Annotated in this window: 88 protein-coding genes and 1 pseudogene (1 of these 89 running past the window's edge); 42 read left to right on the top strand and 47 right to left on the bottom strand. The window is 40.9% G+C overall.

The features are described from left to right. Positions 1-88: 88 nt before the first annotated feature. The 6 genes from V7L07_RS18345 to urtA form a co-directional block, all read right to left on the bottom strand. Positions 89-1156 carry a hypothetical protein gene (locus V7L07_RS18345; RefSeq protein ID WP_335060180.1) on the bottom strand — a complete coding sequence of 356 codons (1068 nt, stop codon included), beginning with the start codon at positions 1154-1156 and terminating at the stop codon, positions 89-91. 24 nt (positions 1157-1180) lie between these two features. After that, positions 1181-2635 (bottom strand): DNA methyltransferase, encoded by a 1455-nt coding sequence (locus tag V7L07_RS18350; RefSeq protein ID WP_335060182.1) that lies wholly within the window; start codon positions 2633-2635, stop codon positions 1181-1183. Positions 2636-2698: 63 nt separating this feature from the next. Beyond that, positions 2699-3445, bottom strand: a complete 747-nt coding sequence (gene urtD, locus V7L07_RS18355) for an urea ABC transporter ATP-binding protein UrtD (RefSeq protein WP_335060184.1) — start codon at positions 3443-3445, stop codon at positions 2699-2701. Continuing rightward, positions 3420-4538 (bottom strand): urea ABC transporter permease subunit UrtC, encoded by a 1119-nt coding sequence (gene urtC, locus V7L07_RS18360; RefSeq protein ID WP_335060186.1) that lies wholly within the window; start codon positions 4536-4538, stop codon positions 3420-3422. The genes urtD and urtC overlap by 26 nt, the downstream gene beginning before the upstream one ends. Positions 4539-4574: 36 nt before the next feature. Continuing rightward, positions 4575-5735 carry an urea ABC transporter permease subunit UrtB gene (urtB, locus tag V7L07_RS18365; RefSeq protein ID WP_335060188.1) on the bottom strand — a complete coding sequence of 387 codons (1161 nt, stop codon included), beginning with the start codon at positions 5733-5735 and terminating at the stop codon, positions 4575-4577. Between the two features lie 205 nt (positions 5736-5940). Beyond that, a complete protein-coding gene (gene urtA / locus V7L07_RS18370) occupies positions 5941-7257 on the bottom strand; it encodes an urea ABC transporter substrate-binding protein (protein ID WP_335060190.1) in 1317 nt (438 codons plus the stop codon). Positions 7258-8371: 1114 nt separating this feature from the next. Between urtA and V7L07_RS18375 the strand changes: the two genes are divergently transcribed. Both V7L07_RS18375 and V7L07_RS18380 read left to right on the top strand, forming a co-directional pair. Beyond that, positions 8372-8644 carry a hypothetical protein gene (locus tag V7L07_RS18375; RefSeq protein WP_335060192.1) on the top strand — a complete coding sequence of 91 codons (273 nt, stop codon included), beginning with the start codon at positions 8372-8374 and terminating at the stop codon, positions 8642-8644. After that, positions 8613-9146, top strand: coding sequence for a hypothetical protein (locus V7L07_RS18380; RefSeq protein ID WP_335060194.1), 534 nt, complete (start codon positions 8613-8615; stop codon positions 9144-9146). The genes V7L07_RS18375 and V7L07_RS18380 overlap by 32 nt, the downstream gene beginning before the upstream one ends. 301 nt (positions 9147-9447) lie before the next feature. Here V7L07_RS18380 and V7L07_RS18385 read toward each other — a convergent pair whose 3' ends face one another. Both V7L07_RS18385 and V7L07_RS18390 read right to left on the bottom strand, forming a co-directional pair. Then, positions 9448-9966, bottom strand: a complete 519-nt coding sequence (locus tag V7L07_RS18385; protein ID WP_335060196.1) for an META domain-containing protein — start codon at positions 9964-9966, stop codon at positions 9448-9450. Positions 9967-10115: 149 nt separating this feature from the next. Next, a complete protein-coding gene (locus tag V7L07_RS18390) occupies positions 10116-11345 on the bottom strand; it encodes a trypsin-like serine peptidase (RefSeq protein ID WP_335060198.1) in 1230 nt (409 codons plus the stop codon). Positions 11346-11948: 603 nt separating this feature from the next. Between V7L07_RS18390 and V7L07_RS18395 the strand changes: the two genes are divergently transcribed. Further along, the gene (locus V7L07_RS18395) at positions 11949-12692 is read left to right on the top strand and encodes a class I SAM-dependent methyltransferase (protein WP_335060200.1); all 744 of its coding nucleotides are present in this window, start codon (positions 11949-11951) and stop codon (positions 12690-12692) included. Between the two features lie 51 nt (positions 12693-12743). Here the strand turns inward: V7L07_RS18395 and V7L07_RS18400 are convergent, their stop codons facing one another. The 5 genes from V7L07_RS18400 to V7L07_RS18420 all read right to left on the bottom strand — a co-directional run bounded on the left by V7L07_RS18400 (position 12744) and on the right by V7L07_RS18420 (position 17750). Then, positions 12744-13547, bottom strand: coding sequence for an FkbM family methyltransferase (locus tag V7L07_RS18400; protein ID WP_335060202.1), 804 nt, complete (start codon positions 13545-13547; stop codon positions 12744-12746). Positions 13548-13687: 140 nt separating this feature from the next. Then, positions 13688-14590 carry a S66 peptidase family protein gene (locus V7L07_RS18405; RefSeq protein WP_335060204.1) on the bottom strand — a complete coding sequence of 301 codons (903 nt, stop codon included), beginning with the start codon at positions 14588-14590 and terminating at the stop codon, positions 13688-13690. Positions 14591-14619: 29 nt separating this feature from the next. Then, entirely contained in the window at positions 14620-16083 is a 1464-nt protein-coding gene (gene dacB, locus V7L07_RS18410) for a D-alanyl-D-alanine carboxypeptidase/D-alanyl-D-alanine endopeptidase (RefSeq protein ID WP_335060206.1), read from the bottom strand. A 62-nt stretch (positions 16084-16145) separates the two neighbouring features. Then, positions 16146-16616 (bottom strand): tellurite resistance TerB family protein, encoded by a 471-nt coding sequence (locus V7L07_RS18415; protein WP_335060208.1) that lies wholly within the window; start codon positions 16614-16616, stop codon positions 16146-16148. Between the two features lie 321 nt (positions 16617-16937). Next, positions 16938-17750 (bottom strand): SDR family NAD(P)-dependent oxidoreductase, encoded by an 813-nt coding sequence (locus tag V7L07_RS18420; RefSeq protein ID WP_335060210.1) that lies wholly within the window; start codon positions 17748-17750, stop codon positions 16938-16940. Between the two features lie 206 nt (positions 17751-17956). Here V7L07_RS18420 and V7L07_RS18425 point away from each other — a divergent pair, with 206 nt between their 5' ends. The 3 genes from V7L07_RS18425 (at position 17957) to V7L07_RS18435 (ending at position 21359) form a co-directional block, all read left to right on the top strand. Continuing rightward, on the top strand, positions 17957-18934 hold the full coding sequence (locus V7L07_RS18425) for a threo-3-hydroxy-L-aspartate ammonia-lyase (RefSeq protein ID WP_335060212.1): 978 nt from the start codon (positions 17957-17959) through the stop codon (positions 18932-18934). A 186-nt stretch (positions 18935-19120) separates the two neighbouring features. Next, positions 19121-20437 (top strand): amino acid permease, encoded by a 1317-nt coding sequence (locus V7L07_RS18430; protein ID WP_335060214.1) that lies wholly within the window; start codon positions 19121-19123, stop codon positions 20435-20437. A 376-nt stretch (positions 20438-20813) separates the two neighbouring features. Further along, the gene (locus V7L07_RS18435) at positions 20814-21359 is read left to right on the top strand and encodes an RNA 2'-phosphotransferase (protein WP_335060216.1); all 546 of its coding nucleotides are present in this window, start codon (positions 20814-20816) and stop codon (positions 21357-21359) included. Between the two features lie 223 nt (positions 21360-21582). Here the strand turns inward: V7L07_RS18435 and V7L07_RS18440 are convergent, their stop codons facing one another. Both V7L07_RS18440 and pgsA read right to left on the bottom strand, forming a co-directional pair. After that, positions 21583-22791: a NupC/NupG family nucleoside CNT transporter gene (locus V7L07_RS18440; protein WP_335060218.1), complete on the bottom strand. Its 1209-nt coding sequence runs from the start codon at positions 22789-22791 to the stop codon at positions 21583-21585. 383 nt (positions 22792-23174) lie between these two features. Beyond that, positions 23175-23696, bottom strand: a complete 522-nt coding sequence (gene pgsA, locus V7L07_RS18445; RefSeq protein WP_335060220.1) for a CDP-diacylglycerol--glycerol-3-phosphate 3-phosphatidyltransferase — start codon at positions 23694-23696, stop codon at positions 23175-23177. A gap of 175 nt (positions 23697-23871) precedes the next feature. Here pgsA and V7L07_RS18450 point away from each other — a divergent pair, with 175 nt between their 5' ends. From V7L07_RS18450 to V7L07_RS18485, 8 genes are all read left to right on the top strand, one after another. Next, positions 23872-25287 (top strand): aspartate ammonia-lyase, encoded by a 1416-nt coding sequence (locus tag V7L07_RS18450; RefSeq protein ID WP_335060222.1) that lies wholly within the window; start codon positions 23872-23874, stop codon positions 25285-25287. Between the two features lie 155 nt (positions 25288-25442). Beyond that, positions 25443-26414 carry a DUF362 domain-containing protein gene (locus tag V7L07_RS18455; RefSeq protein ID WP_335060224.1) on the top strand — a complete coding sequence of 324 codons (972 nt, stop codon included), beginning with the start codon at positions 25443-25445 and terminating at the stop codon, positions 26412-26414. 1178 nt (positions 26415-27592) lie between these two features. Then, on the top strand, positions 27593-27781 hold the full coding sequence (locus V7L07_RS18460) for a hypothetical protein (protein WP_292842245.1): 189 nt from the start codon (positions 27593-27595) through the stop codon (positions 27779-27781). A gap of 440 nt (positions 27782-28221) precedes the next feature. Next, entirely contained in the window at positions 28222-28734 is a 513-nt protein-coding gene (locus V7L07_RS18465) for an inorganic diphosphatase (protein WP_335060226.1), read from the top strand. Between the two features lie 122 nt (positions 28735-28856). Next, positions 28857-29240, top strand: coding sequence for an aspartate 1-decarboxylase (gene panD / locus V7L07_RS18470; RefSeq protein WP_179067723.1), 384 nt, complete (start codon positions 28857-28859; stop codon positions 29238-29240). 13 nt (positions 29241-29253) lie between these two features. Beyond that, complete coding sequence (locus V7L07_RS18475; RefSeq protein ID WP_335060229.1) at positions 29254-30156, top strand: MBL fold metallo-hydrolase; 903 nt, start codon at positions 29254-29256, stop codon at positions 30154-30156. Positions 30157-30364: 208 nt separating this feature from the next. Continuing rightward, on the top strand, positions 30365-30592 hold the full coding sequence (locus tag V7L07_RS18480) for a hypothetical protein (protein WP_335060231.1): 228 nt from the start codon (positions 30365-30367) through the stop codon (positions 30590-30592). Between the two features lie 47 nt (positions 30593-30639). Continuing rightward, entirely contained in the window at positions 30640-30873 is a 234-nt protein-coding gene (locus V7L07_RS18485; RefSeq protein ID WP_442936066.1) for a type II toxin-antitoxin system RelE/ParE family toxin, read from the top strand. A 110-nt stretch (positions 30874-30983) separates the two neighbouring features. On the opposite strand, the gene V7L07_RS18490 is transcribed toward V7L07_RS18485, so the two are convergent. The 6 genes from V7L07_RS18490 to V7L07_RS18515 form a co-directional block, all read right to left on the bottom strand. Next, positions 30984-32198, bottom strand: coding sequence for an HhoA/HhoB/HtrA family serine endopeptidase (locus tag V7L07_RS18490; RefSeq protein ID WP_335060235.1), 1215 nt, complete (start codon positions 32196-32198; stop codon positions 30984-30986). 268 nt (positions 32199-32466) lie between these two features. Beyond that, positions 32467-33789 (bottom strand): D-alanyl-D-alanine carboxypeptidase, encoded by a 1323-nt coding sequence (locus V7L07_RS18495; protein WP_335060237.1) that lies wholly within the window; start codon positions 33787-33789, stop codon positions 32467-32469. A gap of 524 nt (positions 33790-34313) precedes the next feature. Next, on the bottom strand, positions 34314-35384 hold the full coding sequence (locus V7L07_RS18500; RefSeq protein WP_335060239.1) for an LOG family protein: 1071 nt from the start codon (positions 35382-35384) through the stop codon (positions 34314-34316). Between the two features lie 573 nt (positions 35385-35957). Further along, positions 35958-38783 (bottom strand): NACHT domain-containing protein, encoded by a 2826-nt coding sequence (locus tag V7L07_RS18505; RefSeq protein WP_335060241.1) that lies wholly within the window; start codon positions 38781-38783, stop codon positions 35958-35960. A 558-nt stretch (positions 38784-39341) separates the two neighbouring features. Then, on the bottom strand, positions 39342-41111 hold the full coding sequence (locus tag V7L07_RS18510) for a pentapeptide repeat-containing protein (protein ID WP_335060243.1): 1770 nt from the start codon (positions 41109-41111) through the stop codon (positions 39342-39344). Between the two features lie 122 nt (positions 41112-41233). Beyond that, positions 41234-41365 carry a hypothetical protein gene (locus V7L07_RS18515; protein ID WP_335060245.1) on the bottom strand — a complete coding sequence of 44 codons (132 nt, stop codon included), beginning with the start codon at positions 41363-41365 and terminating at the stop codon, positions 41234-41236. 523 nt (positions 41366-41888) lie between these two features. On the opposite strand from V7L07_RS18515, the gene V7L07_RS18520 reads away from it, so the two are divergent. Beyond that, the gene (locus V7L07_RS18520) at positions 41889-44903 is read left to right on the top strand and encodes a zinc-dependent metalloprotease (RefSeq protein ID WP_335060247.1); all 3015 of its coding nucleotides are present in this window, start codon (positions 41889-41891) and stop codon (positions 44901-44903) included. A gap of 206 nt (positions 44904-45109) precedes the next feature. On the opposite strand, the gene V7L07_RS18525 is transcribed toward V7L07_RS18520, so the two are convergent. Continuing rightward, complete coding sequence (locus tag V7L07_RS18525) at positions 45110-45316, bottom strand: hypothetical protein (RefSeq protein WP_335060249.1); 207 nt, start codon at positions 45314-45316, stop codon at positions 45110-45112. 160 nt (positions 45317-45476) lie between these two features. Here V7L07_RS18525 and V7L07_RS18530 point away from each other — a divergent pair, with 160 nt between their 5' ends. Next, positions 45477-45695: a hypothetical protein gene (locus tag V7L07_RS18530; protein WP_335060251.1), complete on the top strand. Its 219-nt coding sequence runs from the start codon at positions 45477-45479 to the stop codon at positions 45693-45695. Between the two features lie 281 nt (positions 45696-45976). Here V7L07_RS18530 and V7L07_RS18535 read toward each other — a convergent pair whose 3' ends face one another. Further along, positions 45977-46711, bottom strand: a complete 735-nt coding sequence (locus tag V7L07_RS18535) for a DUF1995 family protein (protein ID WP_335060253.1) — start codon at positions 46709-46711, stop codon at positions 45977-45979. Positions 46712-47085: 374 nt separating this feature from the next. On the opposite strand from V7L07_RS18535, the gene V7L07_RS18540 reads away from it, so the two are divergent. From V7L07_RS18540 to V7L07_RS18555, 4 genes are all read left to right on the top strand, one after another. Then, positions 47086-47928, top strand: a complete 843-nt coding sequence (locus tag V7L07_RS18540; protein ID WP_335060255.1) for a DUF2382 domain-containing protein — start codon at positions 47086-47088, stop codon at positions 47926-47928. A gap of 476 nt (positions 47929-48404) precedes the next feature. Continuing rightward, positions 48405-49316 carry a DUF2382 domain-containing protein gene (locus tag V7L07_RS18545; RefSeq protein ID WP_335060257.1) on the top strand — a complete coding sequence of 304 codons (912 nt, stop codon included), beginning with the start codon at positions 48405-48407 and terminating at the stop codon, positions 49314-49316. A 216-nt stretch (positions 49317-49532) separates the two neighbouring features. Beyond that, positions 49533-50429, top strand: a complete 897-nt coding sequence (locus V7L07_RS18550) for a YsnF/AvaK domain-containing protein (protein ID WP_335060258.1) — start codon at positions 49533-49535, stop codon at positions 50427-50429. 259 nt (positions 50430-50688) lie between these two features. Further along, entirely contained in the window at positions 50689-51612 is a 924-nt protein-coding gene (locus V7L07_RS18555; protein ID WP_335060260.1) for an ion channel, read from the top strand. Positions 51613-51615: 3 nt separating this feature from the next. Here V7L07_RS18555 and V7L07_RS18560 read toward each other — a convergent pair whose 3' ends face one another. Next, positions 51616-51810: a hypothetical protein gene (locus tag V7L07_RS18560; RefSeq protein WP_335060262.1), complete on the bottom strand. Its 195-nt coding sequence runs from the start codon at positions 51808-51810 to the stop codon at positions 51616-51618. Positions 51811-52247: 437 nt separating this feature from the next. Between V7L07_RS18560 and V7L07_RS18565 the strand changes: the two genes are divergently transcribed. Continuing rightward, positions 52248-53945, top strand: coding sequence for an alpha/beta hydrolase (locus tag V7L07_RS18565; RefSeq protein WP_335060264.1), 1698 nt, complete (start codon positions 52248-52250; stop codon positions 53943-53945). A 178-nt stretch (positions 53946-54123) separates the two neighbouring features. Here V7L07_RS18565 and V7L07_RS18570 read toward each other — a convergent pair whose 3' ends face one another. Next, positions 54124-55455, bottom strand: a complete 1332-nt coding sequence (locus V7L07_RS18570; protein WP_335060266.1) for an HlyD family efflux transporter periplasmic adaptor subunit — start codon at positions 55453-55455, stop codon at positions 54124-54126. 1144 nt (positions 55456-56599) lie between these two features. On the opposite strand from V7L07_RS18570, the gene V7L07_RS18575 reads away from it, so the two are divergent. From V7L07_RS18575 to V7L07_RS18585, 3 genes are all read left to right on the top strand, one after another. After that, positions 56600-56857 carry a hypothetical protein gene (locus V7L07_RS18575; protein ID WP_335060268.1) on the top strand — a complete coding sequence of 86 codons (258 nt, stop codon included), beginning with the start codon at positions 56600-56602 and terminating at the stop codon, positions 56855-56857. 610 nt (positions 56858-57467) lie between these two features. Next, entirely contained in the window at positions 57468-59612 is a 2145-nt protein-coding gene (locus V7L07_RS18580; protein ID WP_335060270.1) for a peptidase domain-containing ABC transporter, read from the top strand. 1159 nt (positions 59613-60771) lie between these two features. Next, the gene (locus V7L07_RS18585) at positions 60772-61593 is read left to right on the top strand and encodes an SDR family NAD(P)-dependent oxidoreductase (RefSeq protein ID WP_335060272.1); all 822 of its coding nucleotides are present in this window, start codon (positions 60772-60774) and stop codon (positions 61591-61593) included. 178 nt (positions 61594-61771) lie between these two features. Here V7L07_RS18585 and V7L07_RS18590 read toward each other — a convergent pair whose 3' ends face one another. Then, complete coding sequence (locus V7L07_RS18590; protein WP_335060274.1) at positions 61772-63028, bottom strand: ScyD/ScyE family protein; 1257 nt, start codon at positions 63026-63028, stop codon at positions 61772-61774. Between the two features lie 437 nt (positions 63029-63465). Here V7L07_RS18590 and V7L07_RS18595 point away from each other — a divergent pair, with 437 nt between their 5' ends. The 3 genes from V7L07_RS18595 to V7L07_RS18605 all read left to right on the top strand — a co-directional run bounded on the left by V7L07_RS18595 (position 63466) and on the right by V7L07_RS18605 (position 67452). Beyond that, positions 63466-64962: a glycosyl hydrolase family 57 gene (locus V7L07_RS18595; protein WP_335060276.1), complete on the top strand. Its 1497-nt coding sequence runs from the start codon at positions 63466-63468 to the stop codon at positions 64960-64962. A gap of 245 nt (positions 64963-65207) precedes the next feature. Next, the gene (locus V7L07_RS18600; RefSeq protein WP_335060278.1) at positions 65208-66365 is read left to right on the top strand and encodes an FIST signal transduction protein; all 1158 of its coding nucleotides are present in this window, start codon (positions 65208-65210) and stop codon (positions 66363-66365) included. 7 nt (positions 66366-66372) lie between these two features. Beyond that, positions 66373-67452: a sensor histidine kinase gene (locus tag V7L07_RS18605; RefSeq protein ID WP_335060279.1), complete on the top strand. Its 1080-nt coding sequence runs from the start codon at positions 66373-66375 to the stop codon at positions 67450-67452. A gap of 368 nt (positions 67453-67820) precedes the next feature. Here the strand turns inward: V7L07_RS18605 and V7L07_RS18610 are convergent, their stop codons facing one another. Then, entirely contained in the window at positions 67821-69179 is a 1359-nt protein-coding gene (locus tag V7L07_RS18610) for a sensor histidine kinase (RefSeq protein WP_335060281.1), read from the bottom strand. A 261-nt stretch (positions 69180-69440) separates the two neighbouring features. Here V7L07_RS18610 and V7L07_RS18615 point away from each other — a divergent pair, with 261 nt between their 5' ends. Together V7L07_RS18615 and V7L07_RS18620 are read left to right on the top strand one after the other, a co-directional pair. Continuing rightward, a complete protein-coding gene (locus V7L07_RS18615) occupies positions 69441-70253 on the top strand; it encodes a Uma2 family endonuclease (RefSeq protein WP_335060283.1) in 813 nt (270 codons plus the stop codon). 103 nt (positions 70254-70356) lie between these two features. Next, entirely contained in the window at positions 70357-71526 is a 1170-nt protein-coding gene (locus V7L07_RS18620) for an S-layer homology domain-containing protein (protein WP_335060285.1), read from the top strand. Positions 71527-71757: 231 nt separating this feature from the next. On the opposite strand, the gene V7L07_RS18625 is transcribed toward V7L07_RS18620, so the two are convergent. Beyond that, complete coding sequence (locus V7L07_RS18625) at positions 71758-72195, bottom strand: CAAD domain-containing protein (RefSeq protein WP_179067228.1); 438 nt, start codon at positions 72193-72195, stop codon at positions 71758-71760. Positions 72196-73181: 986 nt separating this feature from the next. On the opposite strand from V7L07_RS18625, the gene V7L07_RS18630 reads away from it, so the two are divergent. Further along, on the top strand, positions 73182-74906 hold the full coding sequence (locus tag V7L07_RS18630) for a sensor histidine kinase (RefSeq protein WP_335060287.1): 1725 nt from the start codon (positions 73182-73184) through the stop codon (positions 74904-74906). A gap of 85 nt (positions 74907-74991) precedes the next feature. On the opposite strand, the gene V7L07_RS18635 is transcribed toward V7L07_RS18630, so the two are convergent. From V7L07_RS18635 to V7L07_RS18655, 5 genes are all read right to left on the bottom strand, one after another. Beyond that, positions 74992-75705 (bottom strand): carbonic anhydrase, encoded by a 714-nt coding sequence (locus V7L07_RS18635; protein WP_335060289.1) that lies wholly within the window; start codon positions 75703-75705, stop codon positions 74992-74994. Between the two features lie 16 nt (positions 75706-75721). Beyond that, on the bottom strand, positions 75722-76033 hold the full coding sequence (locus V7L07_RS18640; RefSeq protein ID WP_292737850.1) for a P-II family nitrogen regulator: 312 nt from the start codon (positions 76031-76033) through the stop codon (positions 75722-75724). A gap of 4 nt (positions 76034-76037) precedes the next feature. Next, positions 76038-77006: a sodium-dependent bicarbonate transport family permease gene (locus V7L07_RS18645; protein WP_335060291.1), complete on the bottom strand. Its 969-nt coding sequence runs from the start codon at positions 77004-77006 to the stop codon at positions 76038-76040. A 443-nt stretch (positions 77007-77449) separates the two neighbouring features. After that, positions 77450-77857, bottom strand: a complete 408-nt coding sequence (locus V7L07_RS18650; RefSeq protein ID WP_335060293.1) for a type II toxin-antitoxin system VapC family toxin — start codon at positions 77855-77857, stop codon at positions 77450-77452. 2 nt (positions 77858-77859) lie between these two features. Then, positions 77860-78111: a hypothetical protein gene (locus V7L07_RS18655; protein ID WP_335060295.1), complete on the bottom strand. Its 252-nt coding sequence runs from the start codon at positions 78109-78111 to the stop codon at positions 77860-77862. 178 nt (positions 78112-78289) lie between these two features. On the opposite strand from V7L07_RS18655, the gene pcrA reads away from it, so the two are divergent. After that, positions 78290-80614, top strand: coding sequence for a DNA helicase PcrA (gene pcrA / locus V7L07_RS18660; RefSeq protein ID WP_335060297.1), 2325 nt, complete (start codon positions 78290-78292; stop codon positions 80612-80614). Positions 80615-80661: 47 nt separating this feature from the next. Here pcrA and V7L07_RS18665 read toward each other — a convergent pair whose 3' ends face one another. From V7L07_RS18665 to V7L07_RS18680, 4 genes are all read right to left on the bottom strand, one after another. Further along, positions 80662-80955, bottom strand: coding sequence for an antibiotic biosynthesis monooxygenase family protein (locus tag V7L07_RS18665; protein WP_335060299.1), 294 nt, complete (start codon positions 80953-80955; stop codon positions 80662-80664). Between the two features lie 74 nt (positions 80956-81029). After that, positions 81030-81665, bottom strand: a complete 636-nt coding sequence (locus V7L07_RS18670; RefSeq protein ID WP_335060301.1) for a retron system putative HNH endonuclease — start codon at positions 81663-81665, stop codon at positions 81030-81032. Further along, positions 81662-82921 carry an AAA family ATPase gene (locus V7L07_RS18675; protein ID WP_335060303.1) on the bottom strand — a complete coding sequence of 420 codons (1260 nt, stop codon included), beginning with the start codon at positions 82919-82921 and terminating at the stop codon, positions 81662-81664. The genes V7L07_RS18670 and V7L07_RS18675 overlap by 4 nt, the downstream gene beginning before the upstream one ends. Positions 82922-83006: 85 nt before the next feature. Further along, complete coding sequence (locus V7L07_RS18680; protein WP_335060305.1) at positions 83007-83924, bottom strand: metallophosphoesterase family protein; 918 nt, start codon at positions 83922-83924, stop codon at positions 83007-83009. 136 nt (positions 83925-84060) lie between these two features. On the opposite strand from V7L07_RS18680, the gene V7L07_RS18685 reads away from it, so the two are divergent. From V7L07_RS18685 to V7L07_RS18705, 5 genes and pseudogenes are all read left to right on the top strand, one after another. Continuing rightward, the gene (locus V7L07_RS18685) at positions 84061-84948 is read left to right on the top strand and encodes a hypothetical protein (protein ID WP_335060307.1); all 888 of its coding nucleotides are present in this window, start codon (positions 84061-84063) and stop codon (positions 84946-84948) included. Positions 84949-84968: 20 nt separating this feature from the next. Continuing rightward, positions 84969-85802, top strand: a complete 834-nt coding sequence (locus V7L07_RS18690; protein ID WP_335060309.1) for an ATP-grasp domain-containing protein — start codon at positions 84969-84971, stop codon at positions 85800-85802. Positions 85803-86294: 492 nt separating this feature from the next. Further along, positions 86295-86606: pseudogene (locus tag V7L07_RS18695) on the top strand (IS110 family transposase); the annotation flags it as partial. A gap of 59 nt (positions 86607-86665) precedes the next feature. Then, positions 86666-87532: an MFS transporter gene (locus V7L07_RS18700; protein WP_335060311.1), complete on the top strand. Its 867-nt coding sequence runs from the start codon at positions 86666-86668 to the stop codon at positions 87530-87532. Beyond that, positions 87529-88713 (top strand): anion transporter, encoded by a 1185-nt coding sequence (locus V7L07_RS18705; protein WP_335060313.1) that lies wholly within the window; start codon positions 87529-87531, stop codon positions 88711-88713. Before V7L07_RS18700 ends, V7L07_RS18705 begins: the two co-directional genes overlap by 4 nt. A 349-nt stretch (positions 88714-89062) precedes the next feature. Here the strand turns inward: V7L07_RS18705 and metK are convergent, their stop codons facing one another. Together metK and V7L07_RS18715 are read right to left on the bottom strand one after the other, a co-directional pair. Beyond that, a complete protein-coding gene (metK, locus tag V7L07_RS18710; RefSeq protein ID WP_335060315.1) occupies positions 89063-90337 on the bottom strand; it encodes a methionine adenosyltransferase in 1275 nt (424 codons plus the stop codon). 263 nt (positions 90338-90600) lie between these two features. After that, positions 90601-91605 carry a phosphoribulokinase gene (locus V7L07_RS18715; RefSeq protein ID WP_292846298.1) on the bottom strand — a complete coding sequence of 335 codons (1005 nt, stop codon included), beginning with the start codon at positions 91603-91605 and terminating at the stop codon, positions 90601-90603. A gap of 1196 nt (positions 91606-92801) precedes the next feature. Here V7L07_RS18715 and petH point away from each other — a divergent pair. Next, on the top strand, positions 92802-94148 hold the full coding sequence (gene petH / locus V7L07_RS18720; protein WP_335060317.1) for a ferredoxin--NADP reductase: 1347 nt from the start codon (positions 92802-92804) through the stop codon (positions 94146-94148). 496 nt (positions 94149-94644) lie between these two features. Beyond that, the gene (locus V7L07_RS18725) at positions 94645-95931 is read left to right on the top strand and encodes a homoserine dehydrogenase (RefSeq protein ID WP_335060386.1); all 1287 of its coding nucleotides are present in this window, start codon (positions 94645-94647) and stop codon (positions 95929-95931) included. A 44-nt stretch (positions 95932-95975) separates the two neighbouring features. Here V7L07_RS18725 and rsmH read toward each other — a convergent pair whose 3' ends face one another. Further along, entirely contained in the window at positions 95976-96875 is a 900-nt protein-coding gene (gene rsmH, locus V7L07_RS18730; RefSeq protein ID WP_335060319.1) for a 16S rRNA (cytosine(1402)-N(4))-methyltransferase RsmH, read from the bottom strand. Positions 96876-97134: 259 nt separating this feature from the next. Then, entirely contained in the window at positions 97135-100719 is a 3585-nt protein-coding gene (locus V7L07_RS18735) for an NB-ARC domain-containing protein (RefSeq protein WP_335060321.1), read from the bottom strand. A 633-nt stretch (positions 100720-101352) separates the two neighbouring features. Between V7L07_RS18735 and V7L07_RS18740 the strand changes: the two genes are divergently transcribed. The 3 genes from V7L07_RS18740 (at position 101353) to V7L07_RS18750 (ending at position 106754) form a co-directional block, all read left to right on the top strand. Then, positions 101353-102168, top strand: a complete 816-nt coding sequence (locus V7L07_RS18740) for an ester cyclase (protein WP_335060323.1) — start codon at positions 101353-101355, stop codon at positions 102166-102168. A 540-nt stretch (positions 102169-102708) separates the two neighbouring features. After that, complete coding sequence (locus V7L07_RS18745; protein WP_335060325.1) at positions 102709-103893, top strand: NAD(P)H-quinone oxidoreductase subunit H; 1185 nt, start codon at positions 102709-102711, stop codon at positions 103891-103893. Positions 103894-104708: 815 nt separating this feature from the next. Further along, complete coding sequence (locus V7L07_RS18750) at positions 104709-106754, top strand: bifunctional metallophosphatase/5'-nucleotidase (protein ID WP_335060327.1); 2046 nt, start codon at positions 104709-104711, stop codon at positions 106752-106754. Between the two features lie 226 nt (positions 106755-106980). Here the strand turns inward: V7L07_RS18750 and V7L07_RS18755 are convergent, their stop codons facing one another. Then, positions 106981-108306: a DUF58 domain-containing protein gene (locus tag V7L07_RS18755; protein ID WP_335060329.1), complete on the bottom strand. Its 1326-nt coding sequence runs from the start codon at positions 108304-108306 to the stop codon at positions 106981-106983. A gap of 48 nt (positions 108307-108354) precedes the next feature. Here V7L07_RS18755 and V7L07_RS18760 point away from each other — a divergent pair, with 48 nt between their 5' ends. Continuing rightward, complete coding sequence (locus V7L07_RS18760; protein ID WP_335060331.1) at positions 108355-109365, top strand: zinc-dependent alcohol dehydrogenase family protein; 1011 nt, start codon at positions 108355-108357, stop codon at positions 109363-109365. 243 nt (positions 109366-109608) lie between these two features. Here V7L07_RS18760 and V7L07_RS18765 read toward each other — a convergent pair whose 3' ends face one another. The 5 genes from V7L07_RS18765 to V7L07_RS18785 all read right to left on the bottom strand — a co-directional run. Beyond that, positions 109609-110280 (bottom strand): glutathione S-transferase family protein, encoded by a 672-nt coding sequence (locus tag V7L07_RS18765; RefSeq protein WP_334979763.1) that lies wholly within the window; start codon positions 110278-110280, stop codon positions 109609-109611. 267 nt (positions 110281-110547) lie between these two features. Continuing rightward, a complete protein-coding gene (locus V7L07_RS18770) occupies positions 110548-111675 on the bottom strand; it encodes an aryl-sulfate sulfotransferase (RefSeq protein ID WP_335060333.1) in 1128 nt (375 codons plus the stop codon). Positions 111676-111701: 26 nt separating this feature from the next. Continuing rightward, positions 111702-112796: an aliphatic sulfonate ABC transporter substrate-binding protein gene (locus V7L07_RS18775; protein WP_335060335.1), complete on the bottom strand. Its 1095-nt coding sequence runs from the start codon at positions 112794-112796 to the stop codon at positions 111702-111704. Positions 112797-113011: 215 nt separating this feature from the next. Then, complete coding sequence (locus V7L07_RS18780; protein WP_179066179.1) at positions 113012-114049, bottom strand: NADP(H)-dependent aldo-keto reductase; 1038 nt, start codon at positions 114047-114049, stop codon at positions 113012-113014. A gap of 58 nt (positions 114050-114107) precedes the next feature. Beyond that, positions 114108-115343: the 3' portion of an MFS transporter gene (locus V7L07_RS18785; protein ID WP_335060337.1), read on the bottom strand. 24 nt of this gene lie beyond the right edge of the window; only the last 1236 of its 1260 coding nucleotides appear in the window; its start codon lies off the right edge, out of view; the stop codon is at positions 114108-114110.

Raw genomic sequence — 115343 nt, forward strand, 5'->3', positions numbered from 1 at the left:
AAATCTGTTAATCTAACTCGCAATGGAGCAGACATCTTGTAGTACCTGTTTTTTAGACCTTCTCTATCTTATATTTAATTGTAACCACCTACTTACCAGGATAATTAAAATTCATCTTTAAATCTGATATTTGCTTTGAGCTAAAAGCATCAAGAAAAGTGTTTATCGTCGGTGTTAAAAGGTCTAAGTTCCTTTTTAGTTTCCACGAGCTTGAAAAATCATTCGTATCAATTAATACAAGAAATAAGCGATTTTCTGAGCCAAAACGCATTTCTCCCTGATTCTCATACAACCATTTTGCTAAATTTCTAGGATTCTGTTGAGCTTCGTTAACAATTGCTACGTTTTCAGATTTCAACTGATTAAGAACAGATTCAGATACATTGTCATTTCGATCTCTTAACTTTTCAGTTATTTCATAATATATATTGGAAGTTTTTGCAGTTTTATCAAAGTTAATTGAAAGCTCCTTTGCTTTTTTCTTTAAAAAAGTAAGTTCAACAGGAAGATTCTTTTCCTTCCTCTTTGATTTTAAATATTCTGATGGAAAATAAGTAACCTTTAAATCAAAAGGTATATTTTTAATGAAAAAATCGACACTCTTAATTTGTCCAACAGTAGGTAAAATAGATGGATGCGATTTAAAGATATGCTCAATTAAAATACTAGACCAATGGTTATACCAACTATTTAATACATATCCTTGAACAACACGATTTACCTCTATCTCGAACTTAGACATCAATATGTCATAAGATATAATATCTTTCGTTTTTATATAATGGCTTACCAAGTATTTATCCAGTGAATTTTGATAATCACCTCCCCATTCAAATGTTTTCAATTTATATAATTCAGAAACGAGACTTTCCTTATTTAAGGCTTCCAATATTTTTACATTCTTTTCCTTAATATATAAATCCAATTGCTGATGAGACTGAGGTAGATTTGATTGCAAAAGCAGGAATAATTCCTCGAACTGTCCATTTAAGCTGCTAGTATTTAAGACCAATGAATATTTTTTGACAAATTCTGAAACTAATTCTTTTCTTATGATTGATTTAGTTTTTAACCATAATTGACCTGCATAATCCGTATTAAATTCTGTTAAATGATCGCTGTCATATAATCCTTTCCAATAAGAAAAATTCTTCATAGCAAATCCTTAAAAATCTTCATCTTATATTGCTGAGGCTATTTTGGGTATTGAAGTTGACCAACCTGGTATCTTATTAAGTTCCTGCGGAGAATTAATACTATATCCTTTTCGTTTGAGGACGAGAACATAATCTGTTTTCATTCCACCTTTTCTATTATCTTGCACTACTGAGTTTGCAGAATATTCCATAGGGAAAGCCCCAATAAATTTTAAATTAGAATTATTTTCAAGGATTTCTAAGAATTTCCAACTTTCTTGATCGCGGGCATTGAAGTACATTAGAAATATTCCATCATCAGTAAGAATCCGACTAGCTTCACCTATAAACAATTTCATATTTTCAATATACTGGTTTTTCTTTTTATTTCTCTCTTTGGCGTTAGAAATAATTATTTCTTTCTCAAAGTTAACATTTTTATTTAAAATAGAATTCCATATTTCACTTAATTCAAGGTATGGAATTCGATCGCTATGTGGAGGATCAGTGCAAATCAGTTTTATAGTTTTTTCTGGTATTTTTTGCAGTACATCTATGCAATCATCATTAATAATTAATGCTCCTTGTCTACTTTCTAAGAGCGCACTTATTGATTCATGTCTTGGATATTTATGATCGCTAATATCAATTAATGCTTTATAGAGTTTTTTCGCTCTACTCTCAAAACAATTCCAAACATTAATCTCAAAATGTAATTCTGGTCTCCAATAGCCAATCACCCAACTGCCGACCTCAATTTTATTAGAAATTTGATTCTTGGTTTTTCCTCGATTGGTGATTGCAAATACCATAGATGACATTTGCCCTGATGAAGAAGTAAGAGTTAATAATAAAGCTTTTTGAATTGCATCTGGAAAGAGTTTAATTTCATCCATTATTAAATCAATATTATACAAAGCTCTACGAGTAAACAAATCGTAGATTGACATTTGATTATTTGAGTTAATTCTTGAATTTGTAAAAAAAGTAAGTTTTCTAATATTCCTTATTGAATATTGAGAAAAATAGCCAAGTTTTTCTAAATCAAAGCTTGTTGTTCCTATCTCAATTCTACTCCTCCCTACCTTTGGCTTCATCCATACTTTTAAAATTTCACCACTACTCCATAAATAATGCGATGCTATTTCTCCATTAATGGTGAAATATGTCTCATTGATTTTCTGTTTAATATTTGTTTCAATCTCTTGTAGGGCTGATTTAAATTCCGAAGCTTTTGGAAGTTCTAACAAGAAGTTGGTATGTTCAATTGCAAAAGGATTAATATCAATTCCAATAAATCTTCTTCTTCTGTACAAACATTCTCTACTGATAAGACCTGAACCTAAAAATGGATCAAGAACTATATCTGACTCATTTGTATAATTTTGTATAAAAAAAGCAATACTTTCAGTTGGCTTTTTACCCCAGTATTTATGGAAAGAATACATACCTTTATAGGTATCAGGATTGCTAATATCTTCTATGGTCTTTGCAGTCATGTCAAACTTTATCTCTGAGAAGCCTAAATATAGAGTACCATGTCGAGCTTTTGAGATAAAAATTTAGTCTTCCTGTTTTCCCAAATAAACCTCAATTACACGAGAGTCATTTTGCACTTCTTCAAAATTTCCTTCGCACAGCACCGAACCTTCATGTAATACCGTTACCTTCTTGGCAATTTGACGCACAAATTCCATATCATGTTCAATTACTAAAATTGAATGACTCTGCGCTAGTGCTAAAAGTAGTTCGCCAATGTTATATGTTTCTTCGTCTGTTAAACCCGCAACTGGTTCATCAACAAGTAACAAATCAGGTGACTGTGCTACTAACATCCCAATTTCTAAACGTTGCTTTTCTCCGTGAGAAAGTAAAGCTGCTCTGATATCAGCTTTCGGAGTTAAACCGATGGTTTCTAATAATCCTTTAATATTATTCTTTTCAGTAGCATTAGAACGTTCAAACAAAGTAGAAAAGACATTTTTCTTCTTGTTGCTGGTAATTTCCAGATTTTCGAGGGGTGTTAAATTTAAGTAAATTCGGGGTGTTTGAAACTTGCGTCCAATTCCCAATCGGGCAATTTTATATTCAGGTAAAGAACGCAGATTTCTTCCTTTGAATAAAACTCGCCCTACGGTAGGTTGTACTTTCCCCGTAATTACATCAAGAAACGTTGTCTTTCCCGCGCCATTGGGGCCAATTACTACTCGTAATTCACCCACATCCATACTAAAGTTAAGCTGGTTTAGCGCCTTAAAACCGTCAAAGCTAACAGTTACATTTTCAGTTTCCAATATTTTCGCGTTCATGTTGCACTTCGGGGTCTTCTTGCAAGGTGGGATATGTAGCAATTTCTTGACGACGGTTGAAAAGCGAAATATTCTGACTACGCAACCATCCCACGATACCGTCAGGAAGGACTGTGACGACTATCAAAAATAATGCGCCTTGGAAAAATAGCCAGATTTCGGCAAATTGTTCGCTTAAAAAAGTGCGGGCATAATTTACTAATAAAGTTCCGACAATTGCGCCAATTAAAGTAGCACGTCCGCCTACTGCTACCCAAATCACCATTTCAATGGAAAAGGCAATATCCATTGCTCTGGGTGATACTGAACCACTCTGAATTGTGTAGAATGCTCCTGCGATGCCTGCGATCGCACCGGAAACTGCAAACACCAACACCTTAAAATCTGTAGGGTCGTAGCCAGAAAATCTTACCCGACTTTCATCATCACGAATCGCTATTAACAATCTGCCAAAGCGTCCAGTTGTCAACCAGCGACAAATTCCATAGGTGATTGCGAGAAATATTACCGTCAGCGTGTAGAAAACAAACTGCGTCTTGGCATCGCTCACCGTTGCGCCAAACAAAGTTGTAAAATCTATCAGCCCGTTCGTACCATTGAAAAATTGTTGTTGACCGTTAAAGAAATTGAAAAATACAATAGTTCCGGCTTGAGTCAAGATAGAAAAATAAACTCCCTTGAGGCGATTTCGGAAAACTAAATATCCCAACAATCCTGCCAATAATCCTGGAATTAATACCACACCAGCTATTGTCAAAGGAAAAGAATAAAAAGGTTGCCAAAAAGCGGGAAGTTCAGTAACCCCATAAAGCCCCATAAAATCAGGCAATTCTCCAGTAGGGACTTGCAGTTTCAGGTACATTGCGATCGCATATCCACCCAAACCAAAGAAAATACCATGTCCCAAACTTAATAAACCAGTATACCCCCAAATCAAATCAATACCCAAAGCCACAATCGCCAGCGACAAAAATCGCCCCAACAAATTCAGGCGAAACTCCGACAGCAACAATGGCATAATGATAATGAGGAAAAGTGCGATCGCAACCACCACCCCAGCCTCGATTAATAACCCTCCTCCCTTCTTTCTCATTCTTTCTTCGCGTCCTTTGCGTCTTCGCGGTTCGTTTTAAACATCAACAGTACGTCCCTTCTGTGGAAAAATCCCTCCAGGCTTCCACTGCAAAAACACAATAATCAGCGCAAATACCATCACCTTCGCCATACTCGTCGTCGCAAAAAAAGTAAAGAAATCAGCCAAAGGTTTAACAGGAGTCAACAACAAAGCCAAAGTACCAGAACCTATTAAAAAATTAGCCGTACCAATACCCAAAGCAGCCACAATCGTCCCAGCTAAATTCCCCACACCCCCAACAACAACCACCATAAAAGTATCAATAATATAGTTTTGTCCCGTATTTGGCCCTACAGAACCAAGCAAACTAATCGCACATCCAGCCACACCAGCTAAACCCGAACCCAGTGCAAAAGTAATCGCATCAACCTTTTGAGTTGGGATACCCAAACAAGCGCTCATACTCCGATTTTGCGTCACCGCCCGAATTCTTAAACCCCAGCTAGAACGTTGTAAAAACAAGTAAATTCCTGCCACACAGATTATTGTTAAAGCAATAATAAATAATCTGGCAAAGGGTAATTGTACACCACCCAAAGATATCCCCGCTTGTAACCAAGTCGGTGCTGTCACATCCACATTTTGAGCGCCAAACCAAGGTTGAGTTACTGCTAACTGATAAGTTTGATTCAATAAATTGCCCGTTGTAATTGTCACCCCCAGCGATAATAAAAATATCACTGTCACAATCCAGTTACGAACTCTTCCCAAATCTGTGCGGGAATTTAAAATCCATAAACCTCCAAAAAACAGCAGAGAAAATAAGCCTAGACCAATTATCAATACCCAATTCACACTGCGGACAAACTGCTGAAAAATTAAACTTACTCCCCAAGTTGCCAATAGAGTTTCTAATGGGCGTCCATAGAGATAACGAATCACACCTTTTTCTAGAATTATTCCCACACCAGCCGTCAATATAAATGCAATAATCAAAGCCAAAAATATATAGACTTCAAACCACACCCCGCCCAATTGTTTACAGATATTTTGGACAACATAAGTTGTATAAGCACCAAACATCATCAATTCACCATGCGCCATATTGATGACGCCCATCAATCCAAATATAATAGCTAGTCCCAGCGCAGCAATTAATAATACAGCGCCAATACTAATACCATTAAATACAGCTTCTAAAAATCCTGCTAACACTTATTTCCCCTATCTATCAGTTTCTCGTTTTTAGAATTAACGTAGGATATGTTAGGCGTGCATTTCTATATTATTTCTAACAAAAAACATGACATGACCTCCTAACGTGCCTTTATCTAAGATAGTGCGTTAGGCTAAAGCCGTAACACACCCTACTTATTTCTGATAGTTCGTAATCGTTAATTAATTACGAATTACGAATTATTTAGGCTTTCTTGAACTTACCACCCTTTGCAGGGTCACTCCAATCACAAGCAAATCCCTTAGTTTCTTTCACGAATTGATTCCAAGGAACTGGCTCAACTGCTGTTGGAGTAGCATAGACAATATCAAACAAACCATCTTGTCTAACTTGACCAATCCGCACAATTTTGGATATGTGATGATTGGCATCCATTGTCACTTTACCTTCAGGTGCATCTAGAGTTTGACCATAAGCCGCAGCACTTACCTTCGCTATATCTGTAGTACCAGCTTTTTGGACTGCTTGTTTCCACAAATAAACTGCAATGTACGCTGCTTCCATTGGGTCATTTGTCACCCGATTTTCACCGTATTCTTTCTTGAAAGCTGCTACAAACTTCTTATTAGCAGGTGTGTCTACTGTTTGGAAATAGTTCCAAGCTGCATAGTGACCTTTGAGATACTCTACACCAATTGCTTTGACTTCTTCTTCAGCAATACTTACAGACATGGAGGGATATTTATCTGGTGTCAATCCAGCCCCTTTTAATTGTTTGAAGAAAGCAACGTTGCTATCACCATTTAAGGTGTTGTAAATCACGCCACCATTGGGCAAATTTTGCTTGATTTTAGTGATAATTGGTGTAACTTCTGTGTTACCAAGAGGTAAATAATCCTCACCAACTGTTTTTCCGCCTAAAGCTTCTAGTTGAGCTTTAATAATTGTGTTAGCTGTCCGAGGAAAAACGTAGTCAGAGCCAACTAAGAAGAATTCTTTGCCCTTATTTTTTAACAGCCAATCAACAGATGGTTCAATTTGTTGATTGGGTGCAGCGCCAGTGTAGAAAATATTTTTAGAACACTCTTGACCTTCATATTGCACAGGATACCAGAGCATGTGGTTTTTGCTCTCGAATACTGGCTTAACATTCTTGCGGCTAGCAGAAGTCCAACAGCCAAAGACTACAGCGACTTTATCTTGATCGATTAGCTTGGTTGCTTTTTCTCTAAAAGTATCCCAGTTAGAAGCACCATCTTCGGTAATTGCTTCAATTTGTTTACCTAAAACACCACCAGCAGCGTTAATTTCTTTGATTGCTAATTTTTCAGCATCAACAACGCTTTTTTCACTAATGGACATCGTACCACTCAGAGAGTGCAAAATACCTACTTTTATGGTGTCACCAGTAGTCGCCGCCGCTGGTGAAGCAGCAGAAGGCGCAACTGGACTCTCTGTAGCGATTGGAGAATTATTCGCGCAAGCTTTCAAAAAAAAGCTGCTTCCAAAAGTTAAAGAACCGTAGATTATAAACTTGCGTCGGTTAAATTGTCTTCTCATCTGTTTATGAATTTTCCTGTTGATGAATCAGCCAACTTATAGAAAGCTGACAATATCAATCTTTAAAGTGTGATATTAGTGCGATAGTTTACTAGTAAAAAGTGACGAGCGATACAAAATGTTTGGTTTTCGTAATAAAAAATTAAATTTTAAATATTAAATTTTGTTGAGCTGATCAAATTATCATGTCAATACAGTATCTTAAAAAAAGTGTTAAATAGTACATTTTAACTAATCTATTTTCAGTATTGACGATTAGCTATCGCTCATCTTTTAGTTGCATTGCTCCCCTTTTGAAATACATCTAAAAGATGATGTTATTGAAGTAAGTAAGTCGGTGCTAATATTTCCTAGCTATGTTAAGGAATTTTAACGCACCTGAGATTGTCGCTAAGCGCCGCACGTCAACAATCTCAGGTGCGTTAGCCTACGGCATAACACACTCTACAGCTAATTTATATTTCTTCATATACATTGAATTTTTCTCATCGACTTACTTAGATGAATCATTTTGATGGGCAGAATAGACAAGAATTTCTTGGATATCTCGATAACCATTATTCATTCCTATTTACTGCTTACTTATATACAGGATGGTGTATGCAAGATTGCAGAAAACTGCATTGTAATTTGGAGGATGTGTTGCAAAAATCACAATACCCTAATAAAGTAAATTTAAAAACAAGGAGTAACCCAAATGCGATCGCATAAGTAAGGAGGCAGAAGGCAGGAGGAATCTCCATAAATAAATTGAGGGGATTTAAGAAGGAGAGACAGGGTAAATATGCGCTGCGCCACTCCTTATACATATTTTTTTGTTTTGCATAAATAAATTTAGGGGCTTTAAAAGAAAGTGGCAGAGTGCAAAAATATATTTTCTTCCTCCTGCCTTCGACCTCCTGCCTCCTGAATTAGAATGCAGTGTTTGAAGGTATAAAAACGTTGATTGGCGAAAGATATATGGTTAAGATTTGTACTGAAAAATTTACAAAAAGTCAATATTTACCTCAATCACCAGTGATGAAAATTCTACTTATTGATGACCACCAATTAATCTTAACTGGAACCTTTAACTTACTCCAACACGAAATATCCAAACGCAGACATCATTAAGGTGAAAACAACATTTGATGCTAGAGTTTTTGCACGCAGTGAGGGAGAAGGTATTGCAGGCAATATTAACATTATTGCCAAGAGCAATTACAGTGCGAATAATAGTTTAGTAAGCGCAAGTGCTAAACTATCAAGCGGTGGCAATATTGGTATTACTGCAAGAAATATTCGCCTACGTAACAACAGTGATATCCGCACCGACTTATCTACAGGTCAAGCGAGTGGAGGTAATATAAACCTCAATGCTAATACCATTATCGCTTTACGAAGATAGCGATATTCTGGCATTTGCACCAGAGGGTCAAGGTGGCAATATTACTTTTAAGACTCGTGCTTTGTTTAGTGATTCTCTATATCGCCCTACACAAACATTAACTGACACAAATAGTCTTGAGTTACTAAATAATAACGATCGCACCGACATCAACGCCACTGGTGCAATCTCTGGTAATATCATCGGTGTGCCCGATACTACCTTCATTCAAAACAGCCTCACAGAATTACAATCTAATCCCATTGATACTAACGCGCTAATTGCCAATAGTTGCATTGCCCGCAATCCCAAGCAAGAAGGCACTTTTATAATTATAGGTACTGGTGGTTTACCTATCCGTCCTGGCAACGCCTCAGTTTCAACCTACCCTACAGGCGATGTACAAAATATCATAGGTAATGGTGTAATGCGTCAGTGGAAAAAAGGCGACTCGATAGTTGAACCCGAAGGCGTATATCGACTAGCTAATGGACACTTGGTTATGAGTCGAAAGTGTAATTGAGAATTAATCTTATGGGGTAGCCAAGATGCCCACCTCATAATCTTTGACAACACTCAGTCCTGAGTGCTGAGTGCTGAGTAAGTAAAAAACTACTCAGCACTTATGTATAGCAACAGAGGAGGAGGTTAGGACATTAACTGATGATAAAACCTTATACAAACAGACTTTCAACCCAGTCCCCAGTCCCCTGCTATACTTGGTCTAGGCTTGTTCCAGTCAGAGTAAGGGCTGTATCTTTTCTTAGTGCCATTCGCCACTGAACCTAAGACTTGTGACAAATGCAAGTTCAAGTGTCGCAAGTCTACTTCGTAGGGGCAAAATACAGCACTCCTTCATCTGCATTCAGGGCATAAAATAATACCAGACGACCAGAAGCATCTGAGCCAATACGAAATACCGACTGAAGGGCTGATAAGAATTGGGCTTCCTGATTCATCACAACCGGATTGCAACCCTTTTGAGTTGCATCCAATATTCCCAAGGAAAGTTGGTTATCAACCAGTTCAAAAGAACCACCGAAACTATTACACCCTCCAAACCCATTCACCTGATTGTCCTCAAAATGCAGAGACACTTCTGTTTGAGGTACAAGTGCAACAGCAGAGCCTTGACGCTCCCAACGCTCAAGTCGCCAAGAAGAATTTTTCAAAGCAACACGAGATTGCGGAGGGCGTTCGGAGGACATAGTAGGTAATTGAGTTGAAGAAGACTTTGTACAGGCCAATAAAGGAAAGCTGAAAGTCAGGGCAATACCGACAATATTGAAAATAAAACCCACCTGAATTAAGACAAATTTGAGCGAAACCATCTTTGTTTGCATAACGCCTAACCGCTTACTAGAGATGGATCAGGAAGTGTTGTGAACCCTAACCACTACCGTGTTAACGCGACAGTTTGAGAATTCGATAAATTAAGCTTTTTGGCAATTTTGTGTAAGTCCTGTCACCTTAACAACGGTAGCCTAAGCACTTATGTGCAACGCCCCTTACTTTGAAGTTTCCAAGCGCTCAATGCAGAGTTATCGCAAGCGTCATAAACTAGTTTTCCAATGTTGCCTGCCCCACGGTTGCCATAAGCAGCATTGGGAAATTCTAGGTTTTGTCCAAACCAAGACGAACCCATTCGCTGCTCACTATTACCATAGCTTGTGACTCCGACAATAACATTACGGATGTTTGAAGAGCCATAGTCTCCTCCTGATGCATCCTCGCCAAAGTTGACAAGCCAGGGGCCACCGCTAGATCCGCCAGTCATAGCGGAACCTAACCAAGTATTCTTTAGATTGCCGGTAGCGTAGTATGCACCATAGGCAGTGTTAATTTGCATCCTCAAACCTGAGTCAAAAGAGCCAGGATATCCAAGCTGAGTGATAGACGCAAATAGCTTATTACCAAAAACGCCTTGATAGGCTGCGCCTGGCACAGCATAACTGTAGCCATTCCAACCATAACCGAACCAGCCAGTAAGATTGCCTGCCTGTTGCCCTGAACTATTATTGTTAAGTGCAACAAGCGCAATATCATTGTTGCAAACAACGCCGGTCTGTGTGCAGGTATCAGTTCCATTGAAGTAGGCGGTAGGAATCATGTACTGCGTGCTTTCAAATGATAGATAGGGTTCAGTAGCACTGTTTTTTGCAGGAACAAACTTCACCTTTCTCGCCCAGCCATTGTTTCCTCTTCCATAATCATGGATGCAGTGTGCAGCCGTAATCAGAAGACTTTTCCCAATCATTGAGGCTGAACAAACAGTGTTGTAAGTAGTTCCCCCAAAAGCCATATATAACTTTCCGGCTCGACGGTATAAATTGTTCTGAGCAGGATTAGTAGTGCCGCCTAAAACACGGGAAGTAGAGTAAGGTACTTTAGAAGTTCCAAAAGATAATGGGGAATCTATTGGTAAATCTAATTGCTCATTTGTGTTGGAGTTACCATTTGAAGGTTTTACTGCACCCGATGTACCAGTGACAATACCCGCGCTGAAAGCACTGTTAGTTGATGCCTTAACCGAATCTCTTGGCATCCGCGATTTAAGTTGGTTTTCAGGTAAAGTATTGAACTGCTGAGTTCTGTATGACTGATTGACGCTATCAGATGAGACAGTTGAAGACCGATTTTGCGCGATCGCCTCATAACTTTGTAAGCTAAGTAGCAATCCAGTTGAGACAATAGCTAATGACTGTCTAACAAATACTTGCATTTTATTCCTCCTTAGTGTACTAAATTATTTGGTTATCTGCTTGCTCAAAGTTCTGCAAATACACCAATAATGTTTGCGATATGGCTAGGCAAGAAGCTAAAACAGAGAGTCATAGCACCATTCCCTATTCCCTAACAGCGATGAATCGCATCTCTATATACTCACTGCCTATTGCGCTTGCGCTGTGCTTCTCTGGGAGACGCTTCTCTACGAGAGGCTTCTCTTTCAGAGACGCTAAAGCGAATGCGCACCACGCAAATAAGTTCAAAAATCCAAGTGGATTTCTACAGGCAATAAAGCTGACAAACTGATCGACAAAATTTAGAATAAAAAAATTACCAAAAATATTCGTTCATCTTTTATGCAGTCTTGTATGCAATATTATGTATGTAAGATGGCAAAAAAATACATTGTAATTTAGCTCGTTGTATGCAGGGAATTAGCGATTTGTATTGACTCGCTAAAAAATAATCGATAAGAGGCTGTTTGAAAAGTCTAATTTAATACCTATTAAAATTTAGATTTTTGAAAAAAATAAGTAGAAAAGGTTGATTCAGTTTAAGATATAGAATATTGAGTTAATGATAATAGTTAATTAAATTCATGGTTAAGCATCCCGCTCCAGCTTTCTTAAGCGATTATTGGCAAAATTCATTTAACTTAAAACAGCATCTACAGGAATTTTTGCATTTAGATTCAGAAACACTAGAAAAAAGATTAGCGACAGGACAAGAAGAAATGGCCGAGTTAGGGCATAAAGATTTTGATTGGGAAAAAGCAACAGACTTTTATCGTGAACAAGTGGGAGAGGTTTATTTATTTGAGTTGGGAGCTTGGCATCTAGAACAAAGTCAAAATATTGAAAACACATTACATTTGATTGTAGATCATGCTCAAGGTCGGGTGTTAGATTTTGGTGGTGGGATTGGCACTCATGCACTTAATGCTGCCCTTTGTCCACAGGTTGAGCAAGTAATCTATTGCGATCTTAATCCTATTCATTATGATTTTGTGCGTTATCGAGCTGAACAGATGGGTTTGAGCCACAAAATGAGTTTTTACTTAGAAATGCCTGAAAAAGAGACTTTTGATACGATTATTTCTTTTGATGTTTTAGAACATTTATCAGACCCCACCCAACAGTTACTAAAGTTTCATCAAGCGCTGACACCTACTGGTAAAACAATCTTGAATTGGTATTTCTTTAAAGGCTTTAATCAAGATTACCCTTTTCACATTGATGATCCTCAAGTAGTAGAGACTTTCTACAGAACGATTCAGAGCAAATTCTTAGAAGTTTTTCACCCTTATTACTGTACAGCTCGTTGCTACCGGAAATGGGATTGAGTTAACTCAAACCCCACAGTAGTTTTTAGGTGTTAGGATAAAATACTGTGTTCAAAGACTAACATGAGTATCGTACCAAGGTTCCTGGATTTTAAGCTTGTCTAGGAACATTTTCCCTATGGGGAACCGGTAAATAATCCCATTCACTCCAATTATTTTATAAGTCCAAAAAATGCCTTTGTAGACTTTGATTACTTCACTCTTAGAAAGCCAACTACCTGGGGTTTCTTCACCAAAAAGTCCGCTAGCACCATATTCAAACTGATATGGGATATATTGACCTTCTCGTGCTGGTGAAGGGCAGACTTGTTTAGGTACGCGCCCTTGACTGATGGCTTTGAATTTGTGATAACCAAGTTCTGTTAACAGCGCAAATTCTTCCAGCAGTTCCTTCCAAGAAGTCTTGGTTGATTCTATAGATAGGAATTGTGGTTTAATATTAAACTGCCGTAATGCCTGTATGCATAATAAATCAGCACCTTCAATATCTACTTTGAGATAGTAGGGAATGCCAAACTCCTCCAAAATTCTTTCAAATCTGCGCCCTTCTACACTTATCTCAATAGAAGGTGCATCAAAAGAGCTTTTGTTCCGAATAGCCCAATCTGGTGAAGTTGTACCCCAAAAGCTTCTCTCCAAGTTGGCGTAAAACGTAACTGGTTCATCTTTCGGTGATATAGCAATATTTAGGAGGGTAAGTTGACCCTTTTCTATATATAAATTCAGTCGCTTTTTTGTAGCTTCGTAAAGCTTAGGATGAGCCTCAATACCAACAACCCGAAAGCCTTTTTTTAAGTAAAATTCTGTATCTTCACCTGTGTGAACGCCGACATCAATTATTAAATTTTTATCCATAAATCACGTTTTCCTTGAATAACCATGCAGGCGTTCAAACATGTAAGACTTTACACTATCTATAGTTTTTATATAGAAATGATACCAAAAGAAACTTTTGATATAGTCATTTTCTTTAATTCAGCGGATCTGATTTTAACTTAATGTGGATGCGCGATCGCTAATATTCCCGTATCCCCGTCTAAAGTTACCTCTACACCTACCGGTAAGGCTGCATTGGGACTATCATGGCCAAAAGGTAAATCGGAGACAACAGGAATTCCCAAATCACCTAAGCGATCGCGCAATACTTCTTCTACACTAAAACTAGATATAGTGGGTGGCGCTTCACAGCGAGTAAAACCACCCAAAGCAATACCACAGACTTTAGATAAAGCACCACTCAAACGCCACTGTGTCAGCATCCTATCGATGCGATAAGGTGCTTCTGTAACATCTTCCAACGCCAAAATTACACCATCTAGATTTGGCAGGATTGGTGTACCCAAAAGGTGAGTAGCCACCGTGAGATTACCGGGTAACAAAGTGCCAGTCACTATGCCACCACCCCAACCGTAACCTTTGAGAGGGGTGAAAGAACTACTTTCTAACCAATCAAATAATCGCTCAATTGACCAATCTGACTCATCTACCAAAGTCGTCATTACTGGTCCGTGAACGCCGGAAATACCTGCTGTATAAAGGCTCCATAATAAAGCGGTGATATCAGAAAAGCCTATGAGCCATTTGGGAAGCCCTGAGTTTGACCAATTCCAATTTTCTAAAATGCGGGTGCTACCAAAACCACCTCTGGCACAAAGGATACCACGACAATCAGGATCTTGCCATGCTGCCGCTAGTTGGTGACGACGGGTTTCATCTGTTCCTGCTAGATAACCCCATTTGTCATCTATCTGAGGACTGGTTTCTAATTGATAACCACGTGATCGCCAAATTTCTAGACTCCGTTCAAATGCCTCAAATTCTCGCAAAGCACCACTAGGGGCAATTACTCGTAGTAAATCTCCAGGTTTCAGGGGCGGTGGTAAAATTTTGGCTGGCATGAAAAAATTTAAGAGTGAAAAGTATCATATTAACAATGATGCAATTGCGTTAACAACACAACAACTTCATCAATTGCCTGGCGTATAACTGTTGCAGACTGATCCGACTGATTCACGATAATACTAAAAACCAGTGGCTCATACTTTGGTGCATTTATATATCCAGATAGAGAAACAACACCATTTAACGTACCTGTTTTTGCTTGCACAATTCCCTCAGCAGGTGTATCTTGAAAGCGGCCCTTGAGAGTTCCACTTTTACCCGCTAAGGGTAAAGATGCGCGATAGATATATGCGGTTGGTGTTTTTGCGATCGCCCGCAAAATTTGTACGAAAGCTTCTGGTGTCACTAAGTTGCGACGGGACAAACCCGAACCGTCTACTAAAATATAATTTGCTGGATCAACTCCCAATTTAGTTAAACTGGCTTTGACAACCTCCAAACCCACATCAGCACTAGTCTGATTTTTCAGTCTGGGTTTTTTTACAGCTAACGCTCTCAGCAGTGCTTCAGCATAAAGATTATTACTATTCTGAAGAGTTTCCATTAATAATTCAGATAAAGGTGGCGACTCTATAAATGTTATTTCCTCTTGATGAACACCACCACTTACTACTAATGTTTGTCCCAAAGTAATTTTTTCTGCTGCCAAAGCACTACGGAAGCGTCGTAAGAAGTAATAATTAGGATCAACTACAGGCAAATCTATTAAAGATGGTTCAGAATTCGTTGTCAGTTGTCCTTGAATTCGTAATGTTGTTCCTGATAATTCGCGGGTAACATTGACATAGCTTGGTTGATTTTGGGCAACGGTTACTGACTGATTAATTATCCGCCATTGTTTCGCTTCGCCAGGATCAATCCACACGACTTGCAAAGGTTTACCTACAGCCTGTGGTACAAGTTTTAAACTAAAAATATTTTGATTGAGAATAAAGCTGCTGACTGGTGTGCCATAGTCTGATTGCACATCTTCCCATTGCCACGTGGGGTTAACAATATCCCCTTGAATATAACTATCATCAGCTATCAAGCGCTGAATTTGGGTAATACCTTTCTGTTTTAGCTGTTGTGCTAATGCTTGTAGTTGAGTATCACTTAAGCTAGGATCTCCCCTACCGACAACACTTAAAACACCATTACCATTCTGATAAATAGAGGTGCGAATCCGAAAATTAGCACCCAATGTTTGCAATGCTGCTGCTGTTGTGAGCAATTTGAGATTAGACGCGGGAGTAAAATACTTCTCGGCATCTCGACTGTAAAGAGTTTGCTCGGTTGACAGGGGTTGTACCAAAATTCCCCAACGCACCCGACTAAATAAGGGACGATTGATTACAGTATCTATAGCTGTTCCCAATTGGGTAGAGCAAATTGATTTTGTAGTAGTTGTTGGTGCAACTGGGGTTTGTGCTTTAGCTGCTGGCTGGGTAACACCAATTTGAGTACCCAGAAACAGCAGCATCAAGCTAAGAGAAATTTTCCTAATCATCAGATAGTTATTAAAACTACTTGATGATAATACCTTAGTTGGACGGGAGTAAATTAATACTCTTATTCATCTTCATCTTCATCTTCGTCTTCGTCTTCCCCGAATACTCCGTCTATAAGTTCTTGTGCGCGTTCATCTGAAATCTTTAAGGCTTCCTGAAGCTCAGAGATATAATCTTGTTCACTTTCGGGTACTTCTTCATCAATCCCTACTACTAAGATTGCTGTGATATATGCAGCTTCGCGATAACCTTTATTGGGCAAGGATTCGATGGATTGGGCAATTAAATCTTCTGGATCTTCTTCTTCAATCAAGTTGACGACTTTTTCGGTCAATTCTTCAAAGTCGTCATCAGAATAATCATCAAATAAGCCAACCCGACTGAGAAATTCACTTAAAGCATATTCTTCGGTTGAAGAAATACCTTCACCATCAGCAGCCGCGGAAAAAAGTCCAATAACTGCGATCGCAACTTCTGGTTCTAGAGCAACTGAACTAACACTACGGCCTTTGGGCAATTTGCGTTTAGACATAATTATCCTCTAAAAGTTACGTGATATGTCAGGAAGTCATACTTTGTGGTTTATAATCCTTCCTCAATCTAGGATTCCCAAAAAAATGCGGAAATATACATTGGGATAAATCTTTTTTTCATAAAAAATACGTAGAGAATGTATTTCTCTACGTATAAAAACGGTTAAAAAAGGGACTGGGATTAGGGGGGGACTGGGAATAATTGTTCGGCGATTCAGATCACTACCCAAGTTTTGTTCGCGCAGCGTTCGCACGAGAAGAAAACTCTTCCTAGTCCCCAGTCCCCATATTCTGGCAAAATTGGGATGCTCTCGATGGAACTACCGATTTTTTTTAAGTTCGTGCATACTTCTCACAACCTTTGTCACTAAATTTCTGGGTGTAAATCTGACACTTTCACTCAATATCTTATTTCTCATACCAGGAACGACAACGGTTTTATTTGTCATTAAGCTTCGATAACCAATTTTTGCGACGGTTGCCGTATCCATCATTCTCTTAACGCTAGCGATCTTGGAATTTTCCATTGCAGCAGTGTGTTGGAATTCCGATGCTGTTGGCCCTGGACAAAGAACAGTCACGCTGACACCAGTGCCCTCTAATTCATTAGCGATCGCTTCTGAAAATGATAATACATAGGCTTTAGTGGCAAAATAAACTGCCATGAGAGGCCCTGGTTGAAAAGCAGCCGCAGAGGCCACATTTAATATTTTTCCATAGTTTTGCTCGACCATATCCTTCAGGAATAACTTAGTTAAATGAGTTAGGCTGACGATATTTACCTGTAGCATTTTCAGTTCAGTGTTGAGGTCTGTTTCGGTAAATGCTCCATAAGTACCAAAGCCAGCATTGTTAACCAGCACATCAATCTTGATGGATGCTTGCTGTAGTTCTGTAAAAATTTCTTCTGGGGATGTTGGTATAGATAAATCCTTAGCAAAAATTTTGACAAAAATGCCAAATTTTTGGGGAAATTCATCTATAATTTCATTAAGTTTTTGTTCATTCTTATCTACTAACACAAGATTATAACTATGACGAGCAAAAATCTGGGTTAATTGATAACCTATTCCACTAGCCGCTCCGGTAATTAGAGCAGTTTTTTTTTGCCGAATTTCGGATGTTTTATTCATGTTGCCAAAATGAGTAAGGTGATATTAATTTAAGCTTTATAAAACTAGCTACAGCAAGATATAATGTTTGCTGTAACTAGTTTTATGAGAACAATAAATGATGCTATCCACCTGAAATTGAATATGCTTCGATCAAGCATATTCAGCGCAAATATAAAAATCTGTATCCATATCAACAAGAGCAAAAATATTAAATATTATTATCAATGCCACAGCAAAATTCTGTTACTATAATTGACTTGCAAGCAGCACAAGAGCGAATTTTGGGGATTGCCCACCGCACACCTGTACTGACTTCTAGAATCATTAACGATCGCACCAATAGCCAGGTATTTTTTAAGTGCGAAAACTTTCAACGCACAGGGGCATTTAAATTTAGAGGTGCATACAATGCCCTAGCCCAACTATCAATAGCACAAAAACAAACAGGCGTTATCACCTATTCATCAGGAAATCATGGCCAAGCGATCGCTTTAGCTGGGCAATTACTAAATATTCCCACTACCATTGTCATGCCCGATGATGCACCCTCTGTCAAACAAACTGCCACTCGTGGTTATGGTGCAGAGGTAATTTTGTACAATCGCCAAGAAACAAACCGAGAAGAATTAGCCCAAAATCTAGCAGATGAGCGCTCTTTGACAGTGATTCCCCCTTACGATCATCCGCACATCATCGCTGGACAAGGTACAGCTGCTTTAGAACTGATCCAAGAAGTTGGTGAGTTGGACTTACTATTAGTTTGTTGTGGTGGTGGCGGATTACTTTCAGGAAGTGCGATCGCGGCCAAAGCACTTTTACCCAATTGTAAAGTAATTGGAGTAGAACCAGCCCTTGCCGACGATGCTACTAGATCCTTTCACACCAAAACCCTACAAACTGTCAAAAATCCCAATACCATCGCCGATGGTGCGCGAACTCCTAGCCTTGGTCAAATTACTTTCCCCCTAGTGCTGCATTATGTCGATGATATGGTGACGGTATCGGAAGAAGCGATTCTTCGCACCATGTTTTTCTTGTGGGAACGTCTGAAAATTGTCGTTGAACCCACCGGAGTCCTCGCCGCCGCTGCCTTACTCGAAGGTGGTGTGGTGACAGCACCAGAGGCGAAAATTGGTGTCATCATCAGCGGTGGGAATGTAGATTTGGCGCAAGTTGGTAAATTGTTTTCTGACGCAGACTGACCGGAAATTAACGTTTCCAACCCGCCTGCGCGGGTTTTGCCTGTGTAGCCGCGACTTCTAGTCGCCTGGTACTTTTTGTTAAAATACTACGAAAATTTGGCTGAAAAGCCATGAACATCAGGATTTTTGCGAAGAATATTTCCTCATGTTAATATTGTTGGTTTGCTTTAAGTACGGATATTCAGTATGGTTCCCGTAAAGACTGTTCTCAAAGATTCAGAGGAAGTCACTCGGTTGTTTTCTCATCTCGAATTTGATGGAAAAAAGCTTAATCATCAACCGGGTAGTGTATTGGGAAGTACTGCGTTGATTGCAGGAACCACCGTCGGGGCGGGGATTCTCGCTTTACCGGCTGTTACCTTGCCATCTGGTATTGTGCCATCAACATCTGGACTAATTGCTGTTTGGCTCTACGCTTTAGTTTCAGGGTTATTGATTGCAGAAGTTACCTTAAACACGATGCGAACACAAGGGCGTTTGAGTATCGGTTTTTTGGGAGTTGTGGAAAATATCCTTGGTAGGTTGGGAGCGCGAATTGCCGGCGGCGCATATTTATTCATGCATTATGCTCTGTTGGTGGCATACATCACCGAAGGTGGAGAGATTTTAGGAGTTGCGGCGGCAAAAGTCTGGGGTGTGCAAATATTGCCGATGTGGGTAGGCACAACGACTTTCACACTTTTATTTGGTGGCATTATGTATCTTGGGCGAGAAAAGTTTATTGAGAAATTAAACAGCGCCTTTGTCGGAATTGTCATTGTTTCCTTCTTGGGACTATTATTTTTAGGAGGAAGGCACATTCAGACTACCCAACTGTTATTTCAGGATTGGAGTGCCCTTGGTAGTGCTATTTCAGTGATGTCTGTAGCGCTGTTTTTTCAAAACGTTGTGCCGCTAGTTGTGACACAACTTGAAGGAGACGCCCGCAAAATTCGTCAGTCCATCTTGATTGGTTCTGTGATTCCTCTAATTATGTTCTTGGCGTGGAATGCCGTAATTTTAGGAAGTGTCAGTCTTGATATGCTACATGGCACATCTGACAGGATAACTGTTTTTGATCCATTGCAAACTCTCCGAGCAGGTGGCGCAGGGCAATGGTTAGGAGTGCTAGTATCCATTTTTTCAGAGTTTGCGATCGTCACATCATTCATTGGATTTGTGTACGGATTGCTGGATTTGTTCAAAGATATTTTTTTCTCTGCAAAGGGTGGATTTGCTAGCCGCTTACCCCTCTATTCGCTGGTTCTTTTCCCTCCTATGACTCTCGGAACGCTCAACCCCAGCATCTTTTTTACTGCCCTAGATTACACTGGAACATTTAGTATTTCAGTTTTAGGTGGAATTATTCCGGCGTTAATGAGTTGGAAGCAACGTCAAGAACAAGAAAACTCAAATAGCATCAATCAACCACTTGTTCCTGGTGGAAAGGTGACACTCATTGTAATGATTGGAGTGGCATTAGCGATGATGGGAAGACAAATTATGTCAATTTACCATCATTGAAGGAGGCAGACCCATTAACAATTCAAAATTCAAAATTAAAGACATTCCATGCGGGGATTTAAACCCCGACTGAAATGGCTGCTACATGTAGATATAGGGGTTTTAAACCCTTTAATTTACGATAAAAAACTCCACGCCATTTGTGAGATGGAGCTTCCCACCACTTTCAATGAAAATTTTATGTAATATAGAAGTATATAATTGTAGTATATATGTCAATACTTGTCGGTTAACGGGAAAAAGGGAATGGTAAAGGGGAAAGAAAAACCTTTACCCTTTACCCTTTAACCTTTTCCCAAAACCAAATTCCAGTTTAAAATCCTTAACTGAGCAGTATTGGTATATATGTCAGACACAATTAAATGAGTGATTCTAAATGAGTGATTCTCGCCTCGTTAAAATCAGCAAATATCTGAGCAAATATCTGCGACACACACCGGATGCAATTGGAATTCAACTGGCTCCCGGTGGTTGGGTTAATGTTGATGAACTACTTACCGCTTGTGCTAAAAACAAATTTCCGCTCACCCGTCAGGAATTACAGGCGGTAGTTGAATCCAGTGATAAACAACGCTTTTCTTTTGATGCTACAGGTAATCTGATTCGTGCTAACCAAGGACATAGTGTAAAAGTCGATTTACACTTAGAAGCTGTTGTTCCTCCAGATGAACTTTATCACGGCACGGGACACAAATCTGTAGAGTCAATTCTGCAAACAGGACTTTCCAAAATGTCGCGACATCATGTTCATTTATCAAAGGATATTGAAACAGCAAAAACTGTTGGTGCAAGACATGGAAAACCAGTGGTTTTTGCTGTAAATGCTGCGGCAATGCATCAGGCGGGTTACATTTTCTATTGTTCTGCTAATGGTGTTTGGTTAGTTGAGAATGTACCACCTGAGTATCTACAAAAACTTTGAAGTGGGGATTAGGGACTGGGGATTAAGGACTGGGGATTGGGGACTGGGGACTGGGGACTAGGGACTGGGGATTAGGGAAAATTATGAGTAAGATTTGCTTGGGATCTGAATTCCCATTCAAATATTCAAATCTTCCAAGTCCCCAATTCCGAATTCCCAATTCCCAATTCCCAATCCCGAATCCCCAATTCCCAATCCCGAATCCCCAATCCCCAATCCCACTTCAAATCAATATCCCAGCAATACAAGCGGTGATAAAACCCGCTAAAGATCCGCCAATCATTGACCTTAGACCCATACGAGCTAAATCATGTTGGCGATTAGGTGCTATCCCTGTAATGCCGCCAATGGTAATGCCAATTGAACCGATATTTGCAAAATTACATAATGCGTAAGTTGTAATAATTATTGCGCGTTGGGAAATTTTACCACTTTCAATTAGTGCTTTCAAATCCAAAAAAGCAATAAACTCATTCAAAATTGTTTTTGTACCCAATAAAGCCCCAACTTGCCGGCAATCAGCCCAAGGTATGCCCATCAGCCACGCCACAGGAGCCATAATAAAAGACAAAATCCACTGTAATGAGAGTTGCTGTAAACCCACAAATGACCCTAACCATCCCAGCAAAGCATTGAGGGCAGCTAATAATCCCAAAAAGGCGATAATCATTACCCCAACGTTAACTGCTAGCTTCACGCCGTCAATTGCTCCAGTAGTAGTAGCATCAATTACATTTACATAATTGGTTTTTACATCTGCTTTGACTTTACCAACCGTTTCTGATACTTCTGTTTCTGGATAAAGTAATTTTGATACCACCAACGAAGTGGGAGCAGTCATAAAGAAAGCAGCAATCAAGTGTTCTGCTGGTATGCCAAAGGAAAGATATGCCCCTAAGACTCCAGCAGCAATTGTCGCAAAACCACCCGTCATTACGGCATGGAGTTCCGATTGCGTCATATTTGCTATATAAGGTTTAACTATCAGTGCCGATTCTGTTGGCCCCAAAAAGATGTTAGCTGCACAGGATAAAGATTCTGAACCTGATGTTTTCATCGTCTTCATCATTACCCACGCCATCACATTTACAACTCGCTGTAAAATGCCGTAGTAATACAAGACGCTGATGAAGGCAGAGAAAAAGATAATTGTGGGCAGCACTTGGAAGGCAAAGAAATGATCTTTGAAATTTTCTCCAAAGACAAATTTGGCACCGACATCAGAAAATGCTAAAAATTGGCTGACAATATCTCCGAGAGATTTAAATATATTTAAACCCCAAGGAGTTTTAAGAATCACTATCGCAAACACAAACTCCAATCCCAAACCCCATGCCACAATTCGCCAACGCACCGCACGATGATTAATAGAAAAGGCGTAGGATATACCGATAAAAACTAAAATTCCCAACGCAGAGATGGCGCGTTCCATGTTTACTCCCGAAAAGGTATCGCTAAGTCACTTAGTCAAAGAGCATACACAAAATACGCCTTTTTTTGTGGCTTTTTAGTTAATTACTAGAGTTTTGATGTGTGACAAGACTGCGAGAAAAAACAACCCTTTTAACTTCTTTCTTTGTGTCCTTTGCGCCTTTGCGGTAGCCTGCGGCGAGACGCTGCGCGAACGTCGCTACCGCTTCGCTAATGCGTCTACGTTTCTCTTTATCATACTTAGATATGCCTTAGCGCATCTTCATACAGAATTAGTATCAGCACACATCTATTCGCTTCTATTCTTTTCCCTGTTCCCAATTAACAGTTCCCTTCCTACGCAAGTAAGTTCTCCGAATCAAATCGGATTGCTACATTGCGATTTCATTCTTGTTCAGTGCTAGCTTTTTGTGGCAAAAGATAAATGACTCCAGAAATTAAAGTCAAACCAACAGAAATCCAAAAGGCAATCAGAGAGGGAGTTTGCCAGACTTCAGGTAGGGGTGCGATCAGAAGTGCGATCGCCACTATTTGACTAACAGTTTTGAGTTTACCCCAAATATTCGCCCCGGTAATTGTCGTTTGATTCACCCGCCAACCTGCGATCGCTAATTCCCGCGCTAAAATCAAAAACACTCCCCAAGCTGGCACTTTTCCTAATTCAATAAAAACCAGCAACGGCGCAAGTACCAGAAATTTATCTACTAAGGGATCGAGAAATTTACCCAATTCGCTAATTTGGTTGAGTTTCCGCGCTAAATAGCCGTCTAACCAATCAGTCAATGCAGCAACGATAAAAATTGCCAAACAGATCCATCTAGCTTCGGGTGTGGGATTATATAAACCGTAAAGCAGAAATGGTACACCCAGAAGGCGAGAGAAAGTAATCCAGTTGGGTAAAGTCACGTCGCTTCGCTCCGAATTAAAAATTAAAAATTAAAAATCCCCATAAATAAATTTAGTTGCCCTGTGATCAGGAAGAGGATAGAGGGGACAAACTTACTAGAACTTCTCTTTCTCTCCCCACTTTCTCCCTAAGCGTGGGAAAATCTGTTTTCTGAAGCTCTTTTAAAAGAATACTATGACTGAACACACAGAATTCCGCATCGAACGCGATTCGATGGGCGATCGCCAAATTGCTAGTAGCGTTTATTACGGTATTCAAACGCTGCGGGCTATCGAAAACTTCCCCATTAGCGGCATCAAGCCTTTACCTACTTACGTAGATGCAGGATTGATAATTAAAAAAGCTACAGCAATTGTGAATGGAGAACTAAATTGCATTCCCCAAGATATTAGTCAGGCGATTGTCCAAGCAACTGATGAAATCTTAGCTGGGAAGTTCCGGGATCAATTTGTAGTGGATGTTTATCAGGCTGGTGCTGGAACATCTCACCACATGAATGTCAACGAAGTTCTGGCAAATCGCGCCTTAGAAATTCTTGGTGAAGAAAAGGGCAATTACAAACGTGTTAGTCCCAATGACCATGTTAATTATGGACAGTCTACCAATGATGTGATCCCTACGGCAATTCGCATTGGTGGTTTATTGGCATTATCTAAGACATTACACCCAGCTTTAGAGAAGGCGATCGCATCTTTAGAAAACAAAGCTGTAGAATTTCAAGATATCGTCAAATCTGGCAGAACCCACTTACAAGACGCAGTACCCGTGCGTTTGGGTGAAAATTTTCGGGCTTGGGCGCAAATTCTGACAGAACACCAAAACCGGATTTATACCGCCTCTGGTGATTTAATGGTGCTGGGTTTGGGAGGTAGTGCAGCCGGAACTGGGTTAAATACTCATCCTCTATATCGCGCCCGTGTGGTAGAAGTTCTTTCAGAATTGATTGATACTCCTTTAGAACCTGCGCCCCATCTCATGGCAGCTATGCAGAGTATGGCACCATTTGTGAACGTTTCCGGTGCATTACGCAACTTAGCGCAAGATTTAGTCAAAATATCTCACGATTTGCGGCTGATGGATTCGGGGCCAAAAACAGGCTTGAAAGAAATTCAACTGCCTCCAGTGCAACCTGGTTCCTCGATTATGCCAGGCAAATATAACCCAGTGATGGCAGAGATGACATCAATGGTGTGTTTTCAGGTGATGGGTTACGACAGTGCGATCGCTTTAGCCGCACAAGCCGGACAATTAGAATTAAATGTGATGATGCCACTGATTGCCTATAACTTAATTCACAGTATCGAAATTCTGGGTAATACCATCGCTGTCCTTACAGAACGTTGCATTGAGGGAATTTCTGCGAACCAGGAACGTTGTTTAGCTTATGCCGAAGGCAGTTTAGCTTTAGTAACCGCACTAAATACCCACATTGGTTATTTAAATGCCGCAGCTGTCGCCAAAGAATCTTTAGAAACTGGTAAATCTTTACGGCAGATTGTCCTAGAACGAGGATTGATGAGTGAAACAGACTTAGCCACAGTGCTAAATCTAGAACAAATGAGTGGTATCTTACCGCTTAAAACAGAATAATAGGTTATGGGGCATTGGGCATGGGAAGAGGTAGAGGGGCGGGGTGCAGGGGGCAAGGGGGAGAATGAAATAATTACCTCTTTCTCCTCTGCTCCCTGCTCCCTACTCACTACTCCCCAATCCCCAATCCCTTATCCCTTATCCCCCATCCATCTATGCAGACTCAAAAACCATCTGTTAGTCTAATTCGGGCTACATCTTACGAACGAGAGGCTTTACGAGAATCCTTAGTTACACTGCTAGAACCTTTTGGAGGTATGGCAGTGTTTGTGAAAAAAGGCGATCGCGTTTTACTCAAACCGAATCTACTTACAGGATCGCGTCCTGGTAAAGAGTGTATCACCCGTGCTGAACTAGTTTACGAAGTTGCCCAGATGGTAATTGAGGTTGGCGGTAAGCCATTTTTGGGCGATAGTCCTGCTTTTGGCAGTGCCAAGGGCGTAGCAGTCGCAAATGGCTATCTGCCTATTTTAGAAGAACTGAATCTTCCCATTATCGATTTTCACGGTCAGCATTACCAAACCATTAGTGATAATTTTAACCATCTGCGGCTGTCTAAAGAAGCAATGGAAGCCGACGTAGTAATTAACTTACCGAAAGTGAAATCTCATGCCCAATTGACATTAACACTCGGCGTAAAAAACTTATTTGGTTGCGTCCCCGGCAAAATGAAAGCTTGGTGGCACATGGAAGCTGGAAAAGATGCGAATAGGTTTGGTGAAATGTTAGTAGAAACTGCCAGGGCTATTAACCCTAACTTAACTATATTAGATGGCATCATTGGTCATGAAGGAAATGGCCCCAGTAATGGGGAACCTCGCCAACTGGGCATTTTAGCAGCTGCATCAAATATATTTGCATTAGATCGGGCAATGGTAGAAATCCTCAATGTTCCTCCAGAACAAGTGCCCACAGTTGCAGCTTCCCAAAGGCTAGGAGTTTGTCCAGAACTAGCTGCTATCGAGTTTCCCCATTTAAATCCTGACTTATTAAAAATAGAAGATTGGCGATTACCAGACAATTTAATGCCCATCGATTTTGGTATGCCCCGCGTCATTAAATCTACGTTTAAGCATCTTTACACCCGATTTATCAAGGAACCAATGAGTATTTATGGAAGAGGATGAGGGACTGGGGATTGGGGAGTAGAGGAGAATAAGAGGTAATTTTTCATTCTCCCCCTTGCCCCCCGCACCCCGCCCCTCTGCCTCTTCCCATGCCCAATCCCCAATCTAATGCAAACTTCGTTACAGCAATTCCATTTATTAGCCGAGTAATCTGTAATTACCCTCCGATTGCTTAACCAGACCGCCCTATCATAGTTAGTGGCGGTTTTTTTAGCTGATTAATTTGACGTGAGTTCGACAAGTCTTATTTGACCTCTCCCCCAGCCCCTCTCCGTGTCGGAGAGGGGAGCAAAAAGCTTAATTTTTCGTTGCTCCTCCCTCTCCGAAACGGAAAGGGAGGTTGGGAGGGAGAGGTTCATCGAACTCACGTTAATTTGTTACACGGTTGCTCGTATTAGATTTTGATTTATCCAAAAAGTTATACAGATTTAGGATCTAGAAATTGGAATTGGGTATTTTGTTCAAATATGAGGAAAGTCTGGGGATAACCCTCTACACCACTTTCTAAAACATTTTTGTACTCTACCTATATATAGATTGACAAAATTGCTGTGATATTACGCAGATTTGAAAATTTAAATTCTGAAATATTTGTTTAGTATTATCACTTAATCCATGCTGCACAACACAGTTGATGTATCTGTATTTATTCGGTAGTCATGATTGGTTACAAAAATCATTCCTGCCCATTTCTTCTCTAGCATCAAATATTGTTGTGTATAACTACTGTATAACAATCGAGAATACTGAATATTTATCAGTATCTTTGCGGTTTTGTGTCCTGTATCACAAATTAGTAATTCCAGTAAAATGACCTTATCAAAGCCTTTACAGAGATGTTATAATCATGAAGTATCGGACAAATACATTTTGCTAATTAATCTTTAAGCAGCGAAAAAATGTAGTTTATCATGCTGTTAAAGTTAGCTTTGCGTATGCGAACCATTACACCATACAGGGAAACATCTGAAAATATTAATCACAAAATAAAACATGATTTGTTGACTTGTAACTTGGTATTAAGAATTTCATGTATAAAAACGCTATTATGACAATTGTAAAACTGGTTTAGCTTGTAAAATGCTACACATTTTACAGTTTAAAAATAGCTACAATAGCATCAAGACTCTCACTCAGAGAGTAGACCTACACAGTCTTACGAAGAACTTCAATTTTGTATGAATTCAAATAGCCAGTCTGCCAATTCTGCCGACACATATTCCCAACGTTTGGCAGACATTGTGGGAACTGCGATCGCTCTGTTGACTCTTACCCTACCCGTATTTGTCATTGCCCACTATTCTTCAACTAATGTTCAAAATAACCCGCAACCACTGATCCAAAACCTACAAGGAAGTAAAGATTGATAAAGCTTCCCCGTAGCTTTCCCCAGCAGGAAAGCTACAAAAAGCAGAACACTGATTTTGAGACAACCTCTGTAGATGTGAATGTAGTTCATCAGAAATAAGCTGAATCTGTATTGTGTAACTCCAGATTTCAGAAATCTTGACACAATAGAGGCTGAAATACGTCTAACAGTAATCAAAGGCGGAGGATATCCATAATACCCTCTTGGAAAAAGCGTTGCGAGGAAAGTTCGCAACGCTTTTTCCATCTTTTGGCTAATTCAAGAGAATAGGTTACAGCTTTAAAACGAGATGCTCCCAAAGTTTCTTCCCCAGTCCCTAGTCCCCTATCCCCTAAAATGAATACCTTGGGAAGAGATCCAATATTGCCCTAAAATTCTACACGGGGAGCGAAGCTGACTGAGTGCCCCAATTATTCATTGTTATCAGAGGAGTTTTTTGTGGATTTATCTCGTATTCCTGCCCAACCGAAACCTGGTCTAATCAACGTTCTGATTGAAATTGCTGGCGGAAGTAAAAATAAATATGAATACGATAAGGAACTACAAGCTTTTGCTCTAGACCGAGTACTTTATTCCTCGGTAAAATATCCTTATGACTACGGCTTTGTACCCAATACTTTGGCTGATGATGGCGATCCCCTCGATGGTATAGTCATAATTGACGAGCCAACCTTTCCAGGCTGTGTGATTGCCGCGCGACCGATTGGCTTTTTGGAGATGATTGACGGTGGCGATCGCGATGAAAAAATCCTTTCTGTTCCTGACAAAGATCCGCGCTACGCTCAAGTAAGATCCCTGAAAGACGTAGCACCACACCGCTTAGATGAAATTGCTGAATTTTTCCGTAGTTATAAAAATTTGGAAAAAAAGGTGACTGAAATTCTCGGTTGGCAAGATGTGGACAGGGTTGCAGCAATAGTTGAAAAATCCGTCAAAGCTTATAGAGGATAATAGAGGAGTTAAGAGTTATGAATTTTTATTCCTAACTCCTGTAGAGACGCGATTAATCGCGTCTCTACTCATAACTTTCTCTTGTTACGGATTTTCAAATCTGCCACCAACCCCAAACCAGAATGCAGCGTACTCTCCTTTTGGCAAAAATTCATAACTGCACCCTCACAGGGGCGAATATCAACTACGTGGGTAGTATCAGCATTGATGAAATCCTTTTAGAAAAAGCTGGTATCTTACCTTATGAACAGGTGCAAGTAGTTAATAGTGCCAACGGTCAGCGCTTTATTACCTATGCGATCCCGGCTCCAGCCCATTCAGGAGTAATTGAGTTAAATGGGGGTGCGGCACGTCTAGGCATTATTGGCGATCGCTTGATTATAATGACTTACGGGCAGTTCACTCCAGAAGAGGTAAAAAGTTACTCTCCTACGGTAGTCATTGTGGACGAAAAAAACAGGTTGTTGGAAGTACGGCGCTACGATGACCTGCTCAGTAAGGTCTAAATTTTCAAGAAAAATGTCAAATTTTGAGTTGTCGGGTTCCCAAAGCTACATACCTGAAAAGTCTGCTACCCTGTCAAGTAGTCTAGCAGGTGAATTTCTCGTGCAATTCTGGGGTGTCAGAGGCTTGATTCCCACTCCAAGTAGCGACACTAACCGTTATGGTGGTAATACTGCTTGTGTAGAAATGCAGGTAGCTGGAAAACGCTTAATTTTTGATGGCGGCACTGGCTTACGGATACTGGGTAAAATTTGGCAAGAACTACAACAGCCATTAGAAGCCCATTTATTTTTTACCAACTGTCAATCAAACCGAATTCAAGGGTTTCCCTTTTTTGCGCCTGCATTTATTGGAGAAAATTGCTTCCATATTTACGGCACAGCTGCCTCAAATGGAGCCTCAATCAAACAATGTCTGTACGATCAGATGCTCCAGCCACACTTTCCTTACCCATTACAGGTAATGCAGTCAGAATTGCAGTTTTACAATTTGACTCCAGACAGTGATGTGAAGTTGGATGATGTCACTATTACAACTGCATTAATTAATCAAACTCAACGGTCAGTTGGCTACCGAGTGACTTGGCAAGAGTATAGCGTTGCCTACATCACGGATTTGCACCAGAATGCCGATCAAGTGGAGCGAGAGCGGATTTTAGAGTTTATTAAAGGCGCTGATTTGCTGATTGCCAATGCTACTTACACTCCGCCGACATCTCACAACCATGACTCTGCTGATTTACTCTGGCAAGCTGCGGTGAATGCAGCTTTGAATGCTGGCGTTAAACAGCTAGCCATTTCTCATCATCACCCAGATGACCATGATGATTTTCTTGACCAGGTTCAAGTAGATATTAAATCTGCTTTTCCTCAAGCCATAATAGCCCGTGAAGGTCTAGTATTAGCTGTTGGTAAGTGATTTTTTATTGGCACTTTTTAATCAGTGGTAGAGCGATGCTTACGGTGGCAAGCTACCCACAAGCACTGCTTGTCAATTTGCTTTTCTGTTGAGATCGCGCGATCTGGTATGTAAAGGCAAATTGTCTCGTAGATTGTGAGGTAGAACGCTATAATTTACTCAACTTTGTAATCATTTTAAACCTGAGAGTTGATAGTCTAATTCGATCATGAGTACTTTCAATCAAGTGCTAGCAGACGCTTTGCAACTTTCCTCTGAGCAGCAAGAAATGCTGATCAAGATTCTACAAAATCGCCACTATGAAAATCGTCGTGCAGAAATAGCTACAGATGCCCAACAAACCCTAGTTGATTTCCATACAGGTAAATTTCGGCATCAGTCAGCCCAAGATGTTATTGCAGCATTACGCCAGTCTTTAAACGAACTAGAGGAATGAGACTGCTGGTTTTGACCCCAAAATTCAAACGAGCATTTCGTAGGTTTGTGAAGCGAAATACTGAACTCCAGCAACGCATTGAAGACACTCTTCAACAAATGGAAGCAGATGTATTTGCCCCAGCCTTAGGCACACACAAACTAAGCGGCAAGCTCGAAGGTCTTCAGTCCTGCTCTTGCGGCTATGATTGTCGTGTTGTCTTCTCTATTGAACTGGATGCAGAAACAAGTAGTGAAGCTATTGTTCTGCTCGATATCGGGACGCATGATGAAGTTTATTAACTATGTAGTGATATTACTAAGTGGATCTCATTTTGAGACGACACGTGCTTGGGGCACAGTAATACTGTGCCCTTACTTATTCCACACAATTGAAATCAGCTACATTGCTTCTAAGAAGCATTTTGTAACTCAGCTGTGCGGACTGAAAGCTGCTGTGTCTGATTACCTCGTTGCACTTTCACCTGTAATATTTGACCAAGGCGACTGTCTTCCACAACATTCTGCAATTGTTCAGCACTGGTAATTGCTTTACCATCAACTTGCAGAATTACATCCCCGCGCCGGATACCCGCAGATGCCGCTGGAGAATTGGGGACAACTCGCATGACAAAAACACCATTAATTTCTGGTATCTGAATCGGAGAGTTGGGATCGGTGTTATTTTGCTTGGCGAGATCGGGTGTCAAAGTTAGCATTTGCACACCTAGATAGGGGTGAGCAACTTTGCCATCGCGTTGTAGTTGGGCAGCGATCGCTTTAGCTTTATCAATAGGAATGGCAAATCCAATACCCATTGCATCAGGACGAATAGCTGTGTTAATGCCAATCACTTCACCTAGACCATTTAATAATGGTCCGCCAGAGTTACCAGGGTTAATGGCGGCGTCTGTTTGAATGAAGTCCAAACGTTTGTCACTAATGCCGACTTGGGCGCTAGAACGTTTAAGGGTACTGACAATTCCCAAAGTAACGGTGTTATCAAATCCTAAAGGATTACCAACTGCGATCGCCCAGTCTCCTACTTGTACATTACTAGAAGAACCTAAGGGAGCCACTGGTAAATCGTTACCAGCGTTAATCTTGACTACTGCCAAATCTGTGACTTCATCAATACCTTGAACTTTACCTTCAAAGGTGCGGCCATCTTTGAGTCGGACTGTTACTTTATCAGCCTTATCAACCACATGAGCATTAGTCAAAACTAACCCGCTTTTGTCGATAATGAAACCTGAGCCTAAACCGCGTAACTGCTCAGAAGGAACCTGTTGAGAGAAACCTTCACCAAAAAACCGACGAAAAAAGGGATCTTCTAAAAATGGATCGACGCGACGAGTAATTGTTCGCTCAGTATCAATACGGACAACTGCTGAACCAACACGGTTTACTGCTGCTGTCACAAAGCTAGTGCTACCGATGGCAGCACTAGCTGGTGATTGCCGTTGAGCAATGAGGTTTGAAGTATCAAGAGCAGTTACCGTGGGTGCTGGCTCGGCTTGGGAGGGTAATACCTGCAATGTGCTAACGGTTAGCAGAACTCCTAGCGCGATCGCTAAAACATGAGTACTAAGTTGACGTAAAGACCGAGAGAATTTGGGAAATCGCATAATCACAACCTAAATTTATAAGCCTAATTGTTGCTTAGTCGTGACAAATCTATTTACAGTTATTTTTACTTTAGGTTTCGCTTGCTCTTTGCACCACTGGGGTTAGGGCATTTTGCGAACTACCTGTAATCAACTTAATAGAAAATTAAACCCAAAAGCTATTATGGACATTTCCCCTTTACAAGTTCGGTTTTTACCCATAAATAAAACTTTTGGATTGCGAATAAGACTAGTCTACTGTCTGTTCTAACCGTGGACTATGGATGAACTAACTTTTGTATAAGATTTCATTCCGATTAGCTGCACCTAGCTGGGGTAAAGTGTTGATGACTGAGTGGGGAGTCAGGGCAATAGGAACGGTGGGAGGTTGTTGTAATTGTTTGACAACACTTTGTAAGAGTTGGTCTTGTCCAGTACGGAAACCCCAAACATTTGTTCCACGGTTAATAATCGCAAACCAAACCAAACCGCGATCGCGTGTAGGCATCACTCCCGCTAAGGCGCTTACATCCCGAAGAGTGCCAGTTTTGATCACAGTCGCCAGGGGAATATGCCTAGTGTGTAGTGTCCCTCGGTGATCAAATCCAGACATGGGGAACAAATCAGCCAGATTCAGTTGATGGGCAGATGCCTCAGCTTGAATAGCCATAAACATGGCACAAACAGCCCTGGGAGAAATGCGATTTTCAGGGCCCAGTCCAGAACCATTGATTAACTGAATTTCCACCTGTGGGACTCTAGCTAGGTTAGCAGCAGTTGATTGCACTACAGCTGCTCCTCCTACTGAGTCGGCCAGCATCTCTGCCATATCGTTATTACTGTAAACATTCATTTCCTTAAGCAGTTGCTTTAAAGGCAAGGAGCGATGACGCAGTAACAACGTTTGTTGAGGGTTTGGTTGTGCCTCAACTTTTACGCCACCGGAAATCACAACTTGAGGCTTGGGCGTTCCCTTGGGCATGATTGAGTATGTATAAAGGGCGGGGCGACCCCAAGTCGCACGATTTAGGGTTTGTTTGAGCATTAAACCCGCCAGCATCGGCTGACGTTGGAAATTCATGGCAAAACTGCCACTAATGATCAAATTTCCCTTTACCTGCTTGATACCCATTTTATTGAGAGTATTACCAAGAGCGATCGCTTCTTCCCAAACAAACAAAGGATCGCCACGGCCAGCAATGACCAAATCGCCCTGCACAACTCCATTTACCACAGGCCCAGTAACACTCACCAAAGTATCAAATTGGTAATCTGGCCCCCAAGTTTTCAAAGCAACTAGGGAAGTGGCAATTTTGGTTAAAGAAGCAGCCGGTAAAGGAGTCGTACCTTGGTGATTCGCCATCAGCATCGGCCCCGACTGCATCCAAATGCCCTGACTCTCAGCCAGATTTTGCGCCACCACCTTTGATGTTATGAGCTTTTTCAGATACTCCTGCACCGTAGTCGCACCAGCTGGATTTGGATCGGGGGCAAGAACCAAGCCAGGGCTACTTTGCCAAGTTAGTGCATCTAAGGCATCTAGAGGCTTGATTTGTACCCCAGCCATTTCCAGCCAAAGCGACACCAAACCTGAACCCAATAATTCCAGCATCTTTTATTCCTCTGTCAGGATTTGAAACGTTGTTTACTGTGCTAATATACAAGTTTTTTTAAGACAATCAGTATTGAGTCATAATAACTGGTGTTTTTCCCATCTGTAAGTAGGGTGAATAATATTGTTTTTGTGGCTCTTTGGAAAATGCCAAAATGTTCATTTCTCATGAACCTATCCGCATGAGATTTGTGATAAAAAACTTATACAGCAGATTTTTTTATGTAAAGATACTATGCCGTTAGCCTGATTCAGAAACAGGCAACATCCACGATGGTCTAAGGTCTAAGAGGATGTTTGAAAAGTCCTCTTGTCGGTATCAAAAATTTTAGATCCCCCTAAATCCCCCTTAAAAAGGGGGACTTTGATTCCGATTCCCCCCTTTTTAAGGCTAGGGGGGAGCTAAAGTGTCTAAAGTCACAGCGAAATACTTTTCAAACAACCTCTACGACTAAGGAATTCTGTAACCTTGAAGCTAAGAAAGGGAAAGTAATTCAAATTCTCCCCCTTGCATTTTTGAATACCTACTTCCTTTCTGGATGCGCTGCATCCTCTGGTGAAGGAGTACCCATCTGGTTAATTATGGCAATCATCTGATACAAGCGCCCTAAGTCACGTTGATTGAAGTGCAAAATCAGGCGGGGTAGTCCAACAGTTTCATCTTGGGCTTCTTGAGGTAATGCCTGACTTTTTTCAATCCGTCCTTGAACAATAATGTTGCTAAAATCAGCATTGAGTTGCTCTAGCAGCGCGTCTGAGATATCTGTCTTCAAGCGGATGACTAACTTAGCGCCGACATATCTAGAGGAGTGATAAACCTGGTAAAAACGGGTGATAGCGTCGCAAGCCACATCCAGTTTGTCTGTCACCGTGTAAAGGCTGGGGTCTTCAGGACTGACAAGGCGGTTTTTTACTAATTGCTTATCAATATATTCGCTCCAAGAGCGCCAGTAATCACCACCAGGGCGATCGATTAAAACTAGAGGTACTGGGCCAAATTTACCATTCTGGGTTAATGTCATACATTCAAAAGCTTCATCTTGAGTGCCAAAGCCTCCCGGAAACAAGGCGACAGCATCACTTTCTTTGAGGAGAAACAGCTTGCGGGTAAAGAAATATTTGAAGTTAATTAGCTTGGGATCGCCTTCTATAAAAGGGTTTGCTTCCTGTTCAAAGGGTAGTTGAATGTTTAATCCAAAGGAATTTTCTCGCCCAGCCCCTTCATGACCCGCCTGCATAATTCCAGCACCACCGCCGGTCATCACCATAAATCCCAATTGCGAAATAGCACGAGCAAACTCAAGCGCCATTTGGTACTCTGGTGTATCTGGCGCTAGACGAGCAGAGCCGAAAATGGTGACTTTGCGAACGTGTCGGTAATCGTAAAAAAGCTGGAAACCGCGCTCCATATCTGCTAATGCAGCCGACAAGATTTTCCAATCGAGACGCTCAATTTCGGTATCAGCTAAACGAATAATAGTAGCAAGTGCTTGCTGAATAAATTGCCGATTTTTTAATGTCGGTAAACGAGCGATTAATTCAGCGATATCCGCCTGTAAAGACTCTAATGTGTCAAACGACGCAGATGAGGTCATGAGAACTGCTGCAACAATGGCACTATATTTTACGTGAACTACTCACACTCTAGCAAGCGGGATATAGCCCTCTGATGTAGAGTTAGCAAACTCAGAACTAGCTTTGAGGTAGTATTGCTCATTACTCAAGCTGAGATCCCCATCTTTTGAGATTGGAACTCGGCAGTTGGTGTTCAGAACTCGGCAGTTGGTGTTCAGAACTCGGCAGTTGGTGTTCAGAACTCGGAAGTTGGTGTTCGGAACTCGGAAGTTGGTGTTCAGAACTCGGCAGTTGGTGTTCAGAACTGGGCAGTTGGTGTTCAGAACTCGGAAAGTCGTGTTCGGAACTCGGAAAGTTGTGTTCGGAACTCGGAAGATGATGTTCACCGTGAGTTCGACGAACCTCTCCCTGTCTTGAACTTTAGTTCAAGTCTGTCCCTCTCCGAGTCGGAGAGGGACGGTTTTGCGTAGTAAAACCAGGGAGAGGTCTTTTCTATCATTGAGCTAATTAGGCGGACACTATATGAGCCGTCGAATTCACGTTCAATACAGTTATATAACGATTCTCTCCTGCTCCTTTGCTCCCACCTGTTCTTAACTCAACCCCAACTGTTGCTTTAAGGCTTCTGGCACATTCCTTGCTGTATCCAGCCCTTTGACATCATCCCATTTTGTATTTTTATCCCATCTAATATCTCCAGAAAATTGATTGCTGAGGTCTGCGCCGCTGAGGTTTGCGCCGCTGAGGTCTGCGCGGCTGAGGTCTGCACCCCTAAGGTTTGCGCCGCTGAGGTCTGCATTCCTGATGTTTGCGTCGCTGAGGTCTACGCTCCTGAGGTCTGCGCGGCTGAGGTCTGCGTCCCTGAGGTCTGCGCTGTTAAGGTCTGCGCTGCCGAGGTTTGCGCGGCTGAGGTTTACGCAGCTGAGGTCTGCGCCCCTAAGGTTTGCGCCGCTGAGGTCTGCGCCTCTAAAGAATTGCCCAACTACGCTATAAAAAGTTTCAAGCTCAAAGCAATCAGTGTAATTAATGATGCGAAGTAGTTGGTCTGTATTATAGTTTCCTTCTGGTTCACCTGATGGATAGAAGATAATTTGTTTTTTAAGATCATCTCGCCCTTGAGCATAGCGGTGCAACTCCAAAAGCAAAATCATCACGTTTAACCCTGTATAAATATCCACATGACGCTGACCTAGCCCTTGAATTCCATACTTTTGCAACTCTCGCAGCTTTTTCTGGGGCAAAGTCTCTTCCGCAGAGTCAATAAATTTTCCCTTACACCAGTTAACGTAAAACTTTTCTAAGCGTTTAAATAACTGCTCCCAAAGAAAATCTTGATTTTCAGTCAGCAAACCCATCAAATATTCCACAATTTCTCGTGTGAGTCTGCCAAAACCCAGCAAATCATAAATTTGCCAATTCATTTCGGCTTCGGGAATAACTAATTGTTTTCCGTCTTCTGCTTCGTAGTATTGTGTCCAAGCTTTCAGGCGTAGTTTTAGGCGTTCAGCAAAGAGAAATTCGCCAAAACTCTTATGAAAAAACTCAACTCCACCTTCTTGTTTATCAGCAGGACGAATGTAAAAAGCAGCTAAAGCTGTCTTGAGCGCTTCATTACCCAGTTTTTCTTTAGCTTTTTCAATTAAGGCTTTTGCTTTTTCGTCGTCTTGCAAACGTGCTTCTAACATTGACATGGAAGCAAATTCACCTCCCGACTGCACAACACAAACAGCCGCTTCTGTGAGAATACGTTTTAAATCTTCGGGTTTCTGTTGGGTTAACTCAATATTTAAATTAGTCCCATCCACTTCCGAACGCTGTTTTGTCAGTACCCAGTTTAAAGCCTCTTGGTAAATTACAATTTTTGCGGTGCTACGGCTGGCTTGCTTTAATTTATCAATTGCCAATTTACCATCTCGATACATTGCCGCTAACAAATAAAGTAAGAGCGGCTCTTGGGCTAATTTTTTTACCTCAGATGGACATTTATCACTTTGCAAAAACTGCCCAAAGGCTGCGGTTTTACCTTTATTAGCTGGTAATTCTTCCCACTTATCCAACCATTTTTGTTGCAGTTCTCCATCCATTTCGACAATTTCCACCCGCTCTAAATTACGAGGCAAGTGAGGGATACCTTGTAAAGACATCGACCTACCAGTGATTATCACCCGATGTCCCATTTCGCGGTAACTTTTACATTCCTGCTGAAATCCAGAGACTTGTTTGATAAATGCTTCTAGGTTGAGGTTACTTCTAGCCTCAATATGTAGTTCATCAAACCCATCAAGGATAAACAAGAAACGGGTGTTTTTATTTGTCAACCAGTTTTTATCGCTTTGAATAAAACTAATTTTCAGTTCTGCTTCTAAAGTGTTTTCTAAACGTGATTCAAAGGAGTCTAAATCCCGTAACCGAATTAAAATCGGTGTCCAAATGGGATGTAAATGCTGCCGTACCCAATCAGAAAACATCCGACAGAAGACACTTTTGCCTCTTCCTGGGCCTCCTTGAATAAATATCACTTGTTCTAGATTATTTGGATTTAGCAGATTTTCCTTAGCCCATGTTTCTAAATCTAAGGAGTCTAATTTTTGATCTATCTCACCATTTTTATCTACAGGTTTGGCTTTTAAAGGTACGTAAATATCTTGAAATGAGAAACTTTCGTCAAAAACTAAGTCTAAAGGCTTGTTAGCAATATGAGTTTTTAGATATTCATCAATGCTAGAGAATTTTTGCTGTTCTTTCTGCCAGTCTCCAAAGGAAGGTTGAATTATATTTTTGATGACATCGCCTGATTCTATCCAAGCTTTAATTATGTAGCGATGAGTATTCCAAGCTACTCGTTGCGTCAAAATCTTAGCATTAGCGTTGGGGATGTTTGCTGCTGCTAACCGCGCTAATAAAACTTGATTAAATACTTTCGCTAATTCTGATTCGTGGAAACAGGCTACAGCATCGCTTGCACTTTCATAATCTAATTCAATATCATTGAGTTTTTGTAGTTGTTTAGTTAGTTCTTTATTAATATTGGGGTCAGCATCCGATTTAATAGATGGGTATAAAGATAAAATTTCTTTGATACTTTCCAAATAAGCAGCTTGACTAACTATAAATACACAGTCTTCTAGGGAAGGATCTTGTTTAGTTATATCGCGGGAATACTTTAGCAAGGCTATTCCAAGCGGCACGAATGGCAAACCCGCACCCACTACCTGCGCTAAGGGTGAACACAACACATCTAGCAGTGAAGATGAATTTTGTAACAGAGGTTTCAATAGTTCTACCTTGTCACTTTGTTCTTGAAAGGTTTTTGCGGCTTCTAAAACTGCTTTGCCAGTCTCAACTGTGGTGGTTAAAGTCTCTCCTACTGAGAAGGATTGCCGAAACTTCTGCCAGGTTTGCGATAAACGCTTGTTCATTCGCTGGGACTCTTGTAATTACTGGTTATTTAGAGTGTAGTGTAAAATTTAGGGTTTATGCGTGTGGTAAGAATGACCAACCGCAGAGGCGCAGAGGACACGGAGGAAGAGAAAAGGCGATCGCATCGTGCTAATAATTAGACATTAGCTATTTCTGAGTTCATCATTCAAGCTGAGATATCCATAGATGGTGTTCAGAACTCGGAAAGTCGTGTTCAGAACTCGGAAGATGGTGTTCGGAACTCGGAAAGTCGTGTTCAAAACTCGGCAGTTGCGCCTCTGAACTCGGAAGTTGCACCTTTGAACTCGGAAGTTGCACCTTTGAACTCGGAAGTTGCACCTTTGAACTCGGAAGTTGCACCTTTGAACTCGGAAGTTGCACCTTTGAACTTGGAAATTGGTGTTCAAAGCTTGGGTTTTACCTTTCCCCTCGTGGCATTGCATAATAATTGCGGGATGATTTGGCAACTTCCTTTCATTCCCCCCTGCTTCAAGACCCTCAAGAACCTCCAGAGCTTGCTCCAATTCATCCCACTGTTCTGCAACGCCGCCCTCATCTCACTTCAGCCCCAGTTCTTCTTTTAATGCCTCTGGTACATTCACTGCTGTCTCTAATCCCCGTACACCTTCCCACTGCTGCTTTTTACCCCAGATCATTTCTTCTAAATTCGCGTCGCTGAGGTCTGCACCACCCAGAATGGCATAGCTGAGATTGCTATGGCTGAGATCCGCACCGTTGAGAATAGCACCACTGAGGTTACTGCCACTGAGGTTAGCACTGTTAAGGTTGGCATAGCTGAGGTCTGTACCGAACAAGATAGCGTCGGTGAGGTCGGCACCACTGAGGTCGGCGTCGTTAAGAATCACGCCGCTGAGGTCGGCTTCGTTGAGAATTACTCGACTCAGGTCTACACCGCTGAGGTCAGCACCTAAGAACATTGCCCCGTTAAGTCTGGCATTGTTAAGTTTGGCACCGTTAAGTTTAGCGTAGCTGAGGTCTGCTGCAACAAGGATGGCATCACTCAGGTTGGTACTGAAAAGAATTGTGTCACTGAGGTTACTACCGTTGAGGATGGCATGACTCAAATCAGCACCACTGAGGTCGGCGCGGCATAGGTCGGCATGGCTGAGGTTGACGCTGCTAAGGTTAGCTTCACTCAGATTCGCACCAAAAAGGATGGCGTTACTTAAGTCAGTATGGCTGAGGTTGCTGCTGCTAATGTCGGCGCGGCTGAGGTCGGCGCGGCTGAGGTTGGCGCGGCTAAGGTTGGTACTGCTGAGGTCGGCGCGGTTGAGGTCGGCGCGGCTAAGGTTGGCACAGTTAAGGTTAGCACCGCTGAGGTTAGTGCTGCTGAGGTCGGCACTGGTGAGGTTAGCACCGCTAAGATTGGCACCACTGAGGTTGGCATCACCAAGGTTAGCACCGCTTAGGTTTGCACCGCTTAGGTTGACGCCAGTTAAGTTAGCATCGCCGAGATAAGCAAGGCTGAGGTCAGCACCGCTAAAGTCTGCCCCGGTGAGGTTAGCATCACCCAGATAAGCACTCTGAAAGTTGCCGCCTTTGAGGAATTGCCCAACTATACTGCTAAAGTTGCCAATTTCCAGCGCATCACTATAGTTGATCATCCGCAGCAGTTGGGATGTGAAAAAATTGTCTGTGTCTGGTTGATCTGATGGATAGAAGGTGATTTTTTGTTTGAGTTCATCTCGTTCTTGGGCGTAGCGGTGTAACTCTAACAGTAAAATTAGTACGTTCAGCCCTGTATATATGTCTACCTGTCTCAACCCGATCGCAATATTTTGTGCTGCCAACTTTAACTTTGTTTTCTGAGGCAGGTTATCATCTGGTGTCCCATCGATAAATTCTCCCTGACACCAGCGACGATAAAAATCTTCTAGCCGCCAGAAAAGTAGTTCTGGGCGAATTTTTTTACCAGTCACAATCAATTCCATTAGTTGGCTGACTATTTCTGGTTTGAGGGCGGCATTGCCCAATAAATCATAAATCTCTTCATGCATCTGGCGATCGCACACTCTAAAACAAACCCCAGATGGTAAAGTGCCCAATGCGCGATCGTCGATCTTAGAAGTCAAATCGCTGTCTACTATTGTCCATTTTTCTAAGCTTTCTTGCAGTCTTGGAGAGTATAAATATTCCTGTAAATTATCTTGAGTAAACTTAATGCTTTTGTCTAGTTCTTTAATACTTTTTCCTAGAGGTAAAACTGCTTCGGTTTCTGGCGATGTGGTCTTTGGCATTTCTTGCAACCTTGTACCCCTCACATAATTTCTCAGCAATTGCCAGACTTGAGATAAATATGTTGACATTTCTGTGTCCGTTGTTACATTTAACTTACTGTTTTGATAATCCTGAATTAAAATTTTTTCTATGTTAGTTTGCTTTTCATTGCTACAAATTAATAGTATAAATAAATACTATAGTAAAAAAATCATGAGTTGGCGATGTCTACACCAGACGACTTTTTGTGAGTTTGGCAACGGACTTTCTGGATGACAGCTTCTTGCTTACCTGTAGTCGCTTTCAGGTGCTTCTCCTGATGTCGATAAAATGTTAGCTTCAAAATCCTTTCAAAAATCAAGTAATTTCCATGTTTTGGTTAATTTGTTATACTTTCTTACCAAGAAATTTACTAGTCTGATGTAAAAATAATACTTACTGTTTCTTGGAGACGCAATTGTTAGGAAAAATCCTACACTAAAACAGCACAACAAAGCTGAAAAATGGCAACTAAAATTTCAGTTAAACGATTTTGGCTTTACCCTGACCACAAGGATACAGGGGTTGATGATTTTGGCTTGACGATAGCTTTGCATTAGCAAGTCAGATGTTACGCACAGTTGCTAATCCTTCTCTGGGAGATGCTGCACGAATACTATCGAGGGTCACAAAGGCCTTTTTGGTTGACCCTGACTACAAGGGTCGAAGCAGTACCAAAAAACTTTTTTAATCCAAAATCCAAAATTGGCACGGTCACAAGTTTGCTGCTTAATATAAAGCAGCTAAGAGAATCAGCAGAGGATAAGCTGCATAGCTTTGCAAAACTTAAAAATTAACTGCGGGATAGTTATTAGGGAATGAATGCGATGAACAAATTAACTTTTTATATGATTTTGTTACATAGTTTGTTTTTAGGAGTAACAACGGCTAGCGCTAAGTCACCCTCTGTTAACAGAGTGGATACAGAGTTATCAGCTAACCATAAGGTTGTAGAAAGCTTGGTTAAAACCAAAAGTGAAGAAAACTCTAATAGTCAGTTAACAACAGAAAATTCTTCAACTAAAATTTCAGCTATATCACTAAAGAATATCAATATTCCTCAGAAACAGAAGTTAGCGTCAGGGCAAGTTTGGGTAGTTAATCAAAATAAACGCGCACAGCCTCAACCATTTATTTGGGTGGTAAAAGATCCGAAAAAAGCAGCACAGCAACCATTTTTGCAAGTTGCAAAATCCCCAGAAAAACCGAAGGCAAAGCCTAATTCTAGTACTAAACCAGCAGCAAAAGATGAGTTAGAACCGTTTGACGAAGTAATTAAAGGCACTCAAAAATTAGGGGGATTGTTCACTCTTTATCGCAATAAAGAAAAGAATAAGATTTATCTAGAAATTAAGCCAGAGCAACTTAATAAAAATTACCTAGCTACAGCAACCCTAGAATCGGGTATTGGCGAACGGGGTATTTATAGCGGTATGCCTCTGCAAGATTTTTTGTTTTATTTCCAACGAGTGGATGATAAACTACATTTTGTGATCCGCAATGTAAATTTCCGCACGCGTGAGGGAGATCCCCAGGTGCGATCGCTGATGCGATCTTTTAGTGACTCTGTTCTCTACACCGTTTCTATTAAAAGCATTCATCCAGAACGCAAAACTATTCTCATTGACTTGGGAGATTTGTTACTCACAGACTTAGCTGGATTATCTGTAAGTTTAGGAGTTCCAGGCAGCACAGACCAATCCTATTTTGGTAATGCGAAAGCCTTTCCTCAAAACTTAGAAGTTGAATCAGTTTTGAATTTCTCTGGTAGCGTTGACCGTGACAGTGAAGTAGCAAGCTTTGCATCCCTAGCTGACAACCGTGGCTTTACCCTACGCGTCCACTACAGTCTCTCCCAATTACCCGATCAAGATTATCGACCGCGCCTTGCTGACGATCGCATCGGCTATTTCATCACCGCCTACCAAGATTTATCTAAAGACGATCGCGGCGATTCTTTTGTCCGCTATATAAATCGCTGGCATTTGGAAAAAGAAGACCCGAAAGCAGTCATTTCTCGCCCCAAAAAACCAATTGTTTTCTGGATTGATAATGCTGTGCCCTTAGAGTACCGCGATGCAATGAAAGAAGGCGTTCTCATGTGGAACAAAGCCTTTCTCAAAGCTGGATTCAAGGATGCAATTGAAGTCCGCCAAATGCCCGATGATGCTACTTGGGACCCGGCAGATATTCGTTACAACACAATTCGCTGGATTAACACAGTAGATGGTTATTTTGCAATGGGGCCATCCCGTGTTAATCCATTGACAGGGGAAATCTTAGATGCAGACATTCTCGTAGATGCTAGCTTTGTACGGGCACTCAAAAATGAGTATCGTAAAATCGTCCAACCTAGTCAAACAGACAATCGCACTACCCTATCAGCTTTGATGCAAAATCGTCTACTTTGCACCAATGGTTTAGATGCGAAAAATAATGGTGCTACTCAGAAAATGCCAGCACAACAGGGGTTGTTGAGTCGTTTATCAAAAATGGCAGGCGAGTACGATTTATGCTATGGCATGGAAGCTGCTAACCAGTTTGCCTTTGGTTCACTGGCGATGTCATTGCTCCCAGATACTATAGCTACTCCCGACCAGGTTAAAGAATATATCAATCAATATTTACGTTTAATCATCGCTCACGAAGTTGGACATACTCTTGGTTTACGTCATAACTTCCGTGGTAGTACACTGCTAGCACCCCAAGAGATGAATAATACGGAAATTACTAAAACTAAAGGTCTGACAACTTCCGTAATGGACTATATTCCCCCAAATATTGCCCCTCAAGGTACAAAACAAGGAGATTATTTTCCTAGTATGGTAGGGCCTTATGATGAATGGGCAATTAAGTACGGCTATACACCAATTCAGACATCAACTCCCATAGCAGAAAAGCCTATTTTAGAAGAAATTGCTGCACAATCTTATAAGCCAGAGTTGAGTTATTCCACAGATGAAGATGTGTATGACCTTGACCCAACTGCTGATGCTTGGGATAACAGTAGTAATGTACTACTTTATTCTCAGTGGCAGTTGAATAATGCGCGGGTGATGTGGGAACGTATCGACAAACGTTTCCCTATGGCTGGTGATAGTTACAGCGATGTAAGCGAACGTTTTAGCACCGTATTGGGTAACTATTTTCAGCAAATATATTACACCACAAAATACATCGGCGGACAGTCTTTCTATCGCATTCACCCTAGTGAGATACCTTCTGGAGTTACCCAACACCGATTACCATTTGAAGCAGTACCAGTTGAAGAACAGCGCCAAGCTTTAAATACACTACAAAAGTATGTGTTTGCTGAAGATGCCCTGAACTTTTCACCAGAACTACTGAATAAATTAGCGCCTTCCCGTTGGCGACATTGGGGTACTTCTGTACAAGTTGGCCGTTTAGATTTTCCAATTCATGACTTAGTGCTATTTATGCAGGGTTCTGTGTTGCGAGATTTACTTTCAGGCGATCGCCTTTCTCGTCTCAAGGATATCGAACTCAAAGCTCCCGAAGGAAAAGCACTGACTCTACCAGAACTATTTGACACTTTACAGTCAGGTATTTGGACGGAAGTTATTAAACCAAAAGGTAAATCAATGAAAATTACCAGTTTGCGGCGAGGCTTGCAGCGCAAATACCTTGACATTTTAACTAGCATGGTATTGCGAAAAGAATATGTTCCAGAAGATGCTCGCACTTTAGCTTGGTATAAACTCAAACAGCTTGATGAGAAACTTAAGGGAGTTAATTCCGAGGATGAGTATACCAAAGCGCACTTACTAGAAACGCGCGATCGCATTGAGAAAGTTTTAAATGCACCGTTGCAAGGGAATTAAAAAAGTTAGGACTTAGTGCAAATATCGAGGGACTCAGATCCCCGACTTCTTCAAGAAGTCGGGGATCTTTTTGTTCGTAACTCCTGCAAGGATTATGCTGTAGGATAAAAACTGCTTTAGTAACTCGTACCATCGATCTGCAAATTCTTGAACATCACTTGGCAACTGTCGATAGCAATACCAAAAATTTGGGCTTGCTAGGTGTCTCACAGTTCAGTACAATGTCCTGCTCTCAAATCTTGCAACGCTTTCTCAGCCAGAGCATCAAGCCGACCCGCAGCTACATCTACCTCAAGCTGTTGATCCCATACAGCAGCATCGAATTCTGCAAACCAGACGCGGAAAGCAGCAAGCTCCTCCGGTGAAAGTTTACTGACAGCACACTCAATATCATGTAGGGTACTTATATTCATGAACATCAAGCTCTTTACTCAACTAGTTCAAATATACAACTACTACTAAATAAACTCATCCATCCTAGCCAAGCAAATGGTTCGATTCATGAAGTATTTGTCTGTCTGGTATAGAGCATGAGTTAGAACTTACCAATCATTTTTCCAGATATTTATAATAATGCCAAGTGAGCCAATAGTTAATGATCCTGCCAAAAGAACACCACCCAAAAATAAAAATATATATGACAAATCAGGACTGAATACTAACAGTAGACTTGCTAAAAATACTAATAAAGTGCCAAGAACAATTGATGTTTTAACTATCTTAAATAAGAAATTCATTGCTAATGCTGACCTAAGAATAAGTTACTTCTTGAAGAAAGGAGATACAGCTTAAATCGTAATTATCTGAAAATTTTCGGCTCTTGCGTTTGTTTTATAATATGTATGGCATGTATGGCATTAAAATCACAGTCTTATAGAAGTTTTTAAAACTTAAAATCCAGTCACAATAAGGAACACAGGTTATGATTACATTTGATTTATGATTTGATTCCATAAAATGAACTGAAGAGTCAAATTTTTTATATATTACTCTAAGCAGTGCCTTATTTTGTAGCTTTCGCATAAAAAAAGGTAGCAGATAATAAAATCTACCTCTGCTACCTCTGCTTTTTATTAACTACTCAACGCCTTTAAAAACCTTTGCAAACTCTTAAAAACACTGGGCTTTCTCGCAGGTGTCGCATCTGTTGTTGTTTGCGGTTGTCCTTTTAAAAGAATCAGATCCAAATCATCACCCGATGGTTTTGTGGGTAACTCCGCAATTCTTTGATATTCGCCACCGGTTTCTAGCCAAACTTCCCACTGTCCTGGGTAGGAGCGATATAAAGCACTTTGATCGTCTATGGGGCGTAGATAATAACAGGATTCAATGGTATTGGTGAAACGCTCACGAGTTTTTCTGGCTGCATAACCAATGCCCACAACCCCAGAATCTTCCAAACGGGGATTTAACAAAACTAAAGGGCGATCGCCTATTACTTCACACAATTTTTCCAACTGCGGCACTTCTACAGCAGTGGGAGCAACGAATAAGAAAATTTCATCCTCTGGCTGAATTTTTGTCTGCAAAGAAGCTGCCCTACCCGTACCAATATCCAAAATTTGAAATGGTGCATCTGCCCAATCACGACGGGCTAAGGCCGCTGCGCCAGCGTCAGCAAAGAAAATCTTCAAACGGGAATCATAATCTGTAAACACAGGCAAAAACTGTTCCGCCACCGGCATATACTTCAGTTCTGGGAACAAAAACTCAACTTGCAGGCGAGTACAGCCATCTGCAAGGGCAGTTTGGACGGCTACACGAGATTGGGCGATCGCATCTTCTAGACTATTTGGAAGTTCACTCATAATCTGCATGGTTCTCTAGTGTCTACTCCCATTGTTTCAGTATTGGCTCTTAATTAGCAGGACTTACGCAGGCGATATCGTCCAATCCCCTGAAAATGTAGGAAGGATTTTATCAACAGCGTAGGTGAGAAATTTGCTTGTCGCCATTGTGCGATCGCCTCGACTAGTTGAAAAAATATTTTATACTAGTATATTGTCTGGTTTTTTATAACTTTAGTTATATCTCTATTGATTGTTAATAGTGTTTAGCTTGAATATTTCCCTAATATAAATCATCAAATAATTCCATTAAAATCAGTCGCCAGCAGGATGAGACTTAGCACAATATTTTTTACACTGGCAAATAAACCTTATATACAACTTGGGAACAGCTTATGCCTATTCACAAACTTGAGCATTTTGACCCCAATTATCTAGAAACCTTTGGCGGAGACGATATTAAAGCGCTGGATCTTTATACTGAGGGAGGAGATAGAGTTGGCTCGGTAGGTGATGTTTTAGTTGATGATGATGGTCATTTCCGGTATTTAATTATTGATATCAGCTTAGATTTGGTTAGCAAAAAAATATTACTACCAATTGGTCTTACCCGGATCAATTATCCAGAAAGACGCGTTTATGTTGATGGGTTAAGTAAACAGCAAATAAATAATTTGCCCGATCACAAAGAAGACGCGATCGTTAATAATGATTACGAAGAAAAGGTACGTAGTGTATTTCGTTCTCCAAACAGAGGTTTAACTTCTGATCGTGATACCTATAATTCCCAGAAAGAACCAGCTTTATACGGTTTAAAAGATAACTCAGATCAAACTTTTAGACTTTATGAAGAACGATTAATTGCCAATAAATACCGCATCAAAACCGGAGAAGTAACAGTTGGGAAGCACATTGAAACAGACATTGCACACGTTACAGTACCTATTCAAAAAGAACGAGTTCTGATTGAGCGAGTTGTGCCGACAGAAGCAGGTAAAGTTTTAGATCCCAATGAACTTAGGTTTCAAGAAGGGGAAGTAGTACGCATAGAAGTATACGAAGAAACGCCTGAGATACATAAAGAAGCTTTTGTGCGTGAAGAAGTTAGGATCAAGAAAGTAGTAGAACGGGATATTGTAGAAACGCAAGATACTATTCGTCGAGAAGAGTTAGATGTTGATACGGTGGGTGATTTACATGTGCAAGACAATGGTATCAATGCACATGAAGCTATTTAATTAGCTAGTTTATAAATTTGTTTAGTAGGTTGACCTGAAATAATCATACAGGCAAAGTTAACTTTTAATTCTGCCTGTGTTTTTCTTATGCAATAACAAAATTACTGACTTATAGAGTTTCCCGATCTAGTGCCGTGGCCCTACACATCGCGATATAATGTTGTACCACATCTGAATGGGAACCGCTATATTAGATAATTTGAGAACTTGGATAATTCAAAAAAATTGCATTTTAGCATAGCAAACTATCTATATTAGAGATTCAAAAATTTGTAGCAATAGACAAATATAATAATATCCAAGCAAGGCAAAATCATTACGTTTTTGCGCCTCTAGTTAGCTATGTTAATAAAAATATCTATAACTTTTGATTATTTAAGTCTGAAAATAATTCATTCGCCAGAAAGAGGTATAAAAATCAATAAATGTCTAATTTAGTTAGTAAGAGATGAAAAAAATATTTGAGGTTAAAGATAATGGTTCTTTACAAACTAGAAGATTTTGAGCCTAACTATCAAGATAATTTTGATGGTCATGATATTAAGGGTCTGGGTGTCTATACACAAGGGACTGATGAAAAAATTGGTACTGTCAGCGATGTTTTAGTTGATGAAGAAGGTCATTTTCGCTATCTAGTAGTTGACTTAGGCTTCTGGATTTTTGGTAAGAAAGTATTACTACCACTTGGCCGCGCCCGTATTGACTATAATGTTGATCGCGTATACACAGTTGGTTTGACTAGAGAACAAGCTGAAGATTTACCTGAGTTTAATGAACGTCAAACCCTTGATTACGACTATGAAGAACGGGTACGTGGGGTATATCGCCAACCCACAGACTATGCTTCTGTAGATGCTTCAGCAGCATTAGACCCTTTAGCAGCACCAGCAGCATTAGACCCTTTAGCACCACCTGTAGCACCATTGCCTACAACTCCCACTTACGCTCGTGATAGTTACACTTACGAAAATGAGCCTTCTTTGTACGGGTTAAATGAACAAGATCATCAAACTCTAAGATTGTATGAAGAACGGCTGATTGCCAGTAAACGACGCCAAAAAACTGGAGAAGTAACGATTGGTAAGCATGTTGAGACTGATACTGCACGAGTTGCAGTGCCGGTAGAAAGAGAACGAGTTGTGATTGAACGTGTAACTCCAGCAGATGCGGGTACAGCTGTTTCTGGGCGTGAAGCAGACTTCCGTGAAGGCGAAGTTGCTCGCATAGAAATCCACGAAGAAACTGCTGATGTTCGCAAAGAAGCATTTTTACGTGAAGAAGTCAGAGTTAGAAAAGTGGTCGATCAAGACACAGTTGAAACTCAAGAAACCGTGCGTCGTGAAGAGTTAGATATCAATTCTGGTAATCTTCCAGTTGAAGAGCGCTAACTAAACATAGTCATTAGTTACTAGCTAATGACTAACAATTAATTCTACACAGTACAGGTGAGGCTGTTGAATTAGTTTTACCTGTGCTTGTAATAGGAAATATCGCTCTGGATATAGTTTGGATAAATGCAGCGATCGCAAACATTTTCTAAATAGTATCCAGATGACTAATACATTTAATTTAGCTAATTAGAAAGCAGTTCGTAAACTTTGCAGATGAATAGCCAACAGATGGCAAATAATATTTTACAGGTAAACGGTAACTCTCGCATTAGCTCCTCTCTGGCAGATTTAAAACAGAGGGTAAATAATTTTGCTGTGTTTGATAAGCAAGGTCAGCTAGTAGGAGTAGTTCATGATTTAATTGTGGATGCTCATCGTCGGCTTAACTTAGTTATATCTAAGCAGGCAAATCAACAAACTGTAGAATATGGTCAGCAGTTAGCTGATAAACATCCTTCTTTATTTCGGTTGCAGAGCCAGAGAATAAAACAAATCGACAAGCCAACTAAATCTGTTTTCATAGACTTAAACAAATCAGAAATTGAGTATATGCCTGAATATTTAGGAACACAAACACCAGGCGATAGTAACTCAACTGAGCAAGTAGCTAATAATCAAATTATCAATAGCCCAGTTGAACCAGTGAATTTAGAACAGGTTACTGAAGACCAGATTATTCGTCTACTAGAAGAACGACTAGTTGTTGAAAGCAGTAAGCGTAAAGTCGGTGAGGTAATTGTTCGCAAAGTAATTGAAACCCGGATGGTACAAGTTCCTGTCCGGCGTGAAATGCTGATTGTGGAACAAATTAGCCCAGAACACAAACAACTTGCAGAAATTGATTTAGGACAAGGAGAAATTACTGGCGTTGATTTGACCGAAGTAGAAAGACTTGAGGTTACACATTTGGACAACGGTTTAACCGTAAGTGGCGAATTTAGCTCGCCTAAAATTGCTAATTTATTGCTGAATGCGATCGCACTAGAGCGAAATCACGGCTGCAAGCAGGTGCGTGTTACCATTGCTGTTGAAGATGAATCGCACCAGAAAAAATACCAAGAGTGGTTTGACCGCTGTTCTAAAGGTCAATCACTAAAGCCAGAAAAATAAGTTTCTAGCAGATAAATTAGTAGGGTGGGCAATATCCACCCTATTTTTTTGCTGATTTAAGAAAACAAAGGTGAAGTTTCTATTCCCTTGCAGGTAATTTTAACTGGGAATTGGGGATTGAGATCCCAACCAAATCTTAAAATCATTTCTTTCCCAGTCTCCAGTCCCCAGTCCCCACTCCCTAATTATCTAGAGTGAATGTCTCTAAAGCAACTTAATTTACAATACTAAGCAGTTGCCGTTCTTTTGGCTACTTGCAATGAAATTTCGACTCAAGAGACTTTCACGTAAGAAACGACAGCATTTGATCCCACCTATTCAGATTCATGTTCAAGATGGAAAATTTGAGATTATGGGTATGGGTGCATGGCATTCCTACTGGCGCGATCCCTATCATCTGCTGCTAACGATTCCCTGGATTGGCTTTATAATCCTGATTTGTACTTTCTACATAACTATTAATGCTCTATTTGCCCTAGCTTACTTAATCGGAGGAGATTGTATTGCCAATGCTCAACCTGGCTCTTTTTTAGATGTCTTTTTCTTTAGTGTCCAAACCCTAGCATCCATTGGCTATGGGGCAATGTATCCGAAAACAACTTACGCCAACATTATTGTCACCATTGAAGCAATGATCGGTTTGGTGGGAATTGCTGTGATGACGGGACTAGCGTTTGCTCGATTCTCCCGACCTACAGCCCGTGTGGTCTTTAGCCGTGTTGCTGTAATTACACCTCATAATGCGATGCCGACTCTCATATTTCGCAGCGCTAATAAGCGCCGCAATATAATTCTGGAGGCGCAGATGCGAGTCTACTTAATGCGCGACGAAGTAACCCTAGAAGGGCAGTTCATGCGGCGGTTCCACGATCTCAAACTGCTGACGAACCAAACACCTAGCTTCACGTTAAGCTGGTCAGTGATGCATGTGATTGATGAGTTTAGTCCTCTATATGGGATGACACCAGAATCCTTAACCCAGACAAATACTATTCTGATCGTCTCTTTGAGTGGCCTTGATGAAACGGTTTCACAGGTCGTCCATGCCCGTCATACTTATGGTGCTAATGAGATTTTGTGGAACAATCAATTTGCCGATATCTTCCACCACACACCCGATGGACATCGCTACATTGATTACAACCGCTTCCACGATGTTTTACCTTTAGATTTGGAGGAATGAAATTTATTCGGAAGTTTGATTGAGTTGTGGTTCTAAGGGTTTAACAACTACCCGACCATTTTCAACAACAGTGCAAGTTTTAACCACGGTCTTGCTGTGGTTAACTGGCACATCCTGGCACTGGTTTTGGTGGGAGATATTTTGCTCTTGTTGTTGGTTAAGAACGACAACACAACAAGCACAGGAGGCGAAGGACATATTAATCAATTCAAAATTCAAAATTCAAAATTCAACTCAGCCACCTACAAGGGGTAGGGTTTGTACTTACCTTGGGAAACAAGGATTCTTTCTCTACCAGACGCTACCGCGAACGTGCCACTTACGGGCGTTAGCGTAGCGGGACGAAGTACGGTTTTAAACCTTCACTTTTTTCATAAAATATTTTGATCTCTATATCTATTATCGCCCTACTGATGCTATTTGGCGGAAAAATTTGTTACTGATATGTTTTGGTAATTCAAGACATCCCAAAATTTAGTTGAGTACCGATTATTGCGTATGTGCGAAACTATGGATGCAAAGTACTTGCTTTCTTGTGCTTGTAACCTGTGCAAACAGGAAAGCGGTTATAGATCCCGCCCCGCTTTCCTCTCTGTCCAAACTTGTTTGGCAGGGTTAGACAGTGGGTTATTATAATGAAAAAATTTTTGAGATATCTCGGTTTAGGTTTGCTATCTACGTTCTTGACTGCTACTCCTGGATTGGGAGCTGAACGAATTAGCTTTTTTTATCCTCCCTTCGGAGACTTTTCGCTATCCGTGGATTCGCTGGAAACCTTTGCTAAAGAAGGCAAAATCGATCAGGATTTTTCATTTTATGCTAATCGTGCTACTCCTGAACAACTCGCTCAACTGCGGGATCTACTCCAGCAACGCTTTAATATTACTCCTACACTAGTATCTCAAGTTACCTACTCACCTATAGGCGAGCAGCTGGTGAAACAACTGGGAAGATTACTTCTCACTGAGTCTCGAAAGAATGGCTTCTATGCCATACGTGCCTCTTTGATTTTGGCTGCCGCCGATCGCGAGGGTTTAACGGTTGTGAATTTACTGCGGAAATTTCCAAGCAATACTATCCGGGTGAATTTCACGGAGGGGTTAAGGATAGTTGATGACTTGTCGCAATTGATCAAAAGAAAGGATGAGGTTTTTGCCTCTCTTCACAAAGAAGCGATCGCTCAAGCAGCCACTTCCAAAATTGACTTCTCCAAACAACCAGATTTGCGATCACCAGGAAAATTCACCTGGCAGAAAAAAACTTTTGAGTTAAATGACATTTCTCGCTCACGCCGTCTACCTGTGGATATCTATCTGCCGTCAGCAGGTTCACAAAACACTAAAGAACTTTCCTCGCCTCCCTTTCCCCTGATTGTAATTTCTCATGGACTGGCCTCAGACCGCTCTACCTTTGTCTATCTGGCTGAACATCTAGCATCTTATGGTTTTGCCGTTGCGGTACTAGAACACCCTGGTAGTAATGCCGAACGCTTTCAGCAATATTTTGCGGGTTTGGCAGGGCCGCCGGATGCAGCAGAATTTATCAACCGACCTTTGGATATCAAATATCTACTCAATGAACTCCAGCGTCTAGATAAGTCCGATCCCACCCTCCAAGGAAAACTCAATTTTCAGCAAGTTGGGGCGATCGGTCAGTCCTTTGGTGGTTATACTGTCTTGACTCTAGCAGGAGCCAATATTAACTTTGAGCAACTAAGGCAAGATTGTAATCCCGATAATTCATCCTTTAATTTGTCGCTGTTTTTGCAGTGTCAAGCAACTGAGTTACCCCCAAAGAATTACGAACTCAAAGACGATCGCATCAAGGCCATCATTGCGATTAATCCCATTGACAGCTCAGTTTTAGGTCAGGGGGGAATCAGTCAAATTAAAATTCCCGTCATGCTGGTAGCAGGTAGTCAAGATGTTTTCGCACCACCCGTATTTGAGCAAATTCGCCCCTTTACCTGGCTTTCTGACTCTAATAAGTACCTGGCTTTGATCGAAAACGCCACACACTTTTCAGCGATCGCCGAACCTACTCCTCAAAACAATGTCTTACCTGTACCATCTGCCTTGCTAGGCCCCGATCGTGCTGCTGTTTTTTCCTATCTCAATGCCCTCAGCGTCGCTTTTTTAGAAACCCATCTCCTCAACCGCCCTGAATACCGTTCCTATTTGCAGCCTTCCTACGGCACATTTATCAGTAAGGAGCCGCTTAATCTCAGTCTTCTACAGTCTTTGTCGGTAGATCAGTTCCGTCAAATTTGGAGTGGGCCAACTCCCCAGGCAAGCAAACCATCAAATCCTCAACCTACTCCTACACCCCGTTAGGGAACTCCAAGAAATAAATTATCCAATATTGTGGGGTGGGCAATATGAGCGCCCAGTCTCAATACGGTTCGGTTAAGGTTTTTTGATGGAAATTGTAGAGTGCAAAGATCCGAGAAATCATTATAAAGACGCGATTCATCGCGTCTTTTGTCTTAACCGAACAGTATTGGGAAGGAGCCTACAAATCTGTAAGTAGCCTTGCTTTTCTCAAAATAAATGTCAGTACGGTTTCTTTTTTGGAGATGATATCAGATGTGACTTCCATCCCTGGTTGGATGGGATAGGGTTTATCGCCCTTTTTTAAATAAAGTCTCTCTGGCTCAATTGTCACCTCATAGTAAGGTGCAATTGGATTGCCGTTACTTTGAGATGTAATGGCGTCGGCGGTTATGGCTCTGATAGCACCTTTGAGGATGCCGTAATCTGGGTAGGGATAGGCAGAAAACCGCATTTGTACCTCCCCTTCTGGACATTTTGTGACTTGTACGACTTTACACACATGCACTTTGCTAATATCAGAAGCGGCAACACGGGCTTTGATGACGAGAGGGCCCATACTAGGAGCAATTTGAGCGATCGCATCTCCAATCCGCACAACTTGCCCAGGATTTCTTAATTCTAGTTTCAGGATAGTACCTGTCTCTGGAGTCTGAATTATAGTTTTTTGCAGTTCTGTTGAGAGTTGTTTTAGCTCTTCTTGAGCGCTGCTGATTTGATTTTGAATTTCTACTTGACGCCCAATAAGTTCTTGTCTTTCTTTGTTCAATGCAGCTAGGGTAGACTCACCCTTTGCCCGTTCTTGAGCAATGCGTTCTTGGGCGATCTCCACATTTGCACTACTGGGGTTAAGTCCAGTTTTGATCCCTTCTAATTTTGCAAGTGCTGCTTTAAAGGCTTGTTCTTTTTCTTTAATCTGGAGAGTTGCGATCGCTCCGGTATCAGCTAGCTGCTGATATCGGCTCAGTTCCTCCCTCGCTAACTCCACAGAGGCTTCTACTTCCTGAACTTCTGCCTTAGTCGTAATTTGCTTGTCTTTATAGTCTCGTTGATTACGACTCAGATCAGCTTGTGCTGAGAGAATCGCTCGCTCTATAGAATTGGACTCAGCTATGATTTGAGTCTCTAGCGCTCTTAGTTGTGCATCGATTTGCGTTCTTTGTAAATGATTCTGCCGGATATTTCCAGCAATTTGGCTTTTTTTACTTTGTAATTGGGCGTCGTAGAGCAGCGCAATTTCATCTCCCCTTTTCACAACTTGATTCTCTTTCACCCTAATACTTCTAACCGTTCCCTCTGCTGCTGCTTGCACTAACCTTATTTCTCCGGTTGGGCGGACAGTACCATCTGCTTTAACTACTATGTTGTATTGAATGACACTTGCAAGGCTGAAGGCAGCGCCAACACTTCCAATTAAAAATATCCCTCCCAGCCATGTCCAACTACTAATCTGAGGAAGATATTCGTCGCTTTCAACTGGGCGGAGAAAGTCCGGTTGGGGGTCAATAAGCATGAAAGTAAAAAAAATTTTGGTTGTGCAAACAATCTAGGAAAAACTAGCTAGTGCAAGAAGGTAGTCGCTATAAACTTCTTACACTACCAAACCTGAAAATGCTGGGTAAGATTTATCTATATATATATATATAGATGTTTCTTGAACGAGCATTTTCAATTTAGGAGCCTGTTTTCTAAATCTAAATAAGTCTAAATACTCTGAGGTTAGCGAGCTACTTGATTTAACCTTAGTCCGCGCAGGCGGGCTTTGTTTGTGTGGGCAAGCCAGTGCGACTTTCAGTCATTTGCTGCTCTAGTGCTTCGTTCAAATTTCTTGACCAGAGAACGCGAATGCATCCCCAAGCTGCTCCTAGATTCATCAAGCGAAAATTAGGCTTTCTGATTTTTACTTGGTGAAAATTTTAGAAGAGTGCTAATAAGCAAGATATAGCCTAAGTGTAAATAACAGATAGCGCTTTTCACTAAAAAGACCAAATCTTTATAATTTCCTTCTAAAATTTCACCATTTCTTTATTTAGTTGTCAAAAGTTTCTATAATAGAAAAAACACCTTTCTTTTCACTTCTAATTAATAAGTATTTAAGCGAGTTTAAAAGCGTTCCTATGATGATATTTAATACTCTTTTAAAGTATGTCTGTATAATCAAAATCAAAAATAAGTTTTACTTACGTGATAGTACGTAATACGGAAAAGCAAAATAAAACTTCTTGAGTTATCTAAACTTGTTTTTTAAGAATTTGTATAACGAAATACTTTTTAATTTATTCTTTACTGTTAATTAAGGATTTTGCAGCCTATCGCTAGTACTAATACGTAAGTGTACTTGCTTTTTTGTGTGCGATACATAACCTAAAGCAACTTAAATTTACACGAATTATACTTATACAATTAGACCTAAAATTTCTATGCCTTCAGATGAATAAAACTCATACTTTTTCCAAAAATAGTATTAATCTTAGCTCAGTAGTATATTTGTTAAGCACTTGTAATACATATTTCTTCAAAAAAGGGTTGTTTTATCTAGCTAATTTCACCCATATAATGTTCCTAACGGCACAGAAAAACTCTTGAATATGATTTTTGTATTTATGAGTTTGGTGTGACGTTATCTAAATCCCAACAATCAAGTGAGAATTAAAAACATGCAAAGCACATTATTTACCGAATTAACCGTCAGCGAAGAAGCTAATCTGTCTGGTGGTACGAATACAATCACTGTCGGCAATGGCGGCGCTGGTGGCGCTGGCGGTACTTCCACCACTAATGGTGGCGTTGTTTTGGGCAATGACAACGATACTGGCAGGATTAATGGTGGAACTACAACTGGTGGACGTGGTGGAGATGGTGGAAATGGTGGAAATGGTGGACTTAACAATAATAGAGTTAGAGTTGGTAGATAGACTTTAATTAACCTCCTTCACCGAAGAAAACTGAGATTATTAAGTACAAGGTAAGTAATAAACGTAAAGACACGATTAACGCGTCTTTACCAGTATAAAAGTTCACAAGCCAAATAATTTACCCTGTTGACGCAGGTTAAATAACTTTTGTATGTGGATTAATAGCTAATCGACTTAATCAATTAGGAGCTATTAGCTATTTCTTTATCGCAGTCATCCTAACATGCGTTTATTGCTACCCAACCTACTTTTCCTACTTTCTTCAACAAACTTAACAAAGTCTTATTGGTGCTTGCCTACTAGCAACTGCCAATAAGACTTCAGTTAAGCTTTTCCCTCAAGATGTCCATCACCTTTGAGTAGTCGTAAAGACAGGTAAGGATAATAAAAGTTGATACACTATGTATCAACTTTTACTTATTAGCGCGAATTTTAAGATAACTAACGTAAGTTTCTGGTTACAGCCCTCTAAGCATCAAAATCCGATATTCTGTGTAAGTATTAAAACCATACTACGACTTAACTAGGGGCTAAATTTTTAACAATGCAGGGATAAGACCCTGCTATTTTTTTGGTTTTGTCACGATGTTTTTAGATACTGGAGTGCGAAATGAAATACCAAGTTGTTGCACAACATAGTGAAGAAGATTGTGGAGCTGCTTGTCTTGCTTCCATTGCCAAACATTATCAGCGCAACTTTACACTAAATCACATCCGAGAAGCGGTAGGTACAGGCCAACTAGGAACAACATTGTTGGGATTGAGGCGGGGAGCCGAGGCCCTTGGCTTTAATGCACGCTCAGTCAGAGCGTCAAATGAAATATTAGACCAGATGAACCAAGCACCACTGCCAGCAATTATTCACTGGCGAGGAACTCACTGGGTTGTTTTATATGGTCAAAAAGGTAAGAAATATATAGTAGCTGACCCAGCATTTAACATCCGTTATGTCTCTAAAAAAGAGTTAATGGAAGGTTGGTCAGATAAAGTGATGCTTTTACTGGAGCCAGATTCGGTTCGCTTTTATGCTCAACCCGATGATAAAATAGATGGCTTTGGGCGTTTTGTGCGGCGTGTATTGCCTTATCGAAGCATATTATTCGAGGCTTTTCTCTGCGCTTTAGTTATCGGTCTGCTTTCATTAGCTTCTCCCATCCTAATCCAAATTCTAACTGATGATGTACTAGTTCGGGGTGACACCCAGCTTCTTGCTGCTGTGATTATTGCCGTTGTGGCGATGAATCTTGTGTCAAGTAGTCTGCAACTAGTTCAATATAATCTGATTGCCCATTTTGCCCAACGGCTTGAGTTAGGATTAATTCTAGAATTTGCTAGGACAATCTTGCGGTTGCCTTTGACTTACTATGAATCGCGTCGCAGTGGCGAGATTGTGAGTAGATTGCAAGATATTCAACAAATTAATCAACTAATTTCTCAAGCAGTTATTAGTCTGCCAAGCCAATTATTTATTGCAGTGGTTTCTTTAGGTTTCATGCTGTTCTATAGCTGGAAACTTACCTTAGTTGGTGTGATTATTGCGATTGTAATGAGTTTGTCTACGATTATTTTTCTACCTACACTTCAACAAAAAATCAGAGGACTATTAGTTTTAGATGCAGAAAACCAAGGTGTTCTCGTTGAAAGCTTTAAAGGCGCATTGACAATCAAGACTACTGCTGCCGCTCCGCAATTTTGGGAAGAATTTCAGAACCGATTTGGTCGTTTAGCAAATCAAACATTTCGCACAATTCAAATTGGAATTATTAACGTGATATTCTCTAGGCTCGTTTCTAATATTGGCAGTATTAGTCTGATTGGTTTTGGCAGTATTCTGGTTATTAGTAAAGAACTTAGCATCGGTCAACTGCTGGCATTTAGCGGGATGAATAATAATTTTTTAGGATTCATTGGGACTGCGCTCAACTTTATAGATGAATTCACTCGTGCCAAAACTGCGACGCAGCGATTAACAGAAGTTATCGATTCTACACCGGAAAATCAAGGCGATACTAAAAAACCTTTTACGAAGATTCCTAGTAATGCTGATATTAGCTGTACAAATCTCAACTTTCACTACCCTGGGAGGCTAGAGTTACTGGAAGATTTCTCCCTAACTATTCCTGGTGGTAAAGTTATTGCCCTAATTGGTACATCCGGCTGTGGAAAAAGTTCTCTTGCTAAACTAATTGCAGGTTTATATACACCTAATTCTGGTAACGTTCGTATTGGGATTTATAATCTGCAAGACTTAGCCCTTGATTGTTTGCGACAACAAGTAGTCCTTGTTCCACAAGATGCTCATTTTTGGAGTCGCTCTATTATTGAAAACTTTCGCTTAGGTTCTCCTCACGCCACCTTTGAGCAGATTGTGGCCGCTTGTCAAATTGCTGAGGCAGACGATTTTATTAGTAAACTACCTGAAAAATATCAAACTGTATTGGGTGAATTTGGCTCAAATATTTCTGGTGGGCAACGGCAAAGACTGGCTATAGCAAGAGCCATCCTTAACGATCCACCAGTTCTAATTTTAGATGAATCAACAGCTGGACTCGATCCTATTAGTGAAGTTAAAGTTTTGAATCAGTTATTGTCCCATCGCCAAGGCAAAACTACGATTCTGATTAGCCACCGTCCGAGAGTAATTTCCCGTGCTGATTGGATTGTGCTACTAAATCAAGGTAAATTACAAATTCAGGGGACTGTGGAAGATTTGCGTACCCAACCAGGAAACCATTTAGACTTTTTAAACCCTTAATTAAGCTGATGCGCTTTTTTTAACGTGAGTTCGACGAACTTCTTCCTGCCTTGAACTAAAGTTCAAGTCCGTCCCTCTCCGACTCGGAGAGGGACGGTTTTGCGTAGTAAAACCAGGGAGCTTAGTTCGATTTGCAAATTAGATGTTTTTAGCTTATCTATCTTTGCTGGAAATGAGTCGATTTAACCGTGGGGTAGTAATTACTGATTACGTGAATTTACGGAGTAAGACTTTAGACATAATTATCAATTAGGAATCATGTTAACTTACATTTAGATCCCCGATTTCTCTAATAAATCGGGGATCTTATTGTTCGTGAATGATTGAAGTCTGCTATAGACTAGGCAAGTCTCAAGCATTACTTTGATGAACTCAAAGCTAAACCTAAACACATTACTATTTGTTCTCAAGTTTTAGCAGATAATTTCAGACAACAATTTAGCCTTCTTTGATTATTTTCAAGAAATAAAAGCCATCAAACTTACTTTTCAAGAAAACAGTAAATATACTGTTGCAATTATATGAGTTAGTTAGAGCTTCTAACTATTGCAACCATTAGCCAAAACACCATATAGCAGGGAACAGGAAACAGATTTGAAAGTCTCTTGGTATATGGCTTTTTTATTAAACTTTGTACCTCATTTACCTGAAATCTGCTGTATGTCTTTTTTGTTTCTAAGCTATGAATTTTCTCAAAATAAGGCTATTTGTCAGGAAAGTGAGACATTTGTACTGAGGGATTCATAAAAACTTATTTAATAAAATCTTTTGTATATATATACTTGTTGTTAAGAAGTATTAAGAAATTCTTATTAAAAAATATTGCAATACCTTGATTTAATTGCTAACGTGTGTATGACAACGATGCTGATGAACGCTCGGATCTAGGAGAAATAAAATCTATGAGCTATACCTATTCAGCCAAGTGTGTTAGGCTTTGACGGGTTCAAAACGAGAAATTTCTGCCTCATATAGACAACTATGAGTGATTGCAGATTAACCAAGAAATGTCTCATTGCTAAAGGCTTACTTTCAGTTTGATTTCAATTGTGATTGATTATTTGTCTTACTTTGTGCCGACAAGCAAGTAGCTCTTGCTTGTGTGTATCGGTAATTAACGAAGAGTTTGGTAAGACTTAAATTTTAGAGGATAAAACCAATGGAGATTCAAGGTAAAGTTGCCCTAATAACAGGGGCTTCGCGTGGGATTGGACGAGCGATCGCTCTGGAACTGGCGCAACAAGGCATCAAGCGGATGATATTGGTAGCACGCGATCGCCGCAAGTTATTGGAGGTAGCTAGCGAAATCGAGGCGATGGGTACGGAAGCTGCGATCGTGCCCTTAGATTTGACTCAAACAATTGAAGTAAATATCGCTGTTGCCCAACTATGGCGCAATTACGGACAGATTCACCTGCTGGTTAATTGTGCGGGTGTCGCATACCAAAGCTCGTTTTTGCAATCTAAAATGCCCCAAGTTCAAGAAGAACTCTCTGTGAACTTGTTAGGAATGTACAACCTCACTAGTCTGATTGCTCGACGCATGGCTAGCCAAAGACAAGGGACAATTGTCAATGTATCGAGCCTGATGGGGAAAGTGGCTGCACCAACGATGGCGACATACTCAGCAACCAAGTTTGCCATCTTAGGATTTACCCAAGCCTTGCGCCAAGAACTAGCTGAACACAATATTCGCGTCATTGCATTACTGCCTTCTCTGACAGACACAGACATGGTGCGCGACTTAAAATTATTTCGCTGGGTGATCCCCATGACTCCTCAACAAGTAGCTAAAGCACTCGTCACCGGAATGCGAAATGATTCACCAGAAATTTTAGTTGGATGGCAAAGTCATTTAGCCGTGTTATGTCAACGCCTCGCCCCTTGGTTGTTAGAGCTAATTTTACGAATAGCAACTCCGCCAGCACCAAGAAGACAACGGCTGATTGAAAAACTGATCCCTTCGCGTAGTGTCTCGTAAAAAAGGGGAGAAGCCGAAGGCGATCGCTGACTCAACACTCAGCATTTCTGAACAAACTTGTCCGAAATCTTCAGTCTTTGGGGATTTCCAGAAATTAAATTATTCAATTTTGGGAGCGAAGATGATCATTAAATTCTTCCTCCCCTGCTTCCCCTGCGCCCCCTACTTCCCCTGCTCATCAAAGCGTTCGCGTAGCGTCCCGCAGGGATGGGATTATTCTTTTAGTTAGAAGTCGTTTGGCTTTACCCTTGTGGAACAAAGTAACGCTCACAGTGCCAATAAACGCTAATAAGCTGAAAGTAGAAGTAGATTCAGGAACAGACTTGGGATTCTCAATTTTGATAACTTGTCCAAGTCCAGGGCGATCGCCTCGGTTTGTCACATAGATAGCACCATCAGCACCAATAGTCAAAGCAGTAGGAGACTCTAATCCATTGCCACTAAGAATAGTTGTGCGAGTCCCATCCCTCGCGATTTTAATTACAGAACCATCTAGATTACCTTTCCAAAGTGACTGATTAGCGTACTGCAAAGTATATAAATTACCCTCAGCATCAAAATCTAAGTCAGTAAGTTGGGTAAAGCCATCGGTATAAACTGTTGGTTGACCATCAGCACCAACTCGATAGATTTTTGCTCCACCTTCTGGAAAAGGAAAACCAGTTAATTGGCTAATATAATAAGCACCATCTGGGCCTTTGGCGATATTTGTGGGTACTGCTTGGATTTCAAATGGCGATGAGGATGCGCCAGAGGGAAAAACTGGATTAGTTAATGTCTGCCGGGGAATTGTGGCGATCGCATTCAAATTACTTCCATCAGTCCCTACCCTGAGTAACTCATTAGCACCAGTATCAACTGCAACAATATTATTTCCATCTAAAATAAGAGAGAAGGGATTGCTAATTAGGTCGCCTTGATCGGGATTATTTGCAAGTTCATAATTAGCTAAATCAGCAACACTAGTCCAGGAATTTGTATTGAAATTAGCAGTGATGATTTTTCCTAAGTCAGTGTTACCTAATGCGGCGCGAAATGTGGGATTTGAACCATATCCAATTGCAATATAAGGCTTGCCAGTAGCATCAAATTTGATATCTTGAGGCCCAGAAGTATCAGTACCATCTGGTAATGCTAAAGAAGGAAGTCCTGTAAGTATACGTTGTTGCGTACCATTTCCAATTCTGGTGACTGCACCAGTTGTGCCATAACATAAAGATTGGTTTGCAACGCTCGGTGAAGGAACACAAGCTCCGCTGCCGCCTGTTCCTGCTTCTGTGACGTAGAGACTTCCATCAGGGCTAAAAGCTAGACCCCGTGGATTATTAAGACCATCAGCAATCACCGAAAATGATGCCGCCTCTGCTGCTTTCATTCCTGAAAAAGCAGCAATACAAACACTCACAAATGTAATTCCAAATTGTTTTATTTTCATTAGACCTGTCCTAAAATTAAATTTGCGTAATAAAAGATAGAATAGAAAATTGTATCTTGATAAAGACTAATATTTACTGTGTATAGTTTCTGTGGATTTTACACCTTCTTTAAAAGAGGGAAACAGATTCAAATCCAGAAACCCAGATGAAATCTGAATTTCTTAATTTCGAGTTGTATCATACCATTTCCAAAAATATTTACAACATAATGAATCGGCTGTAGGGGCGTACATCTGTACGCCTCTAGCAACAAAATTAAATAGATTGCTGTATATTTTCCAACACTTTTTATACAAGTGGAATATCCAAACTGTTGAATTATAGAGATATTGGCGACTACAAGGCGATCACAGTTTGCATCAATACATAAAGTTGCAGATCAGAAATTGCTGTGCGATCGCATAATTAGACATACCTTGTTTCGGAGCAACCAGAAATGCTTTCCTTTCCCACAACTCTGACTCCTTTGCCCGAAATCATTGATGGCTTGCCGAATATTTCTGGTTGGGAAACAGAGGTTCTCTCTGTAGTTAACCACGATCAACCAGTATTTTTACCAACAACGAATATCCGCTTAGAAGACGTAAATGCTGTGTTTGCGATCGCTTTACACATGCACCAGCCAACTATACCTGCTGGAAATGGCGGTACACTGATCAGCAATCTGCAATATATGTTTGAACATCCTCATGAAGGGGATAACCATAATGCAGATCCTTTTGCCCATTGTTACAGCCGCATGGGTGACTTGATCCCCGAACTGGTAAATCAAGGTTGCAATCCCCGTGTAATGTTGGATTACTCTGGTAATCTTCTCTGGGGACTACGGCAAATGGGACGCGGTGATGTTCTCGATAATCTTAAACGGATTACTGGGGATCGCACCTATCAACCTTATGTAGAGTGGTTGGGTACAATGTGGAGCCATGCAGTTATTCCGTCCACACCCATAGCAGATATTAAATTGCAGATCGTTGCATGGCAGCATCACTTTGCGGCAATTTTTGGCTGGGAAGCACTAGCGCGAGTCAAAGGATTTTCGCCGCCAGAAATGCACCTACCAAATCACCCTGATGCTCTCTTTGAATTTGTAAAAGCACTGAAAGAATGTGGATATCGCTGGCTACTTGTTCAAGAACATTCTGTAGAAACTCTTACTGGTCAATCTCTCACTCATAAACATTTACCACATCGTCTAATTGCCCGTAATTCTCAAGGTGAAACAATTAGCATCACAGCTTTAATTAAAACCCAAGGTTCCGATACTAAATTAGTTGCTCAGATGCAGCCTTATTATGAAGCAAAAACATTATCCAAACAACAAATTGGCGGTATATTTGTACCACCAATAGTTAGCCAAATTGGCGATGGCGAAAATGGTGGTGTGATGATGAATGAATTTCCTAGCGCTTTTAAACAAGCTTGGGGGGATATGGTAAATAATGGTGGAGGAAAATCAGGTGTTGTTGGGGTGTGTGGTACAGAGTATTTAGAATTAATCGAAGCTGCTGGATGCAAACCTGAAGATTATCCAACTTGTCAACCAGTGGGACAATATCAAATTTGGGAGCGAGTTTCACCGGATAATAATCAACCGGAAGCTGTAGAGAATGCTATTCAAGAATTAAAGCAAATAAACTCTAATTTTCATCTGGATGGAGCCTCATGGACAAATCATATCAGTTGGGTAAAAGGATATGAAAATGTGTTGTCTCCGATGTATCAGTTAAGTAGTTTATTCCATCAAAAGTTTGATCCATTGCTGCAAACTGACTCAGCAGAAGCGATCACAAAACAGTCTCAATACCGTAACGTTCTTCTACATAACCTTTTGCTGCAAACCAGTTGTTTTCGTTATTGGGGACAAGGTGCTTGGACTGATTACGCGCGGGAAATTTACCAACGTGGCGAAAATTTATTGCAGATGAATTAGACATCTCCGAAAAAGAATTGTTTTGACGTAGCAGTGCTACGTCTCTATAAGGGTTCTGGGTAACACATATTTAATTTCTGGAGATGTCCATTGAACTAAGGACTGGGGATTGGGGACTGGGGAGATAAAAAGTCAGGTGAATTGAGATTTAGTGCAAGTAAGTGGGAAATCTAAGTGTAGGTTGCTGGGTGCTGAGATCCAAATTGGATCAGCTATCTGGTCTTTAAACTTACAATGAGGTAGTTGTGTTTCGAGTTGTTGTTGGCCATAGCGACGATCCTGATTCTCAAAATGCGATCGCAGAAGTTCTTCAAGAATGTACCCGTTCTCTTGCCGGCTCCCTTCCCCAAGCTGGAATTTTATTCACTGCTATAGATTTTGACCATGCGTTAATTTTGCAACGCATCCAAGATGCTTTTCCCGGAATTGAGTTGATTGGTGGAACTACAAATGGAGAAATCTCTTCAATTCTGGAGTTTCAGCAAGATTCTCTGACCTTAATGCTGTTTGCTAGCGATGAAGTGGAAATTCACTCAGGTATTGGCCGAGGAGTATCCAAAAATCCAGCCCTTGCAGCCCAAGAAGCGATCGCCCAAGCTAAGGTAAAGAGTGCATCTGTACCACAATTGTGCCTTACCTTCCCGGATAGTCTAACCAGCAATGGGGTTTTCATTGTAGAAGCTTTAAAACAAAGCCTGGGAGAACATATTCCCATCATTGGGGGAATGACTGCCGATGACTATACCTTTGACAAAACCTACCAATTCTTCCAAGGTGAAGTATTGAGTGATTCAGTTCCAGTACTACTATTCTCTGGAAAACTACTATTTTCTCACGGAGTTGCTAGTGGTTGGACTCCCATTAGTCAACGTAGCCGTGTAACTAAAGTGGATGGCAACGTCGTCTATGAAATTGATGGACAGCGTGCCTTAGATTTCTATCGGCATTATCTCGGTGAAGAAAGATTTGCATCCAATTATGCCATCTATGCTCTGGCAGTTTTTGAGGATCAAAATCATTTCTATTTACGGGCACCTAATGGCTACGATCAACAGTCTGGTAGCGTGAAGTTCTTCTTAGATATTCCTGAGCAGGCAGTTGTACAAATCACCGATGCGACTCGTGACAATATTCTGTCTGCTTCGGAAACATCTTTGAAAAATGCTATTGCCGATTATCCTGGTGTGGAACCAACAGCAGCATTACTTATTTCCTGTGCAGCCCGTCGGCGAATTCTGGGAACTTTAGCAAGAGTTGAATATCAGCTTGTCAAAACTCATTTACCAAAGGCATTACCTTGTTGTGGTTTTTATGCTTATGGTGAAATTGCTCCTATAGTGGGTGGAGGTCAAACCCAAATTCATAATAAAACGTTTGTAACACTGTTAGTAGGGACAAAATGAGTAGTGTATGGATAACCAAGACAATTCCATACAGATCCAAGAGTTGGAAAAAACAAACCGCATCTTGCGGAAAAAGCTGGAACGCAGCGAAAATGAACGCCGCCAGCTAGAAACTGACATTGAAACAAAAGAGTTTTTACTTAAGAAAGTCATTTGTGAGTTAGAAGACTCTCAAATAGACTTGCAGCAAAGAGGCCAAGAGTTAGAAAATACCTTAGATAGTTTGCATAAAATGCAGGCTCAAATAATTCAAAGCGAAAAGATGTCTGCCCTTGGTCAAATGGTGGCTGGGATTGCTCATGAAATCAATAATCCCGTTAGCTTTATTTATGGAAATCTCGGCTATATCAGCCAATACACCCATGACTTATTGCGACTTGTCCAGCTTTATCACCGTTACGTCCCCAACCCACCTGCTGAAATTCAAACCGAACGCAAAACCATCGATTTAGAGTTTCTAGAAAAAGACGCAATTATGGTATTGCACTCAATGAATATCGGGACAGAGCGGATTCGAGAGATTGTACTGTCACTGCGTAACTTCTCGCGCCTGGATGAAACTGAGTGCAAAGCGGTGGATATTCATGAAGGCATAGACAATACTTTGATGATTTTGCAGCACCGCCTGAAAGCCACTGATAAAAGCCCAGGGGTTCAAATTATCAGAGAATACGGCAATTTATGTCATGTAGAGTGCTACGCTGGACAGCTAAACCAAGTGTTTATGAATATTCTAGTAAATGCGCTCGATGCCCTCGAAGAATTCAATACTAAACGAACTTATCAGGAAATCCGCGAGCATCCCAGTTTGATTGCAATTCGTACCTCTGTCGTTGATTTGCAATGGGTAAAAATTGCGATCGCAGACAATGGCTCTGGAATTCCTGAATCGATTCAAAAACAGATTTTCAACCCCTTCTTCACAACTAAACCTGTTGGAAAAGGGACAGGAATGGGCATGGCTATCAGCTATCAAATCATCACCGAAAAACATCGCGGTAAGTTAGAATTTTTTTCGATACCTGGAAAAGGAACGGAGTTTGTGATTCAAATTCCTATCCAGCAGGAAGGTTGTCCAGTAATCTAACACAACTTTAATTCGTAATTCGTAATTCGTAATTTGTAATTCGTAATGGGCTGCGCTAAGGGACTTCTAAATAAAAAAATATCCAATTAACTCTTGTGGGGTGGGCGTCTCGCCCGCCCTATAAACTGGGCAGGCAGGATGCCCACCCCACAATATTGGATAATTTAACGTGAGTTCGACAAGTCTTATTTGACCTCTCCCCCAACCCCTCTCCGACACGGAGAGGGGAGCAAAAAGCTTAATTTTTCGTTGCTCCTCCCTTTCCGTTTCGGAGAGGGAGGTTGGGAGGGAGAGGTTCATCGAACTCACGTTAATTTATATTTCTTGGAGTTCCCTAACGTAATTCGTAATTATTAATTCGTAATCAATCAAACTAAAGGCAATAAAATTTCAAATTTTGTACCTATATCAATCTGAGAATGAAAACTCAATTTACCGCCATGTCTCACAGTGATAATTCGGTAACTTACTGCTAAACTAGTATTTTTACCATTTTTTGTATCAAGAGAAAAAGACTCTGTAATTTGCTGTTGTAATTCTTCAGACATTCCAGAGCCATTATCAGCAATGCGAATTAAAACCCAGCGAGAATCTGGTGCATCTGGATTATTTGCTTCTTGTGATATCACTTCTGTGGTAATCTCAATTCGGGGTTTTTGAACAGTCTTTGTCTCTTCTAAATTTAACTGCTGTCTCACTGCTTCATTGAGTAAAGTATCGACAACTTCGCTTAAAATATTCATTAAAACCTGGTTTAACTGCCCCATAAAGCAATAGACTGGGGGCAATTGACCATAGTATTTGACGATTTCGATTTCTCCTTGAAGACGACTATTAATTAATAAAATAATGCTATCTATACAGGCGTGTAAGTCTACTGGTTTTGGGAAAAGTTCATCAATATGACAGAAGTTTTGCAAGCTAGTAACGAGTTTTTTTAATCTTTCCGCTCCCGTGCGAATACTAGCAAGCGATCGCGACAAATCTTGTTCTAAAAAATCAAATTCAATTTCTTCTTTAATTTGATTAATTGCCGGAGAAACTGATGGTAACTCTTGATCGTAAGCTGCTATCAATTTGAGTAAATCTTGACTGTAGTTTGAAACATAAATTATGTTACCCCAAATAAAACCCACTGGGTCTAAAACTTCGTGGGCTACACCGTCTACCAAACGCCCCAAATTGGCCATTTTATCATTTTGAATCATTTGGGCTTGACTGCGTTCATACCGAATCAGATTGTCGATTCCTCGAATTTGCCAAGAAATAATATTCAATTCTTGGACATCTAACAATCTATAAGCACCAGATTCGGTTTGTACTACAATTGGTTCTGCTAATAATTCTGGCGATCGCTTTAGGCTAAGTTGCATTGTTGTTAAAATAGATGTTGTATCAGCAACTAGCAAAATCGGTGTCCGCGCATAGCTGTAGAGAACAGCTAATGATTGCTGAACAAATAACTCTTGTCCGAATGGGCGAATCAAAAATTCGAGTAATCGCCGCCGCGAAATCATTCCAATGAACTCTCCCTGTTCTACCAAAATTACTCCTGGTAGCAGAGGATATTTTTCCAAAAAACTAGCCACTTCTATACCAGTGTGGCTGATTTCCACCGAGAAGTTGTACATTGGTAGCTCTTGAAGGCTTGAATCTAAATCAAGATCGCGATCGCTACCAAGAGACAAAAATGGCGGTGAAATTTGGTAACTGAATTCTTCTGGCACTAGACACCCTAATTTTTTCAAAGACAGGTAAACAATAAGTTAATATTTTACATTCTGCCACTCTCAAAATTCGGTTTCATTTTAGGTATCTAATAATACTAGTTGTCTATCAAGCTGAAAATCTTTCTCAGACGACTGGAAGTCATTGGCGTGTGATTTATAATCTGGGTGGAAAATATTTAGAAAGCGATGTCTACGACGGGCTACGCCTACGCAAGCTAAACTAAAAGTAACCTTTACGAAGAGTGCAAAGGTAGCGTTATGACCTCTGTAATCAATCCACCCAACGCCCTCACCCCTTTCCCCTTCCCGGATCATACTCAACTTCCTGAGTCAGATGGTACGTTCGTGAAAAATTGGCAAGAGCATCCCCAAAGCATTCTACTAACTGACTCTATTACACCCCTCCTTAAACAATTAAATCCTGAAGGTGAATACTGTATAGGGCAGGACTTAGGGATTTATTGGCGGTTGACCGATCCCCTTGAAAAAGGCGCAGAAGCACCAGATTGGTTTTATGTACCGAATGTACCATTTTTGCTCAATGGACAAACGCGGCGTTCTTATGTGTTGTGGCGAGAGTTTATTGCCCCGTTGATTGTCTTAGAATTTGTCTCTGGGGACGGTAGTGAAGAACGAGATAAAACTCCTTTGAAGGGTAAATTTTGGATTTATGAGCAGGTGATTCGTCCTGCCTTCTACGGCATTTATGAAGCGAGTAAAGCCAGCCTAGAAGTTTATCATCTAATTGAAGGACAGTATCAAGTTTTACCAGCAAATGAACGAGGACATTATCCTATAGTTGCTTTGGGTGTTGAATTAGGTTTATGGCAGGGAGTTTATCAGAATGTAGAATTACCCTGGCTGCGTTGGTGGGATTTAGAAGGTAATTTGTTGTTGAATGGCGATGAAAAAGCCGAACAGGAATCCCAAAGAGCCGAACAGGAACATCAAAGAGCAGAACAGGAACGTCAAAGAGCAGAACAGGAACGTCAAAGAGCAGAACAGGAACGTCAAAGAGCCGATCGCCTAGCTGCCCAATTGCGATCGCTCGGTATTGAACCAGAAACCTAATATTTTTCTTCTATAAATTAGGAATTAAAAGGGCTGGTGTAAAACAGTCATCTGTGGCTTAATTTGTTTAGACACGAATTTTACTGCTACCAGGGTAATCACGATGACAAATAGACCTCCTTCCGAACCGGAGTCATCTCAAAAAACTGCCCTTGGCTTTGATGAATTTATAGGCATTTTGGTTGCCTTCACCACTATCGGAGCGATTCTTTTTTGGTCATTGTCCCGCAGAGATTCTAGCTGGAACTTAAACGGGCTGCTCTTGCCTTCCTCTACTCCATCTCCTAGTGTTCAACCAAATCAAGTATTGCCCTCTCCTACTGCCAAGATAGAACCTTATACAGTCCCCAACAACGTTTTGCCCTATTCTTCACCTGAGGCTGTTGTTGAACCCACCACACCTACATTTCCAAATAACAGCGCAACTCCTTACCGCGCAGTGTTACCATCTGTTCTGGTAATCCCAACTCAATCTTCACAAGCACAAACACCTGTATCTCCTTCAACAGGAATTGAGTCATCAATTAAATCATCAGCGTTGCCTTTAGTAACTCCAGCCAAACCGAAATCAATCATTCCGCCGCCAATTGCATTTAACGATGTGCCCGATAACTTTTGGAGTCGGCGTTTTATAGACGTTCTTTCTGCCCGTGGAATTCTCAAAGGGTTTCCTGATTATTCTTTTAGACCAAATCAGCCTGTAAACCGTGCTGAATTTGCTGCCATACTAGAAAAAGCCTTTGACCAAGAACCGTCTAAGACTGCGATCGCATTTCAAGATGTACCAACAAAATTCTGGGCAACTCCAGCAATTGATCAAGCCATCAGCGCCGGATTTCTCAAAGGCTACCCGAAAAAAACCTTCAAACCACAACAAAATATTTCACGAGTACAAGTTTTAGTTGCCCTTGTTAGTGGGTTAAATTTGAAAGCCCCCACTTCGCCAAATCAGATTATCAGTGTCTATAAAGATGCTAAAGATATTCCACCTTATGCTATAGCTAAAATAGCCGCTGCTACAACCAATGGTCTGGTAGTTAACTATCCAAATCCCCAAATCCTCGATCCCAACAAAGTAGCTAGTCGGGCGGAAGTGGCGGCGATGATTCATCAAGCTTTAGTAAAACGGGGCAAATTGGAGGCAATTACATCTCCTCATATAGTGCGTAGACCTAGCCCGCCGCAGGCATCGCCCAAAATATCTCCAGAACTTTCCCAGACTCCAAAAGCGAACCCAAAGAGTAAATTGCCCACTGGAGGCTCGTCTCAATAATAATTCATAATACTTGCCTCCAACGAGAAGCAAGCTAAGTAATTCGTAATTAAAGCAAGGGCAGAAAGAGCGAGTTCTATACGAATTGCTAATGAACTTAAGTAGAGCATTTTTAAGAGAAGCCTGAACGCCGATTTACGGCATTCAGGCTTCGCTAATTTGGAATTAGAGCAGTATTCTTACACAGAAGTAAGCTACGCGTGGATCTCATAGAGAAGCGATAATTAGATATTAAGCTTCTGGAATTTGTTTACCGACAACTTGTGATTTAAGAGTGGTGATTTCACTAGTTAACTCTTTCCTGGTTGAAGCTTTGAGTAAATAGCGGTAAACAAACCAGGCAGAGTAACCAATACCGATCAACTCGAAAGTAGGTGCTACCAAAGGAATATCATTCAAAGCATCTAATATTGCCAAGAGAACTTTAACGGCAACAATTGATCCCACAATTAAACCAACTGTTACCAGGGGTTGCTTATATTGATTAAAAAAGCCTCCCACATATTCTGGCAATGTTGCTAAAAAGGTAGAAATTTGCTCACCGTATTTTAGCCATTCGTCTTGAGACTGTGCAGGCGGCTGAAGTTTGGTGATGGTTCCCGCTTGGGTGTTGATCTCTGCCACTGTAGTGTCTTTGGATGCGGTTTCGGTAAATTCTTGTTCTGGCATTTTCACTCCTATTAATTTGACAGTTGAGTTTTTCTAATCTGGATAATTACAACCAAAAGGGTGTTGATTAGGTAATGCACAAGTGCATCAGTACAATTGGGTGAAAGGCACAAAAGGGTTTTAGTGTCCTATAACCATAATTGCCCCTTAATATCTACTGCATCAACTACAAGGTAGATAGTCAGTAGGAGAATAGAACTCAGAAGGCAGTAGGATGTATTATAATCAACTTCCTGAGTTCTATTTTTTGGAATCAACTGGAATCCTCAAGTTGTGATTATCCCATTCCGTGTCATTTGCTCATAATCGTACTAAATCTAAGTACAAATCATGCAAAAAAAAGTCCACCTCTCATTTATATAAGCCTAGAAGCCGATTTTATCTGATATTAAAGCTATCTTAAGCCGGGTTCGTCAATTAACCTATTCGTATTGATATTAATATGTAATAAAAGTTTTTGTGTGTTCACAGATACTAGACATTTGAACTATTCTATGATATCTGTGCCTGGGTAGGGAAGCAGAGGAGCAGGGAAGAAATAACTAATGTGCAATGCCCAATACTCAATGCCCAATGCCCAATACCCAACAATTATCAAACTTTTGTTTTTTTCCTGATTGTATTAATTTTATAAGGAAGCAGTAAGGTAGAGTAATGGCATAGGTGATGGCAAAAACTCATTGCTATCAACCAGCATATTGAGGAAAGTAGTATGGTAAGGGTAAGACACTCTCAGGCAGGTCTTTAGTGCAGAAAGCTATATCGTTGCTCCTGACAAAATTAAATTCTGTTTGTCATAGCAATTTTACTTAGTAAATAAGATGCAAAAAATACTCGTACAGTATAAGGCTATGCTAATTATCTAGTAAGCAATGATTTTCTATTGCAATAAAAGAAGATAATGTAGATGTTAATGACTAATTGAAGTGTTTGCACAAACTAGACTAATTTGATTATTTTTGTGGGAAGGCAAGGAGGTTTGAGAAATGCCAACTCAAAAGCCAACCCCTATTGACAGCAGTTCAGAAAGCAAAAAAGTGTCAGCCGAAGAGCAATCGACAGACGAACTCCCAACTATAGAATTTCCCTCACGAGGGAAACTCAAAGCTAGTTCTTGGCGCATCCATCAAAAAATTGGCTATGGGTACTTTGTAGCTATCGGAATTGGCTTTTTTGGCTCACTGACTGGGTTAGTGATTGCTAATTACTACCGGGGAAGGGAAGTTAGACAATTCAATCAAGCTTATGAACAAGGACAATTACTGAGTAATTATAAAGATGCAGTAGTCGGGGCACAATTACATAGCTCTAACCTAGTTGCTGTATTAGAAAATTCAGAACAACTGCAAAGTAAAAAAGCTGATTTTCTGAAGAATGTTGAAAAAGCCAAGCAACTAGAGTCAAAAATTGGCGGATTTATCGATAGTAAACCTAAAAGACTAGCAGCAACAAGTTCGACTTTACAGACGTTATTGCTAGATTACAAGAATAATTTAAAAGCCTACGTTGACCAAATAGAAGTTGTATTACAGAAAATCGACTCCAAAAAAGTGCAGTCTCAGCAGATTGACTCTGCCCGATCGCAGTTATTAGCAATTATGCGTGGTGAAACAGCCATGCAGCTAGACCAGCTTTCGCAAAACTTAACTAACATCCTGCAAACTGCTGAAGATCAAGAGCAAGAAAGGCAAAAAGCCGTTGAGCAAGCGAGAATAGTTGAGCGATTCATCGTGATCGTGAGTATGCTGGTTTCGGTAGCGATCGCAGCTATTGTCGCTTGGCGTACCAGTCGAGCGATCGCAGAACCAGTGATCACTGTAACCCAAGTAGCTGAACAAGTTGCCAGGAAACATAATTTCGATTTACGAGCGCCCGTTACCACTGAAGATGAAATTGGGCTACTCGCAAAATCTCTAAATCGTTTGATTGAGCGAGTATCTGAGCGAACAAAAGAACTACAACAAGCTAAAGAACTAGCCGAAGCTGCTAGCAAGGCCAAAAGCGTATTTTTAGCCAATGTCAGCCACGAGTTACGCACACCATTAAATGCTGTCATTGGCTTAAGCCAACTACTAGAAGACGACGCTACCGATCTTGGTTTACCGGGAGACTTTATCACAGACTTAGAAACAATTAACGCTGCTGGTAAGCATTTACTCCACTTGATTAACGAAATCCTCGACTTGTCAAAAATTGAAGCGGGGAAAATGACCCTCTATCCTGAGACATTCGAGATTGCAACGCTGATTCATAATATTGTCCTCACAGTCAAACCAGCTATCGAAAAAAATGCCAATGTTTTAGAAGTAGATTTTGATGAACAACTTGGCACAATGTACGCCGATCAAACTAGAATGCGGCAGGTATTGTTAAACTTACTCAGCAACGCCAGTAAATTCACTACAAACGGCAAGGTAACGCTGACAGTCAACAGAGAAAAGGATGAAGTACGACTGGATGCTCCTTTGGGTATGATTACTTTTACCGTGACCGACACAGGTATAGGTATGTCTAACCGTCAGCAGCAGCAGTTATTTCAACCTTTTACCCAAGGAGATACCTCGACTACGAAAAAGTATGGAGGTACGGGACTGGGGTTAGCAATTAGCCGCCACTTTTGCCAGATGATGGGTGGTGAAATTGTTGTCAAAAGTCAGCCAGGAATTGGCTCTACTTTTACTATCCGTCTGCCAATGACTGTGCAGGATTGAATTGGGGATTGGGGATTGGGGGAATGAGGGAAATAATCAGGTAATATTTTCTTACTCTGCTCCCTCTGCTCCCTCATCTGCCGAATTAAGTAATAATAGTCACCCTCCCTGTATCCAAGTCGTAACGACCACCGACAATTTTCAATTTGCCGGACTTTACCTGCTCAGTTAAAAGTTGCGATCGCTTCAACCGTTCAATTTGATATTGAACATTTGCCACCACAGCATTTTCAACCGCATCACCTGGCTGACTCTTGACCTTTTCTACAGCTGGCTTAATTGCCTTCACAAAACTACTAATATCACCGAGTAACGATTCGTTTTGGACAGCGGCGGTAACAGCCCCACAACGCTCATGTCCCATTACCATCAGTAGTGGAGAACCTAATAAAACAACTGCATATTCAATACTGCCGATCGCTTCATGTGTGGCAATATTTCCGGCAATCCGCACATCAAAAATGTCCCCAATCCCCTGATCAAAAACAATTTCTGCCGGTACTCGTGAATCCGCACAACTGAGAATAGTTGCAAATGGATGTTGAGCTTGGGCAACTTCCTGCAACCGCAGCGCAGATTGATCAGGGTATTGGGGATGATGATCGACAAATCGCTGATTTCCCTCGATCAGCTTTTGTAAGGCGGCATCGGGATTGAGGGATTCAGCAGAAGTTGAGGGAATTTCGGCAGCTTTAGCCTGTTCTATCCGCCAGAGTAAATCGCTGGCAGATAGCATCATTCCAAACGCTCCGGTCATTCCTAACTTCAAAAAGTCACGACGTTCTATGAAATGTTTCATTGAATTTATAACTCTCTTACAGAGACGCGATACATCTGACAGAGCGAATTTCCATCACATCGGAAACGTAACAAGTACCTCCGAATTTATTCAGGAGTGGTCTGATATTTTCGACAACACGCTTGAGTTGTTCTGGCATACAAAATGCGAGGATGTAAACATTATCAAGCATGGTCATGTCTAAATCTTCTGTCGTTCCTCGTAATCCTTTACCAACAACATTTCTAATGACGGCATGGCTATGTACACCGGACTTGTCTAAACTATCTAAAATTTTGGCAAGCTCAAAGGAGTTGGCGATAATTTCTATCTTTTTAACTACGTGCATATTATTACCTCCAGAATAGGTTAATTCCGTAGAGATATAGCGGAATTCCCACAATAATATTGAACGGAAACGTGACTGCTAGAGCGGTAGAAACATATAGGCTGGGATTTGCTTCGGGAACAGTCATCCGCATCGCCGCTGGCACAGCAATGTAAGAAGCGCTGGCACACAATACAGCGAATAATAGCGAATTTCCCTGAGGCATACCGATGAATTTAGCAATCACTAACCCAATGCCTGCATTGAGTATTGGAATTAGTATGGCAAATAAAATCAGGAAAACTCCGGTTTTTTGTAAGTCTTTAATTCTTCTGGCAGCCACCAGTCCCATATCCAATAAAAAGAAGGTGAGAATGCCATAAAACAACCCTTGAGCAAAGGGTTCTAATACGTGCCAACCACGTTCTCCTGTCAAGACGCCGATTAAGAGGCTACCGACTAGGAGAAAAACTGAACTATTAAGAAATGCTTCTTGCAAAACTTCCGACCAAGCAAATTCTCGCTTTTCATCGGCGGTGAATATACTCACCAAAATCAGACCAACAATGATCGCCGGAGATTCCATCAGGGCAAGAGCTGCTACCATGTAACCATCATAGTGAATACCAAGCTCAGTGAGAAAAGCGCCGGCAGTGATGAAAGTGACGGCACTAATAGAACCGTAGGTTGCTGCGATCGCCGCAGCATCGTAAGTATCCAGTTTCCACTTCAGAATAAAAAAGGTGTAAATTGGAACAAAACAAGCCATCAACATTGCTGCCAGGAGTGTTAAGATTACTTCCTGATTCAGTCCGCTTTTGATTAGTTCTACCCCTCCTTTAAAACCAATTGCAAACAGCAAATACAACGAAAGGAGTTTGGGTACTGGTGGGGGAATTTCCAAATCAGACTTGACAAAAACAGCAGTCATGCCTAAAAAGAAAAACAAGATTGGCGGATTCAAAATGTTGGATACAATTAAGCTAAAATCCATATCCACCCCTCTTTATACTGGTAAAACCTGCAATTAAAGAAATTTTTCATCTTTAAAAATTTAACGGTTCAATGATGATGTATCGTGTATTGTTACCTAATGTCAATTGGGTACTCAAGGAGTGAATAGTCCGATTGGTGACTATACTCTCAGTTAGGTATGTACAGCGTTTTACAAGCAAATAAACCACGGGCTAGGGAACATTCTCATGTTCCCATGAAAACCTTTAGAGGCAATTTATTAATCGCCCCTACTGTTGACAACAGAACAAGTTAGAGCTTGCCTACCATCTTTTGATGTTTGATTCCCCGTGGCTGATTTTACGACAGAACGCGCCGGAATAACTAGTGGCTAACTTTTCTACGTAGAAAAGTTAACGTATTGTCATGGCAATTATGAATTGCCACAACATAAACTTTGTCTAAATCCCAGTATTTTTTGATTTACAACAGTTTGGTAAATCCTGCTTGCTCAAAATGTCGGTCAGATGTAAAGGCTTGAGTAATCCCCTCCTGTGTCATCACCGCAAAGCTAATACAGTCAGTTAGTCCCCAATTTTTATCAGGACGCTGGCTGTATAACATCCGACCTTCATGCAGCAATTTTTGGTCGAAAGGGATGATTTGCACACTTTTTAAAACTCTCAAACTGTTGATGAAAGCAACTGTCTGAATACGGCTAACTGGTGTACACAGAGCATCTGCAAGCTCCAATAGTACAAACTCTGTTGTCACCAAAGGCGTTTCTAAGCGCAGAAGTCTATCCATTACCTCATTTGCCTGGTGATGAAGATTATCCCTAACATTAAGAAGAGCAATCCAGGCAGCTGTATCTACAAAAACTTTCGTCAAGGTTATGATTCTCGCTTTCGCATTCCATAGAGATAATGGTCATGCTGCTGTGCCAAATCGCTAATATCTGTATCAACTGCACAGTTTTTAATCAACTGCCTCAGCTTATCCCAATCTGAGTCTTCTGGCGTTGCTAGCTGAGGTGTGCGGTTTTCTTCGACAAATACAATTATAACTGACTGCCCCTCATGCCCTTCAATTGGTTCGTTAGGATGAACTACACCGTTTTGGAATGTGCCTTTGACTGACAGCATAGCTTTTTCTTACTTCTACATAAATCATGATACAGTACCATTCTGGTTAAGAAGATTGCCACACAATCTTTATTGACCAAGTTTCGTTAGGATGTTGTAATCTGGGCAATAGCGACTTTCTATTGATGTGACCCCAGGCGTAGGCGTAGCCCGTCGGAGACATCGCTTTTTCACATCTATGACAACAACCCTTGACTTTCTCAGTCACCTTAACCCCAGCCAACGTCAAGCTGTCGAACATTACTGCGGCCCGTTGCTAGTTGTTGCTGGCGCAGGTTCCGGTAAAACACGAGCGCTGACTTATCGTATTGCAAATCTGATTCTGAAACACCGTGTAGATCCAGAACATATCCTGGCGGTTACTTTTACCAACAAAGCCGCGCGGGAAATGAAAGAACGGATTCAACGGCTGTTTGCCGAACAACTGGCGATGAAGCAACACGGCCAGCGTTTTGATTTGTTGACAGAATATCAACAAACGCTACTGCGATCGCAAGTTTACAAAGATACTATCAAAGACTTATGGTGTGGCACTTTCCACAGCCTATTCTCTCGCATTCTCCGTTTTGATATTGAAAAATATGTAGACGAAAAAGGACGCAAGTGGAATCGCAATTTCTCTATCTTTGATGAGTCAGATGTGATGACTCTGATCAAAGAAATCGTTAATAAACAACTAAACTTAGACGATAAGAAGTTTGACGCTCGGTCTGTTCGCTACGCTATTAGTAACGCTAAAAACCAAGGTTTATCACCCCAAGAATTTGAGCAAGAACAACCCAACTATCGCGGACGGATAATTGCCCAAGTTTACAATTTATATCAAGATAAGTTAGCAGAAAATAACGCTCTCGATTTTGACGATCTAATTCTTGTGCCAACTAGATTATTTCAACAAAACGAGCAGGTATTGGGTTACTGGCATCGCAAGTTTCGTCATATCCTAGTAGATGAATATCAAGATACTAACCGCACTCAGTATCAACTCATTAATTTATTAGTTACTAATGGCGAAACCAAAAAGAGCGAATGGGAATGGGAAAATCGCTCAGTTTTTGTTGTCGGTGATGCAGACCAATCAATTTACAGCTTTCGGATGGCAGATTTCACCATCTTGCTAGGATTTCAGGAAGACTTTGGCGATGGTTTGGTAGATGATGACACCCGAACGATGGTTAAGCTGGAAGAAAACTATCGTTCTTGTGAAAATATTCTGCAAGCGGCTAATGAACTAATTGAAAATAACACGCAACGGATTGATAAAATCCTGAAAGCGACGCGGGGGCCGGGTGAGCAGATTACTTGTCACAAAGCCGATGAAGAACTTGCAGAAGCGGCATTTGTGATTAATCAAATTCGTACTTTAGAACAGCAAAATCCAGAGTTGAACTGGGGTAGTTTTGCCATACTTTATCGGACAAACGCCCAATCTCGCCCCTTTGAACAATTGTTAGTAGAAAAACGAATTCCTTACACGGTTGTAGGAGGAATTAAGTTTTACGATCGCAAAGAAATTAAAGATGTCATCGCATATTTAAGAGCGATCGCTAACCCATCTGATACAGTCAGTTTATTACGAGTTATTAATACTCCTCGGCGGGGAATTGGTAAAGCAACTATTGATACTTTAGAAAACGCCTCTAATGAATTAGGGATGACTCTGTGGGAAATTCTCATCGACGAAACCTCAGTTAATACATTAGCTGGAAGGTCTGCAAAGGCGGTAAATGGCTTTGCTAAAATGATTCAACGTTGGCAAGAACAAGTCACAACGGTTTCCGTTCCTGAGCTTGTAAATATAGTGCTGGAAGACTCTGGTTATATCCAAGAGTTGCAAAGCAAAGATACAGATGAAAATGAAGAACGGGTGAAAAACGTTAAGGAACTTTACAATGCTGCAATCGAATTTCAAGAAGAAGAAAACGAAGATGTTTCCTTACAAAACTTTCTTAGCGACAAAGCCGTAAATCCTGATGATAAATTAAAAGAAGGACAGACAGCTGTTTCTTTGATGACTTTGCACGCTTCCAAAGGTTTGGAATTTCCCGTAGTATTTTTGGTGGGATTAGAACAAGGGCTATTTCCCGGCTCCCGATCGCTAAGTGATCCTGCATCTTTGGAAGAGGAACGCCGCCTATGTTATGTGGGGATTACTCGCGCCCAAGAGCGGTTATTTTTATCACACGCGCGGGAACGTCGTTTGTATGGTTCTCGTGAACCTGCGATGCGATCGCAATTTCTCGATGAATTACCAGAAGAATTAATATCTACAAAACGCGCGAGTCGTCAAAGTTATACCAAAACTGCTTCTACTCCCAATGGAAAACAAGACACAACACAGAATTGGCAAGTAGGCGATCGGGTATTGCATAAAACTTTTGGTCTTGGTGAAATTACCCATGTTTTCGGAACAGGTAGTAAAATGTCTGTAGCAATCAAATTTGCTAGTTTGGGACAAAAAATTGTTGACCCTAGAGTAGCGCAGTTACAACGAGTAGAGTGATACATCGCAAAGCCCCAACTTCTTTGAGAAGTTGGGGTTCTTGTTTTTCATATTTCAATTTCTTCAAAGTGTTCAACAATGGGAGATGGATCATAAAAATGATGTAGAAGTTTTTTCCACTCTTGAAATTCGGCAGAACTTCTAAATCCGACAGTATGAGATTCTAAAGTTTCCCATCTGACAAGTAATAAATATTTACCTTTGACCTCTATACATTTATGCAATTCATGTGATAGATATCCGTCCATTGAAGAAATAATTTTAGAAGCTTTTTTGAAAGTACTTTCAAAATCGGATTCTAAACCGGGTTTGACATGAAGAATAACTGCCTCAAGAATCATATAGTTTTACGGTGAGTATTAAGCTAATGTTATTTAGTATAATATGATGTCTACAAGGGTCTACGCCATTAAGACTAATTTTTTAGTAAATAGATAATCGCAGCACAAAACTCTTCGTAATATCCTTTAGAATCAGTTTCACTGAAGCCTAGAATTAAGTCTTGTCTCTCTTCCTCTGTAATCGTATTAATAATTTCCAATATTGGTTCAAGAGCTTTTGCACGTAAATCTTTCAGCTTGTCAATATTGAGTGCGAGTTTATCAATTGTTGTTTCAGCAGCTAATTGCTTTTCTGAATTATTGGTCGCCAAAATCTGACCGTCATCAGTGTACCTAAAGAACTCAGCACAGTTGACATCTAGAGGTGAAATCATCAGATTGTCATCGTACCATTTATCTTTTATTTTTCCACAATGGAGAGGTTCTTTGCGTACTGTATCTTTTTGGCATGACGCCAGTATATTTGTGTATTCTAGCGCTGATTGAGGGTAAGTTGTTCTTGGCTTTAAATGTTCCAAATGCCTATCATCAGTATTAATCCGTCTTCCACAGTAACAGCAAATAAAACCTTGCTCTTGCAACAAGGAATTATGTACATCGGTTTTTTGTGGTTTGCTGAAGTTCTCCCAACTTGGTTGCCAATCCTCATTTGCTAGATTTTTCCAAACGGTAAAACTTTCTGGCTCCTCACTTTTTTTGATATATTTCACCGATTCAAAATCTCTTTGCGTCGAATAGATACACTTGCTTTTACTAATTCTGGTTCATCTTGTCCAATAATATCAGCAATTTCTTGAGATAACTGCCTAGCACTATCAAGATTGCCTTCATCAATTAGTCTAAATAACTCATGTAGATGATCTTTAATTTCTTGTGGACGTGCTGGAACACCCATGAGGTCTTCTAAGATACGATTACTATCTCTCCCAAAGGAACTTTCTGGTCTTTTAGCAACAACACCTTCGTCTGTTTTTTCTAGAATATAAATTCCTTCCGGCTTGACTTGGCTAATTACTTGAGGCGAATGTGTGGTGACAATAAATTGACAATTGGGGAATGTTCTTGTCAACGCCGGAATAATTTCTCGTTGCCATTTTGGATGTAGATGGAGTTCAATTTCATCAATTAAAACAACGCCACTACCTTGGAGGGGATCTGGTAAACTAGGGTTAGCGATCGCTAATCGTCTTGCTAAATCTCCCACCATAGCCAGCAAGCATTTCTCACCATCAGATAGCTGATTAACAATGAGTTCTTTACCTTGTTTTTGCACAGTCATTCTCATTAGCGGGGAACGACGCACTCGTAAATTAGAAAAACTCGGTATTAATGAAGATATGGCTTGCCTGACTGATTCTAATTGCCTATCCCGATAACTAGAATTACCTTCCAGGCGTAACTCATTCTCTAAATCTTCTTGTTTTTTAAACCATTCAAAGAAGATTCTAAACTCACTTCCTACTCCTGTAAGTGCGTTCTCATATACATCTATTTGTTCAAATGAATGCTTTATGCGAATCTTCAAAGGAATATCCAACACTGCACGATTGGTGGAATAATAAACTAAGACAGGAATATTTAATTGATTAGATATATATAAATCTTTTTTGATATTTTCAGCAACCTTTGTTATGGCTGACAGGTTAGTGTTAGTATCTTTGCTTAATCCTTTATGTACCTTAGTTAGAGACCATATTGTTTCTTCAGAATTCAATGAAACGGTGATTTCGTTATGTGTTTCCTTTTGCCCATTAGTGATGTCTTCCTCCCTGAAGACTCTTCCCGAAGATGTTGAGTGTTGAATCGAGCTAGTAAAACGCGATAGAAGAATAGCAAGGCAATCAATAATACTCGATTTACCTACGCCGTTGATACCAATAAATACCGTTGGCTCTGCTTCATCGAACTCAAGCGTCAAATCGACGATTCCACGGAATGATTGCATTTTCAAACGCTTGACTTTCATAGTTTTAACTAGGCTTAATGTAATTTTGTGGGTAGGTATCGCCTACCCTACATCTGTTTAATCATCTTGCGGCGCTATGATAAGATTATGCTGATTTCAACTGAATAATACCTTTATCAAAAACGCGATTATCAGTAGCGATCGCACTTATTTCTATTCTATCTTTATACACCTCATAAGAGGCAAAACTTAAATCACTGGTAGAATACCCTGTCCACTCGGAACGCCCTACAGGACGATTACCAGCACCCGCACCACAAACTAAATAAGTTGTCCCATTAATAGCACGAGTCCGCTCATAATTATGTTCGTGACCATTGATGTAAAGTTGAACGCCGTATTTTTGAAATAGAGGAGTGAAAGTTTTAATAAAATCTGGATTACTCCCATACTGACCCGATGAATAAATCGGATGATGACCAAACACTACTTTCCAAGGAGCATTACTAATACTTAATTCTTTTTCTAACCAACTTAGCTGGTTTTTCCAATCAGCATTCCCGTTAGTATCTAAAGCAAAAAATTGCACAGTTCCCCGGCGAAATGTATAGTAACGTCCCTTCATATTAAAGCCGACATATTTAACTTGTAGATCGCCATTGGCAGTACGAATATCGTGATTACCTAAACAAGCCTGAAATTTTACACCCTGCTTCAGCAAAGGTTGATAGGGACGCTCAAAAACTTCATTAATTTTCTCAATTTCGCCGTTATTGTAAATGTTGTCTCCAGCTAAAACGACTAAATCATAAGGATTTTGTTTGTGATATGCATTCATCGCTCTAGCCACGGCATACTGTCCTTTAGCCCCAGTCCCCGTATCTGCAACAGACACAAAACGTAATAACAAGTCTTTTTTAGCTGGGTTAGCGGCTATAGCTGTTGTTGAATCGCTAATATCAGCACTTTGATGATTTTGATGAGTTAATATCCAGCTTAAAAAGCCTGTACTAATGGCGCTGAGGCTACTTAAAAATAGAAATTGACGGCGTTTCAGGTTCATAAGTCACCAAATTTAATAAATAGTCAGTTTAGCGGAAAACTTTGAGCAATGAAGTGATACATTAAGGCAAAAGAAGGCAGCACCAGTAATAATGTACGTTGTTTGTCTTTGATTCGCTGCTTTTGGTGAAAGTTCCATGTCACAAGACAATCAGTCAAAACCGACGGATGAGCAGATAACTCAACCTCCCCAAAAACCTTACCAGAGAGTTCAGCCATTTTGGAAGGCTAAAATTATCCAACTTCTCCAAGAGACGATTGGGGTTTTAGAAGTAACGGTGGAAAAACTGGAAACAGCACCGCCACCTGGTACTGAGGAAAAACCTGGTTTTTTCCAGCAACTTCAGTTGTGGTGGGGTGGATTTTTAAGGACAATTCGGTTGTTTTTACCATCAAATTTGTCAACAAAGTTATCAGATACAGCTTTGACGAGCATTGTTGCTGGAATTGCTGTAATTCTCGTTTGGGCGACTACAACTGTCCTTACCGCTAAACCGACTGAAGTAGCAACAGTTCCACCAGTTGAAGAGGTTCCTATACCGACACCAACGATAACTACTCCACCAGAGTCAGTCGTACCAGAACCACAGCCACCAGAGGAAATTACGCCGCCACCAGAAGTACAAACCACGCCACCAACGCCGGAACTAGAACCAGAACCAATTCCTACGCCAACGCCAACACCAATCATAGAATTGACACCAGAACAAGCTTTGATTGCGGCTATTGAAAATCAGGTAGCCGAAATTAGTGATCGCATTGCCTCTGGTCTGATAAAGTCAATTCAAGCCAACTTTCGCACGAGTAATCTTACAGTCAAAATTAGTGATGATTGGTACACCCTCAAGGAATCTCAGCAAGACAAACTAGCTGCGGAGATATTACAACGCTCTCAAGAACTTGATTTTACCCATTTAGAAATTATCGACTCCCAAAATAGGCTGATAGCTCGAAATCCGGTTGTTGGTACTGAGATAGTGATTTTTAAACGGCAAATAGCAAGTTACTATAATTCCAAAATTTAGACGTTTAACTTGAAGTATTTATGTTAGACAACGTTTTGTTATTACTCAAAGCTTGTGAAAACTTAAACATTAGCTATGAAATTATTCATCCTGCTGAAAACTTAATCAAAATAAAACTCAATAATCAACACTATTATTTTTGTAATTATAGTACTCCGATCATAAATCAGGCAGTAGCACAAATCATTAAAGATAAGGAATACACTTACCATATTTTAAAGAAAAAAGTTAAGCTTCCTCGGACAGTAGGTTTTCTTTCCCCTTTTTGTGACCTCCAATATAAGATTTACTTAAAATTTCCCAGCTTTCAAGATATTATATTAGAAATCAAAGAAAACTTTGAAACACCTGTAATTGTTAAACGAAATTCTGGTTCAAGTGGACATAACGTATTTTTATGCCAGAACACAGATGAAATTGAAACCGCTTTAAAAGAGATTTTTAATATCAATGATAAAAAGTATGATTACGTTGCGATCGCTCAAGAGTTCATTCATATAAAATCTGAGTATCGAGCCGTTTTTTTAAATAAAGAATTAGTTTTACTCTATGAGAAAGATATAACTAATGCAAAATTTATAGGTAATCTCAGTCCTCTCCACTGGGATGGTGCAAAAGCCAAGCATATCAACGATTCACAAATATTATCAGAGATTGCTAATTTCGCCAGACCAATTTTTGAAGAATTAGATATTGATTATGGTGGTTTGGATATCGTCTTAGATAGAGATAATCAATATTGGTTGATTGAAATTAATTCTCATCCAAATTATAGTATTTTTACTAGAGACAATGGAGAGGAGCCTGTATTGAGAATTTTTGAAAAAATGCTCATTAGCCTAGCCTCAAAATAAAACAATACAGTTCAGAATGAGCAACAAAACACTTGTAGAGACGGCGATTTATCGCGTCTCTAAAACTGGAGAGAGAATAATCCAAGCGATTAGAAATCGCGGCTACACAAACTCTCGTCCGCCTGCGCGGACTAACGCCAAAATAAGGTTTCAAATTTAATCTGACGAGAGTAATAAAAGCTGGTCACGGACGCAATGGAAGTCCGTAATGGATGGAAGAAACCAAAAATCTGTACACAAAAAAAATTACACTTGTACTGTGCTTTGACAGAATGACCGAACGCTCAATGGTGTTTTTTGGCCCGTATAAAAGCTTGGTTCTGGGTTGAGATGGTGATGACATTGGTGAAATAGCAGATGCTATTATCCCGTTTAGGAGATTGTATTTATTCCATCAACTCAGGTCAAGGCACGCTCCAAATTGCGATAAATTCCCGCCAGAAATCTAGGATGAGTAAAAAACAAAAGTCTCAGGTAAATTTGAAGCAATCAATACCGGATGAAGCATCTCAACTTAGACCAATTCACCCAAATGCCGCTGGTATCGATATAGGTTCCCAAAATCATTGGGTGTGTGTACCATCAGGACGTGCCCCGGAGTGTGTCAGACGTTTTGGTTGTTACACAGCCGATTTATACCAAGTTACAGATTGGTTAACTGAGTGTGGAGTTGAGACGGTGGCAATGGAATCAACAGGTGTGTATTGGATTCCATTGTTTCAAATTCTGGAGACTCGTGGCTTTGAAGTGAAACTTGTTAATGCCCATCATGTCAAAACTCTACCTGGTCGCAAAACAGATGTTTTAGGGACTTCCAAAGAATAAATTATTCCAAGAAAAACAAGAGACAGGTTTTATCAAGAATGATTATCATTATTGATAATGGAATAGTTTATTTTCTGGAAGTCCCTTACTTTATTGCACGCAAGGCAATATTTTTCCTGGTTGCAGCTATGGCTGTGGGCAGTATTATTTCAGTGAGGATGATTCGTGAAAGAGAGATTGACCACGAACTAGCGCGTGGAGATGGTGAAGAGGGAGAAGAAGGCCAAGAGGAGGATAATGAAAAACATCAGCAGCCCTATGAAGGCATATTGCAATTATTAAGCGATCGCCATATCTTATTTTTTACTATTGCAGTAGTTCTGTTTCACTTTGCCAATGCTGCTATGTTACCGCTAGTTGGTCAAGAATTGGCACAGGGTAAAGGGACAAGTGACACAGTTTATATGTCTGCTTGTATTATTGTGGCTCAGTTAGTGATGATTCCAGTGTCTAACTTGGCTGGGCGTTTCGCACATACAGCCCGAAAACCCATATTTTTGCTGGGCTTTGCCGTCTTACCGATTCGAGGAGTGCTGTATACGCTTTCGGACAATCCCTATTTTCTCGTTTCTGTACAAATTCTGGATGGTATTGCAGGCGGGATTTTTGGTGTGCTTTCGGTGTTGATGGTAGCTGATTTGACTAAAGGCACGGGACGCTTTAATGTTACCCAAGGGATGCTCAATACTACGGTTGGCATTGGTGCGGGTTTGAGCAACGTGTTAGCTGGATTTGTGGTTAAAAGTGCTGGTTACAATGTTGGTTTTTTGATTTTAGCAGCGATGCCTGCGGCGGGCTATGCCTACGCAGTTGTGGCTTTAGCAGTTTTTTGGTTCTGTGTACCTGAAACAAAAACAGGAGTTAATAGAAAGGCATCACCTCAAAATAATCTAGCGAAATCATGATTGTTTTCAGATACATCATCATTGGACTGACTTATATCGGTTTGGGTTTAGGATATCTCCCTGGTTTGCGGATGAACCGAGCCAGTATTGCTTTAGTTGGTGCATCTTTGCTGATGGCATTTGGGGTATTAGACCTGAAAGAAGCATGGCAAGCGATAGACTATAAAACGCTGATTTTCCTGTTTGGCATGATGGTAATCAGCACAAACTTAGCTTACGCTGGTTTTTTTCAACTAACCCTTGATACAGTTACACACTTTACCCGCAGCCCTTTGGGTTTGCTAATTGTTTTAACTTTCGGCAGTGGAATTCTCTCCGCTTTTTTTCTGAACGATACCATCGCTCTAATTTTGACTCCTTTGGTTCTCGGTTTAACCCAAACTTTGAACCTCAATCCGATTCCTTACTTACTTGCGTTGGCGGGAGCAACTAATCTGGGTTCAGTGGCTACCTTAAGTGGTAATCCGCAAAATATTTTGATTGGTTCCTTCTCTGGTATCAGCTATCTCGATTTTGCGAAAGCATTGACTCCCATCGCATTAGTAAGTTTGTTGATCCAAATTGGGTTATTGTGGTGGCTTTATCCTGATGTCCGTTCTACTAAATCTTGTCCGAGTGTAACCCCCGTGCGTTACCGCATATTTAAACCGTTGCTGACTAAAAGCCTATTGATCACCGGAGGACTATTAATTGCATTTTTAATTGGAATACCTCCAGCCCAAGCAACACTTGTAGCAGCTGGTTTACTCTTCATTACTAGGCGAATCAAACCGCAACGAGTTTTAAATAAAGTAGATTGGGATTTACTGGTGATGTTTTCTGGACTATTTATTGTGACTGCTGGAGTAGAAAAATTAGGAATATTGAATTTATTTAGCGGTTTAGTTTATACCCCCTTGAGCATATTAGGAATTACTGCTCTGCTTTCAAATTTAGTTTCTAATGTTCCAGCAGTATTATTACTACAACATTTAATTCCCCATCCAGACACAAGAACCTGGTTACTATTAGCAGCAGGATCTACCTTAGCAGGTAATCTAACTTTGTTAGGTTCAGTTGCCAATTTAATTGTTGCTGAGGCTGTCGCAAAACTTGGTTATCAATTGTCATTCTGGGAACATCTGCGTTTTGGTCTACCGTTAACTGTCGTTACTCTCATCCTGGCTTATTTTTGGATTTAGTTATTTGTCATTGGTCATTGGTCATTTGTCGTGTGTCAACAATCAAACTTAAAATTTCAGGCTAAAAGGTGCAACTTCGAGGCTAAAAGGTGCAACGTTCAGGTTCAAAGGCTCAACTTTGATATTTCAACAGACTTCCTTGCTTCCTGCTCTTGCTTATTTAGCCAATTCTAATCTTCTAGATACACCACCAGGATTACCCCCCGCAGCCAGAAGCGTTTAGCTTGACAAAGTAGTAGTTTTACTTTTGGATATTCAGGTGGCTAGCAAAAAATGAGGGCATCGGTAACTTGCCAAGTTGCCAATACCCTCACGTAGATAAACTAAGTTTTTGCAGTAGCGTATAAGTCTAAGTCACTGCCTGAGCAACTACTGCCGAAAGTGAATCCTTTACTGCTTGCTTCAACAATTCGGCCTTATCGGTCTGTTCCCAAGGCAAGTCTAAATCAGCCCGCCCAAAATGACCGTAAGCCGCGACGTCCTGATAAAAACGTCCGCCTCGTTCACTTGGTAAGTTGCGTAAGTTGAAAGTATGGATAATCCCTGCGGGACGGAGTTCAAAGTGCTTGTTGATTAATTCCAGTAAGGTTTCTTCATCCACTTTGCCAGTACCAAAGGTATCCACTAGGATACTTGTTGGTCGTGCTACGCCAATCGCATAGGATAGCTGGATTTCAACTTTGTCTGCCAATCCGGCAGCGACAATATTTTTCGCCACATAGCGAGCCGCATAAGCAGCAGAACGGTCTACCTTCGTGGGGTCTTTACCAGAAAAAGCGCCGCCACCATGCCGTGAATAACCACCGTAGGTATCAACGATTATTTTCCGTCCTGTCAGACCAGAATCTCCTTGAGGACCACCAACGACAAATTTGCCAGTGGGGTTGACTAAAAAACGTGTCTGATCGTTAGGCTTAATGTCAATATCGCCAAAAACAGGTTCGACCACTGCTGACCAGAGGTCTTGTTTAATTTTGGCTTGTACAGCCGCCTCATCTGTGATTTCCCCAATAGTAGCTGTATGTTGGGTAGAAATCAGAATAGTATCAATACCTACTGGGCGTCCATCTTCGTAAGCCACAGTTACTTGGGTTTTGCCGTCAGGACGTAGGTATGGTAATTCACCCGTTTTGCGGACTGCTGCCAATCGACGGGCAATCCGGTGCGCGAGACTGATGGGCAATGGTGTCAGTTCTGGTGTTTCGTTGCTAGCATAACCGAACATTATACCTTGATCGCCTGCACCAATTTTGTCGAATTGTTCATCACTATCTTGCTCGCGGGTTTCGTGGGCGGTGTTAACGCCTTGAGCAATATCAGGTGATTGTTCGTCTAAAGCTACCAGAACACTGGTGCTATTGGCAGAAAAGCCATTATCGGCATTGGTATAGCCAATTTCGGCAATTTTTTTGCGGGCGAGATTGACGAAATTCACATTGGCTTTGGTGGTTATTTCACCAGTGATTAGCACCAAACCAGTGTTAACTACTACTTCAGCAGCAACACGGCTGCTTGGGTCTTGTGTCAATAGGGCATCCAGAATAGTATCAGAAATCTGATCGCAAATTTTATCTGGATGACCTTCGGTGACTGACTCGGAGGTAAATAAATATCGACGAGACAAAGGAAATTCCTCCATCGAGAGTTTTTTCGTTGACTAAATGTGAGTATTTAGTTCAACTACTAATTCTATGAAATCATAACAATATTTATACTTCAGTCGTTAGTATCTTTTTGATATTGATAAAAACCACTAACTATAAGGTAAATATCCGTAAATAATATAAATATATGGTGATTCTTTTTCAGTAAAAATGTATTTAATAACACAAAAAAAGGGGGACACCCGGAAGCGTCCCCACAAGCTTTGACACAAACACTGCTGCTTTAAACCTGAACCGCTAACTTTGCTTCTGTAGCTGTCAAACGCTCATAGGCAGCACGCATCTTCAAACCTGTAAGCACTTGGAAGAAACCAGTACCATTATTGGAACCTGGATACTCGCGGTGCTGGAGTAACAAGTGAGTTAATTCACCCTGATATTTGGTGGATGTATTACTGAGATGGGTTTCGATGTAAATTACTTCTTCCAAGTTGTCAAATTGACCATCAACCTCTAGTACTGAGACATAGCGGCCGTAGTAAACATCTGAACCGTAGTACAACTGCATACCAGGGTAAGAACAGGTCAGCTTGCGTCCACAGGGAGTCCAATTAATTGTTGATCCTTCATCAAATAGATAGGTTGGATCAAAGCCTTCCTTACCTTCCCTCTGAAGCATACGTACCCTTAAGACTCTACGCTCGGTGTCGTTTTTGATCAAGTTTGTGGGTAATACTTGGAGAACTACATCGGCAAATTCTCTTTGTGGCTCGATAAACTTTTCAAAGTCAGGTTTGCGGGAATTGATTTGCGCTAAAACATCTTCGTAGCGATGACCGCGTTCAGCCATATCTCGCTGGATTTTCCAGGCAATTTTGACTTCATCACTAATATCAAAATAAACACTGAAGTCGATTAGCGATCGCACCCGCTCATCATATAAAGGATGCAGTCCTTCAACAACTATAATGTGATTCGGCTCTACCCGCTCTGCCGGGTCAATCAAGCCGGTTTCGTGGTTGTAAATCGGCTTATCAATAGCTTGACCACTTTTGAGCGCTTTAATTTGCTCATACATCAAGTCAAAATTGTTCGCCCTGGGGTCTAGTGCTGTTATCCCTGTTTCTTTGCGCTGTTTACGATCCAGGGAGTGATAATCATCCAAACAGATGACTGTCATTAAATCTTCACCAAACAAATCTATCAAACGACGCAAAAACGTAGATTTACCGCATCCAGAGTCTCCGGCTACTCCAATCAGTACCACGCGTTCCGGCTTACTTGTCATAAATCTCCTCTAAAATACTAAAGTTGTGTCAATAATTTTTCACACAGCAGATTCCGAAGCCAGGAGTTTACCTCTTTTGGTTTATCCTGCGTTCTTGCTACCTAGCACATCTATAAGACACCAAACGCGTAGACAACAAAGTAATAAGTTGCTACTCGCCGGACTAGCCTGAATGTTGGTGCCGGTAAGTATTTAATCCTAAGTGGTATATTTGATTTTAACAGAAGGGGGTATCCCATACAAGATTTGCCCTCAAGAAGAATTAACGTGATTTATCAATGATTTTGTTGATTTAGTTGTTAATTTAAAAATGGGGATCGCTATCGCCGTAAGTATTGCAGCGCTGTCATTCTGCTACTTGTTACTCTATCTAATCAAGTAGATAAGGTACAATTTACTCTGGCAGCGAGTTTTTTTATCTTCCTAAATTGTAATTCCGGCTTGACAATGCTTGAGCTATTCAAAGCCAAAATCTATCCAACGAATGAGTCAACAACTTGCATTAGTCAATTTATTGCCTGTAAATTTATGGATATGCTCAAATAGAAGTGTTGGTGTTATGGCAAGGTACTGATAGAGGTTGACAGATTTTTCACATCAAGTGAAACTAATTATAGTTGCTTAAATCATGGTTATGTCTGTAGTGAGATTTGTCCTATCCATGTAATTATCCATAGAAGGGTTATGAATTATAGCTAAACAATATTCTGGTAGAATAGTAGATTTAGAGAAGTCAAATCAATCGGGAGAAAACCTTCCGGGATTTGGATTTTTCGATTTCAACTCTTGAAATAGGCAAGTACAAGGCAACTTTTGGAGGTAAGTAAACAGAGCGGTAGCTTTTTCTATTAAAGCATCTCTCCAACAATATCTACTATTGTAAGTTACTCCTTGAGTAATAAGGTAAAAAGCTATCTCCCTAATGGGGGTGGTAGTTAACGAAAAAAAGATTAAATTGACTCATTATTAACATTCTCCCCAAGACTTATCCTTTACCTTAGAAGGTGAACAGGTGTGTTTTTTGCTATGCCTGCATGTCTTTGGTGAGTGTACTTAGCAAGGCATTAAATTAATGATGCCGTTTTTCCTTCTTTCTCCAGTTTTGTGAAACAAAAATCCGGTAAACTAAAGCTGGCATGGGATGGGAATAGTTTTTTTGAAAAACGGTTAAGTAAATTATCGGAGTGGTAGAACGAATGTACAATCAAGGTGCTGTTGAGGGTGCTGCCAACACAGAATTAGGTAGCCGCATCTTCCTTTATGAAGTAGTGGGTTTGCGTCAAAGTGAAGAAACCGATCAAACTAACTACCCAATTCGGAAAAGTGGCAGTGTGTTCATCAGAGTGCCTTACAACCGCATGAATCAAGAAATGCGACGTATCACTCGTCTAGGCGGCACAATTGTTAGCATCCAACCTGTAACTGCTTTAGAACCAGTTAATGGTAAAGCCTCACTTGGGAATGCTACAAGCGTTGTCAGCGAGTTAGCTACATCTGGGGAAACTGCTAACAGTGAAGGGAATGGTAAAGCCACACCTGTAAATGCTCATAGTGAAACCAAAGGTTTCGCTAAACCACCAGCTGAAGAACAGCTCAAGAACAAGGACAAGAAAGGCAACACCATGACTCAAGCGAAAGCCAAAAAAGACCACGGTGACGTTCCTGTTAACACTTATCGTCCCAATGCTCCGTTTATTGGCAAGGTAATATCTAATGAACCACTAGTCAAAGAAGGTGGTATTGGCATTGTTCAACACCTTAAATTTGACCTCTCTGGCAGTGATTTGAAGTATATAGAAGGTCAAAGTATTGGGATTATCCCACCAGGATTAGACAAGAACGGCAAGCCAGAAAAACTTAGACTCTATTCCATCGCCTCAACTCGTCATGGCGATGATGTGGATGATAAGACAGTATCACTGTGCGTCCGCCAATTGGAGTACAAGCACCCAGAAACAGGCGAAACAGTCTACGGTGTTTGCTCTACGCACCTGTGTTTCCTAGAACCAGGGGCAGACATAAAAATTACTGGGCCTGTGGGTAAGGAAATGTTGTTACCCGAAGATCCCGAAGCTAATGTCATCATGTTGGCAACTGGAACAGGTATTGCCCCGATGCGGGCTTATCTATGGCGTCAGTTTAAAGATGCAGAAAGAGCAGCTAACCCAGAATACCAATTTAAAGGATTCTCTTGGCTAATATTTGGCGTGCCCACAACTCCAAACCTTTTATATAAGGAAGAACTGGAAGAAATTCAACAAAAATATCCTGATAACTTCCGTCTGACTGCTGCCATCAGCCGCGAACAAAAAAATCCCCAAGGCGGTAGAATGTACATCCAAGACCGCGTAGCAGAACATGCTGATGAATTGTGGCAATTGATTAAAAATGAAAAAACCCACACCTACATCTGCGGTTTGCGGGGTATGGAAGAAGGTATTGATGCAGCCTTAACAACTGCTGCTGCTAAAGAAGGCGTAACCTGGAGTGTTTACCAAAAGGAACTCAAGAAAGCCCATCGCTGGCACGTAGAAACCTATTAAGTGCTGAGTGCTGAGTTTTGAGTTCTAAGTTATGAATTAGTAGGGTGGGCAATGCTCACCCTACAATTGTTTTGTTATGAATATTACGCAATGTGCAACTTATCCTTAGAACCCCACTTTCATTCGTCTCCCCCACTCCTGAGAGGCTTTGATTTTTGCTCCCCAACGCTAGTAGGGAAGAGGTTGGGGGTTAGGTCTGAGAGAAAGTTGCACACGGCGTAATATTGTAAATAGCTGAGGTCAGAGTTCTCAGTTCTGAAGAGTAGAGTACTAAATAAACGTGAGTTCGACAAGTCTTATTTGACCTCTCCCCTAGCCCCTCTCCGACACGGAGAGGGTAGCAAAAAGCTGAATTTTTCGTTCCTCCTCCCTTTCCGAAACGGAAAGGGAGGTTGGGAGGGAGAGGTTCATCGAACTCACGTTAAGTAATACTTGTTACTACTCAGCACTCAGCACTCAGCACTCAGCACTAAAAAATAGATTGGGTGCAAAATTTGTGGGTGTGAAACTAGGAATACTGGGATTAGGCACCGTGGGAACGGGAACAGTGCAGTTGTTGCAAGATAGCGCTGGGCGTCACCCATTGTTGCAAGAGATAGAAATTTATCGGGTGGGAGTGCGATCGCTAGATAAACCCCGTGCAGTAGAATTGTCTACGGAAGTATTAACTACAGATTTAGATTCTATTGTCAACGATCCGGCGGTAGATATAGTTGTCGAGGTGATGGGCGGACTAGAGCCGGCGCGATCGCTAATTCTCAAAGCCTTAAGTAATGGTAAGCATGTAGTTACAGCTAATAAAGCAGCGATCGCCCGCTTTGGGGCGGAAATTTTCACAACTGCCAATCAAGCCGGCGTATACGTCATGCTAGAAGCGGCTGTGGGTGGTGGAATTCCGGTGATTCAACCCTTAAAGCAGTCTTTAAGCGTTAACCGCATTCACACAATAACCGGTATCGTTAACGGTACAACGAACTACATCCTGACACGGATGCAAACAGAAGGCAGCAACTTCAATGATGTCTTAGCTGATGCCCAGCGATTGGGTTACGCTGAGGCTGACCCCACAGCTGATGTCGATGGTTTAGACGCAGGCGATAAAATTGCGATTCTGGCATCATTAGGCTTTGGTGGACGCATCAACTTACAAGATGTTTATACTGAAGGGATTCGGCAAGTCAGCAAGACAGATATTGCCTACGCCGAGAAATTGGGATTTGTGATTAAATTGTTAGCGATCGCTAAACGTGATACTCCCTCATCTCCCCTCTCCATCAGAGTTCATCCTACCTTAGTGCCCAAAGCCCACCCTTTGGCTAGCATCAACGGTGTTTACAATGCCATTCTTGTGGAAGGAGAACCCATCGGACAGGTAATGTTTTTTGGCCCTGGTGCTGGTGCTGGTGCAACCGCTAGTGCCGTCACATCAGATATTTTGAATTTAGTTGCTGTCCTCAAAACTAATACAGCAGTTGCAAATCCCCTATTAGCTTGTGGACATCAAGAATACTGCCAAATTGCGCCAATGGCAGAATTGAGAACTCGGTTTTATGCCCGTTTTCTTACCAACGATCAACCCGGAGTTATCGGGAAATTAGGGACTTGCTTTGGTAACTATGGCGTTAGCTTAGAGTCAATTGTCCAAACTGGCTTTCAAGGAGAACTTGCAGAGATTGTGGTTGTTACCCATGATGTGCGGGAAGGCAATTTTAGGCAAGCTTTAGCAGAAATCCGGGATTTGTCAGCGATTGAAAGCATTCCTAGCTTGCTACGTGTACTTTGAGATTAGTAGGGAGTGAAGCTCGTCAACTTGCTTTGCTCCAATTTTTAATTACGTGACATTGAAAGCAGTTTTTCCGCTATCCTCAGCTTGGCCGATCGCGATCGCGGATTTTTCCCAATTTCCTCTTCTGTAGCAATAATCGGCTTTTTTGTCAAGACTTTTAATAAAGGTGAATTTCTTAAACCATGCTTCACCGGGCGGTCTTCTAAACTGTGAAAACTGATAATCACAATTCGTCCACCAGGGACAAGGGCATTTGGGGCTTTATCTAAAAAGGTTTCTAGGGATTTTAACTCATCGTTGACGACAATTCGCAGAGCTTGAAAAACACGGGTAGCGGGGTGAATTCTCCCATAACGGTATTTGGGAGGAACAGAAGAAGCGATCGCATCAGCTAATTCTGTAGTTGTGTACAACGGTCGCCGTTCGACAATGCGTCTAGCAATACGCCGTGATAATCTCTCTTCACCATACTTAAAGAAAATATCAGCTAATTCGGCTTCATCCCAATTATTAATCACATCAGCAGCAGTTAGCGATCGCCCCCGATCCATTCGCATATCTAAATTTGCAGCTTGGCGAAAGCTGAAACCCCTTTCTGCTTGGTCTAAATGGTAAGAACTCACTCCCAAATCGGCTAAGATCCCATCGAAAGTGTTGGGTGGAAATTCGTAGTCAGCAAAATTGCTATGAATAAATTTTACGCGATCGCCAAACTCTGCTAATTCTTTCCTCGCTGCTGCTAAAGCATCTTCATCTTGGTCAATTGCCGTTAATTTTACATCTGGTGCAGCAGCTAAAATCAAACGGCTGTGACCTCCACCGCCTACCGTCGTATCAAGATAATGACCTCCGGGAGATACCGCTAGACCTGCAATTACTTCTTGCGGTAACACTGGTAGATGGGAAAATATCGGTTCTTCAATAGCTAGCTGACGATTCATGAGACTTAGAGGTTGTTTGAAAAGTGTTTCGCTGTGACTTTAGGCACTTTTAGATCCCCCCTAACCCCCCTTTTTAAGGGGGGAACCGGAATCAAAGTCCCCCTTTTTAAGGGGGATTTAGGGGGATCTAAAATTTTTGATACCGACAAAAGGATTTTTCAAACATCCTCTTAGGGCACAAAATCACAGATGAACTTTAATTATGTATTCTTTTGTTTGTGTCTTTGTGTGTTCCTAATTAAAAATAGTTTGAACGGCTTCACAGGCTTATTGCCCCCAGCGCTTTGAGATTGGCAATCATCGCAGTTGTTAAACCTGTAACCCCTTTAATATTTATGCCTTCGTAGGGGCGATCGCTTTTTAATGTTTTCAGGCAATTATCTGTATTAGGATCATAAAGCTTGATCGTTTCAGCATTGCCACCACAAGCTAGCAAACCATTGGGACTAAAAGCCAATGACCATACTGAACCGATATCAGCCAAAAATGTTTTGATGCACTCACCATTTTTCATATTCCAGAGCCTCACAGTACCATCTTTACTACCGCTAGCTAAGGTTTCGCCATCGGCACTAAAGGCAATTGAAATTACAGCTTGCCCATGTCTGCCAAAAGTAGTACAACATTCACCAGTTTTGATGTCCCACAGCTTGACGATGCCCATAGTATTCGCGCTAGCCAAAAGATGACCATTGGGACTAAAAGCAATAATATAACCTGCGGGTTCCTTTATATTTTGGTAACATTCTTTACTTTCAATATCCCAAAGTTTGATTGTGGAGTGACCGCTACAACTGGCAATAGTCCGTTCATTGGGGCTAAAGGCAACCGAAAGAACTGCACCAGTATGCCCTACAAAAGTAAAGAGACATTGACCAGTTTGACAATCCCAAAGTTTAACGGTGCGATCGCTACTACCACTCGCTAAGATTTTGCTATCTGGACTAAAGTCAATTGACCAAATACTATCTGTATGACCTTGTAATATTTTATCTGGAACTTGGCTAAAATTACTCAGTTGGTTAACTTGCCAAAGTCTAATAATGCTATTGACATTACCTATATTACCACAAGCTAGTATTTGTCCATTAGGGCTTAAAGCCGCACAATTCAGCCAATCTTGATAATCATAAAAGGCTTGGATACACTCACCTGTAGTCACATCCCAAAGAGCAATAGTATGTTGACTACCACTAGCAATAATTTCACCATTACTACTAAATCCCACTGAATTTACAAAGTCAGTCCGTCCCCGCCAAGTTTTCAAACATTTGCCATTTACAACATCCCAAAGCTTTACTGTCCGGTCTACACTACCAGTTACTAAATTCCCAAAACTGCTAAAAGTAAGACTGTTAATTGCTGAGATATGTCCTGCTAAAGTTTGCAGATATCTTCCAGTTTTAATATCCCAAATATTTACGGTTCTATTGCCACTGCCGCTACTTGCTAAAGTCTGACCATCACGGCTAAAGGCAACCAATGAAATATAGTTACTATGTTCTTGTAATGTTTGAATATGCTTGCTAGTATTTACATCCCAAATGCTGATAATTTTAGCTTTTACACTACTAGCCAAAAGCTTACTATCACTAGTAAAGGCTATTGACAAAACTGCTCCACTTTCTCCCTGAACAGTTTTTAGACATTTACCAGTATTTACATCCCAGATATTTACAGTACCATCTAAACAACCAGAAGCGATAATATGACGTTGAGGTTCGTAAGCAATTGAAGTAATTCGGTTGCTGTGTTCGATAGCTAAGACACAATTACCTATTTCAATATCCCAGAATAATATCTGCTTTTCTGTACAAGTAAACAGGTTTTTTCCGTCTCGACTAAAGATAATATTTCCAACTATTACCCCATAATTTGAGGGTAAGGTCAATAGACATTCACCCGTAGCAACATCCCACAATTTAACAGTTCTGTCTACACTAGTACTAGCAATTTTTTGACCATCTGGACTAAAAGCAAGAGACATTACTATATTGCTATGCCCTGGGAAATTCAAAAGTTGCTGATTCTCTCGCCATCGCCACAAGCAAATTTCACCATCAATACTTCCCGTTGCTAAAAGTGCATCGTCGGGACTAAAAGCTAGACCAAAAATTATACCAAAGGTTTCAGTAAAAACTGATTTAGCAAAATTACTATTTTCAAAATTGACATGATTTAATATATAATTCTGGAGGTCAGCTTGCCAAATCGTTAGATGAGAAAAATCTTGATTACTGATTTTTGCTGACAACTGACCAAGTAGATTAATCGTATTACCTGCCATGTAGCCAGTTATGTAAGGAGACTGTCCGCGAAATTGGTTGATAATATTAGTAAGTTGTGCTGTAATTTGGCTAGAGTTTCCTAGCAGCAAGCATAAATTATTGATAATAGGTTTGAGAATCAGCCGAATTTGACTATCTTTGACATAATCAGGTGATGTGGCTTTGATTAAAGCAAAACTTTTGAATAATGAAACTTCTCCTTTGATAAGCTCTTGACAAACTTCATCAATGAATTTCATAGTTATATACTCCATAACTACTGGTTGTAGCGTGAAGCAATTGCCATGTTTGGTAATCAGTGAAGGTGTAGCTTTTTCAATAAGAGAGCGTCTTAAAAGAGATTCTATTGTTTCTAATAGCTTTGATGTGGTGCTTGAATCTAAAATATCGTCTTTTAATTCTGTTATGCCAACTGGCTCTCGATTGATAGCTAGCCAATATATTAATGATTGTTCTAATGCAGTTAAACGCTGAAAATGCTGTTCCATTAACAGGCGAATATTTCCAAATACTCCTGGATCTTGAGAGATAAACTCAGAAATATTTCCATTAAATAAATCTAAAACTGTTGTAGCAATAATTTTAAAATAAAGCGGATTCCCTGCATAGTTAATAATTAGTTTTTTCCAGTCGGCATCTGTACCGCCTGTAACTCCTTTCCCTCTAAAAATTTCTTGGATTTCTGAGATTGTCAAACCCGTAATTTGTAAAGAACGAACCAGTCCTTGGCTACTTTCAATCGCTGCAAGTTCTTGAGGCTTTTCTCGTGAAGTGAGTAATAAGCAACTTTGATGATTAACTTCTCCTATCTGGCGAAACAGTTCGCCGTAGCCTTCATAATCTTCCCGATATAAACCTGCATAATTACCACCTTGGAAAAGCGATTCGGCGTTATCTATAATTACAAGACAACGTGATGAACGCAGATATTCAAGTAGGCGATTGATTCTGTAGGGAATGTTTTTTGGTAAATCTGTTTCTTCGCCATTGGACAAAAATTGTACTAGAGTTGCTAGCATCTCTAAAAGTGGCGGAGCATTGAGAAGACTTTGCCATATTACATAATCAAACTGTTTTCGCAGTTTTTGAGCTAATTTGACTGACAGAGTAGTTTTACCAATACCACCAAGGCCAATGAGTGTAATTAAACGACAGCGATCGCTAATTATCCATTTTTCTAGTTTCCCTAATTCTTGCGTGCGCCCATAGAAGACTGACACATCAGGGGCTTCACCCCAATTTTGATTTGAGTAAGTGATGATTTCTTGCTGCTTAACCGATAAAACTTCTGGCTTGGCATAATCGCTTTTGTGCAATTCCAAATCAAAAGCCCTGAAAAAGCGTTCTAAAGTCCGCCTATCCACCCCTGCTTCCCGATCCGTCACCTTAGAAACTGTGGATGGATCTAACCCTGTGCGATCGCTTAAGGCTTCAATAGTACAAGCGACACCAAAATTTTTCTCATTCTCCCAGTTTCGTTGCGCCTCTTGGAGTCGCTGCCATCCTAATGTTGTTAGTATGACTCCACGTTTACTTCTTGACTGCTGCTGATTCATTAGGGTGTAATTACTCGCAAGAAACACATAATACAGAATCGGCTATGAAGTAACGAGATGTCTGTTTCATTCGTTGCCTATTTCTCAAAGCACTAGCACAAGAAGCATATAAAAATCCTGAACTTCAGGATCTTTTGTGATTTTAATTAACCTTGCCAATTACAATACTCTTGTTTATTGAGAACGCTGAAAGTATTACTAATAAAAGCTTTCACTATATTGTTTTGTCAAAATTTACTTGAAATTCATTAACTTCCAGAACTTCCCTGGTGTTGACTGGCTTTATAGTGCAATTATTGTCGTAGATGCAATGGCAAGCAGTTCTAAGAGGATGTTTTAAAAGTTATTAGTGATGTATCAAATCCTTTTAGATCCCCCTAAATCCCCCTTAAAAAGGGGGACTTTGATCCGGTTCCCCCCTTTTTAAGGGGGGCAAGGGGGGATCTAAAAGTGCCTAAAATCACAGCCAAATACTTTTCAAGCAACCTCTAATACCACAGTTGATTATTTCTTAAACTTGTACTCAAAACTGTATAGGTTACTACTGCCAAATTAGAGGGGTTATCACTGCGAAATCTGAGTGTGTATCGGTATTGACAGTTGTTTCACAGTCACATTTGGGCAGAGGTATTTATGAGTTCAATTGACAACAATAATCTTCCCCTTTGGGTACAGAACAGAGACACAGTTCTGCAATATAGTCAGAATGTTCAATGGCGCTATGGTAAAAAGCCAGACTATACTCGTTCTAATGAAAAGCTAGCCAGTGAAAGTAAATACAATCACCCTCAAGGTTCACTAGCAGCACTTGTACAAAATTTGGTGCGAAGTTTTGATGTTGAAGCAAATTTCAAAACCAATCCTGCTGAATGGTTGACTATTGTCCAAGACAAGTTTCGCATGAGTACCAATGGTGGCACTGAATACACAGTTGCAGATTTAGTCCAATCAGGTACTTATAAACTGTTGATTGGCAATACACAACATTATCGAGCTTCTGAGGAAAATTTTGAAACCTCAACCAATTTATTTCATACAGCATTCCCTGATGGTTTCTTGTGGGAAGTAGTAGAAATTTATTCAGCACCACCAACCATTACTTTTAAATGGCGACACTGGGGATATTTTCAAGGTGCATATAAAGATTATGCACCTACTGGCCAGATGATTGAGGTTATTGGCATAAGTGTCGTTAATATCACAGATGATCTCAAAATTTTGTCTTTAGAACACTATTACGACAATAATAACTTTCTAGACAAATTGACATCTGGTGGTAAATTAGCAAATTTGTCTCAGTCAAGACAAGCAGAAGGTGGAATACAACCTCCTGGTTCTCTATATCAAAAGTTCTGGGCTTTCATCAAGCAAGTTTTTACAAAAAGAAAAGAACTCGCAACTGAAAATTTTCCAGCCAGTTCTTGTCCTTTTGCTGCTTTGTTGAGGTAATGTGAACCACCCAGCCTTGGCTTCGCTGTTCCCATTCCCGTAAAGAATAGTAGGCTGGGTTCCTAGTTTTACCACCTCCCCCATTCTCCGCATCTTGCTTATAGCATTTCTCGTTCGGATGCAACACACTCTGACCTCTCTCCTAAAAGGAGAGAGGCTTTGAATTTTACTCCCCAACGCCAGAAGGGAAAGGGCTGGGGGTTAGGTCTGTATTCTATGCAACTAAGAACCGCTATATAAAAAAATCCGATGCCTTAATTAAGTGCAGATCAAGCTTCCATATAATAGTTGAAGAAGTGCAACAAAATTAAACATCAAGTAAAGTCCCTCCTCTGTCACCCCCTCTCCAACATATCCCTGTATGGGCAATACACTATAAACGCCTTAAAGGAAGGCAGTTTTCTTAAAAGTATTGCTCCTGCAAGCTTAACTTTGGCTTGGCAGACTAGATAAATCGGGTCTGGTTGGCATCTACGCGGTTCAATTCAAAATTTTGCCTTTAGCACGCTACACGAATACAAACAGGAGAACACGAAATCTATGACCAGACTAGAAACCCGCACTGAACCAATGGTGCTAAACATGGGACCACACCACCCCTCGATGCACGGGGTTCTGCGGCTAATCATGACTCTGGATGGCGAGGATGTCGTTGACTGTGAACCGGTCATCGGCTATTTGCACCGGGGAATGGAAAAAATTGCTGAGAACCGCACTAATGTTATGTACGTCCCTTACGTTAGTCGCTGGGACTACGCTGCGGGAATGTTCAACGAAGCCGTAACTGTCAACGCCCCAGAAAAGCTTGCAGGTGTCGCTGTTCCCAAACGCGCTAGCTACATTCGCGTCATCATGCTGGAGTTGAACCGCATCGCTAACCACTTGCTGTGGTTTGGTCCCTTCCTCGCTGACGTAGGCGCTCAAACTCCCTTCTTCTACCAGTTCCGGGAACGGGAGATGATTTATGATTTGTGGGAAGCTGCCACAGGTTATCGGATGGTGAATAACAACTACTTCCGTGTTGGTGGAGTAGCAGCCGATTTACCTTATGGTTGGGTAGATAAGTGTCTGGAATTCTGCGAATACCTATTGCCCAAAATTGATGAGTATGAACGCTTAGTAACCGATAACCCCATCTTCCGGCGACGTGTTGAGGGTATTGGGACTATCACTCGTGAAGAAGCAATTAACTGGGGACTTTCTGGCCCAATGTTACGCGCATCTGGTGTGCAATGGGATTTGCGGAAAGTTGACCATTACGAATCCTACGACGATTTTGACTGGGATGTACAGTGGGAAACCGCCGGTGATTGCTTTGCCCGTTATGTAGTGCGAATGCGGGAAATGCGCGAATCTGTGAAGATTATTCGCCAAGCAGTTAAAGGACTTCCTGGCGGCCCTTACGAAAATCTGGAAGCCAAGCGTTTAGCCGCAGGTAAAAAATCCGAGTGGGACGCGTTTGATTACCAATTCATCGGTAAAAAAGTTTCCCCCACCTTTAAAATTCCCAAAGGTGAAATCTATGCCCGTGTAGAAAGTGGTAAAGGTGAATTGGGAATTTACTTGGTTGGCGATGATAACGTCTTTCCTGCACGTTGGAAGATTCGCGCAGCGGACTTCAACAATCTCCAGATTGTCCCACATTTACTGCGCGGCATGAAGGTTGCAGATATTGTGGTCATTCTCGGTAGTGTTGACGTAATTATGGGATCTGTGGATAGATAGAAAATATCTATCTAAGTACTTTTTAGAGCAGTTGTATTACAGTGCAACTGCTCTATTTTTTTAGCTTTTGATAAAACTGGCGATTATTGGGATTATTTTGTAATTCGTAATTCGTAATTTGTAATTAAGGCAAAAGACGCGATTTATCGCGTCTTTGTTATGTTGCGGAAAACACCAAAATAAGAAAGCAAACTGGGGTTTGAGAAAGTAAAAGCTTATTTTACTTGCGGAAAACACCAAAATGAGAAAGCAAACTGAGGTTTTAGAAAGTAAAAGCTTATTTTGCTTGCGGAAAACACCAAAATGAGAAAGCAAAAGCTGCTTTTGAATAAGTAAAAGCTTATTTTGAGAACGCATTTCAGTATTTTGATAAAGTAATCGGCAAATATACTTGATAATTAAAAATAATGGCTCTTCCGTACCTGTTATGCTAAAAATGCCTGTAAATAAGTTTCAAATCCTTATTGGTCAATAATAACAGGCATTATGATTACCATTTGAGCCTTCGTGCTGAAATTGAGTTTATAATCGCCTGCAAGCCTTGATTTTAAAGGAAAACTTTGGGGTTTAATTAAAATTTCAGCATAACACCTACTGAAGAACCATATTCTTTAGATCCATATCCAACTATTCGTAAAATTCACCAATCGTGTATTTGTCATCCAGCCTTTATTGCTGCACAACCACATTTGCAACCAGACGCTTCTGAATACAGCCCTGAAGATGAATATTAAAATTAACTTATGAAATACTTGCTATGGAATATTGATAATACACTAAAGATTATTCACCGCTGATGAACTCTAAAATTTATTATGCCTTTGTTAGGTCAGAAAAATCGATTTATCAGTAAGCTTAATCGCCGAGATTTAAATGCTAGCCAGTTAAGTTTGCTAATTATATCTAGCATCTTTTTATTTCTAGGAACTACTGGTGGTGTGGCGCAAGTCAGAACAGCACATAAGTCAGGGTTCACACTGCAACTTTTACATACTTCCGACCAAGAAGCGGGTGTCCCAGCGCTGAAGGATGCACCGAACTTTTCGGCGGTGTTGAATGCACTCAAAAATCAAGATGCTAATGGTGACGGGAAACCTGATTATCCGAATACCTTAATTCTTTCATCTGGAGATGCCTATATTCCTAGTCCCTTCTTATTTGCCAGTGACACAGTTTTTGGTGGTCAGGGACGAGGAGATATTTTAATTCTAAATGCTCTTGGTTTTGGTGCGATCGCCTTTGGCAATCACGAATTTGACTTGGGTACGGGTGTTGTTGCTGACTTAATCCGCGCTAAAGAAGATTACCCAGGTACGAAATTTCCCTATCTCAGCACGAATCTCGATTTCAGCACTGATAAAGACCTGGCAAAATTAGTTACTGCTGATGGACAAGAAGCAAGTAAAATTCCGAATAAAATTGCCCATAACACCATCATTACCGTCAATGGTGAAAAAATTGCTGTAGTTGGGGCGACAACTCCCACGCTGCGAACTATTTCTTCTCCCGGCGGTGTGACGGTGTTACCCAAAGAATTTAATGACCGTAATACCGCAGACATCGCCGCCTTAGCTGCTGAAATTCAAACTTCTGTTGATACACTGCTGACAAAAAACCCAGAAATTAATAAAGTCATTTTATTGGCACACATGCAGCAAATTGCCATTGAGCAAAAGCTAGCAGAATTACTCAAGGGAGTAGATATCATTGTTGCTGGTGGTTCCAATACCTTACTAGCCGACAAAACAGACCGTCTTCGAGTCGGTGATAAATCTGCTGGAACTTATCCAATCATCAAAAAAGCAGCAGATGGAAATCCGATAGCGATAGTTAATACCGATGGAAACTATCGCTATGTTGGTCGTTTAGTAGTTAACTTTGATGCTAATGGAGTAATTATTCCTCAGAGTATTGACCCCAAAATCAGCGGTGCTTATGCGACTGATTCCCCAGGAGTCGCGGCTGTAGGCGGGAAACCTAACCCCAAAATTGTCGCCATTACAGAAGCACTCAAAAAAGTGATTATTGCCCAAGATGGTCAGATTTTTGGGAAAACCAACGTTTTTCTCAATGGCTGGCGTGGTGATGTCCGCACCCAAGAAACGAATTTAGGAAATTTGACAGCCGAAGCTAATTTAGCGATCGCTAAACGATACGATCCGAAAACTGTCATTTCCATCAAAAACGGCGGTAGTATCCGTGACAATATCGGTATATATACTTTTCCCTCAGGTTCGACTCGCTCACAGGATGTTATCAAACTACCACCCCAAGCAAATCCTGTGGCAGGTAAGAAAGAAAAAGAAATTTCCCAACTTGATATCACCAATGCTTTACGATTTAACAATGGCTTGACTTTAGTTACTCTAAATGCAGTTGAATTGCTGGCGGTAATTGAACACAGCGTCGCAGCCATAGCACCAGGTTCTACCCCTGGCAGTTTTCCCCAAGTAGCGGGATTAGCCTTTAGCTTTGACCCAGACTTGCCAGCAGGTAAGCGTGTGAAATCCCTTGCTATCAAAGATGGGAAAGGCAAAATTATTGATGCAGTAGTTAAAAATGCAGAGTTAGTGGGCGATCCTAATCGGGTTTTCCGCACTGTCACCCTCAACTTTCTAGCAAGTGGTGGTGATGGCTATCCTTTTCCTAAAAGAGAACGAGTTGATTTGATATCAAAGGATGCTGATAAGAGTAAACGCACAGGTTTAGCCACCTTTGCTGCTGATGGTTCTGAGCAAGATGCATTAGCGGAATATCTAGCTGCTAACTTTAAGCAGATTCCCTTTGCTCAAGAGGATGTACCACCGGCTGAAGATACTCGCATTCAAAATCTCAAATTCCGTAAAGATGGGGTGTTTTAGGGATTGGGGACTGGGGACTGGGGACTGGGGACTGGGGATTGGGGATTATGAAATTTCTTGCCCAGTCCCTAATACAGTTCAGAATGAGCAATAAAACACTTGTAGAGACGGCGATTTATCGCGTCTCGAAAACCCAAAATTGTTGCCAGTCGCCCTTAACCCAAGCGTATTGCCCCAGTCCCTAGTAAAGAGTCTTGAAGCACTCATTACTTAGCCTCAAGTTTGGTCAAAGTTGATTTCGGGCTTTGAGTTGCAGATATCGCTCAACTAACTGATCGGCAATTTGATTTGCTGGTGCATCTAGTACCAATACACCTTTTTGTTTTAATTGGGCATAAGCCACTTGTCGTTGTATTAATAAATCTAGTGATACTGCACGGGCATAAGCACCTGTAACATCATCGGTGAATGTGTTTGCTAGCCGATCAACTTGAGGATCTCGCAGAGTAACGCAAAAGGGGAGATAGCGGGGCGCTAGTTTGGAGAGGGCGGCTAGGAGTTCTGTAGAGGCGGTGACATCAACTAAATCGGTAATCACTACTACCAGCGCCCTCCGAGTTTGTCGCTGCAAAACATTTGTCACCGCCCCCAAATAATCAGATTCCAATAACACTGGTTGAATGGGAGTCAGGCGATCAATTAGCTGATTCAGATGATGTTGACCGCGTTCTGGGGGAATCCACGTATGCATCTGGCGGTCAAATACACCAACACCCACGCGATCGCCTCGATGTAAACCTGCCAAAGCTAAGGATAAAGTTGCATTTAAACCCCAGTCAAATCGCTGCAAACTCTGCACTTTTGCTGTCATCAACCGTCCGCGATCGAGTAATATCAGTAATGTTTGTTCCTGTTCTGGTTCTAGCACTCTCACCAGTGGCATAGCATTACCATAAGCACCAACCCGACGGGCAGTAGCTTTCCAATCAATAAACCGTAAATCGTCACCAGTGCGATAGTTTCGTAGTTCAGCAAACTCTGTACCAATACCAGTTTTGCGAGATTGGCGCATTGATCCTGATGATTGCAGTGTCAGACGAATTGTGAGCGATCGCAATCCGACTAAATCAGGATAAACTTTCACTGGCAGACTTTGAGGAATTTGCCAATCATCCCAAGCTAATCCCCAAATCCCCAACTGTCGAACTTGGATATTCCCCCAAGGAAACTCTCCGCGCTGTGTTGGGTGGACAGTATACGTCAATTCCTCCGTGCTGTTACTGGGAATAATCGCGTTCAGTGTAGGTGCAGAAACGCCAAATCCTATTGGGTAATAGTCGCGGATTTCAATTTGGGCGTTGGTATTTGGCGATGTCACTTTCAGCACCACGGGATTATCCCGCCCAATGGATAATCGTGATGGCAACTCGCGGGTAATTTGCACACGAGAACGCCGCACCTGTAAACCATCTACAACCATCAGTCCGAGAACGATGGCATCAAATAGCACAGTGATGGCGATGGCTGCTTTAACGATCAGAAATAAGGATAGGATCGGAGCGATCACTATACCCAAAACCAATAATAAATAAACTCGTTTGGAAGGAACCATTTTTTAAAGCGAGAAGATAAGTTAAAGCGGGAATAGGACAGAAATTATATGAAAGTTTACGAAATTCAAAGCAACGCCGGGATTGATGCCCTAGCGTTAGGCGATCGCCCCCAACCAAAACCCGCAGCTGGACAAGTTCTCATTCAAATCAAAGCAATATCCTTAAATTACCGCGATTTGCTTGTTATTGAAGGATCTTACGGTACTCGACAGAAATATCCGTTAATTCCGGTATCTGACGGTGCAGGGGAAGTGGTGGCGGTGGGGGAAGGTGTGACACGGGTAAAAATAGGCGATCGCGTGGCTGGTATTTTCTTCCAAGACTGGATTTATGGCTCTTTAACTAAAGAGAAAATGAAATCCGATCTCGGAGGCGGTATCGATGGAATGCTGGCTGAGTATGTTGTATTACACCAAGATGGTTTAGTGATATTACCTGAATACTTATCCTATATTGAAGGTGCAACTTTACCTTGTGCAGCAGTTACAGCTTGGCACGCACTAGTGACAAAAGGCAATATTGGCGCAGGTGATAGTATTTTATTACTCGGTACTGGAGGAGTTTCAATTTTTGCTCTCCAGTTTGCTAAGATACATGGTGCGAGAGCAATTATTACTTCCAGCAGTGATGAAAAGTTGGTACGAGCGAAACAACTTGGTGCTGATGAGACAATCAACTATAAAACAACACCAGATTGGGAAAAGCAAGTTTATCAATTAACCAATCGTACAGGTGTAGATCATGTAGTTGAGGTAGGCGGCGCAGGTACTCTGCCAAAATCGCTACAAGCAGTCCGCATTGGGGGAAGTATTAGTTTGATTGGCGTATTGTCAGGCAGAGGAAATGAGATTGACCCCATGCCAATACTTTTTAAGAGTTTAACAGTTCAGGGAATTTATGTTGGCAGTCGCGAAATGTTTGAGGCGATGAATCAGGCGATGCAACAACATCAAATTAAACCGATTATTGATCGAGTTTTCCCTTTCACTGAGGCACGAGAGGCTTATCATTACCTCAAAAGCGCGGCTCACTTTGGAAAAGTCGTAATTCGTAATTAACTCCTTCCCATGCTCCGCGTGGGAATGCATTTATTGAGGCTCTGCCTCAAGTCTAAAGAGGCAGAGCCTCCAGAAACCCATTCCTTGGCAGAGCCAAGGAACGAGAGGATAAATTTATTTAAGGGAACTCCAAGAAATAAATTATCCAATATTGTGGGGTGGGCAACATGAGCGCCCAGTCCATAAGGCGGGCGAGACGCCCACCCCACAATAAGTAATTGGATATTTTTTATTTGGAAGTCCCTAAACAGCAGCGAGAGTAGGCGCAGCGAATTTAGCATACCGCTCGATGTAGAATTCCTTAGAGTGAGCGATCGCTTTCACTGATTCACGCTCTTTCAAAGCCCGTTTCCACTGACGTACACGGGTAAATTGCTCTGGTATTCCAAAGCCGCGATACTGCTTGAGTGCAGCCCAGCGCTCAAACCAGGGGAAATATGTGAAATCGACCAAACTGATGGATTCACCAAACCAGTAGGGGCCTTCTCCAGATAGCTTTGCTAAACCTTCGTTTTCAATGAATTCCAGATGTTTGTATAGTTCCTGTTTAGCTTCTTCTTGTTTTTGGGGATCTGAACTCCGCAACAGGGTAGAAAAAGCGGGAACGAACCTAGTGTTGGCAAAATCGATCCAGATACGAGCCTGTGCCTTAGCAATGGGGCTGTTGGGTAACAGCGGTGGATTGGGAAATACCTCATCAAGATATTCGTTAATTACCGCAGACTCCCAAACTCGGTTATCGCCATGAGCGATCGCAGGAACTTTACCATAGGGGGAAACTTTGGTAAACCCTTCCGGCTTATTCTGCAAATCAATCTCAATCAAATCGAAGTCGATGCCTTTCTCTTGGAGTACCAAGCGGGTACGGTGAGCATAAGGACAAACAACTGCACTGTATACTTTAATTTCAGCCATGTTTAAGTACCTTGGTAAATAGAACTTGTTAATCGCCATTGGGAATTGAATTTTCATCCAAAATCCCAAATTTTAAATTGTTAGTGTCACAAAATCCTTTTTGAGGCGGGTGTAGCGTGAAAAATTCTTAACACTAACCAAATTTTGAAATTTGATTACTAGTGGTCTGTCCATTAAATTTGAGGGTTAAGAGAACGAACCGCATTCGCGCAGCGTCTCGTTAGAGAAGGACGCAAAGAGCGCAAAGGTTGTCTCCCCTGCCTTCCCCTAAAGCCAGGGAATTTCTTCAGGTGCATACCGAAAGGCGCGAAAGACTGTATTTTGTTCTCCACTAGTTACGGGCGACTTCTCACCAGGAATATTTCTAACTGCAAAGTGGGGATTGATGTATTCCCAAACAATTTCACCTGTAACTGTCACCTCGAATATTCGACCATAAGCACCTTCTGTAATCAAGGTATTGCCATTGGCTAAACGTTGCGCTCCTGATATGTAAGAACTAAAGAAATTTTGGGGCGGGTTGTCCTTGTATTCCCAAACTATCTCTTTGGTTTGGCGGTTCACTTCAATTACACGGGAGAAATTGAGAGCGATGTTACGGCGATGTGCGCCATTGTCGAAAATCAAGATGTTACCGTTAGCGAGTTCGTTCGGGAAGTGCTGCTGTGCTAGCACGTCATCGCCCAACGTCCAGATGATTTCTCCGGTTTTGCGATCGATAATGACAACTGTGGAGATATTGCGAAAGCTGACTATAATGTTGCCATCAGCGAGTTCACCCACAGTATTGCCATGAGTCCATTCATGTCGATGATCCTGGGGTGTAATTGTAAATATATCTGGATCGAGGTGTTCGTGGGCGTGCCAAGTCCAAACAATTTCGCCTCCTGGAGTCACCTCATAAAGCACATCAGCATATATCTCACCATTTGGTTCTGTACCTGCTACACCGCCTTTGATGCGGGGAACTAACGACTGAGGTATCTTTTCAATGGCGAGTAGAATTGTGTTGCCATTGGCTAGTCTGCGTCCATCATGATGATGATCTGGATGCTTATATTCCCAGATAATATTTCCTTTGGGATCTGCTTCTAAAACAACGCCACTTTTGAATGCAGCCCACAATGCAAAACGTAGTGGTTCTTCTGGTGGAGTCTTACCGTTATAAAAAAGGTTGCCATTGGGTAAAAGATAACCGTATAACCCTGGTGGATAAGGCAGATTCCACTGGTGTACTACTTCTCCTTCTAGATTTAGGAGGTAGACTTCACCTTGGCCTGTTAGAGGTGTGAAAAGTGTGTATCCTTTGAATACTTTTTCGGGATTGTAAGCTCTTAAACCAGTACCCCGACGGCGAATAGTATTTTGATCAACTGATGTTGCTGTAAAAGTCATATTTTACCTAATATCTAGTTTTGAATCTAAGAACTCGGACAGAGTGCATCACGCACTTCTACTCGTTTCTGAACAATTCCCTGTTTGTATATCCAATCAGCAGCACTCTGTAAATCAGCAATTACTTTTGGTTCTAAGGGAAGCACTCCATCAACAGGTCGGCGTTCAAATGTACGCTTTACAACTTCAGGCTGTAATCCTGATACTTTTTGGTATACTTTTTGATTCTCCTGGGGATTTTTATTTAGCCATTCAGCTTCTTTAGCAAGAATTGCAATCACTTCCCTAATCGCCTCAGATTTTTGTTTTAATGCATCTCTATCCACCATATAAAGTGAGTAATGGGGAACTTGTGCAGGTAAAGGAATTTGACGGGCATTGTATTTGAGTTCAGCAGTAGCAACCCAAGGGTCCCAAACTGCCCAAGCATCGACGTGATGCGATGCCCAAGCGGGTAGGGCTTCATCGGGTTTCATGTAAACGCGACTTACTTTCTCTTTGGGAATATTTTCTTTTTCTAATAGTTTCAATAGCAAATGTTCGCTGATTCCACCTCGATTTACAATGACTTTTTTACCAATCAAATCATCGAATTTCCGAATGGGGGAATCGGCATGAACTACAATCCCTTCTGAGTTACGATTAGCCGGTCGGTAGGCAATGATGCAAGCATTAATCCCACCAGATAAAGCAGATAAACCAGCAATATCGCCACCTGCTCCTAAATCAGAACTTTTAGCATTGATTGTTTCTAATACAGGTGCAAATGATGGAAATGTACCAACCCATTCAATCTTTATATTCTTGGGAGTTAGTTCACGCTCTAAAGTGCCACGTTCTTTTGCGATCGCAGACAAACTTCCCTTAATATAACCAATGCGAACTACTGTCTGTTTGTCAGGTGCAGAATTTTGTGCTGTTGAGGAACCTTGACTCTGGTCACTCACAGGTTTTACTGTGGAATTGGCAGAGTTCGTCGGGCTACATCCAGAAACCATCAAACTCAAGCCAGATTGCGCTACCAATAGCCAGATGAGTGCTTTGGTTGAACCCTGTTGACCAACTCGAAGCAAACTTTTTAAGTTACACAGCAAATAAGAATTTTTAAATTTACTCGTCAATTATTTATTTCTCCATAAAACTAAGATAATTCCAGACAAACTGGAAATTGATTAATGAGAGCCAGAGGCTCTAGGAAGGCGTTACCAGGCTCTAGCCTGGTAACGAGGCAAACTCACAGGCTTGCGCCGTTTATAAGTTAGTTCGGTGACTCAACACTTATCCCTCATCACTCACTACTCATTACTCATTACTCATCACTCAGCACTCAGCACTCCTATGGTGCTGGATTTGGCGACTGAGCGTGAACTATATCCAACTCTTCCAAAATGTCTTTGTTGAGAACTACATCCACACTTTCCAGATTCTCTTTGAGTTGTTCAAGTGTGGTAGCACCAATAATTGTGCTAGGCACAAACCAACGACTCCGCACGAATGCCAAAGCTAGATGTGCTGGACTAAGTTGATAGCGCTTGGCAATTTCCACATAAGCTTCTACTGCTTGACTTACTTTTGGTTTCAAATAGCGCTGACCAAAATTTTCAAACAACGTGACTCTTGCTTTCTCTGGTTTGCCATTTAGGTATTTGCCAGTCAAGTAGCCAAATGCTAAAGGACTATAAGCTAGTAAGCCAATTTCTTCGTGATAAACTGCTTCTGCTAAGGCTCCATCAAATACTCGATTTAGCAAGTTGTAAGCATTTTGAATCGAAACAACTTTGGGCAATCCTAATTGTTTAGCGGCGTTACTAAATTGGGCGACTCCCCAAGGCGTTTCATTACTCAAACCAAGATAGCGAATTTTCCCTGCTTTAATTACATCGGCAAAAACTGCTAGCTGTTCAGGGATGGGAACTGTTGTTTCCACCTGAGTCGGATCGAATACCGTTTGCCCAAATCTTGGCACATAGCGATCGGGCCAATGAATTTGGTACAGATCGATATAGTCGGTCTGTAATCTTTTTAGACTATCATCTACAGCTTGTTTGATATTATCACGATCAATTGCTTTGGCTCCACCACGTACCCATTTAAAGCCTCGTCCAGGACCAGCAATTTTAGTAGCTATAATAAGTTGCTCTCTTTGTTGACGTTTTAACCATTCCCCGATGTAAGTTTCAGTTAAGCCATAAGTTTCAGCACTTGTTGGCACAGGGTACATCTCTGCCGCATCAATAAAATTGACTCCTTGGGCAATAGAATAATCTAGCTGCTCGTGGGCTTCTTCGATAGTATTTTGCTGTCCATAAGTCATTGTGCCCAGACAAATTTCGGAAACCTTTAAGTCACTCTTGCCAAGTTGGTTATACTTCATATTCTTGTATTAGTCGTAGGTCAAAAACGCGGTTTTTAGATAATCTACCACAAAAGCTTTATTCTAAAATAATTTCCTGTTTAATATAAATTTGACGTAGTAAGCTTTCTATTTTTGGCAATTGTTTGTAAAACATAATTGAGCCAGTAACACAACACAATGCACCAAAGATGAAAGCAGTTTTTGCATCTGTTATACTTGCTAATCCACCTATAAATAAATTGCCGAAAGGTATGATTCCCATTACAGACATATTATAGAGACTCATAATTCGACCTCTTTTTTCATCGTCTGATATTGTCTGTAGAACAGCATTACTTGATGAGTATTCTAAGATATAGCTACAGCCAATTACTGGGATGGTAATTAAAGAAAACCAAAAACTATTTGAGAGTGAAAAAGTAATTAGTGCTATGCCAAAGATAGCTGGTGCAATCGCAATAATTTTTTCAAGCCCTCTTGCAGTTCTTCGGTAACTCAAATAAATACCACCACATAATGCTCCAAGTCCTGATGCTCCCGTCAAATAACCGAGAGTGCTAGAATCTCCATGCAGAATTTCGACAGCAAAAACAGGCATAATTCTGAGATAAGGCATTCCCATAAAACTGAATAATGCTATCAATAGCAAAATTGAGCGAATGGGCAAAAGTTCGTATGCATAAGTAAAGCCTTCTTTGAAATCTTTTAAGATATTATTCTGATGTTTTATTCGTTTGATTACGGGCTTTTCAAGCTGAATTGCTAATAAAGCTAAAATTACAGCAATATAACTAATACCATCAATTAAAAAACAGTGCCCAGGAGAAAGATTAGCAATTATAATACCTGCGATCGCTGGAGCTATTATCCGCGAACCACTAAGTAAAGAAGAATAGAGAGCGGTTGCATTAGTAATATCATTTTTGTTTTCAATTATGTCCATAATGAAAGCATAGCGAGTAGGTGTCTCAACACTACTAAGAAAACCTTGCAATATACTTGAAACAATAATATGCCAGATACTAATTCCCCCTGTTAAGGCAAAAGTTGCTAAAATTAGCGAAACAATCATCATCGTAATTTGCACAGCAATTAAAATATTACGTCGATTAGACTGCTCTATCCAAACACCCGCTAAAGGACTAATTATCAGATGAGGAAATTGGCTGATAAAGCCAAGTAATCCTAGCAAAACTACTGAATGTGTTAAATAATAAGCTAGCCATGCAATGGTAGTTTCCGTCATAAAACTACCAATCATCGATAACATTTGTCCGCTAAAAAATAGACGATAATTTCTGGAATTGAAAGA

The sequence above is a fragment of the Nostoc sp. genome (assembly GCF_036916985.1).
Taxonomy (GTDB): domain Bacteria; phylum Cyanobacteriota; class Cyanobacteriia; order Cyanobacteriales; family Nostocaceae; genus Nostoc.

What these genes read in the sequence shown, in the direction of transcription:
- V7L07_RS18345 (WP_335060180.1), bottom strand. Translation starts at nt 1,156, where the DNA reads ATGAAGAATTTTTCTTATTGGAAAGGATTATATGACAGCGATCATTTA.
- V7L07_RS18350 (WP_335060182.1), bottom strand. Translation starts at nt 2,635, where the DNA reads ATGACTGCAAAGACCATAGAAGATATTAGCAATCCTGATACCTATAAA.
- urtD (WP_335060184.1), bottom strand. Translation starts at nt 3,445, where the DNA reads ATGAACGCGAAAATATTGGAAACTGAAAATGTAACTGTTAGCTTTGAC.
- urtC (WP_335060186.1), bottom strand. Translation starts at nt 4,538, where the DNA reads ATGAGAAAGAAGGGAGGAGGGTTATTAATCGAGGCTGGGGTGGTGGTT.
- urtA (WP_335060190.1), bottom strand. Translation starts at nt 7,257, where the DNA reads ATGAGAAGACAATTTAACCGACGCAAGTTTATAATCTACGGTTCTTTA.
- V7L07_RS18380 (WP_335060194.1), top strand. Translation starts at nt 8,613, where the DNA reads ATGCTAATACCATTATCGCTTTACGAAGATAGCGATATTCTGGCATTT.
- V7L07_RS18385 (WP_335060196.1), bottom strand. Translation starts at nt 9,966, where the DNA reads ATGCAAACAAAGATGGTTTCGCTCAAATTTGTCTTAATTCAGGTGGGT.
- V7L07_RS18390 (WP_335060198.1), bottom strand. Translation starts at nt 11,345, where the DNA reads ATGCAAGTATTTGTTAGACAGTCATTAGCTATTGTCTCAACTGGATTG.
- V7L07_RS18395 (WP_335060200.1), top strand. Translation starts at nt 11,949, where the DNA reads ATGGTTAAGCATCCCGCTCCAGCTTTCTTAAGCGATTATTGGCAAAAT.
- V7L07_RS18400 (WP_335060202.1), bottom strand. Translation starts at nt 13,547, where the DNA reads ATGGATAAAAATTTAATAATTGATGTCGGCGTTCACACAGGTGAAGAT.
- V7L07_RS18405 (WP_335060204.1), bottom strand. Translation starts at nt 14,590, where the DNA reads ATGCCAGCCAAAATTTTACCACCGCCCCTGAAACCTGGAGATTTACTA.
- dacB (WP_335060206.1), bottom strand. Translation starts at nt 16,083, where the DNA reads ATGATTAGGAAAATTTCTCTTAGCTTGATGCTGCTGTTTCTGGGTACT.
- V7L07_RS18415 (WP_335060208.1), bottom strand. Translation starts at nt 16,616, where the DNA reads ATGTCTAAACGCAAATTGCCCAAAGGCCGTAGTGTTAGTTCAGTTGCT.
- V7L07_RS18420 (WP_335060210.1), bottom strand. Translation starts at nt 17,750, where the DNA reads ATGAATAAAACATCCGAAATTCGGCAAAAAAAAACTGCTCTAATTACC.
- V7L07_RS18425 (WP_335060212.1), top strand. Translation starts at nt 17,957, where the DNA reads ATGCCACAGCAAAATTCTGTTACTATAATTGACTTGCAAGCAGCACAA.
- V7L07_RS18430 (WP_335060214.1), top strand. Translation starts at nt 19,121, where the DNA reads ATGGTTCCCGTAAAGACTGTTCTCAAAGATTCAGAGGAAGTCACTCGG.
- V7L07_RS18435 (WP_335060216.1), top strand. Translation starts at nt 20,814, where the DNA reads ATGAGTGATTCTCGCCTCGTTAAAATCAGCAAATATCTGAGCAAATAT.
- V7L07_RS18440 (WP_335060218.1), bottom strand. Translation starts at nt 22,791, where the DNA reads ATGGAACGCGCCATCTCTGCGTTGGGAATTTTAGTTTTTATCGGTATA.
- V7L07_RS18450 (WP_335060222.1), top strand. Translation starts at nt 23,872, where the DNA reads ATGACTGAACACACAGAATTCCGCATCGAACGCGATTCGATGGGCGAT.
- V7L07_RS18455 (WP_335060224.1), top strand. Translation starts at nt 25,443, where the DNA reads ATGCAGACTCAAAAACCATCTGTTAGTCTAATTCGGGCTACATCTTAC.
- V7L07_RS18460 (WP_292842245.1), top strand. Translation starts at nt 27,593, where the DNA reads ATGAATTCAAATAGCCAGTCTGCCAATTCTGCCGACACATATTCCCAA.
- panD (WP_179067723.1), top strand. Translation starts at nt 28,857, where the DNA reads ATGCAGCGTACTCTCCTTTTGGCAAAAATTCATAACTGCACCCTCACA.
- V7L07_RS18475 (WP_335060229.1), top strand. Translation starts at nt 29,254, where the DNA reads ATGTCAAATTTTGAGTTGTCGGGTTCCCAAAGCTACATACCTGAAAAG.
- V7L07_RS18480 (WP_335060231.1), top strand. Translation starts at nt 30,365, where the DNA reads ATGAGTACTTTCAATCAAGTGCTAGCAGACGCTTTGCAACTTTCCTCT.
- V7L07_RS18490 (WP_335060235.1), bottom strand. Translation starts at nt 32,198, where the DNA reads ATGCGATTTCCCAAATTCTCTCGGTCTTTACGTCAACTTAGTACTCAT.
- V7L07_RS18495 (WP_335060237.1), bottom strand. Translation starts at nt 33,789, where the DNA reads ATGCTGGAATTATTGGGTTCAGGTTTGGTGTCGCTTTGGCTGGAAATG.
- V7L07_RS18500 (WP_335060239.1), bottom strand. Translation starts at nt 35,384, where the DNA reads ATGACCTCATCTGCGTCGTTTGACACATTAGAGTCTTTACAGGCGGAT.
- V7L07_RS18505 (WP_335060241.1), bottom strand. Translation starts at nt 38,783, where the DNA reads ATGAACAAGCGTTTATCGCAAACCTGGCAGAAGTTTCGGCAATCCTTC.
- V7L07_RS18510 (WP_335060243.1), bottom strand. Translation starts at nt 41,111, where the DNA reads ATGTCAACATATTTATCTCAAGTCTGGCAATTGCTGAGAAATTATGTG.
- V7L07_RS18520 (WP_335060247.1), top strand. Translation starts at nt 41,889, where the DNA reads ATGAACAAATTAACTTTTTATATGATTTTGTTACATAGTTTGTTTTTA.
- V7L07_RS18525 (WP_335060249.1), bottom strand. Translation starts at nt 45,316, where the DNA reads ATGAATATAAGTACCCTACATGATATTGAGTGTGCTGTCAGTAAACTT.
- V7L07_RS18530 (WP_335060251.1), top strand. Translation starts at nt 45,477, where the DNA reads ATGCCAAGTGAGCCAATAGTTAATGATCCTGCCAAAAGAACACCACCC.
- V7L07_RS18535 (WP_335060253.1), bottom strand. Translation starts at nt 46,711, where the DNA reads ATGAGTGAACTTCCAAATAGTCTAGAAGATGCGATCGCCCAATCTCGT.
- V7L07_RS18540 (WP_335060255.1), top strand. Translation starts at nt 47,086, where the DNA reads ATGCCTATTCACAAACTTGAGCATTTTGACCCCAATTATCTAGAAACC.
- V7L07_RS18545 (WP_335060257.1), top strand. Translation starts at nt 48,405, where the DNA reads ATGGTTCTTTACAAACTAGAAGATTTTGAGCCTAACTATCAAGATAAT.
- V7L07_RS18550 (WP_335060258.1), top strand. Translation starts at nt 49,533, where the DNA reads ATGAATAGCCAACAGATGGCAAATAATATTTTACAGGTAAACGGTAAC.
- V7L07_RS18555 (WP_335060260.1), top strand. Translation starts at nt 50,689, where the DNA reads ATGAAATTTCGACTCAAGAGACTTTCACGTAAGAAACGACAGCATTTG.
- V7L07_RS18560 (WP_335060262.1), bottom strand. Translation starts at nt 51,810, where the DNA reads ATGTCCTTCGCCTCCTGTGCTTGTTGTGTTGTCGTTCTTAACCAACAA.
- V7L07_RS18565 (WP_335060264.1), top strand. Translation starts at nt 52,248, where the DNA reads ATGAAAAAATTTTTGAGATATCTCGGTTTAGGTTTGCTATCTACGTTC.
- V7L07_RS18570 (WP_335060266.1), bottom strand. Translation starts at nt 55,455, where the DNA reads ATGCTTATTGACCCCCAACCGGACTTTCTCCGCCCAGTTGAAAGCGAC.
- V7L07_RS18575 (WP_335060268.1), top strand. Translation starts at nt 56,600, where the DNA reads ATGCAAAGCACATTATTTACCGAATTAACCGTCAGCGAAGAAGCTAAT.
- V7L07_RS18580 (WP_335060270.1), top strand. Translation starts at nt 57,468, where the DNA reads ATGAAATACCAAGTTGTTGCACAACATAGTGAAGAAGATTGTGGAGCT.
- V7L07_RS18585 (WP_335060272.1), top strand. Translation starts at nt 60,772, where the DNA reads ATGGAGATTCAAGGTAAAGTTGCCCTAATAACAGGGGCTTCGCGTGGG.
- V7L07_RS18590 (WP_335060274.1), bottom strand. Translation starts at nt 63,028, where the DNA reads ATGAAAATAAAACAATTTGGAATTACATTTGTGAGTGTTTGTATTGCT.
- V7L07_RS18595 (WP_335060276.1), top strand. Translation starts at nt 63,466, where the DNA reads ATGCTTTCCTTTCCCACAACTCTGACTCCTTTGCCCGAAATCATTGAT.
- V7L07_RS18605 (WP_335060279.1), top strand. Translation starts at nt 66,373, where the DNA reads ATGGATAACCAAGACAATTCCATACAGATCCAAGAGTTGGAAAAAACA.
- V7L07_RS18615 (WP_335060283.1), top strand. Translation starts at nt 69,441, where the DNA reads ATGACCTCTGTAATCAATCCACCCAACGCCCTCACCCCTTTCCCCTTC.
- V7L07_RS18620 (WP_335060285.1), top strand. Translation starts at nt 70,357, where the DNA reads ATGACAAATAGACCTCCTTCCGAACCGGAGTCATCTCAAAAAACTGCC.
- V7L07_RS18625 (WP_179067228.1), bottom strand. Translation starts at nt 72,195, where the DNA reads ATGCCAGAACAAGAATTTACCGAAACCGCATCCAAAGACACTACAGTG.
- V7L07_RS18630 (WP_335060287.1), top strand. Translation starts at nt 73,182, where the DNA reads ATGCCAACTCAAAAGCCAACCCCTATTGACAGCAGTTCAGAAAGCAAA.
- V7L07_RS18635 (WP_335060289.1), bottom strand. Translation starts at nt 75,705, where the DNA reads ATGAAACATTTCATAGAACGTCGTGACTTTTTGAAGTTAGGAATGACC.
- V7L07_RS18640 (WP_292737850.1), bottom strand. Translation starts at nt 76,033, where the DNA reads ATGCACGTAGTTAAAAAGATAGAAATTATCGCCAACTCCTTTGAGCTT.
- V7L07_RS18645 (WP_335060291.1), bottom strand. Translation starts at nt 77,006, where the DNA reads ATGGATTTTAGCTTAATTGTATCCAACATTTTGAATCCGCCAATCTTG.
- V7L07_RS18655 (WP_335060295.1), bottom strand. Translation starts at nt 78,111, where the DNA reads ATGCTGTCAGTCAAAGGCACATTCCAAAACGGTGTAGTTCATCCTAAC.
- pcrA (WP_335060297.1), top strand. Translation starts at nt 78,290, where the DNA reads ATGACAACAACCCTTGACTTTCTCAGTCACCTTAACCCCAGCCAACGT.
- V7L07_RS18665 (WP_335060299.1), bottom strand. Translation starts at nt 80,955, where the DNA reads ATGATTCTTGAGGCAGTTATTCTTCATGTCAAACCCGGTTTAGAATCC.
- V7L07_RS18675 (WP_335060303.1), bottom strand. Translation starts at nt 82,921, where the DNA reads ATGAAAGTCAAGCGTTTGAAAATGCAATCATTCCGTGGAATCGTCGAT.
- V7L07_RS18680 (WP_335060305.1), bottom strand. Translation starts at nt 83,924, where the DNA reads ATGAACCTGAAACGCCGTCAATTTCTATTTTTAAGTAGCCTCAGCGCC.
- V7L07_RS18685 (WP_335060307.1), top strand. Translation starts at nt 84,061, where the DNA reads ATGTCACAAGACAATCAGTCAAAACCGACGGATGAGCAGATAACTCAA.
- V7L07_RS18690 (WP_335060309.1), top strand. Translation starts at nt 84,969, where the DNA reads ATGTTAGACAACGTTTTGTTATTACTCAAAGCTTGTGAAAACTTAAAC.
- V7L07_RS18700 (WP_335060311.1), top strand. Translation starts at nt 86,666, where the DNA reads ATGATTATCATTATTGATAATGGAATAGTTTATTTTCTGGAAGTCCCT.
- V7L07_RS18705 (WP_335060313.1), top strand. Translation starts at nt 87,529, where the DNA reads ATGATTGTTTTCAGATACATCATCATTGGACTGACTTATATCGGTTTG.
- V7L07_RS18715 (WP_292846298.1), bottom strand. Translation starts at nt 91,605, where the DNA reads ATGACAAGTAAGCCGGAACGCGTGGTACTGATTGGAGTAGCCGGAGAC.
- petH (WP_335060317.1), top strand. Translation starts at nt 92,802, where the DNA reads ATGTACAATCAAGGTGCTGTTGAGGGTGCTGCCAACACAGAATTAGGT.
- rsmH (WP_335060319.1), bottom strand. Translation starts at nt 96,875, where the DNA reads ATGAATCGTCAGCTAGCTATTGAAGAACCGATATTTTCCCATCTACCA.
- V7L07_RS18735 (WP_335060321.1), bottom strand. Translation starts at nt 100,719, where the DNA reads ATGAATCAGCAGCAGTCAAGAAGTAAACGTGGAGTCATACTAACAACA.
- V7L07_RS18740 (WP_335060323.1), top strand. Translation starts at nt 101,353, where the DNA reads ATGAGTTCAATTGACAACAATAATCTTCCCCTTTGGGTACAGAACAGA.
- V7L07_RS18745 (WP_335060325.1), top strand. Translation starts at nt 102,709, where the DNA reads ATGACCAGACTAGAAACCCGCACTGAACCAATGGTGCTAAACATGGGA.
- V7L07_RS18750 (WP_335060327.1), top strand. Translation starts at nt 104,709, where the DNA reads ATGCCTTTGTTAGGTCAGAAAAATCGATTTATCAGTAAGCTTAATCGC.
- V7L07_RS18755 (WP_335060329.1), bottom strand. Translation starts at nt 108,306, where the DNA reads ATGGTTCCTTCCAAACGAGTTTATTTATTATTGGTTTTGGGTATAGTG.
- V7L07_RS18760 (WP_335060331.1), top strand. Translation starts at nt 108,355, where the DNA reads ATGAAAGTTTACGAAATTCAAAGCAACGCCGGGATTGATGCCCTAGCG.
- V7L07_RS18765 (WP_334979763.1), bottom strand. Translation starts at nt 110,280, where the DNA reads ATGGCTGAAATTAAAGTATACAGTGCAGTTGTTTGTCCTTATGCTCAC.
- V7L07_RS18770 (WP_335060333.1), bottom strand. Translation starts at nt 111,675, where the DNA reads ATGACTTTTACAGCAACATCAGTTGATCAAAATACTATTCGCCGTCGG.
- V7L07_RS18780 (WP_179066179.1), bottom strand. Translation starts at nt 114,049, where the DNA reads ATGAAGTATAACCAACTTGGCAAGAGTGACTTAAAGGTTTCCGAAATT.